The organism is Nocardia sp. CA-128927, from assembly GCF_050955855.1.
Lineage (GTDB): Bacteria > Actinomycetota > Actinomycetes > Mycobacteriales > Mycobacteriaceae > Nocardia.
This window is the reverse complement of sequence record NZ_CP192087.1, coordinates 7,156,127-7,270,023: the sequence shown is the minus strand read 5'-3', so window position 1 is coordinate 7,270,023 and position 113,897 is coordinate 7,156,127. Positions and strand designations below refer to the sequence as shown.

113 protein-coding genes and 1 pseudogene (1 of these 114 cut by a window edge) are annotated in these 113,897 nt (G+C 67.1%); 79 read left to right on the top strand and 35 right to left on the bottom strand.

Annotated features, from left to right (window positions below):
* Positions 1 to 201 precede the first annotated feature (201 nt).
* The 7 genes from mihF (at position 202) to ACQPW1_RS33380 (ending at position 8,290) form a co-directional block, all read left to right on the top strand.
* The gene (gene mihF / locus ACQPW1_RS33410) at positions 202 to 522 is read left to right on the top strand and encodes an integration host factor, actinobacterial type (RefSeq protein WP_014986450.1); all 321 of its coding nucleotides are present in this window, start codon (positions 202 to 204) and stop codon (positions 520 to 522) included.
* A gap of 8 nt (positions 523 to 530) precedes the next feature.
* Positions 531 to 1,115, top strand: a complete 585-nt coding sequence (gene gmk / locus ACQPW1_RS33405; RefSeq protein ID WP_433655935.1) for a guanylate kinase — start codon at positions 531 to 533, stop codon at positions 1,113 to 1,115.
* Between the two features lie 26 nt (positions 1,116 to 1,141).
* On the top strand, positions 1,142 to 1,423 hold the full coding sequence (gene rpoZ / locus ACQPW1_RS33400; RefSeq protein WP_364731645.1) for a DNA-directed RNA polymerase subunit omega: 282 nt from the start codon (positions 1,142 to 1,144) through the stop codon (positions 1,421 to 1,423).
* 40 nt (positions 1,424 to 1,463) lie between these two features.
* Positions 1,464 to 2,687 (top strand): bifunctional phosphopantothenoylcysteine decarboxylase/phosphopantothenate--cysteine ligase CoaBC, encoded by a 1,224-nt coding sequence (gene coaBC, locus ACQPW1_RS33395; protein WP_433655932.1) that lies wholly within the window; start codon positions 1,464 to 1,466, stop codon positions 2,685 to 2,687.
* Between the two features lie 214 nt (positions 2,688 to 2,901).
* On the top strand, positions 2,902 to 4,113 hold the full coding sequence (gene metK, locus ACQPW1_RS33390) for a methionine adenosyltransferase (protein WP_379287534.1): 1,212 nt from the start codon (positions 2,902 to 2,904) through the stop codon (positions 4,111 to 4,113).
* 165 nt (positions 4,114 to 4,278) lie between these two features.
* The gene (locus tag ACQPW1_RS33385) at positions 4,279 to 7,683 is read left to right on the top strand and encodes a hypothetical protein (RefSeq protein WP_433665402.1); all 3,405 of its coding nucleotides are present in this window, start codon (positions 4,279 to 4,281) and stop codon (positions 7,681 to 7,683) included.
* Positions 7,684 to 7,891: 208 nt separating this feature from the next.
* Positions 7,892 to 8,290, top strand: a complete 399-nt coding sequence (locus tag ACQPW1_RS33380; protein ID WP_433655930.1) for an SSI family serine proteinase inhibitor — start codon at positions 7,892 to 7,894, stop codon at positions 8,288 to 8,290.
* Here ACQPW1_RS33380 and ACQPW1_RS33375 read toward each other — a convergent pair.
* On the bottom strand, positions 8,287 to 8,733 hold the full coding sequence (locus ACQPW1_RS33375; RefSeq protein WP_433655928.1) for a DUF6196 family protein: 447 nt from the start codon (positions 8,731 to 8,733) through the stop codon (positions 8,287 to 8,289). The two genes, ACQPW1_RS33380 and ACQPW1_RS33375, sit on opposite strands and share 4 nt — an antisense overlap.
* A gap of 71 nt (positions 8,734 to 8,804) precedes the next feature.
* Here ACQPW1_RS33375 and ACQPW1_RS33370 point away from each other — a divergent pair, with 71 nt between their 5' ends.
* A complete protein-coding gene (locus tag ACQPW1_RS33370) occupies positions 8,805 to 9,410 on the top strand; it encodes a TetR/AcrR family transcriptional regulator (protein WP_433655926.1) in 606 nt (201 codons plus the stop codon).
* Positions 9,407 to 10,102 carry a YqeB family protein gene (locus ACQPW1_RS33365; RefSeq protein WP_433655924.1) on the top strand — a complete coding sequence of 232 codons (696 nt, stop codon included), beginning with the start codon at positions 9,407 to 9,409 and terminating at the stop codon, positions 10,100 to 10,102. The genes ACQPW1_RS33370 and ACQPW1_RS33365 overlap by 4 nt, the downstream gene beginning before the upstream one ends.
* A 6-nt stretch (positions 10,103 to 10,108) precedes the next feature.
* Here the strand turns inward: ACQPW1_RS33365 and ACQPW1_RS33360 are convergent, their stop codons facing one another.
* Entirely contained in the window at positions 10,109 to 10,969 is an 861-nt protein-coding gene (locus ACQPW1_RS33360; RefSeq protein WP_433655922.1) for an SDR family oxidoreductase, read from the bottom strand.
* 65 nt (positions 10,970 to 11,034) lie between these two features.
* Here ACQPW1_RS33360 and ACQPW1_RS33355 point away from each other — a divergent pair, with 65 nt between their 5' ends.
* The 7 genes and pseudogenes from ACQPW1_RS33355 (at position 11,035) to ACQPW1_RS33325 (ending at position 17,878) form a co-directional block, all read left to right on the top strand.
* Positions 11,035 to 11,619, top strand: a complete 585-nt coding sequence (locus ACQPW1_RS33355; protein WP_433655920.1) for a TetR/AcrR family transcriptional regulator — start codon at positions 11,035 to 11,037, stop codon at positions 11,617 to 11,619.
* 96 nt (positions 11,620 to 11,715) lie between these two features.
* Complete coding sequence (locus tag ACQPW1_RS33350) at positions 11,716 to 12,366, top strand: PadR family transcriptional regulator (protein ID WP_433655918.1); 651 nt, start codon at positions 11,716 to 11,718, stop codon at positions 12,364 to 12,366.
* Positions 12,367 to 12,481: 115 nt separating this feature from the next.
* Entirely contained in the window at positions 12,482 to 13,435 is a 954-nt protein-coding gene (locus ACQPW1_RS33345; protein WP_433665401.1) for an esterase/lipase family protein, read from the top strand.
* 134 nt (positions 13,436 to 13,569) lie between these two features.
* On the top strand, positions 13,570 to 14,136 hold the full coding sequence (def, locus tag ACQPW1_RS33340) for a peptide deformylase (protein WP_433655916.1): 567 nt from the start codon (positions 13,570 to 13,572) through the stop codon (positions 14,134 to 14,136).
* On the top strand, positions 14,136 to 15,059 hold the full coding sequence (fmt, locus tag ACQPW1_RS33335) for a methionyl-tRNA formyltransferase (RefSeq protein ID WP_433655914.1): 924 nt from the start codon (positions 14,136 to 14,138) through the stop codon (positions 15,057 to 15,059). Before def ends, fmt begins: the two co-directional genes overlap by 1 nt.
* Before the next feature lie 673 nt (positions 15,060 to 15,732).
* A pseudogene (locus ACQPW1_RS33330) lies at positions 15,733 to 17,127 on the top strand (RsmB/NOP family class I SAM-dependent RNA methyltransferase); the annotation flags it as partial.
* A gap of 400 nt (positions 17,128 to 17,527) precedes the next feature.
* Positions 17,528 to 17,878: an MmcQ/YjbR family DNA-binding protein gene (locus ACQPW1_RS33325; RefSeq protein WP_433655912.1), complete on the top strand. Its 351-nt coding sequence runs from the start codon at positions 17,528 to 17,530 to the stop codon at positions 17,876 to 17,878.
* Between the two features lie 6 nt (positions 17,879 to 17,884).
* Here the strand turns inward: ACQPW1_RS33325 and ACQPW1_RS33320 are convergent, their stop codons facing one another.
* Both ACQPW1_RS33320 and ACQPW1_RS33315 read right to left on the bottom strand, forming a co-directional pair.
* Complete coding sequence (locus ACQPW1_RS33320) at positions 17,885 to 18,790, bottom strand: RNA polymerase sigma factor SigF (protein ID WP_433655910.1); 906 nt, start codon at positions 18,788 to 18,790, stop codon at positions 17,885 to 17,887.
* The gene (locus tag ACQPW1_RS33315) at positions 18,790 to 19,212 is read right to left on the bottom strand and encodes an ATP-binding protein (RefSeq protein ID WP_357392013.1); all 423 of its coding nucleotides are present in this window, start codon (positions 19,210 to 19,212) and stop codon (positions 18,790 to 18,792) included. Before ACQPW1_RS33315 ends, ACQPW1_RS33320 begins: the two co-directional genes overlap by 1 nt.
* A gap of 96 nt (positions 19,213 to 19,308) precedes the next feature.
* On the opposite strand from ACQPW1_RS33315, the gene rpe reads away from it, so the two are divergent.
* Complete coding sequence (rpe, locus tag ACQPW1_RS33310) at positions 19,309 to 19,965, top strand: ribulose-phosphate 3-epimerase (RefSeq protein ID WP_433665400.1); 657 nt, start codon at positions 19,309 to 19,311, stop codon at positions 19,963 to 19,965.
* Positions 19,966 to 19,978: 13 nt separating this feature from the next.
* Here rpe and ACQPW1_RS33305 read toward each other — a convergent pair whose 3' ends face one another.
* Positions 19,979 to 20,449 carry a hypothetical protein gene (locus ACQPW1_RS33305; RefSeq protein WP_433655908.1) on the bottom strand — a complete coding sequence of 157 codons (471 nt, stop codon included), beginning with the start codon at positions 20,447 to 20,449 and terminating at the stop codon, positions 19,979 to 19,981.
* Between the two features lie 587 nt (positions 20,450 to 21,036).
* On the opposite strand from ACQPW1_RS33305, the gene ACQPW1_RS33300 reads away from it, so the two are divergent.
* The 5 genes from ACQPW1_RS33300 to ACQPW1_RS33280 all read left to right on the top strand — a co-directional run bounded on the left by ACQPW1_RS33300 (position 21,037) and on the right by ACQPW1_RS33280 (position 24,778).
* Positions 21,037 to 21,660, top strand: coding sequence for a riboflavin synthase (locus tag ACQPW1_RS33300; protein ID WP_433655906.1), 624 nt, complete (start codon positions 21,037 to 21,039; stop codon positions 21,658 to 21,660).
* Positions 21,661 to 21,736: 76 nt separating this feature from the next.
* The gene (locus ACQPW1_RS33295) at positions 21,737 to 22,981 is read left to right on the top strand and encodes a bifunctional 3,4-dihydroxy-2-butanone-4-phosphate synthase/GTP cyclohydrolase II (RefSeq protein WP_433655904.1); all 1,245 of its coding nucleotides are present in this window, start codon (positions 21,737 to 21,739) and stop codon (positions 22,979 to 22,981) included.
* A gap of 22 nt (positions 22,982 to 23,003) precedes the next feature.
* Positions 23,004 to 23,483 (top strand): 6,7-dimethyl-8-ribityllumazine synthase, encoded by a 480-nt coding sequence (gene ribH / locus ACQPW1_RS33290; protein ID WP_433655902.1) that lies wholly within the window; start codon positions 23,004 to 23,006, stop codon positions 23,481 to 23,483.
* A gap of 154 nt (positions 23,484 to 23,637) precedes the next feature.
* On the top strand, positions 23,638 to 24,060 hold the full coding sequence (locus ACQPW1_RS33285; RefSeq protein ID WP_433655900.1) for a PH domain-containing protein: 423 nt from the start codon (positions 23,638 to 23,640) through the stop codon (positions 24,058 to 24,060).
* A 178-nt stretch (positions 24,061 to 24,238) separates the two neighbouring features.
* Positions 24,239 to 24,778 carry a GNAT family N-acetyltransferase gene (locus tag ACQPW1_RS33280; protein ID WP_433655898.1) on the top strand — a complete coding sequence of 180 codons (540 nt, stop codon included), beginning with the start codon at positions 24,239 to 24,241 and terminating at the stop codon, positions 24,776 to 24,778.
* Between the two features lie 7 nt (positions 24,779 to 24,785).
* Here ACQPW1_RS33280 and ACQPW1_RS33275 read toward each other — a convergent pair whose 3' ends face one another.
* Entirely contained in the window at positions 24,786 to 26,750 is a 1,965-nt protein-coding gene (locus tag ACQPW1_RS33275) for a gamma-glutamyltransferase family protein (RefSeq protein ID WP_433655896.1), read from the bottom strand.
* Positions 26,751 to 26,948: 198 nt separating this feature from the next.
* On the opposite strand from ACQPW1_RS33275, the gene ACQPW1_RS33270 reads away from it, so the two are divergent.
* From ACQPW1_RS33270 to tpiA, 9 genes are all read left to right on the top strand, one after another.
* The gene (locus ACQPW1_RS33270; protein WP_433655894.1) at positions 26,949 to 27,641 is read left to right on the top strand and encodes an HAD family hydrolase; all 693 of its coding nucleotides are present in this window, start codon (positions 26,949 to 26,951) and stop codon (positions 27,639 to 27,641) included.
* Between the two features lie 151 nt (positions 27,642 to 27,792).
* Positions 27,793 to 28,221 (top strand): hypothetical protein, encoded by a 429-nt coding sequence (locus tag ACQPW1_RS33265; RefSeq protein ID WP_433655892.1) that lies wholly within the window; start codon positions 27,793 to 27,795, stop codon positions 28,219 to 28,221.
* Between the two features lie 121 nt (positions 28,222 to 28,342).
* Positions 28,343 to 30,352, top strand: a complete 2,010-nt coding sequence (gene uvrC, locus ACQPW1_RS33260) for an excinuclease ABC subunit UvrC (RefSeq protein WP_433655890.1) — start codon at positions 28,343 to 28,345, stop codon at positions 30,350 to 30,352.
* A gap of 254 nt (positions 30,353 to 30,606) precedes the next feature.
* A complete protein-coding gene (gene rapZ, locus ACQPW1_RS33255) occupies positions 30,607 to 31,587 on the top strand; it encodes an RNase adapter RapZ (protein WP_433655889.1) in 981 nt (326 codons plus the stop codon).
* Complete coding sequence (locus ACQPW1_RS33250) at positions 31,584 to 32,630, top strand: gluconeogenesis factor YvcK family protein (RefSeq protein ID WP_433655887.1); 1,047 nt, start codon at positions 31,584 to 31,586, stop codon at positions 32,628 to 32,630. The genes rapZ and ACQPW1_RS33250 overlap by 4 nt, the downstream gene beginning before the upstream one ends.
* Entirely contained in the window at positions 32,621 to 33,604 is a 984-nt protein-coding gene (whiA, locus tag ACQPW1_RS33245; protein WP_040736336.1) for a DNA-binding protein WhiA, read from the top strand. Before ACQPW1_RS33250 ends, whiA begins: the two co-directional genes overlap by 10 nt.
* Before the next feature lie 348 nt (positions 33,605 to 33,952).
* A complete protein-coding gene (gene gap, locus ACQPW1_RS33240; protein WP_396966917.1) occupies positions 33,953 to 34,972 on the top strand; it encodes a type I glyceraldehyde-3-phosphate dehydrogenase in 1,020 nt (339 codons plus the stop codon).
* 4 nt (positions 34,973 to 34,976) lie between these two features.
* Positions 34,977 to 36,191, top strand: a complete 1,215-nt coding sequence (locus tag ACQPW1_RS33235; RefSeq protein WP_433655884.1) for a phosphoglycerate kinase — start codon at positions 34,977 to 34,979, stop codon at positions 36,189 to 36,191.
* 14 nt (positions 36,192 to 36,205) lie between these two features.
* Entirely contained in the window at positions 36,206 to 37,003 is a 798-nt protein-coding gene (tpiA, locus tag ACQPW1_RS33230) for a triose-phosphate isomerase (RefSeq protein WP_433655882.1), read from the top strand.
* A 63-nt stretch (positions 37,004 to 37,066) separates the two neighbouring features.
* Here tpiA and ACQPW1_RS33225 read toward each other — a convergent pair whose 3' ends face one another.
* Positions 37,067 to 37,849 (bottom strand): META domain-containing protein, encoded by a 783-nt coding sequence (locus ACQPW1_RS33225; protein WP_433655880.1) that lies wholly within the window; start codon positions 37,847 to 37,849, stop codon positions 37,067 to 37,069.
* Between the two features lie 47 nt (positions 37,850 to 37,896).
* Positions 37,897 to 39,318, bottom strand: coding sequence for a lipase family protein (locus tag ACQPW1_RS33220; RefSeq protein WP_433655878.1), 1,422 nt, complete (start codon positions 39,316 to 39,318; stop codon positions 37,897 to 37,899).
* 171 nt (positions 39,319 to 39,489) lie between these two features.
* Between ACQPW1_RS33220 and ACQPW1_RS33215 the strand changes: the two genes are divergently transcribed.
* The 5 genes from ACQPW1_RS33215 to secG all read left to right on the top strand — a co-directional run bounded on the left by ACQPW1_RS33215 (position 39,490) and on the right by secG (position 43,847).
* The gene (locus tag ACQPW1_RS33215) at positions 39,490 to 40,119 is read left to right on the top strand and encodes a TetR/AcrR family transcriptional regulator (protein ID WP_433655876.1); all 630 of its coding nucleotides are present in this window, start codon (positions 39,490 to 39,492) and stop codon (positions 40,117 to 40,119) included.
* 9 nt (positions 40,120 to 40,128) lie between these two features.
* Positions 40,129 to 40,641, top strand: a complete 513-nt coding sequence (locus ACQPW1_RS33210; RefSeq protein WP_433655874.1) for a hypothetical protein — start codon at positions 40,129 to 40,131, stop codon at positions 40,639 to 40,641.
* Positions 40,642 to 40,873: 232 nt separating this feature from the next.
* The gene (locus ACQPW1_RS33205; RefSeq protein ID WP_433655872.1) at positions 40,874 to 41,782 is read left to right on the top strand and encodes a DMT family transporter; all 909 of its coding nucleotides are present in this window, start codon (positions 40,874 to 40,876) and stop codon (positions 41,780 to 41,782) included.
* A 175-nt stretch (positions 41,783 to 41,957) separates the two neighbouring features.
* Positions 41,958 to 43,553, top strand: a complete 1,596-nt coding sequence (locus tag ACQPW1_RS33200) for an MFS transporter (protein ID WP_433655870.1) — start codon at positions 41,958 to 41,960, stop codon at positions 43,551 to 43,553.
* Between the two features lie 60 nt (positions 43,554 to 43,613).
* Positions 43,614 to 43,847, top strand: coding sequence for a preprotein translocase subunit SecG (secG, locus tag ACQPW1_RS33195; protein WP_357392034.1), 234 nt, complete (start codon positions 43,614 to 43,616; stop codon positions 43,845 to 43,847).
* On the opposite strand, the gene ACQPW1_RS33190 is transcribed toward secG, so the two are convergent.
* On the bottom strand, positions 43,834 to 44,967 hold the full coding sequence (locus tag ACQPW1_RS33190; protein ID WP_433655868.1) for a YbfB/YjiJ family MFS transporter: 1,134 nt from the start codon (positions 44,965 to 44,967) through the stop codon (positions 43,834 to 43,836). The genes secG and ACQPW1_RS33190 overlap by 14 nt on opposite strands.
* A 69-nt stretch (positions 44,968 to 45,036) precedes the next feature.
* Here ACQPW1_RS33190 and ACQPW1_RS33185 point away from each other — a divergent pair, with 69 nt between their 5' ends.
* Entirely contained in the window at positions 45,037 to 45,927 is an 891-nt protein-coding gene (locus tag ACQPW1_RS33185; RefSeq protein WP_433655866.1) for a LysR family transcriptional regulator, read from the top strand.
* A gap of 214 nt (positions 45,928 to 46,141) precedes the next feature.
* On the opposite strand, the gene ACQPW1_RS33180 is transcribed toward ACQPW1_RS33185, so the two are convergent.
* Positions 46,142 to 47,719 carry an IS1182 family transposase gene (locus ACQPW1_RS33180; protein ID WP_433655864.1) on the bottom strand — a complete coding sequence of 526 codons (1,578 nt, stop codon included), beginning with the start codon at positions 47,717 to 47,719 and terminating at the stop codon, positions 46,142 to 46,144.
* 107 nt (positions 47,720 to 47,826) lie between these two features.
* A complete protein-coding gene (locus ACQPW1_RS33175) occupies positions 47,827 to 48,675 on the bottom strand; it encodes an SDR family NAD(P)-dependent oxidoreductase (RefSeq protein WP_433655862.1) in 849 nt (282 codons plus the stop codon).
* A 54-nt stretch (positions 48,676 to 48,729) separates the two neighbouring features.
* On the opposite strand from ACQPW1_RS33175, the gene ACQPW1_RS33170 reads away from it, so the two are divergent.
* On the top strand, positions 48,730 to 49,719 hold the full coding sequence (locus ACQPW1_RS33170; protein WP_433655860.1) for an alpha/beta fold hydrolase: 990 nt from the start codon (positions 48,730 to 48,732) through the stop codon (positions 49,717 to 49,719).
* A 124-nt stretch (positions 49,720 to 49,843) separates the two neighbouring features.
* Entirely contained in the window at positions 49,844 to 50,446 is a 603-nt protein-coding gene (locus ACQPW1_RS33165; protein WP_433655858.1) for a DUF7691 family protein, read from the top strand.
* 6 nt (positions 50,447 to 50,452) lie between these two features.
* Here ACQPW1_RS33165 and ACQPW1_RS33160 read toward each other — a convergent pair whose 3' ends face one another.
* Positions 50,453 to 50,932 carry a hypothetical protein gene (locus ACQPW1_RS33160; protein WP_433655856.1) on the bottom strand — a complete coding sequence of 160 codons (480 nt, stop codon included), beginning with the start codon at positions 50,930 to 50,932 and terminating at the stop codon, positions 50,453 to 50,455.
* 458 nt (positions 50,933 to 51,390) lie between these two features.
* Here ACQPW1_RS33160 and ACQPW1_RS33155 point away from each other — a divergent pair, with 458 nt between their 5' ends.
* Genes ACQPW1_RS33155 through ACQPW1_RS33130 form a run of 6 tightly spaced genes read left to right on the top strand, consistent with a single transcriptional unit; the run spans position 51,391 to position 56,637 of the window.
* On the top strand, positions 51,391 to 52,764 hold the full coding sequence (locus ACQPW1_RS33155) for a sensor histidine kinase (RefSeq protein ID WP_433655854.1): 1,374 nt from the start codon (positions 51,391 to 51,393) through the stop codon (positions 52,762 to 52,764).
* Positions 52,761 to 53,177: a roadblock/LC7 domain-containing protein gene (locus ACQPW1_RS33150; RefSeq protein WP_433655852.1), complete on the top strand. Its 417-nt coding sequence runs from the start codon at positions 52,761 to 52,763 to the stop codon at positions 53,175 to 53,177. Before ACQPW1_RS33155 ends, ACQPW1_RS33150 begins: the two co-directional genes overlap by 4 nt.
* Entirely contained in the window at positions 53,174 to 53,545 is a 372-nt protein-coding gene (locus tag ACQPW1_RS33145; RefSeq protein WP_357392043.1) for a DUF742 domain-containing protein, read from the top strand. The genes ACQPW1_RS33150 and ACQPW1_RS33145 overlap by 4 nt, the downstream gene beginning before the upstream one ends.
* Entirely contained in the window at positions 53,526 to 54,140 is a 615-nt protein-coding gene (locus tag ACQPW1_RS33140; protein WP_433655849.1) for a GTP-binding protein, read from the top strand. Before ACQPW1_RS33145 ends, ACQPW1_RS33140 begins: the two co-directional genes overlap by 20 nt.
* Positions 54,137 to 55,420: a cytochrome P450 gene (locus ACQPW1_RS33135; RefSeq protein WP_433655847.1), complete on the top strand. Its 1,284-nt coding sequence runs from the start codon at positions 54,137 to 54,139 to the stop codon at positions 55,418 to 55,420. Before ACQPW1_RS33140 ends, ACQPW1_RS33135 begins: the two co-directional genes overlap by 4 nt.
* Positions 55,417 to 56,637, top strand: a complete 1,221-nt coding sequence (locus ACQPW1_RS33130) for a cytochrome P450 family protein (RefSeq protein ID WP_433655845.1) — start codon at positions 55,417 to 55,419, stop codon at positions 56,635 to 56,637. Before ACQPW1_RS33135 ends, ACQPW1_RS33130 begins: the two co-directional genes overlap by 4 nt.
* Before the next feature lie 135 nt (positions 56,638 to 56,772).
* Here ACQPW1_RS33130 and ACQPW1_RS33125 read toward each other — a convergent pair whose 3' ends face one another.
* From ACQPW1_RS33125 to tkt, 6 genes are all read right to left on the bottom strand, one after another.
* Positions 56,773 to 59,004 (bottom strand): thiamine pyrophosphate-dependent enzyme, encoded by a 2,232-nt coding sequence (locus ACQPW1_RS33125; protein ID WP_433665399.1) that lies wholly within the window; start codon positions 59,002 to 59,004, stop codon positions 56,773 to 56,775.
* A 491-nt stretch (positions 59,005 to 59,495) separates the two neighbouring features.
* Positions 59,496 to 60,245, bottom strand: coding sequence for a 6-phosphogluconolactonase (gene pgl, locus ACQPW1_RS33120; protein WP_433655843.1), 750 nt, complete (start codon positions 60,243 to 60,245; stop codon positions 59,496 to 59,498).
* A complete protein-coding gene (gene opcA / locus ACQPW1_RS33115; RefSeq protein ID WP_433655841.1) occupies positions 60,238 to 61,146 on the bottom strand; it encodes a glucose-6-phosphate dehydrogenase assembly protein OpcA in 909 nt (302 codons plus the stop codon). Before opcA ends, pgl begins: the two co-directional genes overlap by 8 nt.
* Complete coding sequence (gene zwf, locus ACQPW1_RS33110; protein ID WP_433655839.1) at positions 61,143 to 62,702, bottom strand: glucose-6-phosphate dehydrogenase; 1,560 nt, start codon at positions 62,700 to 62,702, stop codon at positions 61,143 to 61,145. Before zwf ends, opcA begins: the two co-directional genes overlap by 4 nt.
* A gap of 5 nt (positions 62,703 to 62,707) precedes the next feature.
* Positions 62,708 to 63,910 carry a transaldolase gene (tal, locus tag ACQPW1_RS33105; protein ID WP_433655837.1) on the bottom strand — a complete coding sequence of 401 codons (1,203 nt, stop codon included), beginning with the start codon at positions 63,908 to 63,910 and terminating at the stop codon, positions 62,708 to 62,710.
* Between the two features lie 6 nt (positions 63,911 to 63,916).
* Positions 63,917 to 66,058: a transketolase gene (tkt, locus tag ACQPW1_RS33100; protein WP_433655835.1), complete on the bottom strand. Its 2,142-nt coding sequence runs from the start codon at positions 66,056 to 66,058 to the stop codon at positions 63,917 to 63,919.
* A gap of 367 nt (positions 66,059 to 66,425) precedes the next feature.
* Here tkt and ACQPW1_RS33095 point away from each other — a divergent pair, with 367 nt between their 5' ends.
* Positions 66,426 to 67,412 carry a heme o synthase gene (locus ACQPW1_RS33095; RefSeq protein WP_433655833.1) on the top strand — a complete coding sequence of 329 codons (987 nt, stop codon included), beginning with the start codon at positions 66,426 to 66,428 and terminating at the stop codon, positions 67,410 to 67,412.
* 142 nt (positions 67,413 to 67,554) lie between these two features.
* Here the strand turns inward: ACQPW1_RS33095 and ACQPW1_RS33090 are convergent, their stop codons facing one another.
* Positions 67,555 to 68,976 (bottom strand): FAD-dependent monooxygenase, encoded by a 1,422-nt coding sequence (locus ACQPW1_RS33090; protein ID WP_433655831.1) that lies wholly within the window; start codon positions 68,974 to 68,976, stop codon positions 67,555 to 67,557.
* A 90-nt stretch (positions 68,977 to 69,066) separates the two neighbouring features.
* Here ACQPW1_RS33090 and ACQPW1_RS33085 point away from each other — a divergent pair, with 90 nt between their 5' ends.
* On the top strand, positions 69,067 to 69,663 hold the full coding sequence (locus ACQPW1_RS33085; protein ID WP_433665398.1) for a TetR/AcrR family transcriptional regulator: 597 nt from the start codon (positions 69,067 to 69,069) through the stop codon (positions 69,661 to 69,663).
* 238 nt (positions 69,664 to 69,901) lie between these two features.
* Here ACQPW1_RS33085 and ACQPW1_RS33080 read toward each other — a convergent pair whose 3' ends face one another.
* Positions 69,902 to 70,867, bottom strand: coding sequence for a quinone oxidoreductase family protein (locus tag ACQPW1_RS33080; RefSeq protein ID WP_433655829.1), 966 nt, complete (start codon positions 70,865 to 70,867; stop codon positions 69,902 to 69,904).
* 125 nt (positions 70,868 to 70,992) lie between these two features.
* On the opposite strand from ACQPW1_RS33080, the gene ACQPW1_RS33075 reads away from it, so the two are divergent.
* From ACQPW1_RS33075 to ACQPW1_RS33060, 4 genes are all read left to right on the top strand, one after another.
* Positions 70,993 to 71,343: a hypothetical protein gene (locus ACQPW1_RS33075; RefSeq protein ID WP_433655827.1), complete on the top strand. Its 351-nt coding sequence runs from the start codon at positions 70,993 to 70,995 to the stop codon at positions 71,341 to 71,343.
* A 3-nt stretch (positions 71,344 to 71,346) separates the two neighbouring features.
* Positions 71,347 to 72,144 (top strand): transporter substrate-binding domain-containing protein, encoded by a 798-nt coding sequence (locus tag ACQPW1_RS33070; RefSeq protein WP_433655825.1) that lies wholly within the window; start codon positions 71,347 to 71,349, stop codon positions 72,142 to 72,144.
* A gap of 161 nt (positions 72,145 to 72,305) precedes the next feature.
* A complete protein-coding gene (locus ACQPW1_RS33065) occupies positions 72,306 to 72,515 on the top strand; it encodes a hypothetical protein (RefSeq protein ID WP_433655824.1) in 210 nt (69 codons plus the stop codon).
* 9 nt (positions 72,516 to 72,524) lie between these two features.
* Positions 72,525 to 73,970 (top strand): flotillin family protein, encoded by a 1,446-nt coding sequence (locus tag ACQPW1_RS33060; RefSeq protein ID WP_433655822.1) that lies wholly within the window; start codon positions 72,525 to 72,527, stop codon positions 73,968 to 73,970.
* 17 nt (positions 73,971 to 73,987) lie between these two features.
* Here ACQPW1_RS33060 and ACQPW1_RS33055 read toward each other — a convergent pair whose 3' ends face one another.
* The gene (locus ACQPW1_RS33055; protein WP_433655820.1) at positions 73,988 to 74,899 is read right to left on the bottom strand and encodes a 2-hydroxyacid dehydrogenase; all 912 of its coding nucleotides are present in this window, start codon (positions 74,897 to 74,899) and stop codon (positions 73,988 to 73,990) included.
* 195 nt (positions 74,900 to 75,094) lie between these two features.
* Here ACQPW1_RS33055 and ACQPW1_RS33050 point away from each other — a divergent pair, with 195 nt between their 5' ends.
* The 12 genes from ACQPW1_RS33050 to ACQPW1_RS32995 all read left to right on the top strand — a co-directional run bounded on the left by ACQPW1_RS33050 (position 75,095) and on the right by ACQPW1_RS32995 (position 86,470).
* Positions 75,095 to 75,928, top strand: a complete 834-nt coding sequence (locus ACQPW1_RS33050) for an MlaE family ABC transporter permease (protein ID WP_433655818.1) — start codon at positions 75,095 to 75,097, stop codon at positions 75,926 to 75,928.
* Entirely contained in the window at positions 75,928 to 76,797 is an 870-nt protein-coding gene (locus tag ACQPW1_RS33045; protein WP_433655816.1) for an MlaE family ABC transporter permease, read from the top strand. Before ACQPW1_RS33050 ends, ACQPW1_RS33045 begins: the two co-directional genes overlap by 1 nt.
* A 3-nt stretch (positions 76,798 to 76,800) precedes the next feature.
* A complete protein-coding gene (locus ACQPW1_RS33040) occupies positions 76,801 to 77,829 on the top strand; it encodes an MlaD family protein (RefSeq protein ID WP_433655814.1) in 1,029 nt (342 codons plus the stop codon).
* Positions 77,826 to 78,833: an MlaD family protein gene (locus tag ACQPW1_RS33035; protein ID WP_433655812.1), complete on the top strand. Its 1,008-nt coding sequence runs from the start codon at positions 77,826 to 77,828 to the stop codon at positions 78,831 to 78,833. The genes ACQPW1_RS33040 and ACQPW1_RS33035 overlap by 4 nt, the downstream gene beginning before the upstream one ends.
* On the top strand, positions 78,830 to 79,876 hold the full coding sequence (locus ACQPW1_RS33030) for an MlaD family protein (protein ID WP_433655810.1): 1,047 nt from the start codon (positions 78,830 to 78,832) through the stop codon (positions 79,874 to 79,876). The genes ACQPW1_RS33035 and ACQPW1_RS33030 overlap by 4 nt, the downstream gene beginning before the upstream one ends.
* Positions 79,876 to 80,925 carry an MCE family protein gene (locus tag ACQPW1_RS33025; RefSeq protein WP_433665397.1) on the top strand — a complete coding sequence of 350 codons (1,050 nt, stop codon included), beginning with the start codon at positions 79,876 to 79,878 and terminating at the stop codon, positions 80,923 to 80,925. The genes ACQPW1_RS33030 and ACQPW1_RS33025 overlap by 1 nt, the downstream gene beginning before the upstream one ends.
* On the top strand, positions 80,922 to 81,941 hold the full coding sequence (locus ACQPW1_RS33020; protein WP_433655808.1) for an MlaD family protein: 1,020 nt from the start codon (positions 80,922 to 80,924) through the stop codon (positions 81,939 to 81,941). Before ACQPW1_RS33025 ends, ACQPW1_RS33020 begins: the two co-directional genes overlap by 4 nt.
* Positions 81,938 to 82,882 carry an MlaD family protein gene (locus ACQPW1_RS33015; protein ID WP_433655806.1) on the top strand — a complete coding sequence of 315 codons (945 nt, stop codon included), beginning with the start codon at positions 81,938 to 81,940 and terminating at the stop codon, positions 82,880 to 82,882. The genes ACQPW1_RS33020 and ACQPW1_RS33015 overlap by 4 nt, the downstream gene beginning before the upstream one ends.
* A gap of 15 nt (positions 82,883 to 82,897) precedes the next feature.
* Positions 82,898 to 83,572: a hypothetical protein gene (locus ACQPW1_RS33010; RefSeq protein WP_433655804.1), complete on the top strand. Its 675-nt coding sequence runs from the start codon at positions 82,898 to 82,900 to the stop codon at positions 83,570 to 83,572.
* 45 nt (positions 83,573 to 83,617) lie between these two features.
* Positions 83,618 to 84,292, top strand: a complete 675-nt coding sequence (locus ACQPW1_RS33005; RefSeq protein WP_433655802.1) for a TetR/AcrR family transcriptional regulator — start codon at positions 83,618 to 83,620, stop codon at positions 84,290 to 84,292.
* Complete coding sequence (locus tag ACQPW1_RS33000; protein ID WP_433655800.1) at positions 84,289 to 84,888, top strand: TetR/AcrR family transcriptional regulator; 600 nt, start codon at positions 84,289 to 84,291, stop codon at positions 84,886 to 84,888. The genes ACQPW1_RS33005 and ACQPW1_RS33000 overlap by 4 nt, the downstream gene beginning before the upstream one ends.
* 97 nt (positions 84,889 to 84,985) lie before the next feature.
* Positions 84,986 to 86,470, top strand: coding sequence for a M28 family metallopeptidase (locus tag ACQPW1_RS32995; RefSeq protein ID WP_433655798.1), 1,485 nt, complete (start codon positions 84,986 to 84,988; stop codon positions 86,468 to 86,470).
* Between the two features lie 4 nt (positions 86,471 to 86,474).
* Here the strand turns inward: ACQPW1_RS32995 and pip are convergent, their stop codons facing one another.
* The 5 genes from pip to mptB all read right to left on the bottom strand — a co-directional run bounded on the left by pip (position 86,475) and on the right by mptB (position 92,759).
* Entirely contained in the window at positions 86,475 to 87,458 is a 984-nt protein-coding gene (pip, locus tag ACQPW1_RS32990) for a prolyl aminopeptidase (protein ID WP_433655796.1), read from the bottom strand.
* 833 nt (positions 87,459 to 88,291) lie between these two features.
* Entirely contained in the window at positions 88,292 to 89,260 is a 969-nt protein-coding gene (locus ACQPW1_RS32985; protein WP_433665396.1) for a COX15/CtaA family protein, read from the bottom strand.
* Between the two features lie 90 nt (positions 89,261 to 89,350).
* Positions 89,351 to 90,142 (bottom strand): ABC transporter permease, encoded by a 792-nt coding sequence (locus ACQPW1_RS32980; protein WP_433655794.1) that lies wholly within the window; start codon positions 90,140 to 90,142, stop codon positions 89,351 to 89,353.
* Positions 90,139 to 91,071 (bottom strand): ABC transporter ATP-binding protein, encoded by a 933-nt coding sequence (locus ACQPW1_RS32975; RefSeq protein WP_433665395.1) that lies wholly within the window; start codon positions 91,069 to 91,071, stop codon positions 90,139 to 90,141. The genes ACQPW1_RS32980 and ACQPW1_RS32975 overlap by 4 nt, the downstream gene beginning before the upstream one ends.
* Positions 91,065 to 92,759, bottom strand: a complete 1,695-nt coding sequence (gene mptB, locus ACQPW1_RS32970; protein ID WP_433655792.1) for a polyprenol phosphomannose-dependent alpha 1,6 mannosyltransferase MptB — start codon at positions 92,757 to 92,759, stop codon at positions 91,065 to 91,067. The genes ACQPW1_RS32975 and mptB overlap by 7 nt, the downstream gene beginning before the upstream one ends.
* 93 nt (positions 92,760 to 92,852) lie before the next feature.
* Here mptB and ACQPW1_RS32965 point away from each other — a divergent pair, with 93 nt between their 5' ends.
* From ACQPW1_RS32965 to ACQPW1_RS32925, 9 genes are all read left to right on the top strand, one after another.
* Positions 92,853 to 93,587 (top strand): TetR/AcrR family transcriptional regulator, encoded by a 735-nt coding sequence (locus ACQPW1_RS32965; RefSeq protein ID WP_433655791.1) that lies wholly within the window; start codon positions 92,853 to 92,855, stop codon positions 93,585 to 93,587.
* A gap of 50 nt (positions 93,588 to 93,637) precedes the next feature.
* Positions 93,638 to 94,657, top strand: a complete 1,020-nt coding sequence (locus tag ACQPW1_RS32960; protein WP_433655789.1) for a zinc-dependent alcohol dehydrogenase — start codon at positions 93,638 to 93,640, stop codon at positions 94,655 to 94,657.
* A gap of 356 nt (positions 94,658 to 95,013) precedes the next feature.
* Entirely contained in the window at positions 95,014 to 95,817 is an 804-nt protein-coding gene (locus tag ACQPW1_RS32955) for a helix-turn-helix transcriptional regulator (RefSeq protein ID WP_433655788.1), read from the top strand.
* Positions 95,814 to 97,250, top strand: coding sequence for a Fe-S cluster assembly protein SufB (sufB, locus tag ACQPW1_RS32950; protein ID WP_433655786.1), 1,437 nt, complete (start codon positions 95,814 to 95,816; stop codon positions 97,248 to 97,250). The genes ACQPW1_RS32955 and sufB overlap by 4 nt, the downstream gene beginning before the upstream one ends.
* Entirely contained in the window at positions 97,250 to 98,458 is a 1,209-nt protein-coding gene (gene sufD, locus ACQPW1_RS32945; protein ID WP_433655785.1) for a Fe-S cluster assembly protein SufD, read from the top strand. Before sufB ends, sufD begins: the two co-directional genes overlap by 1 nt.
* A gap of 32 nt (positions 98,459 to 98,490) precedes the next feature.
* Entirely contained in the window at positions 98,491 to 99,336 is an 846-nt protein-coding gene (sufC, locus tag ACQPW1_RS32940; RefSeq protein WP_433655783.1) for a Fe-S cluster assembly ATPase SufC, read from the top strand.
* A 1-nt stretch (position 99,337) separates the two neighbouring features.
* Positions 99,338 to 100,591 carry a cysteine desulfurase gene (locus tag ACQPW1_RS32935; protein ID WP_433655781.1) on the top strand — a complete coding sequence of 418 codons (1,254 nt, stop codon included), beginning with the start codon at positions 99,338 to 99,340 and terminating at the stop codon, positions 100,589 to 100,591.
* Positions 100,592 to 100,594: 3 nt separating this feature from the next.
* The gene (sufU, locus tag ACQPW1_RS32930) at positions 100,595 to 101,074 is read left to right on the top strand and encodes a Fe-S cluster assembly sulfur transfer protein SufU (protein ID WP_433655779.1); all 480 of its coding nucleotides are present in this window, start codon (positions 100,595 to 100,597) and stop codon (positions 101,072 to 101,074) included.
* Positions 101,071 to 101,439, top strand: coding sequence for a metal-sulfur cluster assembly factor (locus tag ACQPW1_RS32925; protein WP_433655777.1), 369 nt, complete (start codon positions 101,071 to 101,073; stop codon positions 101,437 to 101,439). Before sufU ends, ACQPW1_RS32925 begins: the two co-directional genes overlap by 4 nt.
* A 40-nt stretch (positions 101,440 to 101,479) precedes the next feature.
* On the opposite strand, the gene ACQPW1_RS32920 is transcribed toward ACQPW1_RS32925, so the two are convergent.
* Positions 101,480 to 102,379 (bottom strand): type IV toxin-antitoxin system AbiEi family antitoxin domain-containing protein, encoded by a 900-nt coding sequence (locus ACQPW1_RS32920; RefSeq protein WP_433655775.1) that lies wholly within the window; start codon positions 102,377 to 102,379, stop codon positions 101,480 to 101,482.
* Between the two features lie 268 nt (positions 102,380 to 102,647).
* Here ACQPW1_RS32920 and ACQPW1_RS32915 point away from each other — a divergent pair, with 268 nt between their 5' ends.
* Positions 102,648 to 103,067, top strand: a complete 420-nt coding sequence (locus ACQPW1_RS32915; RefSeq protein WP_433655774.1) for a DUF4189 domain-containing protein — start codon at positions 102,648 to 102,650, stop codon at positions 103,065 to 103,067.
* Positions 103,068 to 103,228: 161 nt separating this feature from the next.
* Positions 103,229 to 103,660, top strand: coding sequence for a DUF4189 domain-containing protein (locus ACQPW1_RS32910; protein WP_433655772.1), 432 nt, complete (start codon positions 103,229 to 103,231; stop codon positions 103,658 to 103,660).
* A gap of 66 nt (positions 103,661 to 103,726) precedes the next feature.
* On the opposite strand, the gene ACQPW1_RS32905 is transcribed toward ACQPW1_RS32910, so the two are convergent.
* From ACQPW1_RS32905 to ACQPW1_RS32895, 3 genes are read right to left on the bottom strand one after another with little or no spacing between them, the layout of a single operon-like run.
* Complete coding sequence (locus ACQPW1_RS32905; protein WP_433655770.1) at positions 103,727 to 104,389, bottom strand: methionine ABC transporter permease; 663 nt, start codon at positions 104,387 to 104,389, stop codon at positions 103,727 to 103,729.
* An 11-nt stretch (positions 104,390 to 104,400) separates the two neighbouring features.
* Positions 104,401 to 105,441 (bottom strand): methionine ABC transporter ATP-binding protein, encoded by a 1,041-nt coding sequence (locus ACQPW1_RS32900; RefSeq protein WP_433655768.1) that lies wholly within the window; start codon positions 105,439 to 105,441, stop codon positions 104,401 to 104,403.
* Entirely contained in the window at positions 105,438 to 106,313 is an 876-nt protein-coding gene (locus ACQPW1_RS32895) for a MetQ/NlpA family ABC transporter substrate-binding protein (RefSeq protein ID WP_433655766.1), read from the bottom strand. The genes ACQPW1_RS32900 and ACQPW1_RS32895 overlap by 4 nt, the downstream gene beginning before the upstream one ends.
* Positions 106,314 to 106,446: 133 nt before the next feature.
* On the opposite strand from ACQPW1_RS32895, the gene ACQPW1_RS32890 reads away from it, so the two are divergent.
* Positions 106,447 to 107,313 (top strand): MetQ/NlpA family ABC transporter substrate-binding protein, encoded by an 867-nt coding sequence (locus ACQPW1_RS32890; RefSeq protein ID WP_433655764.1) that lies wholly within the window; start codon positions 106,447 to 106,449, stop codon positions 107,311 to 107,313.
* A 6-nt stretch (positions 107,314 to 107,319) separates the two neighbouring features.
* On the opposite strand, the gene ACQPW1_RS32885 is transcribed toward ACQPW1_RS32890, so the two are convergent.
* Complete coding sequence (locus tag ACQPW1_RS32885) at positions 107,320 to 108,357, bottom strand: isopenicillin N synthase family dioxygenase (RefSeq protein WP_433655762.1); 1,038 nt, start codon at positions 108,355 to 108,357, stop codon at positions 107,320 to 107,322.
* A 231-nt stretch (positions 108,358 to 108,588) separates the two neighbouring features.
* Between ACQPW1_RS32885 and ACQPW1_RS32880 the strand changes: the two genes are divergently transcribed.
* From ACQPW1_RS32880 to ACQPW1_RS32870, 3 genes are all read left to right on the top strand, one after another.
* A complete protein-coding gene (locus ACQPW1_RS32880) occupies positions 108,589 to 109,119 on the top strand; it encodes a hypothetical protein (protein WP_433655760.1) in 531 nt (176 codons plus the stop codon).
* 112 nt (positions 109,120 to 109,231) lie between these two features.
* Positions 109,232 to 109,534: a hypothetical protein gene (locus ACQPW1_RS32875; protein WP_433655758.1), complete on the top strand. Its 303-nt coding sequence runs from the start codon at positions 109,232 to 109,234 to the stop codon at positions 109,532 to 109,534.
* A gap of 44 nt (positions 109,535 to 109,578) precedes the next feature.
* The gene (locus ACQPW1_RS32870) at positions 109,579 to 110,196 is read left to right on the top strand and encodes a hypothetical protein (RefSeq protein ID WP_433655756.1); all 618 of its coding nucleotides are present in this window, start codon (positions 109,579 to 109,581) and stop codon (positions 110,194 to 110,196) included.
* Between the two features lie 4 nt (positions 110,197 to 110,200).
* Here the strand turns inward: ACQPW1_RS32870 and ACQPW1_RS32865 are convergent, their stop codons facing one another.
* Positions 110,201 to 111,001, bottom strand: coding sequence for a helix-turn-helix domain-containing protein (locus ACQPW1_RS32865; protein ID WP_433655754.1), 801 nt, complete (start codon positions 110,999 to 111,001; stop codon positions 110,201 to 110,203).
* 87 nt (positions 111,002 to 111,088) lie between these two features.
* Here ACQPW1_RS32865 and ACQPW1_RS32860 point away from each other — a divergent pair, with 87 nt between their 5' ends.
* Positions 111,089 to 111,466, top strand: a complete 378-nt coding sequence (locus tag ACQPW1_RS32860; RefSeq protein ID WP_433655752.1) for a nuclear transport factor 2 family protein — start codon at positions 111,089 to 111,091, stop codon at positions 111,464 to 111,466.
* Position 111,467: 1 nt separating this feature from the next.
* Here the strand turns inward: ACQPW1_RS32860 and ACQPW1_RS32855 are convergent, their stop codons facing one another.
* The 3 genes from ACQPW1_RS32855 to ACQPW1_RS32845 all read right to left on the bottom strand — a co-directional run.
* Positions 111,468 to 112,022 (bottom strand): GNAT family N-acetyltransferase, encoded by a 555-nt coding sequence (locus ACQPW1_RS32855; protein WP_433655750.1) that lies wholly within the window; start codon positions 112,020 to 112,022, stop codon positions 111,468 to 111,470.
* A 34-nt stretch (positions 112,023 to 112,056) separates the two neighbouring features.
* Entirely contained in the window at positions 112,057 to 112,980 is a 924-nt protein-coding gene (locus ACQPW1_RS32850) for a Ku protein (RefSeq protein WP_433655748.1), read from the bottom strand.
* Positions 112,981 to 113,067: 87 nt separating this feature from the next.
* On the bottom strand, positions 113,068 to 113,897 hold the 3' portion of the coding sequence (locus ACQPW1_RS32845; RefSeq protein WP_433655746.1) for a lycopene cyclase family protein. 283 nt of this gene lie beyond the right edge of the window; only the last 830 of its 1,113 coding nucleotides appear in the window; its start codon lies beyond the right edge, outside the window; its stop codon occupies positions 113,068 to 113,070.

Sequence of the window (113,897 nt, the reverse complement as noted above, 5' to 3'; positions counted from 1 at the left end):
GGCATTTCGCGATTTCGGCGGTACGATCTGCGCAGCGACAGAGGAGCAGTGCGGATCGTGCTGCTCTCGCGTCTACGGCATCCGGAATCATGCGCTGACCTGGGGGGTGGGTTCGCAATCTGCGGATGCCGTGGGTACGGTCGCTGAGACTGCCGGGTTACCGGCAGGAGTTGATGCAATGAACGATGAGACGGAGGAACCGTGGCCCTTCCCCAGCTGACTGACGAGCAGCGCGCCGCTGCTTTGGAGAAGGCGGCTGCCGCTCGCCGCGCTCGGGCGGAGCTCAAGGAGCGCCTGAAGCGAGGCGGCACCAACCTGAAGCAGGTCCTCACCGATGCCGAGTCCGATGAGATTCTCGGCAAGATGAAGGTGTCGGCGCTGCTGGAGGCTTTGCCGAAGGTGGGCAAGGTCAAGGCAGCGGAAATCATGAGTGAACTGGAGATCGCCCCCACCCGGCGTCTGCGCGGACTCGGCGATCGGCAGCGCAAGGCGCTGCTTGCCCGGTTCGACTTCGACGCCTGATAACGAGGGTGGTCGAACATACGCGGAAGGGTCGACTGGTAGTACTGGTCGGCCCCTCGGCCGTCGGAAAGTCGACCGTGGTCCGTTGTGTCCGCGAGCGACTGCCGCACCTGATCTTCAGTGTGTCGGCAACGACTCGGGCCCCTAGGCCCGGGGAGGTCGACGGTCTCGACTATCGATTCGTGTCCAGGGAAGAGTTCGACGCCATGATCACGGCGGGTGAACTACTCGAGTGGGCTGATATACACGGTGGTTTGCAACGTTCGGGCACCCCGGCCGCACCGGTACGGGCCGCCCTCGCAGAGGGTCTGCCCGTACTGGTCGAGGTCGATCTGGAAGGGGCGCGGTCGGTACGCAAGGCCATTCCCGAAGCGATTCTCGCCTTCCTCGCCCCGCCCAGCTGGGAAGAACTGGTATCCAGGCTCACCTCGCGTGGCACCGAATCACCGGAAGTGATCGAGCGCAGGCTGGAAACCGCCAGGACCGAATTGGCGGCCTGTGACGAGTTCGACATCGTCATCGTGAACGACGAGGTGACCAGTGCCTGTGAGCAGTTGGTATCGTTGTTCGTTAGCACAAATTCGAGTTCGTAAACCTTCCACGCGCAGGAGCCCCCCTAGTGAGCAGTGCAGACAGCAAAGTCGTTCCCGCATACGACACCCCGATCGGCCTCACCAACCCCCCGATCGATGAGCTGCTGGAGCGCACCTCGTCCAAGTACGCCCTGGTCATCTACGCAGCCAAGCGGGCGCGTCAGATCAACGACTACTACAACCAGCTCGGCGACGGCATCCTCGAGTACGTCGGCCCGCTGGTCGAGCCGGGCCTGCAGGAAAAGCCCCTCTCGGTCGCCATGCGCGAGATCCACTCCGACCTGCTCGAGCACACCGAAGGCGAGTAGCCGGACCGAGTGCTGTGAATACAACTAGGCCGGAGGCGTAGTGACCACACGGATCGTTGTCGGTGTCGGCGGAGGGATCGCCGCGTACAAGGCCTGCTCACTGGTCCGGCGGTTCACCGAGACCGGGCACAAGGTCAGGGTGATCCCCACCGAGTCGGCGTTGCAGTTCGTCGGCAAGGCAACCTTCGAGGCGCTCTCCGGGAACCCGGTGCACACCGACGTGTTCACCGACGTGCCCGAGGTGCCGCACGTTCGGCTGGGCCAGGAGGCGGACCTCGTGGTCATCGCCCCGGCGACCGCCGATCTGATGGCGCGCGCGGCCCAGGGCCGCGCCGACGACTTGCTCACCGCCACGTTGCTGACGGCCCGATGTCCGATCCTGTTCGCGCCCGCGATGCACACCGAGATGTGGGAGCATCCGGCGACCGTCGCCAATGTCGCGACGCTGCGCGCCCACGGCGCGATCGTGATGGAACCCGCGTCGGGCCGGCTCACCGGCACCGATACCGGTCCCGGCCGGTTGCCCGAGCCCGAAGAGATCTTCGGCCTGGCGACCCTGCTGCTCGAACGCACCGACGCCATCCCGCGCGACCTCGAAGGCCGCCGGGTGGTCATCACCGCGGGCGGCACCAGGGAACCGCTGGATCCGGTGCGTTTCCTCGGCAACCGCAGCTCCGGGAAGCAGGGTTATGCCCTGGCTCGGGTCGCGGCCCAGCGCGGCGCACACGTCACGTTGATCGCGGGCAACACGATCGAGATGGCCGCGCCCGCGGCTGTCGACCTGGTGCACATCACCACCGCCGAACAGCTCAAGACCGCCGTCGACAAGCATGCCGTCGGCGCGGACGCGGTGATCATGGCGGCGGCGGTGGCGGACTTCCGGCCCACCGATGTGGCCGCCGCCAAGATCAAGAAGGGCGCCGGGGAACCAGACGTCATCGCGCTGACCAAGACCACCGACATCCTCGCCGGTCTGGTGCAGGCGCGCCGCGACGGGCAGTTGACCGGCACCGCGATCGTCGGCTTCGCCGCCGAAACCGGTGACGAGCACGGCGATGTCCTCACCTACGCGCGGGCAAAGCTCGCGCGCAAGGGGTGCGACCTGCTGGTGGTCAACGCGGTCGGCGAGGGCAAGGCGTTCGAGGTCGACACCAACAACGGTTGGCTGCTCGGTGCGGACGGTACCGAACAGTCTCTCGATCATGGGTCGAAGGCGCTGCTCGCCAGCCGGGTGCTCGACGCGCTCGGGCCGCTCTTGCGCTGAAATCTGTTGTGAGACTGGGATAATGACCCAGTGATCAACCACCGGCCCCGTGGTGTCAACGAGACCTTTCGGACGAACTGTCTGAGATAGAGATCTCTTGGTCCACGGCATGTCAGTGGTTTGCCATAGTCTGGAACGAAGGGTTGCGCGGTAACGGCATCGCGTTACTGTCGCAAACCGAGACGAAATACCCGTTGAGGGAGAGGGAAGAACTGTGCGCACGTCCGGCAGCCGGCTATTCACCAGTGAGTCCGTGACCGAAGGTCACCCGGACAAGATCTGTGACGCCATCAGCGATTCCATTCTCGATGCGTTACTGACCGAGGACCCGCGCAGCCGGGTCGCGGTGGAGACCCTCGTGACGACCGGCCAGGTCCACGTCGCGGGCGAGGTCACCACCACGGCGTACGCCGACATTCCCCGCATCGTCCGGGAAAAGGTCTTGGAAATCGGATACGACTCGTCGGCAAAGGGTTTCGACGGAAACTCCTGCGGCGTGAACATCGCGATCGGTGCCCAGTCGCCCGATATCGCACAGGGTGTCGACACCTCGCACGAGGCGCGCGTCGGCGGGTCCGACGACGAGATCGAGAAGCAGGGCGCGGGCGACCAGGGCCTGATGTTCGGCTACGCGACCACCGACACCCCCGAGCTCATGCCGCTGCCGATCGCACTCGCGCACCGGCTCTCCCGCAGGCTCACCGAGGTACGCAAGTCCGGCGTGCTGCCGTACCTGCGGCCCGACGGCAAGACCCAGGTCACCATCGAATACGAGGGTGATCGCCCGGTTCGGCTCGACACGGTCGTCATCTCCACCCAGCACGCCGCCGACATCGACCTGGACAACCTGCTCGCGCCCGACATCAAGGAAAAGGTCGTCGACGCGGTGATCGCCGACCTCGAGCTGCCCTCGCTGGACACCTCGAACATCCGGCTGCTGGTCAACCCGACCGGCAAGTTCGTGCTCGGTGGGCCGATGGGCGACGCGGGCCTGACCGGCCGCAAGATCATCGTCGACACCTACGGCGGCATGGCTCGCCACGGTGGTGGCGCCTTCTCCGGCAAGGATCCGTCGAAGGTGGACCGCTCGGCCGCGTACGCCATGCGCTGGGTCGCCAAGAACGTCGTCGCGGCCGGCCTGTCCGACCGGGTCGAGGTCCAGGTGGCCTACGCCATCGGCAAGTCCGCGCCGGTCGGCCTTTTCGTGGAGACCTTCGGCACCGAGAAGGTCGACCCGGCCCGCATCTCGGCCGCCATCGCCGAGGTCTTCGACCTGCGTCCCGGCGCGATCATCCGCGACCTGGACCTGCTGCGCCCGATCTACGCACCGACCGCCGCGTACGGCCACTTCGGCCGCACCGACGTCGACCTGCCCTGGGAGCACACGGACCGCGCGGACAAGCTCCGTGCCGCAGTCGGCCTGTAGGGAGGAGGCGGTGTGGATGTGTCGACCTGCCCTGGGAGGCTGCATCCGATGCGCGCGGACAAGCTCCGTGCCGCAGTCGGCCTGTAGGCCTAGCCACACCGAGTGAACAAACCCGCGGCGGACACCCCCGCCACACCGGGGGTCCCGCCCGCGGGCCCCGCAGCCGTGGAGCACCCGATCGCTCGGGTGCTCCCGCTGCTGTCTCCGGCCCACCTGGACCGCGACTTCGACTACCTGGTCCCGCCCGAGCTGGACGCCATCGCCCAGCCGGGCGTCCGCGTGCGCGTCCGTTTCGCAGGCCGCCTGGTCGACGGGTACCTGCTGGAGCGCCGCACCCACAGCGACCACAGCGGCAAGCTGGTGAAACTCGAGAAGGTCGTCTCCGGCGAACGCGTCCTGACACCCGAGATCGTGAAACTGGCTACCGCAGTAGCCGCCCGCTACGCAGGCACCCGCGCCGACGTCCTCCGCCTGGCCATCCCGCCGCGGCATGCGCGCACGGAGACCGGTGGGGTGAAGAAGAAGTCGGCGGATTCCGATGCGGAGCAAGAGGATTCGACGGATACGTCGGATGCGCCGAGTCCGGCTCGGCGGCAGCGGGGTGCTGCGGCGAAGGCCCCGCTCCGGGTCAACCCTGTGTCAGAGGCGACGGACCTTGCCGATTCCGCTGGTGCAGAAGCTGATTCGGTCGATCGCGCTACGGCGGTCGATGAGGGTTCTGCTGCGTCCGACGCTGCTGGCCCCGATGGGACTCGCGATAACCCGGACGCGTCGTCAGAGGTGGAGAGCGCAGACAAGTCGGTCCAGCCGTCCGACGTGACGCTCGCGAACGCCGATTCCACTGGAGCTGAATCCGATTCGGCGATCGATTCGAGTTCCCCCACCGCCGCTCCGGACGCCGCAGGTTCCACCGGGACACAACGTGTCCGGTCCATGCCGTCAGGCCTTAATGCGCCAATGCAGTCGGCGAAGTCGCCGGAATCAGCGTCTTCACCCGCTGATTCCGCTGAGACCGAAGCTGATTCGGCGGTCGAAGGCAGGCCCGCAGCGGGTTCGACGCCGAATGCTTCCGATTCCGTAATGACGCAAGATGGCACGTCCGCGTCGGACGTGGACAGCGCCGCCCCATCGGAACAGTTGCCCGACGGGGGACCATCGAATGCGGATCCTGTTGGCATCGAGTCTGATTCGACGCGTGATCGCGCCATCCATGAGAGTTCCGCCACACCTGCGCCTAGTTCCGTAGCGGCACAAGAGGATCTGCCCGCATCGTCGGGCGCGTCGAGCTCCGCGGTGCGACCTCCGGAATCGAAGTCCTCGAATGGCGAGGGGACTGAATCCGATTCGGCGGCCGCTGGCTCGGCGGAAGACGCGAGCGAGACGTCCGATGCGAGCCAAGTAGCGGACCTGGGGGGCGGCGGTGAGCCGGTGTCGGCGGGGGAGTCGGCTAGTTCCGCAGCGGCGCAAGGGGTTCGGCCTGCATCGTCGGGTGCGTCGCGTGCCACGGGGCGGCTGTCGGAATCGGGGTCCCCGAATGGTGAAGCGGCTGAGGCCGATTCGGTGGTCGTTGACTCAGCGACAGCTGCGGGTGAGATGGCGGCTGCGGGGCAGGCGGCAGGCGCGCCGGATGAGGGTGGCGAGCCCGGCTCGGCGGCGGTCGCGAGTCAGACGGCGGACGCGGGGGATGGAAGTGGCGAGCGTGGCTCGGTGGTGGCGGACGCGCTCAAGATCACGGGCACTGGAGATGGCGGTCGCGAGCCTGGCTCTGCGGCGATCGTGAGTCAGGCGGCGGACGCGGGGGATGGAAGTGGCGAGCGTGGCTCGGCGGCGGACGCGATGAAGGCCAGGGGCATAGGGGATGGCGGTCGCGGGCCTGCGTCGGAGGAGGACGCGCGGGATGACGGTGTAGAACCGGCGCCGGAAGTCGAAGAGGACCGGCAGGTTGCCGATCTCGTCGGCCAGGGGCCGTGGGGGCGGTATATCCATGGTTCGGCGTTTCTGACGGCGCTGGCGGGAGGGAAGGGGCCGCGGGCGGCGTGGCAGGCGTTGCCGGGGGAGGACTGGCCGTTGCGGTTGGCGGAGTTGGCGGCGGCGGTGGTCGAGGAGGGGCGTAGCGCGATCTTGATGGTGCCGGATCAGCGGGATTTGGATCGGGTGTTGGCGGAATGTACTCGGCTGATGGGGGATTCGGCGGTCGGGTTGTCGGCGGGGCTCGGTCCGGCGGCGCGGTATCGGCGGTGGCTTGCGGTGTTGCGGGGGACGGCGCGGGTGGTGGTCGGGACGCGTAGTGCGGTGTTCGCACCGGCGAAAGACCTTGGGCTGATCGCGATTTGGGACGACGGGGACGACACCTACGCGGAGCCGCGCTCGCCTTATCCGCATGCGCGGGAGGTGGCGATGCTGCGGTCGCACGAGACGGGCGCCGCGTTCGTCGCGGCCGGTTTCGCGCGGACCGCGGAGGTTCAGACCATCGTCGAGTCCGGTTGGGCGCACGACCTGGTCGCCGACCGGATGGTGGTGCGCGATGCGGCGCCGCGAATCAGCGTGCCCGGCGATACCGATCTGGCGATGGAGCGGGACCCGGTCGCGCGGGCGGTCCGGATTCCCGGTGTGGCGTACGCGGCCGCGCGGGCGGCGCTGAAGGAGGGCGCCGGGGTGTTGGTGCAGGTGCCGCGGCGCGGGTACGTCCCGTCGCTGGCCTGTGCGAAATGCCGGACCCCCGCCAGGTGCAGGCACTGCAACGGACCCCTCGCGCTGCCGGATGGTCGTGCGCGGCACAGTGATTCGCAGGGCGATGCCGCGCACAGCCCGAACTGTCGCTGGTGCGGCATCACCGATGCGGCGTTCCGCTGCTCGTCCTGCGGTTCGCGAGCGCTGCGCGCCGTGGTGATCGGCGCGACCCGCACCGCGGAGGAACTCGGCCGCGCGTTCCCCGGCGTGCCGATTCGCGGCTCCGGCGGCGGCGCGATGCTCGACACGGTGGAACCCGGCCCGCAGGTGGTCGTCGCCACCGTCGGCGCCGAACCGGTACTGCCCGGTGGCTACGGAGTTGCTCTGCTCCTCGACAGCTGGGCCCTGCTCAGTCGCGCCGACCTGCGCGCCTCCGAAGACGCACTGCGCCGCTGGATGACCGCCGCGACCCTGGTGCGTTCGCGCGGCCAGGTCATCGTGATGGCCGACCCCGGCATCCCCACCGTGCAGGCGCTGGTCCGCTGGGACCCGGTCGGTCACGCCAGGGTCGAGGCCGCGGCCCGCGCCGAGGTCGGCTTCCCGCCCGCCGTGCGGATGGCCGCGGTCGACGGCACCTCCGACTCCATCGCCGAATTGCTCGCCGCCACAGACCTTCCCGCCGACGTCGAAGTACTGGGCCCGGTGCCCCTGCCGATCGGTGCCCGCAAACCGTTCTCCTCCGGCGACGACCCGGCCGAAGTAGAACGAATCCTGCTACGCGTCGACCGCAAGTCCGGCGCAGCCCTGGCCCGCGCCCTCACCGCCGCCCAAGCCATCCGCAGCACCCACCGCTCCGACGCACCCTTGCGCGTCCAAATCGACCCGGTCGACATCGGCTGATCCCGGTCTCGACCCCTATAGCCGATCCGACAGCTCGATTTCGAGCCGCTGTCTACCGAAGGTGGACTCAGCCTGCGAGCTGCTGGATCGCCCGGTCGCCGGTACGTGGGGACTTCGGGTCGCAAGGACGTGGGGCCTGCAGCGTGTCACCCGGCGAGTTAGCCAGCAGTTGGCGAGCGCACACCTCACCTCGTGATTGAGTGGATGGATGACGACAGCCTTGCTCCGCCGCACCCTCGCGACCGCGTGCCTTGTGGCAGTCGCGCTCGGTCTGGCGTCCTGCTCGGACGACGATTCCAAGACGCCGAAGTCGACGCTGAAGTTGACGGTCACTCCGGCGGCTCCGGGTGCGACCCCGACGACCGTCACTCTCACCTGCGAGCCGACTGGCGGCGATCATGCCAATGCCGAAGCGGCCTGCGCCGCGTTGGCGGCGGTGGGCGGTGACTTCGACAAGCTCACCGGGGATCCCAACGCGGTCTGCACCCAGGTCTTCGAGCCGGTCGACGCCTCGGTGACCGGCACGTGGCAGGGCAAGCAGGTCGACTGGCGGAAGGTCTTCGGCAACAAGTGCGAACTGAGCGCTCGCACAACCCCCGTCTTCTAGTCCTGAGCGGGAACGCGCAGCGCTTCGATCTCGCGCTCGACCGCGGCGAGTAGCTCGACCGGGCAACCCCAGTAGTCGTAGATGCCGCCGCGGTCTCGGTTGCTTCCGCAGACCACGAACACCCCGGTGTCGAGCGCGCGTTTGAGGTGGCCCGCCAGCCAGCCGACGAAGCCGCTGTTGTCCAACCCGGCGGGGAAGTGGAACGAGAAGAGTCCGAACTTCTCCACCTCGGCACCATCGGCCTCGGCGAACGGGACGAGCGCGCTCCAACTCTCCGCATCGCGCACCACGGCCAGGGTGCGCGGCGTCAACTGCGGCGGCTCGGCCAGCGGGGTTTCCCGGAAACACCACACGCCCGCGTGCACGTCGAGCTCGGCGACCGCGATGACTCGCCGAAGTCGTTGAGCCGTCTGGGTTTCGGTCTCGATGCTGATATCCACCACCCGGCGACGGTAGCAATCGGCCGCGAAACAAATTCTTTAACTGGCCGATCAGTTAATGATAAGATCGGCGCATGGCCCGCACCGTAGATCCGAATCGTGTCGCCGAACGTCGTCGCGCCATCACCTTCGCGGCCGCCGAACAGTTCGCCACCTACGGCTACGAACGCACCACGGCCACCCAGATCGCCCGCGCCGCCGGCCTGAGTTCGGGCAGCGTCTTCTACTACTTCAAGGACAAGGCCGCCGTCTTCCGCTCGATCTTCGAGCTGTCGATTCCCGAACACACCGAGCTCGTCGCCCGTCACATAGACCGAACCGATTGCCTCGGCGCGATTCTCGACATCGTCGACGGACTGGCAAGCGAGGCATTGGATCCGGCGGCACCCGGGCTGATGTTCGAACTACTGCGCCGCCTCGGCCAGGACGATGAACTGGCGAAGGTCGTGCTGGAGGACGCGCGACTGAGCGCCGAAGCCCTTGCCGCGCTGCTCGATCGGGGCATCCGCACCGGGCAACTCGACCCGGGCTTCGAGCCGATGGAAACGGCGCGCTGGATCCTCGCCGTCGTCGACGGCGCCTTCCTCAACGCAGACCCGGCCAACCCGTACGACCCGCGCCCGCTGGTGCGCGCGACAGTCTCTCGGCTGCTGCGGCCGATCGAAACGGAGAACAGATGACAACCACCTCCGCGCCCACTGTGCTGCGCTTTTCCACGATATGGGCCTGGCTGTTCGCGGTAGGCGGGCTCGCCATCGGCTGCGGCATCGGTTTCGCCGCACACCCTCTCGGCCATTGGTTAACCGACACTTTCGACGGGACTCCCGGTCCGCTCAAGGTTGCGTTGAAAGTGCCGACGGTGTGGCTAGTGCTGGTTCTCATGCTGATCGGAGTTGTTGCGGGCGTGGTGCTTTACCAGATCGCCCGCACCGAAAGCCTCACCCTCACCATCGCCGACGACCATGTCGAGCTGGTCAAGGACGGCCGCGCGCAGCACGTGCCGCGCAAACACGTGGCCGCCGTGTTCCGCGAGGACACCGACCTGGTGCTCACCGATCGCAACAAACGCCGACTCGCCCGCTTCGGCGCAAACGACCTGAACCGCAACGACATCGAGAACGCCTTCCAGAATCACGGCTATCCCTGGCTGGACCAGAACGACCCGTTCGGCGCGGACTACGTCCGCTGGGTCGAGGGCCGACCCGAAACCGGGAAGGCCATCGACACGGTCCTGCGGGCCCGTCGGCACGCGCTCGCCGACGAGAAGCCCCTCGATGTCGAAGAACTCGACGAGCAACTGCTCGAACTCGGCATCGATGTCCGGGATCGCCAGGGCGAGCAGCACATTCGAGTCTTCGACCTGCCGGGGTAACGACGTTCAGGCGAACACGGCCCGATTGCGTTGTGCCCATTCGGCATAACTCACGGGCACCCGGCCGAGCACCCGCTGCACATCCGGGCTGATCTCCTGCTCGGCGACTGTCGGTTCACCGAGAATCGACAGCGTGTGCTCGACCACCGGCTCGGGCATGAACTGCGACATCCCGGTAAACGCCTGCGCCCGAGTCAATTCCACGAACCGCACCGGCGCTTCGAGTGCCACCCCGATCGCCTCGGCTTGATCCCGCGGCGTGCTCAGCGCAGGTCCGGTGAGCGTGTAGATCTGACCGTCATGCCCATCCTCGGACAACGCAGTGGCCGCGACCGCCGCGATATCGGCCGGATCGATGGACGGCAAACCGATCGCACCGAAGGGCGCCGCGACCGTCCGCTCGGCCCGCACGGATTCCGCCCACGCATACGTATTGGCGTAGAAACCTGCGGGCCGCAGGATCGTCCATGCCAACCCGGACCGCTGGATCGCCTCCTCGAAGGCGATCAGCCGCGCATAACCATCGGCATCCGCCCTGGTGGCCACGCCCTGCGAGGACACGAACACCACCCGGCGAACACCTCCCGCCTTGGCGACCTCCAACACCCGCTCCGGATCCGGACCACTCACCAGCTGTTCGCCGGTGATCAGCAGAAACAAAGCGTCAGCACCAGCGACGGCAGGGGCGAGGCTGTCCGGATCGGCCAGGTCGGCGACCACTGAACGCACACCCTCCGGCAGCGCGACATCCCTACTGCCACGCGAGACCGCAGTGACCTCCTGGCCCGCCTCGGTCAGGTTCCGCACGAGGTGTGCGCCGATGTTTCCGGTTGCTCCGGTAACCACGATCATCTTGTTCAACTCCATTTAGTTAGTTGGCTGACTTAAACGAACATAGACGACGAACTCCCAGCTTGTCTATAGTGAGTTGGGTGACTAACTCAGCAGGCTCGGATCGCCCGAAAGGTGGTAAACGCGAGCGACTCGGCGCCGCCGCGGCCCGCGTGTTCCACGAGCAAGGGGTCGAGAAGACCACCATCGCCGACATCGCGCACGCCGCCGACGTGCCGGTCGGCAACGTCTACTACTACTTCAAAACCAAGGATCAGCTGGTCCGCGCCGCGATCGGGTCGCACGAACAGGCGCTGAACGGCCTGATCGCGATGCTCGAACCGCTGCCCACGCCGCAGGACCGGCTCAAAGCGCTGATCGGCGGCTGGGTCGACGAACGCGAAACGGCCGCGCGATTCGGCTGCCCGTCGGGCACCCTCGCCACCGAACTCGACAAGCGCGCCGACGGCCTGGACCAGGAACTCGCCGCCGTCATGCGGCAGCTGGTCGACTGGGTCGAAGGGCAGTTCGCGGCCATGGGTCGCGCCGACGCGGGGGGGCTGGCCGTCGCGCTGATCGCCGCCTACCAGGGAATCTCGTTGCTCACCAACACCTTCCGCGACCCCGAGTTGATGGTGACGGAGGGGGACCGGCTGGCGCGCTGGATCGACTCGCTCGCGTCCTGAGTCATGGAATTCTCAAACGAACTCTTGCGTTCGATGCATTGACGATATATCGTCGATAATATGAAACGAACACGAGAGCCTGAGGAGGCTTGCATCATGGAAAACCAAGGACATCGAGAATTCGGACGGCGCGGCCCCCGGCAGCGTCAGGGCGAGGACTTCGATCCTCGTCAGCGACTCCGCCGCGGCGGACGGCACGGACACGGTCCCGACTTCGGGCCGGGCTTCGGCCCAGGTTTCGGGCCGGGCTTCGGACCGCACTTCGGTCGCGGTCGCGGTCGCGGCGGTCGTGGCCGGCGCGGCGACGTGCGGGCGGCGGTCTTGCTGCTGCTCACCGAGCGGCCGATGCACGGCTATGAACTCATCCAGCAGATCCGCGAGCGCAGCGACGACGTCTGGCGTCCGAGCCCGGGGTCGATCTACCCCGCGCTGGCACAGCTGGAAGACGAGGGCCTGGTCCTCATCGAAAAGGTCGCCGGTCGCAAGACGGCTCAGCTGACCGAAACGGGCACCACCTACGTCACCGAACACAAGGACGAGCTGGGCGACCCGTGGGCAGACGTCAAGGAAGACGTCGGCGCGCAGGCCATCGACCTGCGGGAACTCGTCGGTCAGCTGATGGGCGCGGTCGCGCAGGTCGCGGCGGCGGGAACCCCTGCTCAGGCGGCCAAGGCGGCGGAGCTGCTCACCGAGACGAGGAAGTCGCTGTACCGAATCCTGGCCGAAGACGAGACCCCTGAAAAGTAACGGGGTGTGAAACACCGCGCTGGAGCGCGCATTTGGGGCGGGTTCAGTAGATCATTGTGAGATGCGACAGTTTCGGGGTTTGTGGGTTTGGGGATTTTCACACTTGGGTAGGGGGATGCTGGTCGCCGCACTTGCTGTAGTAGCACTGCTCGGCACCGGTGCGGCGCAGGCCGCGCCGTCCGGTTACCGCTCGCCCGAGATCCCCACCCAGCCCGGCCCGCCGCAATCCGATCACCTCGGCGCGGCAGCCTATCTGAAGAACCATACGAACGTGGTCCCGTTGCGCACCAACGACTTCGGCTGCAAGCCGAGCGCCGCCCACCCGCGGCCCGTTGTCCTCGCGCACGGTACCGACTCCAGCGCCTACTCGGACTACTCGGCCATCGCGCCACAGATCGCCGCCGCCGGTTTCTGCGTCTTCGCGCTCAACTACGGCGGCAGCCCGGGGGCCGACAGCTACGGCACCGAAGACGTGGTGCTCAGCTCGTACCAGATCGGCGAGTTCGTCGATCAGGTGCTCGCCGCGACCGGCGCGACCCAGGTCGACCTGGTCGGCTTCTCGCAGGGGGCCACGGTTACCCGGTTCTACATCAACAAGCTCGGCGGCGCGCCGAAGGTCGGCCAGTGGGTCGGCCTCGCGTCGCCGAGTTACGGCGGGGTCATGTACGGACTGGTGCCGATCGTGCAGGCGGTGCCCGGCGGATTGCAGGCCTTCGCGCGAGTGGCCTCGCTCGCCGCGGTGCAGCAGGCGCAGGGTTCGGCGGTCATGACCGAGCTCAACGCGGGCGGCGACACCGTGCCCGGCCCGAAGTACACGACGATCGGCAGCAAGGTCGACGAGATGATCCAGCCGAACAGCAACATCTCGCTGCGCGGCCCGGGCGCGGAGAACATCTCGCTGCAGGATCGCTGCGCCGTCGACCTGACCGGCCACTTCCACATGGTGTACGACCCGTTCGTGCAGCAGCTGTTGCTGAACGTGCTGGATCCGAGCACCCCGGCGCCGGTCTGCCGTCCGGTCATGCTCGGCACCGGTATTCCCGAAGTGATCATCGCCGGTAACTTCTAGGGCGGCCGGACGGGGGACAGCTCACCCCGCCCGACCGCATTGGAGTTCTACCAGCTTCGGGCTGGTGGATCGGGGACATTCGGTCGTCTCACTAGAATGAGACGACCGTGTTCGTCCGCTTCCGGGAGTTTGCCGTGACCATTCAGCCTGTTCGCCTGTTCGGCGATCCCATTCTGCGTGCCCGCGCGGCGGAGGTCACCGAATTCGACCGGGAACTGCAGCAGCTGGTGACCGACCTGACCGACACCATGCACGACGATGGTGGCGTCGGCATGGCCGCACCGCAGATCGGAGTGGGGTTGCGTGTTTTCGTGTACGACACTCATGACGCCGCGGGGCATCTGGTGAACCCGCAGTGGGAAGTGGTCGGCGACGAAGAGCAAGTCGGGCCCGAGGGGTGCCTATCGATTCCGGGGGTGCGCTACGACACGCGGCGCGCGCTGCGGGTGCGGGCGACCGGCGTCGACATGCACGGTGCGCCGGTCGAATTCACCGCCGACGGACTGCTCGCCCGCTGCGTGCAGCACGAGACCGATCATCTCGACGGTGTGCTGTTCATCGATCGGCTGGACCCCGCCGCGCGCAAGGACGCGATGCGGACCATTCGCGAATCCGATTGGTTCAGCGCGGGCGTGACGGCGCGGCCGTCGCGGTCGGTGACCGGAACGGGCCAGGCCGGTCCGTTCGGGCGGGGTCGCTGATGCGCATCGTCTTCGCGGGCACACCGGACCCAGCTGTGCCGTCGCTGCGGCGGTTGATCGAGTCCGATCGCCATGAGGTGATCGCGGTGGTGACCAGGCCTGATGCCGTCGCCGGTCGTGGGCGCAAGGTGACGAGGTCGCCGGTCGGGTTGTTGGCCGATGAGCACGGGATTCCGGTGCTGACGCCGCGGCGACCGTCCGAACCCGAATTCATCGAGCAGCTCACCGCGCTGGCACTCGACTGCTGCCCGGTCGTCGCTTACGGCGCGCTGCTGCCGCAGCGGGTGCTCGACATCCCCCGATTCGGCTGGATCAACCTGCACTTCTCGCTGCTCCCCGCCTGGCGCGGCGCCGCACCCGTGCAGGCCGCGATCGACGCGGGTGACGAGATCACCGGCGCGTCCACCTTCCAGATCGAGGCCGGGCTCGACACCGGTCCGGTATTCGGCATGGTGACCGAGAAGATCGCCGTCACCGACACCGCGGGCGGACTGCTCGACCGGCTCGCCATCAGCGGCGCCCAGCTCCTCGAAGCGACCCTCGACGGTGTGGAAGACAGTTCCCTGCAAGCGGTTCCGCAGGCCACCGAGGGCATCTCGCACGCCCCCAAGATCACCGCCGATGCCGCGCACATCCGCTGGGACCTGCCCGCACTCGCCATCGGCCGCCGTATCCGGGCCGTCACCCCGGCCCCCGGCGCATGGACCGAAGTCGACGGCAATCGCCTGAAACTCGGCCCTGTCGAACTGGTCGAGGAATCCCTGCCGCCACGGACCATCGAGGTCCGCAAATCCGGCGTCTATGTAGGCACCGCAACCACCGCGATCCGCCTGGATCAGGTTCAGCCGCAAGGCAAACGCATGATGGCGGCCCTCGACTGGGCCCGCGGCGCGCGATTGCAGCCAGGCGCGGTGGTCGAGTGACGATCCTCGATCGTCCCGACCGTAAGACCCTGGCACGGCGGAGGGCAGTTCGCGGTCATTCCGCTATTCCCTTGTCCCGGAGCTCTTTTGCGGCCGGGCGCGGTGGCGTGACGCTCGTCGATCGTCCGACCGGTGGGCCCCAAGCGCGGCCAAAGTTGGCCCGCAGTCTTTATATCCGTGGCGATGCGCCGCGACCTCAACGAGAGCGGTGGAGCATGACAGCACGGTGCAGGATTTCGCTATTCGACCGGGCTGTCGACGCCGGTTTCCAGCGGGACGCGGTGGTCGGATGACATCCCCGGAACGCAAGTGCGGCAACGAGTCTCGCGACTCGGGTCGGCCACGCGGCGATCGGCCGAGTGGTACCGAAGCCGGGCGGGCCGCTCGAACCAGCGGTGCCCGCTCGGGAGACTCCGCGCGGCAGCCCACTGCACGGAGCGATGACTCTCGCGGTCGGAGCGACGCGGCAGGCGGCGCAGGTCGCGGTCAGTCCGGCGGCGCGAAACAGCGTCCCGCGCAGGCGAAGCGGCCTCGCCCCGACGAATCGAGCGGTGACCGCCCGGCTCGTCGCACAGCGTCGTCGAATTCGAGCGGTACCCGTTCGGAGTCCGGACGTGGTGGGTCGGCGCAGGGGCGTTCGCGCTCGGCCGATGCAGCGGGACGGCCGGCCGCAGCGAAACGTGGTGGTGGACCGAAGGATCGAGGAGCGGCCTCGGGTGGTCGTCCCGGCGCGAGCGATCCGGTCGACGCTCCCCGGCTCGTCGCGCGCGACGTGTTGCGGGCGGTGCGGGAGCGTGACGCATACGCGAATCTCGTGCTGCCAGGGTTGCTTCGGGAGCGGCGGATCACCGGGCGGGATGCGGCGTTGGCGACCGAGCTCACGTATGGGGCGTGCCGTTCGCGAGGCCTGCTCGATGCGGTGATCGAAGCTGGGGCGGGACGGCCGATCGGGGAGATCGATGGGCCGCTGCTGGATGTGTTGCGGCTCGGGGCTTATCAGCTGCTGCGGACCCGGATCGGGGCGCACGCGGCAGTGGATACCTCGGTGGCTTTGGCGCGTGCCGAATTCGGCGCGGGCAAGGCGGGATTCGTGAACGCGGTGCTGCGGCGCGCGGGGGAGAAGACCGTCGAGGAATGGGTGGAGCAGCTCGCGCCGCAGGATCCGGTGGGCCGGTTGGCCTTCGAGTTCGCGCATCCGGTGTGGATCGCGCAGGCCTTCGCTGACGCGCTCGGCGCGCGGGCGGGGGAGTTGCGTGACGCGTTGGCCGCCGATGACGCGCGCCCCGCGGTGCATCTGGTCGCCCGGCCCGGTGAAATCACCGCCGAGGAATTGGCGCTGGTCACCGGCGGCGAAGAGGGCCGCTGGTCCCCTTACGCGGTCTATCTGGACGGCGGCGACCCCGGGAAACTCGAGCCGGTCCGCGAGGGCATGGCGGGCGTGCAGGACGAAGGCAGTCAACTCGTCGCGCTCGCACTGACCCGCGCGCCGCTCAATGGCCCGGACGGCGGCCGCTGGCTGGACCTGTGCGCCGGACCGGGCGGTAAGGCCGCCCTGCTCGGCGCCCTCGCCGCGATCGACGGCTTCCGCGTCGACGCGGTCGAGCCCGCCGAACATCGTGCCGAACTGGTCCGCAAGTCCGTGCACGGCCTGCCCGTCGACATCCACGTCACCGACGGCCGCGACAGCGGACTGACCCCCGGCTACGACCGCATCCTGGTCGACGCACCGTGCACCGGCCTCGGCGCACTCCGCCGCCGCCCCGAGGCCCGCTGGCGCCGCACCCCCGCCGACGTCGGCCAACTGGCCACCCTGCAACGCGAATTGCTCACCGCCGCATGGGATCTACTCCGCCCCGGCGGCGTCCTGCTCTACTCCACCTGCTCCCCCCACCTGTCGGAAACCGTAGGAGTCGTAGCCGACGCGGTCCGCCGCCTCGGCGCCGAACAACTCGACACCCGAGACCTCCTCCCCGGTGTCACCGACGTAGGTGACGGCCCCACCGCCCAACTCTGGCCCCACCGCCACGGCACCGACGCCATGTTCATGGCCGCCCTCCGCAAGCCCTGACCCGCTAGCCCCGCCGCGCACGGTTTCGTAGGCCGCGCACGATTGGGCTAGCAATTTCGTGCGCGGCTGCATGGGATATGCGCGCCGTCAGGAGACGTGGGCGGTAGCCGGGCCGGGGGTGAACTGCGGGGTGGCGCTTCGTGCTGCGCTCGGTTTCGCCCGGCGCGCACGAATCGGTTGGCGATTTCGTGCGCGGCGGCGTGAAACGTGCGCGGCCCGCATGGATGTGCGCGCCGTCAGGAGACGTGCGCGGCGACTAGGTGGCAGGTCTGGATCGAGGGGGAACTGGTGCTGGTGGCTTCTCGATCGATGCCGGCACCAGTTCCTCCTGATCGGCCGTCCATCTGGCTGATTCCATTCGTCCAAGCGTGGGTGCCGGTCGTCCGGCAGACTGGCGTTTATGGCACTGACGTGGGAAGACGTGGTCAAGCTTGCGAGTGAGCTGCCGGGTGTCGAGGAATCGACGTGGTGGCGTAGTCCGGCGTTGAAGGTGGGTGGGAAGGGGTTCGGGCGGCTGCGGATCGAGGCGGAAGGGGGGTTGGCGCTGGTGTGCGATCTCACCGAGAAGGAGGCGCTGCTGGCCTCCGGTGATCCGGCGTTCTATACGACCCCGCACTACGACGGGCACGGGTTCATCCTCATCGATCTGGACCGGGTTGCCCGGGAACAGCTTCGCGAATTGCTCGACGACGCATGGTGGCTCACCGCCCCGCCGAAGGTGCGCGCGCAGCGTGAGTTCCCGTCGAATTGAGCGCGCCTACTCCCGGCTGGACTGCTCCCGCAGTCGCGCAAGGGTTTTCGCGAGGATGCGCGAGACGTGCATCTGCGAGATACCCATCTGCTGAGCGATCTGCGTCTGCGTCATCGATTCGAAGAACCGCATCGTGAGGATCCGCCGCTCCCGCTCGGGCAGCCCGGCCAGCAGCGGCCGGATCGCGACATACTCTTCGACACGGTCGAATTGGGTCTCTTCCTCGCCGAGGGTGTCCAGCAGCGAGGCGTCGGTGTCGCGGCCGAGGGTGGCCGCGTCGATGGAGCTCGGCTGGTAGGCGTTGCCCGCGATGACGGCCTGGGTCACCTCGTCCGGGTCGACGTCGAGCTCGGCGGCGATCTCCTTGGCGGTCGGTGACCGGCCGAGGCGCTGAGAGAGCGCATCGATCGCCGCGCCGATCCGCAGATGGGTCTCCTTGACCCGCCGCGGCACCCGCATGGCCCAGGTGTTGTCGCGGAAGTAGCGGCGGACCTCGCCCATGATGGTCGGCACCGCGAAAGACAGGAAGTTCGAACCACGCTCGACATCGAATCGATCGACCGCGTGCACCAGCCCGACCCGGGCCACCTGGGTGAGATCGTCGAACGGCTCACCGCGCCCGCTGAATTTGCGCGCGATGTGATCGGCCAACGGGATGCAGCGGCTGATCAGTTCGGCGCGAATCGCGGTGTGCCGCGCGGTCCCCGGCTTGGCCGCGCCGAGCTGTTCGAAGAGCAACCCGACGTCGTCGTAGCTGGCGACGGTCTTTACGGCTTCGAGGGTTTCGGTTTCCTCGGCAGCGTCCTCGGTGGTGACGGCTTCCGCTTCGTCGGCGGGGCTTTCCGCCTCATCGGTGACGGTATCGGCATTGTCGTCGCGATCGGAGTCGAACACGGTGTCCTCGTCCGCCACTACGCTTTCCCCCGGACCCGACGGAACTCGACCGTCGTCGGATATCCGGAAACCGTCGAATCGAACGAATCCTGTGTCGCCTGTACCTCATCGGTGAGCGTGCGCAGCACATGCCAGCCGAAGCTGCGCTGATCCGGTAAGCCCGCCTTGGCAGCGATCCCGCTGACGCGGACCAGCAATTCGGTCTCGCCCACGGTGAATCGACAGTTCAAGCTGGTGTCGGGTCCGGCGACAGCGATCAGCGTCGAGCAGACCTCATCGACGGCCAGCCGGATGTCGGCCACCTCGTCCAGCGTGAAATCGCTTAGTAGGACCAGAGTTTCGGCGAGCCCACGAACGATGGGCAGCTGTGTGACCGATGCGGCCACCCGAATCTCCACCGGGGTGCTGTACAGCCCCTGTTCCGCCGAAATGTTGATCACCCTCATCAGGCTACCCACTCGCGCGCTGGACAACCCTCACTACCGATAGACTGCGACGTTGTGTCCACCCCGACTTACGCGCGTCCGGCCGTCCCGATGATCGCCCCCTCCATCCTGTCCGCCGACTTCGCCCACCTCGCTGACGAGGCACAAGCGGTCGCCGGCGCCGACTGGCTACACGTCGATGTGATGGACGCGCACTTCGTGCCGAACCTGACCCTGGGACTCCCGGTGGTGGAGAGCCTGCTGAAGGCGACCGACATTCCCCTTGACTGCCACCTGATGATCGATGACCCGGGCCGCTGGGCGCCGCCGTACGCCGAGGCGGGCGCGCACAATGTGACCTTCCACGCGGAGGCGACGGACGATCCGGTCGCGGTGGCCCGCGATATTCGCGCGGCGGGCGCCAAGGCCGGACTCTCGGTGAAGCCGAACACACCGATCGAGCCGTACCTGGAGATTCTGCGTTCGTTCGACACGCTGCTGGTGATGAGCGTCGAGCCCGGTTTCGGCGGACAGTCGTTCATCGCCGAGGTGCTGGACAAGGCGCGCACGGTGCGCAGGCTGGTCGACGCGGGCGAGCTGCGGCTGCTGGTGGAGATCGATGGCGGCATCAACACCGACACCATCGAGGCCGCCGCGGAGGCGGGCATCGACTGCTTCGTCGCCGGGTCCGCGGTGTACAACACGGCCGATCCTGGCGCGGCCGTCGAGGCGCTGCGCAGGCAAGCCGCCGCGCTGCGAACGGTCTGATCCGCGAAATCGCTTAGAGCGCGCGGACTTTGCGGGTGCCGACGGCGCGGGTCGCCTCGATCACCGCGTTGAGCGGCGGCCGCGTGGTCGCCGTCTCGGGCGGGCGAATCCAGGTGCGATAGCCGGTGTGCTCGTCGTCCGGTGAGGGCAACACGACCTGGCTGCCGGTGCAGGCGACCGTGGCGTACATCCGGAACAGCTCGGCGGAGACCGCGGCGCTCAGGGTGTCCGGACGGTACGGCCCGGTCAGGAAGGTCCAGCGCTTGGCGCGCGGATGATCGACGACCGGTCCCGCGATCGCGGCCTGTTCGAGCCGCTGCTGCACCCGCTCGCCGAGATCGGCGGGCATGGTGATCGCACCGTAATGTGCGCCGATATGCAGCAGAATGCGACGCGAGGTGGGATCGATCGAGGCGGGCAGGTGCAATTCGCGCCGGTACTGCACGCAGCGAACTTCCAGCGTCGAATAGAGACGAGTGGTCACGCCGCGCCCCCAACTGTGTCGAACTTGATTTGACCCACTGTGGTTTTCTGACTTCCTCGAGTGGTGGACAATCCCTGGGTCGAACTTCCTGGGTTCGCACGGGGCGTCACCAGGTCGAACGGTTCAGCATCGAACTGCTCGGATCGGAAGTTGAACGGTAGGAATCAGCTACATAACAATATTGCTGCTATTTCGGTCACGGCGCAAGCAAACGTTAAAAGTGTGTTGCAAGTGGGTATGCCCAGGATTCGCGGGTTGCTAGAGGTGCGCAAAACGCAACCATGCGGTATCAATAATGCGATCAAACAATTATCGTCGACATCAAATGTGCGATATATCCGCATGCTCGAACTTAATTAAGCATTAATTCGTTATTGGCCGTTTGGTCAGGCGGGTGTCGCCCGGCCAGCGGTCTGATTCCCTCGGCGGTTGCCGGGATGAGGTCCGATGGTTCCGGGGGTGGAACCGTGCTGTCGGCTACGACGAGCCGTCGTTAAGCTGGGTCCAGCGGCACCGGCGGGCGGGAATACCCGCCGCGGCCGGGCTGTTCCGCAACCGGGGACTACGACGCGACAGGGAGTCATGGCATGTTCACAGGCATCGTCGAGGAACTGGGCGAAATCGTCGGTACCGAGCGGCTGGCCGACGCCGCCCGGCTGACGATCCGGGGCGCGCTGGTGACCTCCGATGCCGGGCACGGGGATTCGATCGCGGTGAACGGCGTGTGCCTGACCGTCGTCGAGGTGGTGGGAGGCGATTCGTTCACCGTCGACGTGATGCAGGAGACGCTGAACCGGTCCAGCATCGGCAAGCTGGACACCGGCTCGAAGGTCAACCTGGAACGCGCGGCCGCGCTGAACAGCAGGCTCGGCGGACACCTCGTGCAGGGCCACGTCGACGGCACCGGCACCGTGCTCTCCCGCACCCCCTCGGAGAACTGGGAGGTCGTGCGTATCTCGCTGCCGGATTCGATCGCTCGCTACGTGGTGGAGAAGGGCTCGATCACCGTCGACGGCATCTCGCTCACCGTCTCCGGTCTCGGCGTCGCCGACGAGCCCGCGGAGGCGGACAGCAAGGACTGGTTCGAGGTCTCACTCATCCCCACCACGCTTGCCCTGACGAATCTCGGCTTTGCCACCGTCGGCACGACGGTCAATCTGGAGGTAGACGTCATCGCCAAGTACGTCGAACGATTGCAGCAGCGCGGGTGAACGGCCGGGCGGTCAACATCCGCGAGCCAGGCCGTAGTGTAGGGGCGGACCTAATTCGAGATGGAGCACAACAGACGTGACCAGGTTCGACACCATCGAGCGCGCAGTCGCCGACATCGCCGCCGGTAAGGCGGTTGTCGTCGTCGACGACGAGGACCGCGAGAACGAGGGCGACCTCATCTTCGCGGCGGAGAAGGCCACCCCGGAGCTGGTGGCCTTCATGATTCGCTACACCTCCGGTTACATCTGTGTGCCGCTTACCGGTGACGACTGCGACCGGCTCGGCCTGCCGCCGATGTACGCGATGAACCAGGACAAGCACGGCACCGCCTACACCGTGTCGGTCGACGCCCGCGAGGGCATCACGACCGGCATCTCCGGCGCCGACCGCGCCACCACCATGCGGCTGCTCTCCTCCGACGAGGCGAAGGCCGACGACTTCACCCGGCCCGGGCACGTGGTGCCGTTGCGCGCGAAGGACGGCGGCGTGCTGCGCCGTCCCGGCCACACCGAGGCCGCGGTCGACCTGTCCCGGATGGCCGGGCTGCGGCCGGCGGGCGTGATCTGCGAGATCGTCAGCCAGAAGGACGAGGGCCACATGGCCCGCACCGAGGAGCTGCGCGTCTTCGCCGACGAGCACAACCTCGCGCTGATCTCCATCGCCGACATGATCGCCTGGCGGCGTCGGCACGAGAAGCACGTGATCCGGGTCGCCGAGGCGCGGATCCCCACGGCGCACGGCGAATTCATGGCCGTCGGTTACCAGAGCATCTACGACGAGGTCGAGCACGTCGCGCTGGTGCGCGGCGATCTCGCCGACGGCGAGGATGTGCTGGTGCGGGTGCATTCGGAGTGCCTCACCGGTGACGTGTTCGGCTCGCTGCGCTGCGACTGCGGTCCGCAGCTGGACGCCGCGCTGGAAATGGTGGCCGAGGAAGGCCGCGGCGTGGTGCTCTACATGCGCGGGCACGAAGGCCGCGGCATCGGCCTGATGCACAAGCTGCAGGCCTACCAGTTGCAGGACTCCGGCCACGACACGGTCGACGCGAACCTGGAGCTCGGGCTGCCCGCCGACGCGCGGGACTACGGCACCGGCGCCCAGATCCTGGTGGACCTCGGGATTCGTTCGATGCGGCTGCTCACCAACAATCCGGCCAAGCGGGTCGGCCTGGACGGGTACGGGCTGAAGATCACCGACCGGGTGCCGATGCCGTTGCGCGCCAACGCCGAAAACCTGCGGTACCTGCGGACCAAGCGCGACCGGATGGGCCACGACCTGATCGGGCTCGACGACATCGATCTCGGCGAGACCGCCCGCTAATTCACGGAGAGGCAGAACATCGATGAGCGGTACCGGCGTACCGACTTTCGCGCTCGCGGATGCCAAGGACCTGAAACTCGGCATCGTCGCGTCGCGCTGGCACACCACGATCTGCGACACCCTGGTGGCGAACGCCGAGCAGGTGGCCAAGGACGCCGGAGTCGTGCACGTCACCGTCGTCCGCTGCGCGGGCGCGATGGAACTGCCGGTGGTAGCTCAGGAGCTGGCCCGCTCGCACGACGCGGTGGTCGCGCTCGGCGTCGTGATCCGTGGTGGCACACCGCATTTCGAGTACGTCTGTGACGCGGTGACCGCCGGGCTCACCCGGGTGTCGCTGGACGCGGGCAAGCCCGTCGCGAACGGGGTGCTCACCACCAACGACGAGGAGCAGGCGCTGGACCGCGCCGGGCTGCCGGGTTCCGCCGAGAACAAGGGTGAACAGGCCTGTGCCGCGGCACTCGATGCCGCCCTCACGCTGCGCTCGCTGCGGCAGTCCGTCTAGTGAGCGGCCGAGTCTCTTTTGCCGCGCCGTGCTCAGATCCTGCTGTGCACAGCGCGTGCGGAGGGGCCAGTAGCTGATGCCGGTCACTCGCATTTTCCGTAGGAACGTTGAACCCATTGTGGGGCAGGGTGATACGTCCGAGTGGGAGCTCGAGGTGCGCCCGCGTCGTGCGGTGCGCACCGCACGGATCGTTGCCGCGGTGATCGCCGTTGCGTTTCTCGCGGGCGGCATCTGGCTGCGCACCGGCTCGACCGGGGTGAACTTCCGGGTAGCCGATCAGGTTGCCATGATCGGGATCGGGCTGCTTATCGCCGCCGCTGTTCTGCTGCTCACCCGGCCGCGGGTGCGGGTCGGCGCGAACGGTGTCTCGGTGCGGAACATCCTGGGCGACAGTGACTTCCCGTGGAATACCGTGCGCGGCGTGACTTTCCCGGACAAGAAGGCGTGGGCTCGCCTCGAGCTCGTCAACGACGACTACGTCCCGATGCTCGCCATTCGATCCAACGACAAGGAACACGCCGCCGAGGCGATGGACAAGCTCCGCGAACTCGGCGCGAAGTACACCGCCGAACAGTAGCGATCGAGGCCGCCACTGCGCGCCGGTGATCAGTCGGACGTGTGTGACTGCATCGGAAGCCGGAGTTGTTTCCAGGGGGCGCGGCCCACGGATGACGGAGTGGCGGCACCTTCGACACGAGTCGCGTGTCGGGCGTTCATGCACAGATAGGACCCGGACGGCCCGTTAGCCTGCACGTATGCAGACCGGTGCGTTCGTCCTTGCGGCGGCCTTCGCCGAGGATCCGCTGATGACATACTTCTGGCCGCGGCCGGCCATGCGGGAGCACGCGCTGCCGCTCTTCTGGGACTCGCGGATCGCCTCGCGAGCCGATACCGGCATGGTCGATTCCGCGTGCGACGAGGACGGGAAAATTGTCAGCGTCGCACTGTGGGAGCCCGCAGGCATCGTCTCCTCGATCGCCAAACCGTTCAGCCTGTTCCGAGCGCTCAAGGGTCACCTCCCGCGCGCCCTCGCGGCATCACGCCAAATGGAAGACGTCCGCCCCGACACCCCACACCTCTACCTGGCGGCCGTCGGCACCCGCCCCGATTCCCAACGGCAGGGCTTCGCCTCATCCTTACTCGAGCAACGCCTCGCCAGCTCCGTCGAGCCCTGCTTCGTCGTCTGCAACTCCCGCGCGGCCCTACCGTTCTACCAACGCTTCGGCTTCGTCCAGCAGGGCGAACTCACCATCGACCACGGCCCCGTCGTCTACCCGATGCTCCTATCCCGCTGACCCTGGGTCAGCGGTCGTCGCCGAGGACGGCGCCCTCGCGGCGGGGGTCGGCGCCTCCGGCCCACCCTTCGCCGTCGTGTTGCAGTGCGCTGAGGCCGCTGGATTGGGGGGCTATCGAGACCTTGTGGCCTAGTTCGCGGAGGCGGGTGACCAGGGGGTCGTTGTTGCCGTTGTCGGCGGTGTTGATGCTCGGGTGTTCGCCGCCGAGGCCAGTCTCGGGGGCGTTGCCCGCGCCGAAGGAGAGGGAGGACACGGCCTGTTGTGGGTCGAGGCCCCAATCCAGCATGCCGATCAGGGTTTTCACGACGAACTGGATGATCACCGAGCCGCCGGGGGAGCCGGTGACATGGGTGAGTGGGCCGCGGGTGCCGTCGGCCGCCTTGTCGAAGACCAGGGTGGGTGCCATCGAGCTGCGCGGGCGCTTGTTGGGCTGGACCCGGTTGGCGACCGGTACGCCGTCGGTGCCGAGTGGGTCGGCGGAGAAGTCGGTGAGCTGATTGTTCAGCACGAAACCGTCGACGAGGTGGAAGGAGCCGAACGCGGATTCCACCGTGGTGGTCATGGCGGCCGCGTTGCCGTACTTGTCCACCACGGAGATGTGGCTGGTGCCGTGCTCGGGCGGCTGCGGGCCGACACCTGGCGGGACGGGCCCGAAGTCGCCGGGTTGCGCGGTGCCCATGCTGTGGCCGCGGTCGATCAGTGCGGCGCGCTGCTTGAGGTAGTCCTTGTTCAGCAGGGTCTGCGGTGAATTACCCGGCAGCGGAACGAAATCCGTGTCGGCCACGTACTTGTTGCGGTCGGCGTAGGCCAGGCGCTCGGCCTCCGAGATGAGATGGACCGCGTCGGCCTTCGGCTTGCCGCCGTTGCGGGCGTCGGAACCGGAGCCGAGGTTGTCCGGGGGCAGGGCGGTGAGATCGAAGTTCTCCAGGATGCCGAGGGTGGCGGCGACGGTGCTGCCGCCGGAGGAGGGGTTCGGCATGCCGCAGATCTCGTGGGTGCGGTACGTGGTGCAGAGGGCGGTGCGCTTCTTCGCCTGGTAGTTCGCCAGGTCGGCGGTCGTGATCAGGCTGGGGGTGCGACCGCCGGAGGCGGTGGTGGCCGCGTCGACGATGTCACGCGCGATGGCGCCGGTGTAGAAGGCCTGGGCGCCCTCGGAGGCGATGGCGCCCAACGTCTTCGACATCGCCGGGTTGGTCAGCAAGGTGTCCGCGGCCTTGGCGGTGCCGTCGGGGTTCAGGAAGTAGGCCTTCGCGTTGTCGTCGAGGGCGAGGTCCTTGGCCGACTCCGCGATCTGTCCGGCGAATCGGGGGCTGATCGGGAACCCGCGATCGGCCAAACCGATGGCCGGGTCGAACAGTTCGCGCCAGCCGGTCTTGCCGTGATCGCGGTGCGCCATCTCCAGCATTCGCAGCACGCCGGGCACGCCGATGGATCGGCCGCTGGCCCGGGTGTTCGGCTTCGGCTGGGTCCGGTCGACGTCGTCGACCCAGCGCAGATAGTTCTCGGTCGCCGCGGCGGGCGCGACCTCACGTCCGTCGTAGGCGTCGACGGTTTTGCTGGTGGCGTCGTAGTACATCAGGAACGAGCCGCCGCCGATCCCCGAGGCCTGCGGCTCCACCAGGCCGAGCACCGCCTGCGCGGCGATCAGCGCGTCCGCGGCGGTGCCGCCGTCACGCAGCACCGCGCACGCGGCCTTCGTCGACACGGGGTTCGCCGTCGACACCGCGAATGTCTTCGTGTGTACCGGCGTCATCCCCGACCGGTAGCCCGTGGCGATCTCCGGGTTGGTGCTGATGTCCTGCGTCTTGCCGCCGGTCGAACCGGCCGGCGTCGCGGCCACCGGTGTTCCGTTCGGCACCGTGTCGCAGACGTTTCCGGCCTTGTCTTCGTCGGACGAACAAGCCGTGACCGTCCCGAGGGCGAGCAGCAATGCCGCCGCCACACCCGTCCACGTACCCCGCGCGCGCCTCATGGGGGGACTCTAACTCTCGGCACCGACACCGGGGGAGCGTTTGTCGTAAGGGTTCGTCGCACCAGATGGATGCCGGATTCCCACCTGTCGGGATGAACTCGGTTGCGCAGCACGGCTTGTCGTCCGGTCCGTGGCGGCCCGCAGCACCGCAACCTGCGACGACCTCGGGCACTGCCGACCCGTCGGTACGCTGGTCTGGTGACCATCGAGGCGGTGCTCTTCGACTATTCCGGGACCTTGTTTCGACTGGAGGAGGACGATTCGTGGGGTGAGAAGCTGGTCGCGGCCGACGGCCGAGCCTTCGACGTGCACGAGAAGGCCGAGATCCTGCGCAGGATGACCGCGCCCGTCGAACAACTCGTCACCTTCGGCACGGAAGGCCAGTACGCCTGGGACAACCGCGACCTAGACCCGAAGCTGCACCGCCAGGCCTACATGGAGGTCCTGCGCAAGTCCGGCGTACCGACCGAGGACCAAGCGGATGTCCTGTACCGGCGCCTGATCGATCCGATGGCCTGGACGCCCTACCCCGACGTCGAAGAAGTGCTGACTCTGCTTGCGGCCCAAGGCATTCAGGTCGCCGTGGTGAGCAACATCGCGTTCGATGTCCGTCCCGCCTTCACCACCCGGAACTGGGACAGATACGTCGACGCCTTCGCCCTCTCCTTCGAGATCGGCGCGGTGAAACCCGACCCCCGCATCTTCGCCGCCACTCTCGACAAGCTCGGCGTCGAACCCGAGGCGGCCCTGATGGTCGGCGACAGCGCCGAGGCAGACGGCGGCGCGACCGCCCTCGGCTGCCGATTCGCCCTGGTAGACCCGCTGCCGACCCGGGAACGCCCGTCCGGCCTGCTCGACGCCCTACGCGAGCACGGACTTTCCCGCCGATAGCCGATCCGACGCCGGCCACCGGTCACGGTCGGATCATGTTTCGATCACGGTCGATGCGCCCGAGTTGTCCGACTCTCTCCGGTGATCTACCGTTCTGCCCGCGCGCCCGTTGACTTGGGGCGAGTGTGTGGATCGGAAGTGGGGGAGCGCCGTGGGCGCGGAGTATTCGGACGATGATTTGGCTGTCGCCGAGCGATTATGGGCGCTGGGTGAGATGCCCGAGCCGGCCAGGGAAGCCCGGGAAGCCGCTTGGGGTCTAGCGGGATTCGGCTTCGCCTATTCGGTGATCATGGGCTTTTCGCTCGGCGCCGAAGCCGCGGGTGGCGCGGCAATCCAGTTCCTGTTCAGCTGGCTGCTCGCACTCGCGGTCTGGGGATTCATCCGCGGCGCGAGCGGCGTGCGCGTGCTGGCGATCATCCTGGCCATCGCGCAGGGCGTGGTCGGTTGGCGAACCCACCCCATCGACGTGCCGTTCGAACAGTGGATCGTGGCGGTGCTCTATTCCCTCGGCGCCACAATCGCCGTCGTCTATCAGCTGAATCGCGCCGAAGCCAAGTCCTGGTTCGCCGTCGACCAGTGAGTATCTGAAACGTCCGGCAGGCAGCCGTGTTTCGGCGAATCACGGCGAGATCATCCGGACCGGAACATCGCACGCGCGGCGCTGTGACGGACCTGTCGGAGGTGCTCGATAGGCTTGATGGGTGGCAGATCCAGCGACGTACCGGCCCAAGCCGGGCACGATTCCCGTCGAACCCGGGGTGTACAAGTTCCGGGACGCACATCGGCAGGTCATCTACGTCGGCAAGGCCAAGAGCCTGCGCAGCAGGCTGAACTCGTACTTCGCCGACGTGGCGTCGCTGCATCCGCGGACCCGGCAGATGGTCACCACGGCCGCGAGCGTCGAATGGACGGTCGTCTCCACCGAGGTTGAGGCGCTACAGCTCGAATACAACTGGATCAAGGAATTCGACCCGCGCTTCAACGTGCGGTACCGCGACGACAAGTCGTACCCGGTGCTCGCCGTGACGCTGAACGAGGAGTTCCCCCGCCTGTTCGTCTACCGCGGCGCGCGCAAGAAGGGCGTCCGGTACTTCGGCCCGTACGCCCACGCCTGGGCGATCCGGGAAACCCTCGACCTGCTGCTGCGCGTGTTCCCCGCGCGCACCTGCTCCAACGGAGTGTTCAAGCGGCACAACCAGATCGGGCGACCCTGCCTGCTCGGCTACATCGACAAGTGCTCGGCCCCGTGCATCGGCCGGGTCAGCGCCGCGGAGCATCGCCAGATCGTGGAGGACTTCTGCGACTTCCTGGCCGGGCGCACCGACCGCATGGTGCGCCAGCTCGAGCGCCGCATGCAGGACGCCGCCGAAGACCTGGACTTCGAGAACGCCGCCCGCCTGCGCGACGACGTGCAGGCGCTGCGCCGCGCGCTGGAGAAGCAGGCGGTCGTGCTCGGCACCGGCACCGATGCCGACGTGATCGCCTTCGCCACCGACGAGTTGGAGGCGGCGGTACAGATCTTCCACGTCCGCGACGGCCGGGTCCGCGGCCAGCGCGGCTGGGTGGTGGACAAGTCCGGCGACGCCATCGACGCACCGGAGGCGGGTAGCGAGCTGGCCGTGCTGGTAGAGCAGTTCCTCACCCAGTTCTACGGTGAGCAGGTCGCCGTCGCGGAACTCGGCGAGGCCGAGCAGCCCGCCACCGTGGTACCGCGCGAGGTGCTCGTCCCCGAACTCCCCGCCGACGCCGACCAACTCCAGGAATGGCTGTCCAACCTGCGCGGCTCGGCCGTGCAGCTACGGGTGCCGCAGCGCGGCGACAAGAAGGCCCTCGCCGAGACCGTGCAGCGCAACGCGATGGAGGCGCTGCAACAGCACAAGCTCAAGCGCGCGGGCGACCTCACCTCGAGATCGGCTGCGCTACAAGCCATTCAAGACGCACTCGAACTCGACAGCGCCCCGCTGCGGATCGAATGTGTGGACATCAGCCACGTGCAGGGCACCGACGTGGTCGCCTCGCTGGTCGTGTTCGAGGACGGCCTGGCCCGCAAATCCGAGTACCGCCACTACACGATCAAGGAGGCGGCGGGCGATGGTCGCTCCGACGACGTCGGCAGCATCCGGGAGGTGACCAGGCGGCGCTTCTACAAGCTGCAGAAGGAGCGCGAGCTGATGGCCAGCGAAGACCTTGCCGAGGCCGAAAACGTCGACGGCACAGTCGAACTCCTCAACCGCCCGGGCATTGATCCGGACACCGGCCGCCCGCGCAGGTTCGCCTACCCGCCCAATCTCTACGTCGTCGACGGCGGCGCGCCCCAGGTCGCCGCCGCCGCCGAGGTGCTCGACGAACTCGGCATCACCGACGTCGCGGTGATCGGCCTGGCCAAACGCCTCGAGGAGGTGTGGGTGCCGGGGGAGAGCGATCCGGTGATCATGCCGCGCAACAGCGAGGCGCTGTTCCTGCTGCAGCGGGTCCGCGACGAGGCACACCGGTTCGCGATCACCTTCCACCGCAGCAAACGCTCGCGCCGGATGACCGCGTCCGCGCTGGACTCGGTGCCCGGGCTGGGCGCGGCGCGCCGAACGGCGCTGGTTACCCATTTCGGTTCTGTCGCGAAACTGAAGCAGGCCACGGTGGAGGAGATCACCGAGGTCCCCGGCATCGGGCTGGCGACCGCCAAAGCCGTACTCGCCGCACTGCAGGGAGGCTGAGAAACATCGGAAACATCGGCTTCCCTGCCATCCACCTATATCCTCGGTACCGTTCCATCACAGGTTTGTGAACCTCCACGTGCACTACGGAAGGTAATCGCGCATGTCTGCGCCCGATACCGGGGCCGGTGCGGGATGATTCGAGAGGTACTCAGAGAGCGAGCGAAGCGAGTGAACCGACGACACAGCACGCCACGGCGCACGGCGGAGCCGAGCGCCAGCGAGGTGCAGTCGTGTGACGGATCCGGTAGGACATGACACGCGTCGAATCGAACAACACTGCGGGCAATCCGCGACAGACCGAGGGGCGGGCCAGCCCCTCGAGCGCTGTCGCAGCGGCGAACCCGCAGGTCGAAGTCGTCATCGTGACCGGACTATCCGGCGCGGGCCGCGGCACCGCCGCCCGCGTGCTGGAGGATCTCGGCTGGTATGTCGCGGACAACCTGCCGCCGGAGCTGATCGGCCGGATGGTCGAACTCGGCGCCTCCGCCGAGCCGCCGATCCGCAGCCTCGCCCTGGTGATGGACGTGCGAAGCAGGTTCTTCACCGGTGATCTCTCGGTGGTCACCGACCAATTGCGCAAACTCGGCATCGAGACCAGGGTGCTGTTTCTCGAAGCGTCCGACGACGTGCTGATCCGGCGCTTCGGCTTCGCCCGGCGCCGCCACCCGCTGCAGAGCGAGAGCAAAGATGGCACGCTGTCGGCGGGCATCGCCGCCGAACGAATCCGGCTCTCGGCCGTGAAAACCGCGGCGGACCTGGTCATCGACACCACCGAACTGTCCATCCATCAGCTGCACCGCAAGCTGGAGGAGGCCTTCGGCGGCGGCGCGCCCAGCGCGCTGCAGCTGACCGTGCAATCCTTCGGCTTCAAGCATGGGGTTCCACTGGACGCCGACATGGTGTTGGATGTGCGTTTTCTACCTAATCCACATTGGATACCGGAATTGCGGGAACACACTGGTCAGGAATCAGTGGTGAGCGAGTACGTGTTGTCGCGCCCCGGCGCCGACGATTACCTGCGTACCTGCCACCACCTGGTCGATCTGACGATGAACGGTTACCGCCAAGAGGGGAAGCGATACATGACGGTGGCAGTGGGCTGCACCGGAGGCAAGCACCGCAGCGTGGCGATAGCCGAGGCTCTTGGCGAACTGATCAGCGAGGGCACCGGCGTGCCCGAGGGATCCGCCGACGTGGTGCGGGTCGTGCATCGGGATCTGGGGCGCGAATGACGGGGTGGGAATCCGATCCCAGCATTGTCGCGCTGGGTGGCGGGCACGGCCTATACGCGACTCTCACCGCCATCCGGCGGCTGACCAGAAAGATCTGCGCGGTCGTCACCGTCGCGGACGACGGCGGCTCATCCGGTCGGCTACGCGCCGAACTAGGCGTGCTACCACCCGGTGACCTGCGAATGGCGCTCGCCGCGCTGGCCGCCGACTCCGACGGCATCTGGACCCAGACCGTGCAACACCGCTTCGGCGGCACCGGCGCGCTGGCCGGTCATTCGGTCGGCAACCTCATCCTGGCCGGCCTGACCGAGGTGCTCGGCGACCCCGTCGCCGCGCTCGACGAACTCGCGAAGATGTTGCGCATCACCGGACGGGTGCTGCCGATGTCACCCATCGCGCTCGATATCGAAGCGGATGTGGCTGGGCTGGAAGCGGATCCGCGGGTCAGCCGCTGTATTCGCGGTCAGGTCGCGATCGCGACCACACCCGGCAAAGTACGACGCGTGCGGTTGATCCCGTCCGATCCGCCCGCCAGTCAAGAAGCCACCTCGGCCATCGAACACGCCGATGTGGTCGTTCTCGGACCAGGTTCCTGGTTCACCAGCGTCATCCCCCATGTGCTCGTCCCCGAACTACGAGAGGCGCTGGTGTACACCCGAGCCAGGAAAGTTCTCGTGCTGAACCTCGCCGCCGAGCCCGGCGAAACGGCGGGTTTCTCCGCCGAACGGCACCTACATGTATTGTCCCAGCACGCACCGGAATTCGTGGTCGACGAGGTTTTGGTCGATTCGGGGTCGGTGCCCGAGGGTCGCGAAAGAGAACATGTGGCGAGAGCCGCCGAACAGTTGCGCGCACGGGTAACCTTCTCCGATGTCGCCGAGGCGGGGACGGACCGGCATCACCCCGGAAAGCTTGCCGCCGCACTGGATCAACTGATCCGGCAACCTCGGCCGCAAATGGCAGGGCTTCGAGTCGAGGGACGGCACATGGGTCAGGATGTGCGTTCCGGGTTGGGTGGAAAGGAGCGCGTCTCGTGGCGATGACAGCCGATGTGAAAGACGAGCTGAGCAGGCTCACGGTGTCGCAAGTCAGTTCCCGCAAGGCGGAACTGTCCGCGCTGCTGCGCTTTGCGGGCGGCCTGCACATCGTCGGCGGGCGGGTGATCGTCGAGGCCGAGGTGGACATGGGTTCCATCGCACGCAGGCTGCGCCGGGAGATCTTCGAGCTATACGGCTACGGCTCCGATGTGCACGTGCTCGGCGCGGGCGGTCTGCGCAAGACCTCTCGCTACGTGGTGCGCGTGTCCAAGGAGGGCGAGGCGCTGGCCCGGCAGACCGGGCTGCTCGATGTGCGCGGTCGTCCGGTGCGCGGGCTGCCCGCCCAGGTGGTCGGCGGCAGCATCGCGGACGCCGAAGCCGCTTGGCGTGGAGCGTTTCTCGCGCACGGCTCGCTCACCGAACCCGGTCGCTCCTCCGCGCTGGAGGTCAGCTGCCCGGGTCCGGAGGCGGCGCTCGCGCTCGTCGGTGCGGCCCGCAGGCTGGGCATCACCGCCAAGGCGCGGGAGGTGCGCGGCACCGACCGGGTCGTGGTGCGTGACGGCGAGGCCATCGGCGCGCTGCTCACCAGGATGGGTGCGCACGGCACTCGGATCGTCTGGGAGGAGCGCAGGCTGCGCCGCGAGGTGCGGGCCACCGCCAACCGGCTGGCCAACTTCGACGACGCCAACCTGCGCCGCTCGGCCAGGGCCGCGGTCGCCGCGGCCGCCAGGGTGGAGCGCGCGCTGGAGATCCTCAGCGACGACGTGCCCGACCATCTCGCCGCCGCGGGCAAGCTGCGCGTGCAGCACCGCCAGGCGTCACTGGAGGAACTCGGCCAGCTGGCCGACCCGCCGATGACGAAAGACGCTGTCGCGGGACGGATTCGGCGCCTGCTGTCGATGGCGGACCGACGGGCCAAGGAACTCGGCATCCCCGATACCGAGTCGGCCGTCACCGCCGAACTGCTCGACGAAGCCTGACGAAGTCGTCATCCGGCCGGTTGCCTCCAGAGGTAACCGGCCGGACGTCTGTGCCGCACATTCGCACGGCTCTGCACTGAGCCCGGAGAGAGCACAGAGCGGGCGGGTGCGGATCCGGGCAAAGGGGACGTATGTCACCCATGCGGGGGAAGCGCATTGGAATGCCAGGGTGATTGACGGTGCTGCGCCGCTGGTAGGCGGCCCGTGCTGTGAGGAAACAGACCGGTTGGTGATTGATTTCGCTGGTTACCGTAGTGGTGTGTCCAGGTGCATGTCAGTGCGGTAACAGGCGGGCACTACTGTTACAAGACATCGGAATGATCCGCTTGAAAGCTGAGGAGCGATAACGTGACTGTCCGGGTAGGCATCAACGGCTTCGGTCGTATCGGACGTAACTTCTTCCGGGCGGTGGAGGCGCAGAAGGCGCTGGGCACCACCGACATCGAGATCGTCGCGGTCAACGACCTCACCGACAACGCGACTCTCGCGACCCTGCTCAAGTACGACTCGATCCTCGGCCGCTTGCCGCAGGATGTTTCGCTCGACGGCGACGACACCATCGTGGTCGGTGACCAGCGGCTCAAGGCGCTGGCCATCAAGGAGGGCCCGTCGGCACTGCCGTGGGGCGACCTGGGTGTCGACGTGGTCGTGGAGTCGACCGGCATCTTCACCGACGCGACGAAGGCCAAAGGCCACCTCGCGTCCGGCGCCAAGAAGGTCATCATCTCCGCACCCGCCAAGGGTGAGGACCTGACCGTGGTCATGGGCGTCAACGACGACAAGTACGACGGCAGCCAGAACATCATCTCCAACGCCTCGTGCACCACCAACTGCCTCGGCCCGCTGGCCAAGGTGCTGCACGATGCCTTCGGCATCGAGCGTGGCCTGATGACCACCATCCACGCGTACACGCAGGACCAGAACCTGCAGGACGCGCCGCACGCCGACCTGCGTCGCGCCCGCGCCGCCGCGCTGAACATCGTGCCCACCGGCACCGGCGCCGCGAAGGCCATCGGCCTGGTGCTCCCCGAACTGCAGGGCAAGCTGGACGGCTACGCGCTGCGCGTGCCGGTCCCGACGGGCTCGGTCACCGACCTCACCGTGAAGCTGGCCAAGTCGGCCTCGATCGAGGAGATCAACGCCGCGTACCAGGCCGCCGCCGCCGGCGCGCTGAAGGGCTACCTCAAGTACAACGTGGACCCGATCGTGTCCAGCGACATCGTCACCGACCCGCACTCCTGCATCTATGACGCGCCGCTGACCAAGGTCATCGACGATCAGGTGAAGGTCGTCGGCTGGTACGACAACGAGTGGGGCTACTCGAACCGTCTCGCCGACCTCATCGGCCTCGTCGGCAAGTCGCTCTGAGGCCATGACAGTCAAGACTCTCGACGACCTGCTCAGCGAGGGTGTGGAAGGTCGGGGCGTGCTCGTGCGCTCCGACCTGAACGTCCCCCTCGACGACAACGGCCAGATCACCGACCCCGGTCGGATCATCGCATCGGTGCCGACCCTGAAGGCGCTGGTCGAGGCCGGCGCGAAGGTGGTCGTCACGGCACACCTCGGTCGGCCGAAAGGTGAGCGGGACGCCAAGCTTTCGCTGGCGCCGGTCGCCGCGAAGCTCGCCGAAGAACTGGGCCGCAACGTCCAGCTCGCCGGTGACGTGGTCGGCGGGGACGCGCTCGCGCGCTCCGAGGGGCTGACCGACGGCGACGTGCTCCTGCTGGAGAACATCCGCTTCGATCCGCGCGAGACCAGCAAGGACGACGCGGACCGGGCCAAGCTCGCCGCCGCGTTGGTCGAGCTGGTCGGCGACGACGGCGCGTTCGTGTCCGACGGCTTCGGCGTAGTGCACCGCAAGCAGGCGTCGGTCTACGACGTAGCCAAGCTGCTGCCGCATTACGCGGGCAAGCTGGTCGCCGCCGAGGTCGAGGTGCTCGCCAAGCTGACCACGGACACCGAGCGGCCGTACGCGGTCGTGCTCGGCGGTTCCAAGGTCTCCGACAAGCTCGCGGTCATCGAGGCGCTCGCGCCGAAGGTGGACACGCTGGTCATCGGTGGCGGCATGTGCTTCACCTTCCTTGCCGCACAGGGCCTTTCGGTGGGCACCTCGTTGCTGCAGGAAGAGATGATCGACACCTGCAAGGACCTGCTCGACCGGTACGCGGACGTCATTCACCTGCCGCGCGACATCGTGGTGGCGAACAAGTTCGCGGCCGACGCCGACTCGAAGATCGTTCCCGCGCACGAGATTCCGGACGGTTGGATGGGTCTGGACATCGGGCCCGAATCGACCGCCCGGTTCGCCGCGCTGCTGACCGAGGCGAAGACGGTGTTCTGGAACGGCCCGATGGGCGTGTTCGAGTTCGAGAGCTTCGCGGCCGGTACCAAGGGTGTGGCCGAGGCCATCGTCACCGCCACCGGCAAGGGCGCGTTCACCGTCGTCGGCGGTGGCGACTCGGCCGCGGCCGTGCGTGCGCTCGGGCTGCCCGATGACGGTTTCTCGCATATCTCCACCGGCGGCGGCGCGTCGCTGGAATACCTGGAGGGCAAGGAACTTCCGGGCATCGCTGTGCTGGAAGACTGAGGAGTGCTACGACTGTGACCAAGTCTCTCGCCAGGAAGCCGCTCATCGCGGGCAACTGGAAGCTCAACCTCAACCACCTCGAGGCGATCGCGCTGGTGCAGAAGATCGCATTCGCGTTGCCGGAGAAGTACTTCGCCAAGGTCGATGTCTCGGTGCTGCCGCCGTTCACCGACCTGCGCAGCGTGCAGACCCTGGTGGAGGGCGACAAGCTGCTGCTCACCTATGGCGCGCAAGACATCTCGGCGCACGACTCGGGTGCCTACACCGGTGAGATCAGCGGTGCCATGCTGGCCAAGCTAGGGTGCACCTTCGTGGCCGTCGGGCACTCGGAGCGGCGGCAGTACCACTGCGAGGACGACGCCACCGTGCTCGCCAAGGCCAAGCAGGCGTTGAAGTTCGGGATCACCCCGATCGTCTGCATCGGTGAGGGTCTGAACGTTCGCGAGGCGAAGACGCACGTCGAGTACAACCTCGAGCAGCTGCGTGGTTCGCTGAAAGGCCTGACGGCGGAGGAGATCTCGAAGGTCGTCATCGCCTACGAGCCGGTCTGGGCCATCGGCACCGGCAAGGTCGCCACCCCCGCGGACGCGCAGGAAGTCTGCGGCGCGATCCGCGCGGAACTGGCCAAGCTGGCCACCCCGGAGATCGCCGCGGGTGTCCGGGTGCTTTACGGCGGCTCGGTCAACGCCAAGAACGTCGGCGAGCTGGTCGGCCAGACCGACATCGACGGCGCACTGGTCGGCGGCGCCTCGCTCAAGGGTGACGAGTTCGCCACCCTGTCGGCGATCGCCGCGGGCGGCCCACTGCCGTAACCGTTTTCACGCGAAAGAGCCGGGCACCGCGACAGCGTTGCCCGGCTCTTTCGCGTTGGAGACCTACTCCGCGTGCAGGGTGAGGCCGCTGCCATTGGCATTGCGGAGAGTGAGGGTGTCGGCGTCGACAGTGGCGGTTGTCTTGCCGTCCAAGGCTTTCAGGACGGACTGCTCGACTTCCATGACCTCGGCGGGGCACAGCATCTTCGTGGTGGCGATCTGGAAGGTGAGTTCGGCGTCGGGACCCGTTGCGCGGCCGGTCATTCGGTTGCAGCCCGCGGTGCCGGTGACGGTGCCGTCGTCGGCGATGGTGAGGGTGGGCTTCACCTCATCCAGTGTCTGGGAACGGATTTGGGCGTCCGGGGTGATCAGGGCGGTGACGATCCAGGTGGTGCCCTTGATCGGCTTGTCCGGTTTGACGACCTTCTTGTCCAGCATGGTGACCGTCAGGTTGTCGCTCTTCAACGTCAGCTTGGTGTCGTCGAGCTGCCAGGCGGGATCGGAATTCAGTAGGCCGCTGAGCCATTCGTCGGCGCCCGCACGGTCGCCGGTGCAGGCCATCAGGGTGCTGGCCAGCCCGGTGACGTGCAGCTTGTGGTCGTCGAACGCGACCGCGCCGGAATAGGAGTTGCAGCCCGCGTCCGCGGCGATCCGGTCTTCTTTGAAGGTGATGGTGAGCGGGCCGCCGCCGGGAATCGGCGTGCCGTCGACCGCGGTGGAGAGGAAGGTGCGGCCCGCTAGATTCGGCGTGGTTGTGTTCGATTTCGAGTCGCCGCTGCCGCAGGCGGTAACCGCGAGCAGAGCCAACAGGGCGACCGGGCCGAACCGCACGAAATTAGCCGACATGACGCGATGGTACCGATGTCGTGCGGTCCGGCCGGGTTTTCGGCACGTCAGACCGGCATGCCGAGGGCCGAGGCGAGGGTCTGGCCGATGGCGTTCGCGACCGTGGCGGCCGCACCTGGATCGAGGATCTGCAGCGGCACGTCGCGATTGCTGCACCCAGGTGCCGCTGGAACACCGTTGAGTCGATCGTTCAGCCACATCACAGCCGAGCCCGCGCCGGACACCGCGGCGATACCGTGCTCACTGATCAACTCACGGGTGTAGGCGACCTGTGCGTTCGGATCCTTGCAGTAGGTGTCGTAGAGCTTGTTGACCGCGTTGATCGGCATCGCCTCGTCCAGCGGCGCCTCGTAGATGTACAGCGGGAACTGCGGGGTGCCGCGGTGGCCGAGGCTCAATTCCTGGAGGAGGGGCTGCAATTCGGGGGCACGCAACGGATCGCCACCTGGATAGTCGAACAGGCCCTTGATGTTCACGAACGGGAACGCCGCGAACTGCAATGCGACGCACTGCCCTTGGTGAACCACTCGCAGCCCCTTGCCGAGTGGGTTCATGTACCGCTCGATGAACTGGTCGAGCTGGGGGTATTCGTTGGCCACCCCGAACAATCCGCCGAGCACCGCGCCGCCGAAGGTCGAGGTGGCATTGTTGTAGTCGACGGCCATGCCGATATCGGCCATCAGACCGCCCACCGCGGAGCCGACCAGGTTCAGTTCCGGTGCGTACTCGGCTTGCAATTCGGCGGCGTGCGCGGTCGGAATAGCGCCGCCCGAATAGCCCCACAGCGCGGTCCGGGTCGCGGCACCGGGCAGTCCGGCCGGTTCGAAGTTCTCGGCCGCCCGAATCCCGTCCAGGGTGATCCGGCCGCCGAGCGGCCCGGCCGCGTACGCCGCGTTCGGGCCCTGATGGTCGGGCACCACGACGGCGTGGCCGAGTTGCAGCATGGCCTGCACCTCGATGAATTCCGCGGAGATCACCGGATTCGTCGGGTTGGGCAGCGAGCCCATCTGCAGCACATACGAGGCCGCGCAGTTTTGCGAGAGCGAGTCCTCGGCGAATTGGAAGGCGACCAGATTCCGCTCCGGTGTGGCGGACGGGCGATACGGCACGATCACGGTGGCCACCGCCGGGATCGGCTCACCGCGGGTGTTGGTGCTGCGATACGACAACTGCCAGGCCCGCACGTTCAGCGGGATCAGGAAGAAGTTAGCGAGATTGACCTGACGTGCGGACAGGATTTCGCCGGGTTGTGCGGCAGCGACCTTGGCCGGATCGGGATTGTAGAAACCGGGATCCATGAACGGCGGCGCGGGCGGCAGCGGAAACGGCAGCGGCGGCGCCACCGGCACCGGATCCGCGTGTGCCGTGCCGATCAGCACGGGGCAGACCGCGACGGTCAACCCCGCGGTCAGAGCTAGGCAAGTTTGCGCGACCATCCTCTTGGTGCCCGCGGCAGTGCCCATCTTCATTCGGAACTCCTCGACCTATACGCAACGCTGCGCGCCGCAGCTCTCGGGCGAAAAGAGAGCAGCTATTTCCTAACTGGCGGGTCGACTGTAGAGTCCGCTCTGTCGCTGTGTCAACGATCACGCTGACCCGATGACGGCCGGTGCGGGGCCGACCGGGCAGGATGGGCAATCATGACCGGGAGCGCCGAAACACCGCGTCCGCGCCGGACGCAGCAGGAACGCCGTGCCGCCACCGTCGCCAAGCTGGTCGATGCGACGGTCGCCGCGATCGGCGAGGTCGGCTATCAGCGCACGACCGTGCAGGAGATCTGCGGCCGCGCCGGGCTGTCCGTCGGGGCGATGTTCCGGCAGTTCGACAGCAGGCTCGACCTGATCGTGCGGACCGCCGAGGAGATCGTCACGCGGCAGCTCGCCGCGTTCACCGTGGTGATGGAACAGCTTGGGGATCAGGCGAATCCGCTCGACACCGCGTTGCGTTTCCTGCAGGCGGCCCAGTCCGACAACGTCACGCACGCGCTGCGCGAGATCTACCTCGCGGCCCGCTCGGACGCCGAGCTGCGGGCCAGGATCGCGCCGACGGTCGAGAACTACTACGACGAGATCGTCGCCGCGGTCGACCGCACGGGGGTGCTGGAGCAGTTTCCGCAGCGGCTGCGCGAGCCCTTGTTCTTCGTGGCGCTGCACGTGTTCTCGGGGCAGGCGGTCGTTCGCGGCGTGTATCAGCGACCCGAGCTCGATGAGTCGATCCTCACGCTGGTCGCGGACATGATGCGGACCTACGCCGATTCGGTCGACGAATAGGCCGGGTGGATGAGGCTGTGGACGCTGCAGGCGGCCGAGGTGGTCGCCGCTGTGCGGTCGAGCGGGTTCTACCGCGCGGATTGGGATCTTGTTTCACCGAACCTGCGACCGGTCTTTCAAGACATGGCTGCCGAAATGGCAAGGCGCGGAATCGATTGCGGGGACGCCCCGCCGATCTGGTGCTGGCCGGGGCCTGCCATCCGGCGCACGGCGAATGCCCTTCTCTCGGACTATGAATGGGCACAGGGCCGGTGGCTGCTGAAGCTGGATGTGCCGGATGCGGTCACGTTCGCCACGTCGTACTCGGTGTGGAACGACTACCTGGCCTACCACCTCGGATCTCCCAACGGTATAGACCGGATGGACTGGACCGGTCAGCTGACGGAGAAGTGGGACGAACTACAGGTGACAATCCCCGAACTGCGTAGCGACTGGATCGTACGAGCGCGGCCATACCGGCCGGATGCCGAGACCGCGGCCAGGATCGCCGCAGATCCGGTACTGCGCGCGCTCGGGCCATAAACCCGTGCGACAGACCGCGCCTCCGGGGTTTAGGATCGGCCGCGTGCACCGATGCTTTCCGATAACCCCGCCGCCTGCCTCCTGAGCGAGGTGTAGGCGTACTTCCGCATCAGCCCGGGTCATACGCGGTCTAACGGACCGCACCCCGTAGGGCGTATGCGTCTCTTCGGCATTCGTTGTGCACCTCGCTTCCGCGACCCCAATCCTTCTGTCGCAGGAGCGCGAAACCTTCATGTCCATATCTCTGTCCACGGCCGGCCGTTCCGGGCTGGTCTACCTCGTCGGCGCCGGAATGCTCTGGGGCACCGGCGGTTTGCTCGGCACGCTGCTCGGCCGTGCCACCGGATTGTCACCCATCGCGGTGGCCACCTGCCGACTCGCCGTCGGCGGGTTACTGCTCGTCGCCCTACTCGCGGCGACTCGTCGGCCTTGGCCGCGAAATCTATTGGCCTGGCGCAGAATCGGCGCGGTCGCTGTTCTCGCGGCGGCCTTCCAGGGGTGCTATTTCGGTGCGGTAGCGGCGTCGTCGGTCAGCGTCGCCACGTTGATCACTATCGGTGCGTCGCCAGTGGTGGTCGCGCTGCTGGAGCGGGTCACCGGCCGCCGTGCCGTCGATCGCAGGCGAGCGGCGACGATCGGGCTCGCCCTGTCCGGCTTGGCGCTGCTGGTCGGCGTGCCATCCGATGATGTGGGGTCCGCCGGACTACTGGCGGGTGCGGCACTTGCCGTCGCGGCGGCCGCGGCGTTCGCAACGGTCACTGTAATCAGCGCCCAGCCGGTACCCGGCCTCGACCCGATGACCACGACCGGCCTCGGATTCACCGGCGGCGCAGTACTACTCGCACCACTCGCCCTCACCACCGGGATCACCTTCGAGCCGACCATCGGCAGCCTCACCCTGCTCGCGGCCCTCGGATTGGTGCCGACCGCGATCGCCTACACGCTGTACTTCCGCGGCCTGCCCGACGCCGGACCCGGCACCGCCGCGATCCTCGCGCTGCTCGAGCCCCTCACCGGCGCCATCCTCGCCGCGATCGTGCTCGGCGAGCGGTTGACACCACTGGGCATGGTCGGTGCGGCCTTGCTCACCGTGGCGCTCATCCTCACCAGCAACCAGTCACGTACCGGCGAGGTGGCATAACGCGGCAACCCTCGGCCGGGTCGAGTTCGGCTCAGCTGATGTCGAACTCGACCTGGGGGTGCCAGGGAGCGTTCCGTCGGGCGCGGATGGGACTCCGCAGACGCGTGCGTGCCTTGCGACACTCCCTCCCATGCCCTGAATCGTCGGAGTGGCGGGCCCGCCTAAGCTTCAGTGAGTGATCACTGCACCGAACACCGCAGTCTCCACCTGGGCTCCGTTGAGGTCGAGGGTGTATCGCGCATTGTGGATCGCGCAGCTGGTATCGAACCTCGGCACCTGGATGCAGACCGTTGGCGCACAGTGGGTCTTGGTCGACGAGCCGAACGCGGCCGTACTGGTCTCCTTCGTACAGACCGCGATCACGCTCCCGGTGATGCTGCTCGCCATTCCCTCCGGTGTGATCGCCGACCTGGTTGACCGACGCAGGCTGTTGCTCGGCGCGCAGTCGACCATGGCGGTGCTCGCCGCGGTGCTCGCGGTATCGACGGCGACCGGGCACACCACTCCGGCGGTGCTCCTCACCCTGCTGTTCCTGATCGGCTGCGGGCAGGCGCTCACCGGTCCCGCATGGCAGGCGATCCAGCCGGAACTCGTGCCACGCGAACAGATTCCGTCAGCAGCCGCGCTGGGCAGCATGAGCATCAACATCGGGCGCGCGGTAGGCCCTGCGATCGCGGGTGTGCTGGTCTCGCTGTCCGGACCGACTCTGGTGTTCGTGCTCAACGCGGTGTCGTTCACCGGCATCGTCGCGGTGTTGACCCTGTGGCACCGGCCGACAACGGATCGACAGCTGCCCAGCGAACGCCCATTGGCAGCCCTCCAGGCCGGAACCCGCTTCATCAAGGCGGCACCCGCGATCCGACGGGTACTGCTGCGCTCGATCCTGTTCATCGCCCCGGCCAGCGCGGTGTGGGCGCTACTCCCGGTGATCGCGCGCGACGAACTCGGGCTGTCCTCGTCCGGCTACGGCTTGATGCTGGCCGCGCTCGGCATCGGTGCGGTGCTCGGCGCCGTCGGCCTGTCCCGACTGCGCACCCTGATGACGCCCACGCAGCGGCTCAGCACGGCCGCGGTGTTGTTCGGGCTCGCGTCGGCGGGCACCGCGCTGCTGCACATCGTGCCGCTCGTGCTGATCCTGTTGGTCTTCGCCGGTTTCGCCTGGCTGCTCGCCATGTCCACGATGAACTCGACCATGCAGTTGCTGCTGCCCGCGTGGGTGCGGGCGCGCGGGCTCTCGGTGTATCTGCTGGTGTTCATGGGCGGGCAGGCGATCGGCTCGCTGGTCTGGGGTGTGGTCGCCGGCGCGGCCGGACCGGTGGTCGCGCTGCTGATCGCCGCCGGGCTGCTCGCGCTCTGCGCGGTGAGCACGGTGTGGCTGCCGATCAGCCACAACGCGGAGAACCTGGACCAGACGCCGTCCGCGTTCTGGCCGGAACCGCAGGTCGTCGTCGAACCCGATCCGGCCGACGGCCCGGTCCTGGTGCTGCGCACCTACGACGTCCCGCCGGAGAATCTGGACGAGTTCATCACCGCGATGGCGTTCGTCGGCCGGTCCCGGCAGCGAACTGGGGCGATGGAGTGGCGACTGTATCGCGACATCGGCATGCTGGACCGCTACGTCGAGGCGTTCGTGGTCCGCTCCTGGGCCGAACACATGCATCAACACCAGGTCAGGCTCACCGCGCAGGACCAGATCCGCGAGCAGGAGGCGTCGAAATTCACCATCGGCGACGACCGGATCACCCATCTGGTCGCGATCTTGCCGCCCTAAGAGCGACGTTGCCGAGTGCCTGATTCGGTGGGATCCGATCGTCCGCATACACTGTCCGGCATGCGGATGTTCCTCGATATCCTCCTGATCATCGCCAGCGTGCTGCTGGTGCTGCTGGTGCTGCTGCACCGCGCCAAGGGTGGAGGTCTGTCCAGCCTGTTCGGCGGCGGTGTGCAGTCCAGCCTCTCTGGCTCGACCGTTGTGGAGAAAAACCTCGACCGAATCACTGTTTTCACCGGCCTGGTTTGGCTCATCGCCATCGTCGGCATCGGCCTGGAGATCAAGTTCGCCTGAGTAGGCGCGTCACCACACCGGCCGCGATCGTCGCGCCCGCCAGCACGATGGCGGCGATGACGAACGCGGCCGGATAGCTGTCGCCGATCACCGGCGCCACCACCAACGGACCGAGCATCTGCCCCGCGCCATAGACGGCGGTGAGTGGTGCCGCCGCATTGCCGTCCGACAGCTCGCCGCCGATTCGGATCGCCAGCATGACGATGCCGAGGAACGTCGCGCCGAACAGCGCCGCCGACAGCACGGCGGGCCACACCGCGGTCGAGACGGCGGGCAGCATCGCCGAAACACACTGCGCCAGTAGCGCGATCGGCATCGCGATCGCCGGAGACCAGCGCCGCGCGGCGACGCCCCACAGCACCGTGGCCGGTACCGCGGCCGTGCCGACCACCACCCAGATCCACGAGCCGACCACCGGCCCGCGCTGATCGCTCACCGCGGCCACCAGGAACGTGCCGATCACGATGTACCCGACACCCTCCAGGAAATAGGACACCAGCAGCGCCCGCCACGCACCCCGCGACCGAATGGTGGCCTTGCCCGCGCGCCGACCCGGCTGGATATCGAGCCGCAATGCGGGCAGTAGCAACACCACGGTCAGCACGGCCGAGACGAGCCACATGCTCTGCCAACCCAGGAACGGCCGCACCGCCAACACCAGCAACCCGGTGAGCGCGATCCCCAATCCGACTCCGCTGATGGCGATTCCGGCCGCTTCTCGACTGCTGCCGTGCCTGGCGGCCACCCCGGCGCACGCGACGAAGATGACCGCACTGGTGACACCGGCGATAAGACGCAGTGCCGCAGCGACAATCGTGGGCGCGGGCACGGCCATCAACAACTCGCTGAGGATCAGCAGCACGGCGGAGAGCCGAAAGACGTTGCGCGTGTTGAGTTCCGGCCACCGGGTGAGCAGAATGGCGCCGAGCAGGTAACCCGCATAGTTGGCGGTCGCGATCACGGCGCCGTCGTTGGTGCTGATCTGGTGTGCGTCCACCATGATCGGCAGCAGCGGCGTGTAGACGAACCGGCCGACGCCCATCGCGGCGGCCAAACCGGCGGCGGCCGCGAAGGCCGGTGCGAGACTATGGCGTGGTGCGGGAGCGAGGGTAGCAGTCACTTCATTGACCGTACGGTCCGTTTCAGCGCCTGTGAAATGCTTTCTATGCACCATGTATACGCTTGATGCATGGACGAACAGGTGCTGCCGGACGGGGTGCGTTCCCCGGCGGTGGAGGGCGGATCGGCGAATATCGAGCTACGGCACCTCCGGGCCTACGTCGCGCTGTGCGAGGAGGCCAACTACACCCGCGCCGCCGCCCGCCTGCACCTGAGCCAGCCCGCGCTGACCAGGACGATTCAGCAGTTGGAGCGGCTCCTGGAGTGCAGGCTCATCGAACGCACTTCCCGGCGCTTCGAACGGACCGACGAGGGCGCCGAGCTGCTGGCGCACGCCAGGCGAATCCTCGCCGACGTCGACGCGGTGGCCGCGGACCTGCGGTCGCGGGCCACCGTCGAGGTGGGCTTCGCCTGGTTGCTGCCCACCACCTGGCTCGCCGCGACCCGCCGTCGCTACGAGGCGCTCGGCGGGCGCATCACGCTGCGCCGCGTCGACGATCCGCTGGCCGCGCTCGATGCCCGGTCCATCGATATCGCCATACACCGCAGGGAGACCGAGCTGCCCAGCCACCTCGAATCGCGGATGATCGCGACCGAGCAGCGCATGATCGCCGTCGCCGCGAACTCACCGCTGGCCGAGGCGACCGATCTGAGCTGGGCTGATCTCGCCGACCAGCCGCTCGTGGTGAACGTGGTCTCCGGCACCACCCACGCAGGCTCGTGGGAGCAGAGCGACCCGAACCGGCCGATCATCACCTGCCGGAACTTCGACGAGTGGATCGAACTCATCGCGGCGAACCGCGGCATCGGCGGTGTACCCGCGCTGGCCCGCAGCCGCGCACCGCACCCCGGCGTTGTGTACCTGGACATTCCGGACGCGCCACCGTCCCACGTCTACCTCGCATGGCACGCCAAACCCGAGCCCTCCCGCTCAGTACAGCGCTTCCTCGGCGTCGCCTGAGGCTCACCCCCGAAACAGCCGCACCCTCACTCGGGATCTGCACCGGCTTAGGGCCCTAGGTGGCTGGTGTCGAACGGCCGCTGTGGCGCGTGGTGTCGTCTGTGTGTGGGTGTCTTGGCTCGAGTTGGTGACCGATTGAGGTTCGGCCCGGTCGTGCTGGTGGGTGATGGGTTGATCGGTGGCTGCGGGTGTGGGTGTGTCACGAGCCTGGAATTCAGGCCGTGGTGGGGGTCAATTGTGCTGTGGTGGAGCCGATTCCGAGGACGGCCAGCCGTGCGAGGTTGACCGCGGCGGCGAGTAGTGAGAAGTCTGCGGCGGTCTTGACCTTTCCGCGGACGCGGGCGCGGCGACCGCCGTGGCGTCGGCGCATGAGGTGGCCGATCTTGCGTTCGACTTTGGGGCGGGTAGCGCGGTACTCGGCCCTCCAGGCCGGATCGAGTCGACGCGCGCGGGCTGGGAGTAGATGTTTCTCGTGGGCCCCGATGCCGATCGTGCGCCCGGCAGCCGCTGACGTGCACTGCTGACGCAACGGGCAGCCACCGCAGGCGGCACCGAAAGCGGCGGCGCCGATAGTGCTGGGCTGGCCTTTGCGGGGGCGGATGGGTGCGGTGTGCCCGGCTGGGCAGCGCACCACGGCGCGGTCCAGGTCGATCTCGAAGCGGTCTTTGGAGAAGTGGCCCTTCACCGAGGATGCCGGCTGGACCTTCACTCCGTTGTGAATACCGTTGTCGTCCAACAGTTTCAACAACTCCCCAGCCCCATAAGCGGCATCACCGAACACCCGCGCTTCGGCTTCGGCTTCGGCGGGCAGGATGTCGGCGAGCAGGCCGGGGGCGACCTCGGCGTCGCCGCTGCTGGCGGGTGTGACCTCGGTGGCGGTGATGATCTCGCTGTCGGGGTCGATCGCGATATGGCCCTTGTATCCGTCGAACCCCCGCGCCTGGGTCTTGCGCCCGTGGCGGGTCTCGGGATCCACCGTCGAGATCACCCGGTCAGCTGCTGTGCCACGCACGATCCGGAATATCCCGTCCTCACCAGTGGTGATGTCTTGGCCCACCACGGTCGCCAACAACCGCGCTGCCTTGTCCACCGCTTCGTCGAGGTCGAGCCCGTCGAGCACCGCCAGCATCGCCAGCCCGTCGCGGGTGCGTGAATCAATCAACTGCTCGCGGGCGGTCTCGTCGTCCCAGTCGATCACCGGTTTCGCGGTGCTGGCGTAATCGTCACCGCTGCTGACCCGCGCCCGCAGCTCCCCAGCCAGCCCGGCACTCACCACGGCGAGCAGGCCGCGGATCGCCGACCGGATCAAGGTGATGGTGTCCATCGTGGCCACCGCGTCATAGAGCGGGGTCGAATCCAGCACCCGCTTGCGGCCCACCAACCCCGCAGCACGCGCCACCTCGAGCACGGCATCAAAGATACGATCCGGGCGATCCGAGCGTGCCAGCCGCGCCCGCATGTCCACCAGCACGGTGTGCATGAACCCCGGATAGTCGAAATCCAAGCCGCCAGCAGCGTATTTCCAGCGCGCGTCGAACGCGAACCGCTCCACCGCCTCCCGATCCGACAGACCCTCGATACGCTGCAGCACCATCACCACCGCCACGATCATCGGCGGCACGCTGCGACGCCCCACATCGGTGAACAGGTCAGCGAACATCTCATCCGGGAACAACCCGAAGCAATCACGATGCAGCACACCATAAATCGAGTCCACCCCGACCCGACCCGCGCAGAACTCCACCGTCGACCGCAACAGATCACCCTGCCTCGGCACACGCCCCAACGTCACCCCAACATTCTGCTCGAGACCAGCCCCTCACCGCACGAAAAACACCAGCCACCTAGAGCCAGTGCGGATCCCGAGAGAAGGTGCGGATCTCGCCGAGAACGGGGGCGTCAGTCGGCGCGGGGGATGCGGCCGTCGAGGTCGGTGAAGCCGTAGGCGTCGGCGAGATCGGCTACCCGCCAAGCTGATCCGGTGCGGGAGCGGCGGTTGGGATCGGCGGCGAGGGCGGCGACCGCGCGGCCGGGGAAGCGCGGTGTCTCCGCCTGGGCGAGGTCGAAGGTCCCCTCGCCCGGCAGCGTGACGAGACGCTGGCCCTGCGCGTCGGCCGGAACCAGTTGCAGCAGTTCGGTATCCACGATGCCCGGCCACAGTGAGACCACGGTGACCGCGGTGTCGGTCAGGTTGTGCGCCATGTCCGCGGTGAGCCGGTCCAGCGCGGTCTTCGCGACGCCGTACACCGCGTTGTGCATGTACCGCTGTGAGCCCGGCGAGGAGATGTTGACGATCAAGCCGCCCGATTCGATCAACAGCGGCGCCGCGAAAACGCTTGCCACGTAATGCGATCGGACACCTATATCGAAGGTCTCGTCCCAGGCCTTCGGCGGGACCTCCCAGAACGGCTTACCGAGCCAGCGTGCCGCGGCGGGGGAGTTGTAGACGTTGTTCACCAGCACATCGAGGCGCCCGTGATCATCGCGGATCTGCTGGAACAGCCGCTGCACGGCGTCGTCGTCGCGGTGATCGCAGACGAACGGAACACCGACCCCGCCTGCCGCATCGATCGCGGCCGCGGTCTCCTGCACCGTGCCGGGTAGTCGACCAGGCGTGTCCGACCGCCCGGTGACGTACACCGTCGCACCCGCCGCGCCCAGTTCCAGCGCGATGCCCTTGCCGATGCCGCGACTCGCGCCCGTGACCACCGCGAACTTGCCATCCAGTGCTTTAGGTATTCCGCTCACGACTTCGGGACACTACCGTGAAACAAGAACACGTTCTAGGTTTTGGAGGCCGCAGTGGAGTTGACGCATCGGTTCGTGACGACCAACGGCGTCCGAATGCACGTCGCCGAGCAGGGCGAGGGGTATCCGGTGATCTTCTGCCACGGCTTCCCGCACACCTGGTTCATCTGGCACAACCAGCTGGAATCGGTCGCCGCCGCAGGTTATCGCGCCATCGCCCCGGACCTGCGTGGCTACGGGCAGACCGACGTGCCGACGGACATCGAGGCGTACTCGAATCAAGCGGTGATCGGTGACCTGCTCGCCTTGCTCGACGACATCGGCGCCGAACAAGCCGTATTCGTCGGCCTGGACTTCGGCGCGGCCCTGGTGTGGGAGTTGGCATTACGCGCGCCGGAACGGGTGCGCGGCGTCATCGTGCTGAACAACCCCTTCGCGCCGCGTCCGCCACGCGCCCCGTCGCAACTGTGGGCGAAGGCGGCCGCGCGACACTTCCTGCACCTGCACTACTTTCAGGCACCCGGCGTGGCCGACGCCGAACTGGCCGCTCGCCCAAGGGAATTCCTGGCACGGGCCTACTACTCGCTCAGCGCCGACTATCACTACCTCGACACCTGGCAGTTCCCGGCGGAGGGCACCGGCTACCTCGACGTGCTCCCGGAAGCCCCGCCGCTGCCGTGGCGCTGGCTCTCCGACCGCGAATTCGACACCCTGGCCCAGGATTTCGAGCGCACCGGCTTCACCGGCGGCCTGAACTGGTACCGCGCTCTCGACCGCAACTGGGAACTCACCGCCGACTACGCCGACGCGTCCGTCACCGTCCCCGCCTACTTCATGTACGGCGACCACGACCCGGACATGGAGGGTTTCAGCGGCCGCGACCCGCTGACGACCCTGCGCAACTCCGTCCCCGACCTGCGCGAAGTAACCAAGATCGCCGACGCGGGCCACCTCGTGCAACTGGAACGCGCACCCGAGGTCAACGCCCTGCTCACCGCACACCTGCGCGACCTCGTCACCAACCCGTCCGACGTGCCCGTCTAGCTGCCCTCTAAAAGCGTTGCCCGACCTGGCTATTGGCGGCGCTACCGATCGTCGCCGATCGTCCGTACCGAACGCCTTCCGTCGCTGCGCCGTTCGTGTCGGTGGCTGCCGCTAATGTTCGATCATGAGTTACAGCCTGAGCGTTTACGTCGTCGAGTTGGATAGGGTCAGGGCCGCGATCGGTTCGCGGGACGACAAGCTCCGGCGCATGATCGGCGGCCGGTTCAAGGCTCAGCTGGCCCATGCCGACGACTGGTTCGCCGAGGAGATCGCGAACGGCGCCCCCGCGCGCTACGACGCGGTGCGTGCCGTTATCGACGGCGGGCCGTTCGACCAGTCCTACGGCTTCCAATACGCCTACGCGTACCAAACGATCTGCCAGTTCTATGGCAGATTCCTGGACAACCGCTACTTCTCCCCGTTCCGCGGCAGCTGGCTGGAACAGGTCGACGAGGGCCTGGCCGAGCTCGGCATCAAGGCGATCAGCCTCGCCGATTTCGTCTACCACGCGCTACCCGCCGCCCTCCCTGAACCGGACGAGCTACCCGGCTACGGCGAATGGACCCCGGAACAGTGCGCCGAAGCCCTGGTGCAATGGGAATCGACCAGCCCGAAGCAACGCGAGGAGGTCGACCACGAGGTGCTCGCCGCGATCGAATCGTGCATGGAGTGGATTCGCGAGGCACAGGCCCGGCCGGGCTGGGGGATCGCGGGCTTCTTCGTTTGATGACCGTCAGCGGTACTCGTCGGCCAGTTTCGGGTAGTCGGCCCACTGCGGCAGCGGTTGGTAGTCCAGGTAGGCGGTGAGCCGGTCCAGCAGGTACTGCCAGCGGGGCCCGATCTCGCGCGCGTCGGCGGGGCTGACATGCCTGCGGATCAGCTCGACATTGGTGACGACGCCGACCTGGGTCATCCGAATCTCCAGCAGACAACCGTCGATGTGCACGATCAACTCGTGCGGCGCCTGGCAGTGCTCGACGCGAACCGCGACGGGCCGCGCGACCGGTCCATCCATCGGTTCGATCGTCAGATTGCCGCTGCCGCCCGACACCGCGCCGAGCCACCGCGCCAACTGCACGCGGTCGGTCGCCGCCGACCACACCTCGAGCACCGGTTTGCGGAACGATCGCAGATAGTGCAGGAGCACCAGCTCGCCGTCCGCCGCGCGATCGTGCTCCGGCCGAACCTCACCGAGCATGGACATCATGGTCATCGCCGTGCCCTCCACCGCTGGTCGTCACCGCCACTGGGTAACCAGTATTCCCCTGTCGAATCGGAATCGTGGGGATACGGGTACGGCGTGCCCGCACCGGTTTCCAAGTTGCCTTGACGAGGACTGCGGACGGCGACGGCATGACCGCTGTGTGACGAAGCGATGTTGAGCAGGCTGCCGCGCGGTAGCCGACCAATCGCCGGTGTCATTGAAAATGAAAGTAGCGCAATACAATACAACTAAGGCGCAACCATCTAACACCGCCTGTTAGATGCGTTCGGCCGAGATGCGGAACTGCTTGCTGGTCTGTACATTTGGTGCAGCCCGAACACGAAGCAGGGGTCGGGACTCAACACAATGCCTTCTTGGTGAACGTGAGTGCGAAAGTACGGAACTTGTCACAGTCATTGAATGCGCCGGAAGGCGAGCGTCGGGAACCACTCTTTCGACGTCTGCGCATGCCGCTATTAGCCCTGCTCACCTGCGCTGCCGTCACCTCGGTCATCGTGGTGATCGCGGTCTACTACGCGCCGACCGACTTCCGCATCCCGCTGACTGTGGGCGCGGTCACCGCCGCTATTGCGTTGTGCGCCACGGTAACCGCCGCGGTGCACTACCGCGGCGTGGCCGGTCGGGCCAAGCGGTCCGCGGCGGCGGTGACCGCCGAGGCGACCGCCAGGATGGCGGCCGCGAGCGAGGCGGCGGGCGTGCACGCGTGGGAAGCGAAGAACAGCGACAGCCGCCGGTCCGCGGCGATGGCCGCGTTCGCCGGTGCGGCGGGCCGCATGCAGGCGATGACCACCAGCATGCTCGCCGAACTGCGCGAGATGGAACACCGGCACGCCGACCCGAAGGTGCTCGCCGACCTGCTGCACCTGGACCATCGCACCGCGCAGGCGGGCCGCCTCGCCGACAGCATCGCCGTACTCAGCGGCGCCCGATCCGGGCGACGCTGGGCCAAACCCATTGCCATGGAGTCGATCCTGCGTGGCGCGATGGGCCGCGTCGCGGGCTATCAGCGGGTCCGGTTGCGTGCCATCGCCGAGATCGCCATCGCCGGTCATGCGGCCGAAGGCGTGATGCACACGCTGGCCGAACTGCTCGACAACGCCTGTAACTTCTCCCCGCCCACCACCGAGGTGCACGTCTACGCCGCCGAGGTGCCCGCGGGCGTGGTGCTCACCATCGAGGACAGCGGCCTGGTGATGAGCGATTCGGCGCTGCGTCGCGCCGAACAGACTGTGTCGAACGCGCTCCAGGACGGGCGCGGCCAGCGTTCGTCGGACCTGTCGTCGCTGAGCGGAACGCGGCTCGGTCTCGCGGTCGTCGGACACCTTGCGCGCAAGCACGGTCTCACCGTGTCCTACCGGCCCTCCGCCATCGGCGGCACCGCGGTGGTCGTGGTGGTGCCGCGGGATCTCACTGCGCGCGTTGACCGTTCGCAACCGGCGTCGCTCGCCACCAACCCCACGCTACGGACCGCTACGTTGCCCTCCGCGACGTCACCGGTCGCCATCGCGGCGCCCCTCGCACCGACGCCCGCGTCCGCCGAGGAGATCGCGGCGATACCGGACCCCGCGGCGATCCCCGCGCCCGCCGCCGAGCACACCAGCATGGGTCTGCCGAAACGGCGCCGGGGCAGCACGCTGGCCGCGGTGCATCCCGCCGGGCTTTCGCTGCCCAAGACCGATCCGCCCGCACCGACCCCGCCCGCGTCGACCACGGCGAACTTCGGTGCGTTCCAGCGTGCGTTGGCCGGTCGTGACACCGACAACTCCGCTGCCGCAACACCTTCCCCGTCCCCTACCGTTGCCGTGGAGAATGATCGATGACAACGTCTGTTCCGTCGCAACTCAGCTGGCTGTTGGAGCAACTGCTCGCGCGCACCCCACGCACCCGCCACGCGCTGCTGCTATCCGGTGACGGCCTCAAGATCTGCCACACCCCCGAACTCAGCATGGACAAGGCCGATCAACTCTCCGCCATCGCCGCGGGCATCCAGAGCCTTTCGCACGGCGCCTCCGTCGAGTTCGGTGACGGCAGAGGCGGTGTGCGCCAGTCGATGACGGAGTTCTACGGCGGCATCCTGTTCATCGTCGAGGCGGGCCTGGCCGCGCACATCGCGGTCGTCGCCGCCGAGGACGCGGACGCCGGCCTGGTCGGGCACAACATGCGGGAACTGGTCGAGCAACTAGGCCATCACCTCGCGTCGAAGCCGCGTGTCGGGGGAGCGAGCGTGCCGTGAACAGGCCAGGCCGCGACGACGACCCCGACCGGCTCTACACACTGACCGGAGGACGCAGCAAACCGGATTCCGACAGCTTCGACCTGGTCACCCTGGTCGTCAGCGAATGCGATCCGACCCAGGGCATGCAGTCCGAGCACGTCGCGATCCTCGACATGTGCCGCGCACCCACCGCGGTCGTCGAGATCGCCGCCGAACTGCGCATCCCGGTCGGCATCGCCACCATCCTGCTGTCGGACCTGTTGCACGCAGGCAAGATCACCGTCCGGCACCCCAGCAACGGCCCCGCTTACCCTGACGCGCCGTGGAATTCGGTGCCCGACTCCACCACCCTCGAGAAGGTGCTCGTTGGACTCCGCAACCTTTGACGCTCGGCCCGCCCGTGCCGACGCACCGCTGAACAGCGCGACCCGCCAAGGACTGAAGATCGTCATCGTCGGCGGTTTCGGCGTCGGCAAGACCACCATGGTCCGCGCGGTCAGCGAGATCCGCCCGCTCGACACCGAAGCGACGATGACCAACGCGGGCATCGGCATCGACGATCCGAGCGGCGCGCCGGGCAAGTCGACGACAACGGTCGCCTTCGACTTCGGCCGCATCACCATCGACACCGAAAACGTGCTCTACCTGTTCGGCGCGCCGGGGCAGGAACGGTTCTTCTTCCTCTGGGACCGGTTGTTCTCCGGTGCGCTCGGCGCGATCGTGCTGGTCGACCAGCGCCGGATCGCCGACTCCTGGTACGCCATCGACCGGCTGGAAGCCCAGAAGACGCGATTCGTCGTGGCGTGCAACAACTTCGGGGGACCCTCTCAGCTCGGTGAAGTCCGCGACGCCCTCGATCTGGATCCGCAGGTGCCGCTGGTCGACTGCGACGCGAGGTCGCGCGAATCCTGTAAGAGCGTGCTGATCAGCCTGGTCGAGCACATCTATGCCGATGCCCCGCGAGCGGAGACCGCATCATGACCACCTCCAGCACAGCCTCGGCCGCCACCGGCGGCTGCCCGGTCCATCCCGAGACCGGCGCGGTGCCGCTGAGCGGCCCGCGCTTCCACACCGACCCGCAGCACCTCTACCGCGAGATGCGTCGTGAGCACGGGCCCGTCGTCTCCGTCGAGCTGCCCGGCAATGTGCCGGCCTGGCTCGTCATCGGCTACCGCGAACTGCACCAGGTCACCAGCGATCCGGAGCTGTTTCCGCGCGACGTCAGCCTGTGGAACCAGTGGCCCAACATTCCCGAGGACTGGCCGCTGCTCCCGATGGTCGGGCAGCCGCGGCCGTCGATCTACTTCACCGCGGGCGCCGAGCACCGCAGGCATGTCGCCATGGTCGAGCCCGCGCTGGAATCGGTCGATCCGTTCGAATTGCGCCGCACCTGTGAGGAATTGGCCGACCGGCTGATCGACGGGTTCTGCGGGCGGGGCGAGGCCGATCTGGTGGCCGAGTTCGCGGTGGCGATGCCGGTGCTCGCACTTGCCTGGGTGCTCGGTTTCCCCGATGAAGACGGCGCGCGGCTGGCGTGGAGCATGAAGGCGATCGCCGACGGCGGTGCCGACGCACAGGCGGCCTACGGGGCCTTCTACGAACAGATGGCGCACGTGCTCGCCGCCAAGAAGGCAAGGCCCGGAAACGATCTGGTGTCGCGGATGCTCGGGCATCCCGCACCGTTCACCGACGAGGAGTACGTGCAGGACCTGATGGCGGTCACCGCCGCGGGGCACCTGCCGACCGCCGACTGGATCGGAAACTCGGTGCGGCTCATGCTGACCGACGACCGGTTCGCGGCGGCGCTCGGTGGTGGGCGGCGCAGTGTCGGCGAGGCGATGAACGAGGTGCTGTGGGAGGACACGCCCACCCAGATCCTCGCCGGACGCTGGGCGGCGCGCGATACCCGGTTGGCGGACAAGGTGATTCGGGCGGGCGACATGCTGTTGCTCGGACTGGCCGCCGCCAACGCGGATCCGCATGTGCGCCAACATCTTGTCGACGGTGTCGAGCCCGCGCACACGGGTAACAGCGCGCACTTCGCGTTCAGCTATGGCGAGTACCGGTGCCCGTTCCCGGCTCAGCAACTGGCCGAGATCATCGCGCGGACCAGCATCGAGGTGCTCCTCGATCGGCTGCCCGATATCGATCTCATGGTTCCCGCGCAGAACCTGGTGCGCCGCCCGTCGGCGTTCTTGCGCGGCATGACTTCTTTGCCGGTTCGTTTCACCCCAGTTCGTGCAGTCGGAGGTACCCAGTGACCCAAACATGTCCATTCGCCATCGATCCGATGGTCGGTGACCTCGCTGGAGAGACCGCCTATCTGCGCACCAACGGTCCGGTGGCGCGGATCGAACTGCTCGGCGTTCCCGCCTGGACCATTACCGAGCATGCCGTGGCCAGGCAGTTGCTCGTCGATCCCCGGCTGATCAAGGACATCAGCGGTTGGTCGCTGTGGAACTCCGGTGTGGTGACGCGGCAGTGGCCGTTGATCGGGATGATCGACGCGGGTCGGTCCATGTTCACCGTGGACGGCGCCGAGCATCGGCGGCTGCGGATCAAGACGACACAGGCCTTGTCGCCGCGTCGACTAGAGGACATCCGCCCCGTCATCGAGCGACTAACCGCCGAACTCCTCGACGATCTGAGTGCTTCGGGCAGTAGTGATTCCGTGGTGGATCTCAAAGAGGTCTTCGCCTACCCACTGCCGATGCGCGTCATCAGTGAGCTGATGGGCGTGGATCGGGCCGACCATCCCATGCTGCTCACCTGGTACAAAGCGTTCTTCTCGTTGCTCACCCCGCAGGACGAGCGGTTGCGGGTGATCGACGAAATGGACGTCTATTACACGGATTTGGTGCGTAAGAAGACCGCCGATCCCACCGACGACCTCACCAGCGCCCTCATCCTGGCGTCCGACGGCGGCGAGCCGCTGACCGAGGAGGAAGTGGTCGGGAACCTGAAGGCGCTGGTCGCCGCGGGTCACGAGACCACCGTCGGGCTCATTCTCAACGCCGTTCGCGCCCTGCTCGCCCGGCCGGAACAGCTGGACAAGGTGCGCACCGGCGACATCGAGTGGAAGCAGGCGGTCGAGGAGACGCTGCGCTGGGACAGCCCGGTATCGCATCTCCTGATGCGCTTCGCCACCGAAGATATCGCCATCGGCGACACCGTGATCGAAAAGGGCGAGGGTGTGGTCATGTCCTACCGCGCCATCGGTCGGGACACCGCGGTGCACGGCGAGAACTCCGACGACTTCGACATCACCCGCTCGACGTCCAACCGCCACTTGACCTTTGGGCATGGGCCGCACATCTGCCCCGGTGCCGCCCTCTCGCGGTTGGAAGCCAGCATCGCTTTGCCCGCGCTGTTCGGGCGGTTCCCGAACCTGCGACTTGCGGTGCCGGACGCGGAAATCCGCAATCTCCCGGTGCTCACCCAGAACGACTTGGCCGCGTTCCCAGTGCATTTGGGCTGACGAATCCATATTCAGTGGCACATGGTGGCGGAGAAACGCGAGAAGCCCCCGCCGTGGTGTGCCACTGAATGCGGATTCATCAGTGGTGCTGCTGATTCTGGCTAGCTTTCAAGCTCTCGTGGTGGCCCGACCTGTTCACTCCGCCAGGAGTTTGCCTGCGGCGGTTTCTATTTTGGTTTCGTCGAGGAGGACGGTGTCGGCGGCGGGGCCTAGCGGGATGAAGCTGTCTTCGCTGGTTACTCGGGAGATGCGGCCGTCGAAGCTTGCGTCTATGAGGGCGGCGCAGACGGATTCGGAAACGCCGCCGCTGTGGCGGGTTTCGTCGGCAATGAGGACTCGGCCGGTGGCTCGCGCGTGGTGCAGGATGTCGTCGAGGGGGAGGGGAGAGAGCCAGCGGAGGTCGAGGACTCGGGTGCGGACGCCGCGGTCGGCCAGGCGGCGGGCTACGCGCAGGCTCATCGGGACGCCGTTGGCGAAGGTGACGATGGTGAGGTCGGTGCCGTCACCGTAGACGCGGGCGCGGCCGATTTCGGCGTGGGTGGTGTCGGAAGTCGGTGCGAGCCAGGCGTTGTCGCCTGGTTCGTGGAGGTCGCGGGTGTGGTAGAGCGCGATGGGTTCCAGGTAGATGCAGACGCGGCCGTCTACTCGGGCGGCGGAGACGCAGGTGCGCAGGAGGGCGGCGGCATCGTCGGCGCGGGCGGGGGAGGCGACGATGAGGCCGGGGATGTCGCGGAGGGCGGCGATGGAGTCGTCGTTGTGGAAGTGGCCGCCGAAGCCCTTCTGGTAGGCGTAGCCGGCGATGCGGACCACCATCGGATTGTGGTACTGCCCAGCGGAAAAGAACGAAAGGGTGGCCGCCTCGCCGCGCAGTTGGTCGGCGGCGTTGTGCACGTAGGCCAGGTACTGGATTTCGGGGATCGGAATGAATCCGGCGAGCGCGGTGCCGAGGGCCGTGCCGAGCACACTCTGCTCGTCGAGCAAGGTGTCGAACACCCGGCGCTTACCGAATTGCTTCTGCAGGCCCTTGGTTACGCCGTACACGCCACCCTTGCGGCCGACATCCTCGCCGAAGACGAGCACGTCGGGGTCGCGAGTCAACAGGCCCGCCAGGGTTCGGTTGATCGCTTGGCCGAGAGTCACCGGATCCGGCGTCGCTGCACCATGATTCGCTTCGCTATCGGCAGGTTGAATGACGGGTTGTTCCGCTCGGAGCACGTCCTCGCGTACCAGCGCGGGGCGGGCAGGAGCGAGTGGGGCCATCACTGTGGCCGAAGAGGTCAATTTCGGTTCGCGCCAGACGGTTTCGGCCGTGGTGGTGACGCGGTGGGTGATGTCGTCGTAGCGGTCGAGGACCTCGGTAGGCGTGGCGACGCCGGTGGCGACCAGCATGCGGGCCGTCGCCGTTACCGGGTCGCGGAGGAGGTCGGCGGCGATGTCGGCGGGCCTGCGGTAGGCGGCTTCGACGTCGGAACCGGCGTGGCCCATCAGCCGGACCGTCCGCATGTGCAGGAAGGCGGGCTTGCGGTGCTCACGGACCCAGGCGGCGGCCGCGGTCGAAGTAGTCAGTGCGTCAAGGGGATCGCAGCCGTCGGCGCCGAAGTACTCCAGACCGGCGCGGGAACCGTAGGCTTGCTGGATCCAATCCGCTGGCGTAGGGACGCTGATGCCGATGCCGTTGTCCTCGCAGAGGAACAGGATCGGCAGCGGAACACCTTGGCGGGCAGTGTGAATCGCCGCATTGATCGCGCCTGCCGCGGTGGAGTGGTTGGCGGAAGCGTCGCCGAAACTGCACAGCACCACCGCATCCGACGGCCACTCACTCGAAACACCCAGTCGCGCAGCACGATCGATCGCAAAGGCGAGCCCGACCGCGCGGGGCAGGTGTGAGGCGATAGTCGACGTCTGCGGGATGATGGCGGCGGGCTTGCTGCCGAAGACCTTGTGCCGCCCACCCGATATCGGATCGGCCGCCGCGGCGACAATGCCGAGCAGCACGTCGCGGATCGGATCGAGACCGGGCACCTGCCGGGTGCGCTGCACGAAGAACGCACCGGACCGGTAGTGCAGCAACGCCGGATCGGTCACCCGAAGCGCCAGCCCGAGCGCCGCATTACCTTCATGCCCCGACGACCCGATGCTGTAGTACCCGCGCTTACTCGCGCCCAGCTGCCGAGCCGCCAGATCCAACTGCCTACTCGTCGCCTGCGCCTCGAACAACTCCAGCAGCATCGCCCCGTTGATCCCCGGCGCGATGTCATCCGCCACCGCCCGACCCGAGGCCGGCGTCAGCGCGCTGACCGCCGCCCGAAACCGATCATCAAGAACCTTGCCCGGGCTGGATCCGGGGTTCGCGTCCCGCTCGCTCATTCGCGCCAGCTTATCGGTCATCCGATGATTTTGCGCGTCATCGACACTCTGACCGGACTAATTCCCGTCCCGTTGGGCTCATTCCATGCGAATGGTCGGCAATCGGGAATGGATACCGAACAGCTGAAGGCACCTGGCCCGGCCGCGAGGGAGTACTGCGGACCGGTCACGCGCAGCACCGTCGAGAACGCTGCACGACCTTCGCGCCGATCCGACGTGCCTCCGCCCCATCCCGCTCGCTGAGCGGCAACGCTGGTGCGGTCACCCAACGGGACATGACGGCGTGCCCACTCGATGTTTGGCTGCAGCAAGTCCGGTTGGGCGAGCGGTGACCCGGGTGTGGTGTGCCGAGCGGGACATGGTGGAGCGCCTACTCGACGTTTGCCGCCGTCATGCCCCACTCGATGCGTGACAACCCCTGGGCGGGTGCGGACTGTTGCGCGCCTCGTAGGGATTCAGCTCGGCCGTGTCCGGTTCGATGCGACTGGCGGTTAGTCCGGGAGTTGCAGGGACGAGGCTGCGTCTTGGTCCAGGAGCCAGGTGGTGGATTCGAGGCCGACGGCGCCTGCGGAGGGGATGTCGACCGGGTCTGCGCCGGAGATGGCTTCGGCGACCGCGTCGGCCTTGGCGGCACCGCCGACGACCAGCACCACGTGGCGGGTGCGGCGGATGGCGGGGATGGTGAGGGTTACCCGGACCGGCGGGGGTTTCGGCGAATTCGTCACGGCGACAACGAGTTCGTGTTGCTCGCGGACCGCGTCGGTGTGCGGGAACAACGAGTTGATGTGTCCTTCGCCGCCCATGCCGAGCAGGTGCAGGTCGAAACTGCCGTGTTCGGCGAGGTAGGCGTGTACGGCCGTGGAGTATTCGGCGGCGGCCTCGATCGGGTCGGGGTATTCGCCGTCGGAGGCCGCGACCTGATGTACCCGGGCCGGGTCCACGGGGACGTGGTCGAGGAGGGCCTCATGGGCCTGGCGGTCGTTACGTTCCGCGTCACCGGCGGGCACGAAACGCTCATCGCCCCAGAAGAAGTCGACGTTGGACCAGTCGATGTCGCCGGGCGACTTGCGGACCAGTTCGAGCAGCCCGATGCCGGTGCCGCCGCCGGTCAGCACGACCGACGCGGTGCCGCGCTCGGCCTGAGCCGCGACGACGACCTCGACGAACCGGGCCGCCGCGGCGGCGATCAGCGAGTCGGTATCGATGTGGACTTCGACTGTGTCGCTGGCGGACTCACTCATAGGTCACCTTCTCGATTCCGGCGAGGGCCTCGGCGTAGATCTCATCGGCGTCCAGCCTGCGCAGTTCCTCGGCCAGGCAGTCGCGAGTTTCCCGGCGCGCCAGCGCGATTCGCTGATCCGGATCGCCGGTGCGGGTCAGTGTCGCCGTGCGCCCGGTCTGCGGGCGCTCGATGGTGACCGACACCGACGGGCGGTGGATCTCCACCCGCAGCGCGCCGGAGCGGCGGATCACCGGGCAGCCGAGGCGGATGGCGAGCCAACCGGCCAGGGTGTCCAGCGCCGGTTCGTCGCGCAGCCCGGACACCAGCACCGAATCCACCGGCTCGAAGGGCGGTTCGTCCAGTGCGGCGGCGAGCAGCGCGCGCCAGTAGGTGATCCGGCTCCACGCCAGATCGGTGTCACCGGCCGCGTAGGACGCGAGTCGCTTCTTGATCGCGGCCTGCGGGTCGGCGGCATAGGTGGCGTCGGTGATGCGGCGAGTTGCCAAGCGCCCCACCGAATCCTTGGACGGGAACTCCGGGGCGCCGCGCGGCCACCAGGCCACCACGGGGGTGTCCGGCAGCAGGAACGGGATGACGACGCTGCTCTCGTGATTGATCAGCTCACCCTGCAGCCGCAGCACGATCACCTCGGCCGCACCGGCATCGCCGCCGACCCGGATCTGCGCATCGAGCCGAGTCTCCGCGTCCCGGTCGCCGCGCGCCAAAACGACCACCCGGCAAGGGTGTTCGCGGCTGGCGTCGTTGGCGGCGTCGATGGCGTCCTCGGCCTCGGAGCTGTCCAGCGTGCACACCACCAGGGTGAGCACCCGCATCATGGTGATCACGCCGTTGCTCTCGCGCAGCTGCACGATGCGCTTGGTGACCTCGCCGGTGGTGGTGTTCGGGATGTCGATGATCATGGCCGCCGCCATTCGCGCCCGGTGCGGGCGAGCATCTCGTCGGCCGAGGTCGGACCCCAGGTGCCCGCCTCGTACGGTTCGGGTTTGCCTTCTTCGGCCCAGCGTTCGAGCACCGGATCCAGGATGCTCCAGGACAATTCGACCTCCGCGTTCACCGGGAACAGCGACGGCACCCCGAGCAGCACGTCGAGGATCAGGCGTTCGTAAGCCTCGGGGGAGGACTCGGTGAACGCCTCGCCGTAGCTGAAGTCCATGTTGACGTCGCGCACTTCCATGCTCGACCCCGGCACCTTCGAGCCGAACCGGGTGGTGATGCCCTCGTCCGGCTGCACCCGGATGACCAGCGCGTTCTGCCCGAGATCCTCGGTCATCGTCTGGTCGAACGGCAGATGCGGCGCCCGCTTGAACATCACCGCGATCTCGGTGACCCTGCGCCCCAACCGTTTTCCGGTGCGCAGATAGAACGGCACACCAGCCCACCGGCGCGTGTCCACCTCGAGGGTGATCGCGGCGTAGGTCTCGGTGCGCGACTCCGGGTCGAAACCTTCCTCGTTGAGCAGGCCGACCACTTGCTCGCCGCCCTGCCAGCCGTCCGCGTACTGTCCGCGTGCGGTGGTCTCGTCCAGCGGCTCGACGAGTTTGATGGCGGAGAGCACCTTGATCTTCTCGGCCTGCAACTGCTTGGGCTGGAAGCTGATCGGCTCCTCCATCGCGGTGAGCGCGAGCAGCTGCAGCAGGTGGTTCTGGATCACGTCGCGGGCGGCGCCGATGCCGTCGTAATAGCCTGCGCGCCCGCCCAATCCGATGTCCTCGGCCATGGTGATCTGCACATGGTCGACGTAGTTGGCGTTCCAGATCGGATCATAGAGCTGGTTGGCGAAGCGCAGCGCCAGGATGTTCTGCACCGTCTCTTTGCCGAGGTAGTGGTCGATGCGGAAGACTGTCTCCTCCGGGAACACCCCGTTGACCAGCGCGTTGAGCTCCTGGGCGCTTTCCAGATCGTGCCCGAACGGCTTCTCGATCACCACGCGCCGCCACGGCTTACGGCCACCGGCGTCGGTGCTGGTCGGCTGCGCGAGCCCGTGCTCGGACAGCTGGTTGAGCACCACGGGGAACATGTTCGGCGGAATCGACAGGTAGAAGGCGTGATTGCCGCCGGTGCCACGGTCCTTGTCCAGCTTGGCCAGGGTGTCCGCGAGGGTGGCGAAGGCCGTGTCGTCGTCGAAACTGCCCTGCACGAAACGGATCCCCTCGGCCAGGTGGTCCCAGACCTCCTGGCGGAACGGCGTGCGGGCGTGCGTCTTCACCGAGTCGAGCACGACTTTGGCGAAGTCCTCGTCCGCGTAATCCCGCCGGGCGAAGCCGACCAGCGCGAAACCCGGGGGCAGCAGCCCCCGGTTCGCGAGGTCATAGATGGCCGGCATCAGTTTCTTCCGAGACAGGTCACCGGTGACACCGAAGATCACCACGCTGCACGGGCCCGCGATATGCGGGACCCGCTTGTCCCGCTCGTCGCGCAGCGGGTTCTGCCAGGTCGGGGTTTTGGGGCCGGCCATCGTTGTCAGTTGTTCCCGGCCCCGGCGGGCGCGTCAGGCCCGGAGGAGGTAGCTTGCGTGGCCACGGAGGGCCCCGCGTCGGCCGTGTCAGCTGCTGCAAGTTCCTCCGTGGTGGCGGAAAGCAGTTCCGCCCACGACTTCTCGAACTTGTCCACGCCTTCGGTCTCCAGCACCGCGAACACGTCGTCGAGGTCGATGCCGACGGCGGAGAGCTTGTCGAACACCTCCTGCGATGCCGCGGCGGTGCCGCTGAGCGTGTCGCCGCGGATCTCGGCGTGATCGGCGACCGCCTCCAGGGTCTTCTCCGGCAGCGTGTTCACCGTGTTCCTGCCGACCAGCTCGGTGACGTACATGACGTCGGAGTACTCCGGGTTCTTCACGCCGGTCGAAGCCCACAGCGGCCGTTGCCGATTCGCGCCCGCGGCACCGAGGTTGTTGTAGGTGGAGGTGTGCTTGCCACCGTCGAACACGTCCTGGTATTCGGCATAGGCCAAGCGCGCGTTGGCGATTCCGGCCTGCCCGCGCAGCGCGAGGGCCTCGTCGGTGCCGATCGCCTCGAGCCGCTTGTCGATCTCGGTGTCCACCCGGGACACGAAGAACGAAGCGACCGAATGGATCTTGCCGAGGTCGTGGCCCGCGGTCTTGGCGCTGCGCAGCCCGTCCAGGTAGGCGCCCATCACCGAGCGGTACCGCTTGACCGAGAAGATCAGCGTCACGTTCACGCTGATGCCCTCGGCGATCACCCGGGTGATCGCGGGCAGTCCCGCCTCGGTGGCCGGGATCTTGATGAACAGGTTCGGCCGGTCGACCGTCTTCCACAGGTCGATGGCCTGCGCGACGGTCTTGTCCGCGTCGAACGCGAGGCGCGGGTCGACCTCGATGGAGACACGGCCGTCGACACCGTTGGACGCCTCGAAGGCGTCGGCGAAGACGTCACAGGCCGAGCGCACGTCGTCGGTGGTGATGGTGCGGATCGCGGCATCGGCGTCCGCGCCCTGTGCGGCAAGCTCTTTCAGCTGTCCGTCGTAGGCGTGGCCCTTGCTCAGCGCACCCTGGAAGATCGTCGGGTTGGTGGTCACCCCGACGACGTTGCGGGTCTCGATCAACTCGGCCAGGTTGCCGGACTGGATCCGGTCCCTGGACAGGTCGTCGAGCCATACGGAGACACCTGCCGCGGAGAGGGCGGCGGTATTCGCGTTCTGTGCCATGAGCGCTTATCCCTTCACGTTCTCGAGTGCGCGCTGCGCGGCGGCAACGACGTTTTCCGTAGTGAAGCCGAACTCGCGGAACAGGGTCTTGTAGTCGGCGGAAGCACCGAAGTGCTCGATCGAGACCGTCTCGCCCGCATCGCCGACGAACCGGTGCCACGGCATCGCGATACCCGCCTCGACCGCGACCCGAGCGCGGATCGCGGGCGGGAGCACCTCGTCCCGGTACGCCTTGTCCTGCGCGTCGAACCACTCCACACACGGCATCGAGACCACCCGGGTTCCGATGCCCTGCGACTCCAGCGTAGTCCGGGCCTCGACGGCGAGCTGGAGCTCCGAACCGGTAGCGATGAGGATCACCTGCGCAGTGCCGGTGGACGATTCGGCGAGGATGTAGCCGCCCTTGGCGACGCCCTCGTAGCTGGTGCCCTCCTGGATCGGCAGATCCTGGCGGGTCAGCGCGAGCGCGGACGGGCCGTCCTGATGCGGCTGCTCGGAGACCGAGAAGTGCGAGGTGTGCTCGCTGCTGTCGCGCTCCAGGATGGTGCGCCACGCGTAGGTGGTCTCGTTGGCGTCGCCGGGGCGGACGACATTGAGGCCGGGGATGGCGCGCAGCGCGGCCAGGTGCTCGATCGGCTGATGCGTCGGGCCGTCCTCGCCGAGGCCGATGGAGTCGTGCGTCCACACGTAGATGGCGGGCACCCGCATCAGCGCGGCCAGACGCACCGCGGGACGCATGTAGTCGCTGAACACCAGGAAGGTGCCGCCGTACGGACGGGTCGGGCCGTGCAGCGCGATGCCGTTGAGGATCGCGCCCATCGCGTGCTCGCGCACACCGAAGTGCAGGGTGCGGCCGTACGGGTTGGCCTTCCACATGCCGGTGGAGATCGACTCGGGGCCGAAGCTGCCCTCGCCGGACATGGTGGTGTTGTTGGACTCGGCGAGGTCGGCCGAGCCGCCCCACAGTTCCGGCAGCACGGGGGCGAGCGCGGCGAGCACCTTGCCGGACGCCTTGCGGGTGGCCACACCCTTGGGGTCCGGCGCGTAGGTCGGCAGGCTCTCGGCCCAGCCCTTGGGCAGGTCGCGCTTGGCGAGCCGGTCGAAGAGGGCCTTGTTCTCCGGGTTGGCCTTCGCCCACGCGTCGAACTGCTCCTGCCAGGCCGCGTGCGCCTGCTGGCCGCGCGCGACGACCTTGCGGGTGTGCTCGATGACCTCGGCGGCCACCTCGAAGTTCTGCTCCGGGTCGAAGCCGAGGACCTTTTTGGTCGCGGCCACTTCGTCGGCACCGAGGGCGGCACCGTGCGCGGCGCCGGTGTTCATCTTGTTGGGCGCCGGGTAGCCGATGATGGTGCGCAGCACGATGATCGACGGCTTGCCGGTCTCCGCCTTGGCGGCGGCCAGCGCCGACTCGATGGCGACGACGTCCTCGCCACCCTCGACCACCTGGACGTGCCAGCCGTACGCCGCGTAGCGCGCGGCGACGTCCTCGGTGAACGCGATGGTGGTGTCGTCCTCGATGGAGATCTTGTTGTCGTCGTAGATCAGCACGAGGTTGCCGAGCTGCTGAGTGCCCGCGAGCGAGGACGCCTCGGAGGTGACGCCCTCTTCCATGTCACCGTCGGAGGCGATCACGTAGATGAAGTGGTCGAACGGGCTGGCGCCTGCCGCGGCGTTCGGATCGAACAGGCCGCGCTCGCGGCGGGCCGCCATCGCCATACCGACCGCGGAGGCCAGACCCTGACCCAGCGGGCCGGTGGTGATCTCGACGCCGTCGGTGTGCCGGAACTCGGGGTGGCCCGGGGTGAGCGAGCCCCACTTGCGCAGGTTCTTCAGGTCATCCAGTTCCAGACCGAAACCGGCCAGGTAGAGCTGGATGTACTGGGTGATGCTGGAGTGACCGCAGGACAGCACGAAGCGGTCCCGGCCGACCCAGCTCGGATCGCTCGGGTCGATCCGCATGGTCCGCTGGTAGAGGGAGTACGCCAGCGGCGCCAGGCTCATCGCGGTGCCAGGGTGCCCGTTTCCGGCGTTCTGCACCGCGTCCGCGGCGAGCACTCGGACGGTGTCGACGGCCTTGGTGTCCAGATCCGTCCAGTCGTCCGGGTGATTCGGCTGAGTGAGGGCGCGGATGTCGTCTGTGACTGACACGACCGAGGTTCTCCTGACATTGGTTTCGTCGACGGCGGCAATACTGGCGGCGATGAACGCACGGCAGCGGGCGCGTGCATACCGGGTGTGTACCCAACCACCCTAGATGTGCCCGCCCAGCGCCACGAGGGGAACCCTGTGTTTATTTGCCCCGTGTGCTGGACCACATTTCGGATGTTGTTGCGTGGGGCTATGCGCGGAGCAGGGTCGGCGGGGGTCTACCATCCTCTGTAGTAGTAGCCGCGCCGCACGGCTGAAGGGGCGCCGAGGCGGGCGAAGGTCCAGCTCTCGCGCATCCAGCTCAGCGGGACCGAGCGCGCTGCTTGGTCCATGCCGGATGCGGATGCACAGCGTGCGAGGAGAAACAGTGCGGATTGGGCAACAGCCGGGTGGCAGTGACGCGCACGGCTCCGCTCCGACGGCGCTGGCCGACCGGTTCACAGGACCCGGTCTGCCATCCCGACTCACCCGGCGGGTGCTCGCGTACATCGCGCTCACCAAGCCTCGGGTCATCGAACTGCTGCTCGTCGCGACGATTCCGACGATGCTGCTGGCCGACCGCGGGCACATCGACATCCGCCTCATCCTGGTCACCCTTTTCGGTGGTTGGATGGGCGCGGCCAGCGCGAACACCCTGAACTGCGTCGCCGACGCCGATATCGACAAGGTGATGAAGCGGACCGCGAAGCGCCCGCTGGCCAGGGAGGCGGTGCCCACCTCGCACGCCTTCGTGTTCGGTGTGGTGCTCGGCCTCGCCTCGTTCGCCTGGCTGTGGTGGCAGGCGAATCTGCTCAGCGGCGTGCTGGTCGTCGCGACGATCCTGTTCTACGTCTTCGTCTACACCCTCGGCCTGAAGCGCCGCACCTCGCAGAACGTGGTGTGGGGCGGCGCCGCGGGCTGCATGCCCGCCCTGGTCGGCTGGTCCGCGGCGACCGGTGGCATCGGCTGGCCGGCGATCGCGCTGTTCGGTGTTATCTTCTTCTGGACGCCGCCGCACACCTGGGCGCTGGCCATGCGCTACAAGGAGGACTACCGCGCGGCCGGCGTGCCGATGCTGCCGGTGGTGGCGACCGAGCAGGTGGTGACCAAGCAGATCGTCATCTACACCTGGCTCACCGTGCTCACCACGTTGGCGCTGGTCCCGGCGACCGGTGTGGTCTACGCGGCCGTGGCGCTGGTGGCCGGAGCGTGGTTCCTGCTCATGGCGCACCAGCTGTACTCCGGTGTGCGGCGTGGCGAATCGGTGAAGCCGTTGCGGCTGTTCTTGCAGTCGAACAACTATCTCGCCGTGGTGTTCTGCGGTCTCGCGGTGGATTCCGTGCTGGGCTGGGACACCTTGGGCAGCTTCCTCTGACCCGCCTCTCCGCGTATTCAGGCCAGACTGAGTGCCGCGATATCGGCGTTGGCGACCGGCGGTCGAGGGGTGGCCAGGTCTGCCGGTACCCGGTGAGTTACCCATGTACTCACGAAATCAGTCGGCCGGTGAAAACCTTGGTTCAGCTATGTGAGGCGATGTAGCCGTCGGGACGGACCACTACCCGGGTTCCGTCGACCGCGTGGTACGCGGTGAAGGCGTGGCCCTCGACGTCGATGACGTGTTTTCCGGAAGCCGATGTGCCGGGTCGGACCACCGCATACGTGTCGGGTTCGGCCGGGAGTTCGGCGGTTTCGCCGAAGTACAGCGTTGTCGCGTGCGGACCGCGGAACAGGTCGAACAGGCGGATCGGATTGCCCGCCATGTCTTTCAGCGGTGCGTCGGGGGCGCGATCACCCAGAACGAGCGGGCGGCGGTCGGTCAGGTCTCGGTAGCTGATGTCCAGCTGCTGGGTCTCCGGGCCACGCTCCATCGCGTCCTCGTCACCGTCGACCAACTTGTCGAGCAGGGCCGAGCTGACGCCGAGCACGCGGGCGGCGACCGTCCTGCGCTCGGATTCGTAGCTGTCCAACAGTGATTCGTCACCGTTGACGGCGGCGGCCAGCTTCCAGCCGAGGTTGTATCCGTCCTGGATGCCGGTGTTCATGCCCTGCCCGCCGGTCGGCGGATGCACGTGGGCGGCGTCACCGGCCAGGAAGACGCGTCCGTCCCGGAACCGTTCGGCCAGGCGGACATTCGGCCGCCACACGGTTACCCAGGTCAGGTCGGTCAAGGTGATGTCGGTGCGGCCGGAGTAGCGGTCCACATACTCCTGCAGGACCGCGAGAGTCGGCTCGGCGTCGCCGGTCAGCGGGGCCGCGAACTGGAATTGGCGCCCACCGGGCAAGGGAGACATGGCGATTCCCTCCATCGGCCGATCGGCCCCGGCGAACCAGTAGCCGAACTCGTGATCGAGCGCGTCGGTCCGGACATCGCCGAGCAGCATCCGCAGCGACTCGTCGGTCGTGCCCTCGAACGCGATGCCGAGCGCCTTGCGTACCGTGCTGCGGCCGCCGTCGGCACCGACCAGGTAAGCGGCGCGCACGGTCTCCTCGACACCGTCGCGCGTCAAGGTCGCGGTGACGCCGGTTGCGTCCTGGGTGAAGGTGGCCAGCGCCGTGCCGAGCTCGACACGCACACCGAATTCGGCGAGTCGATTGCGCAGGATCCCCTCGGTCCTGGACTGCCCGAGCACCCAGAGATTGGGGTAGGGGAGCGCGGGCGTCGGCTCGATCGGCTCCCACATCCGGCGCTCGCCGACGAACTCGCCACCGAGAAAGGCCCGCATGATCGGCGCCGGGATACCGGCCGCCAGCACCGCGTCGATCACCCCGAGGTCGTCGAACACCTCCAGCGTGCGGGGCTGGATGCCGTCGCCGCGCGAACCCGCGAAGAACTCGGTGGCCTGATCGATGATCCGCACCGGAACGTTCCGGCGGGCCAGCTCGAGGGCGAGGGCCAATCCGGTGGGCCCGGCGCCTGCGATGAGTACCTGGTTCTGCACTGTTTCTCCTAGATGAACTACTATTCAGTGAATGTGAATTCATTGTGAGAGTTGGTACGTTCCCTGTCAAGGAGGTGGGTGCAGGTGTCGATGAGTCGCAAAGAGAAGTCGGCCGAGACCGAGCTCGCGTTGAAGGCGGCGGCCCTACGGTTGTTCGCCGAGCGTGGCTACCTGAACACCAAGATCGTCGATATCACCACCGCGGCGGGCCGCGCGGCCGGCTCGTTCTACAACCATTTCGCGGGCAAGGAAGAGCTACTCCAGGCGCTGTTGAACGACGTCGCGGCGGCGGGCGATGTGACGGCCGAGGGGCCGGACCACAACCCGGACTTCACCGATCCGGCGGCGATCCGCTTCCACATCGAGGGGTACTGGGTCGCGGCTCGGCAGCACTGGGCGGTGTTCCGCTCGATCCAGCAGGCGGCCCTGGTCAACGACGAATTCGCCAGACAGGCAGGGCAATTCGCGATCCAGCAGCGGCGCGACATCGCCGATCACCTGGATCCGTTCGGCCCGCGCGGTCTCACCCTGCCCAGCACCCCGGATGCGAGCTTGGCGATGATGTTCCTGCTCACCACAAGCATGGTGCAGGCCGTTGAGGAAGGCGCGGTCGAACTGACCGACAAGCAGGCCATCGACGGCCTGACCCGCTTCATCTACCGAGGCCTCACCGGTCTCGACTACTAGCGCCCGCAGATACACACCGCCGCACACCTTTTGACACCCGCACGCGTGTTTGTGCGGCAAGTCGTGGTGCGGGACATCAGAAGGTGTGCGGCGGGTCGACCGCTGGCCGAGCGCACGCCGAAGGGAGCTGGGCCCTCGGTCGTGCGGCGGTCTAGCTCACAGACGCACGCCTTCTGACATCCGCACGCGTGTTTGTGCGGCGAGTTGGTGTGCGGGACATCAGAAGGCGTGCGGCGGGTTAGGGGATCAGGACGATCGAGCCGGTCGTCTTGCGGGCTTCCAGATCGCGGTGGGCGTGCTCGGCTTCGGCGAGGGGGTAGGTCGCGCCGATCCGGATCTGGAGCGTGCCGTTGGCGATGGCGGTGAGGATGTCCGTTGCGCGCCAGACCAATTCGGCGCGGTCGAGGACGTAGCTGGCCAGCGTCGGACGGGTGACGAAGAGCGAGCCCGCGCCGACCAGGCGCTGCAGGTCGAACGGGGGGACCGGGCCGCTGGCGCCGCCGAAGAGCGCGAGCATGCCGCGGACGCGCAGCGAGGCGAGGCTGGCCTCGAAGGTGGCCGCGCCGACGCCGTCGTAGGCCGCCGCCACGCCGACGCCGTCGGTGAGTGCGCGCACCTGGTCGGCGAGGTCGTCGTCGTAGCGCAGCACCTCGGCGGCGCCCGCCTCGCGGGACAGCTTTTCCTTCGCGTCGGTGGACACCGTGGTGATCACGCGAGCGCCCCGCGCCGCGGCGAGCTGGGTCAGGATCAGACCGACACCGCCCGCGCCCGCGTGCACCAGAACGGACTCGCCGGGCTGCGGTGTGTAGATCGATTCGAGCAGGTAGTGCGCGGTCATGCCCTGGAGCAGCGCGGAGGCGGCGACCGCAGGTTCGACCTCGTCGGGGACCTTGATCGCGACGTTCGCGGACACCGCGACTCGCTCGGCGTAGCTGCCCGGCCCGGCCGCCCACGCGACGCGGTCGCCGACGGCGAACTCGGACACGTTCGCACCGATCTCCGCGACCACACCGCTCGCCTCGGCACCGGGGATGTACGGCACTGCCTGCGGATAGCGCCCGGTCCGGATGTAGGTGTCGATGAAGTTGATGCCGATGGCTTGCACGTCGACGAGCAGCTGATCGGGGCCGATCTGCGGGTCGGGCACCTCGACGTACTTCAGTACTTCGGGACCACCGTGTTCGGACACCTGGATCGCACGCATGAGATCTGTTCTACACCCCTCCGGCGTGACCGTCAGACCCGGAGGCGGCCGTACACAGGCTCGTGCCCGCCGACAACTCGGCACGGGGACTGGACCGTTTCCTACTGGTCGGTAAACTAACTGCCATGAGTGCTCATGCCGCCACGGCTCCAGTGAAGTTGTCGGGCGCCCTCGTGGAGTCCGTCAAGGGATTCGTCGCCGATCACGACGGTTCGGCCACCGCCGTGCTGCAGCCGGTCGGCCGCGCGGGTGTCCGCGTGACGCTGGTCGGTGCCGACGGCATCCTCGGCGACCGGGTCGTCGCCGACCTGGCCACCGCGAAGGAACTCGTCGAGACCGTCGACGGCCTGACCGAGGCCGACGAGTGGGACCGCGAGCTGACCTCGATCGTCACCCCGCGTAAGTCGCACTGGACCAAGATGGCGGGCTGGGTGGCTCGCCAGAAGAAGTTCCCCAAGGCGCGCAACGAGAACTGAGCGATGCGAGTGACGCGGCTGTTCGGCCGCATCGGCGCGGTACTGCTTGCCGGGTGGACTGTCCTTGTGGCACCGGCGATTCCGGCGGGCGCCGACGCGGCGAACGCCCTGCGGGTGTGTACGCCGGGGGACTACCCGCCGTATTCGATCGCCGAGGGCGCGGGCGAATATCGCGGCATCGACATCGATTTGGCGCGCGGATTCGCCGATATGCTCCGTCGGCCGGTCCAGTTCGTACCTGTCACCTGGGCGACCATGAAGACGGATTTCGCTGAGCTGCACTGCGATATCGCCGTCGGCGGCATCTCCGACTCGCCTGCCCGCCGCGCCTTCGCCGACTTCTCCATCACCTACGGGACCGACGGCAAGACGCCGATCACCCGCCGCGACACCGACGCCGACTACTCGACCATCGAGCAGATCAACCGACCCGAGGTCCGGGTGATCGCGAATCGCGGTGGCACCAACGAGGAGTTCGCCCGCAAGAACTTCCCCGACGCCCAATTGACCCTCTGGCCGGAGAATCTCACCATCTTCGACGAGATCGAACAGGGCCGCGCCGACGTCTTCGTCACCGACGGAGTCGAGGGCCGCTACCGCGTCCGCCAGCACTCCGGCCTGCAGGTTCTGCACCCGGACAAGCCTTTCGACTCCTTCGGCAAGGTGCTGCTGGTCCGCAAGGACGACCCGGTCCTGTCCACCGCGCTGAACGCGTGGTTGGCCACCCAACTTGCCACCGGCGGAGTGGACCGACTGTTCGACCAATGGATCGGCCCCAACGCGACGGCTCCCGTCTCCTGATCCGACGGACATCGCCCAACGACCGTTCGCTCGACGGTTGCCCGCGTCAATGCCTATCGGGCGGCCGTGGATTGCCCGTATCGGTTCCGTAAAGATGCTTGCGGCAAGGGATTCGGCGGGGTCACCGTGAAGGGTCGAACTGCGGCGGGGTCGGAGGAGTGGTGGCGACAGACGTGATCGGCAAGATCGCGCGCGTGACCGCGGCGATCCGGCCGGACCATCTCGGTGAGGTGGTGATCGAGGTGCGGGCGGGGACCGAACGATTCCTGGCACGGGCCGCCGACGGCGCGACAACCATTCCGAAGCACACCCAGGTCCTCGTGACCGGGAGCCTGGGTGGGCGCACGGTCGAAGTCACTCCCTTGAAATGAAGGTGCATCATGGACGTCCAAGTCTTGGTCGTCATCGGGACCGTCGTCGTCGTTCTCTTCCTCTTGGCCGTGTTGTTCCGGCTGTCCTGGCGGGTCGCGGAACCCGATGAGGCGCTGATCATTTCGGGCTTCCGCGCCGGTGAGGGTCCGTCGGGGGTCGGCGAGAGCATGGGCTTTCGCATCGTCACCGGCCGCGGCTGTTTCATCATGCCGGGCCTGACCAAGGTGCGCTTCATCTCGCTGGAGGCGCACGAGAGCCAGATCCAGGTGCCGTGCGTGAGCCAGCAGAAGATCAACCTGCAACTGGGCGGGGTGGTGGTGTACAAGATCGGCGACGACTACCGGTCCATCGCCAACGCGGCGCGCCGCTTCCTGGATCGTCCGGCCGAGGAGCTGGAGACCAAGGTGCAGAACGTCTTCGTCGGGCATCTGCGGGCGATCGCGGGCTCGATGACCGTCGAGGACATGATCAGCGATCAGGACAAGTTCTCCGAGCAGGTCCGCGACCGGTGCTCACAGGAGATGGAATCGTTCGGCCTGGTGATCGACAGCTTCCAGATCCAGTCGATCGCCAGCGGCTCCAATTACATTGCCAACCTTGCGATTCCGCATCAGGCGGCGGTGGAGCAGAAGGCGCGGATCGCGCGGGCCAACGCCGACCGGGAGGCGATCGAGCAGGAGCAGGCGGCGCAGCGGCAGATCGCGCTCGCGATGCGCGACACCCAGATCAAGAAGGCGGAGTACCAGGCCGAGATCGACAGCGCCAGCCAGGAAGCCGCACAGCAGGGACCACTCGCGGAGGCCACCGCCCGGCAGGCGGTGGTCGAGGTCGCGACGAAGGTGTCTCAGCTGGAGGCGCAGCAGATGGAACAGCAGCTGCAGGTGGAGGTGCGCAAGCCCGCCGACGCCGAGGCCTACCGGCAGACCACCCTCGCCACCGCCAGCCGTGACGCCCGGATCAGTCAGGCCGAGGCTGACGCGCAGGAGACCCGGTTGCGCGCGGAAGCCGCTGCGGCACAGACGAAGATGCAGGCCCTCGCCGAGGCGGAGTCGATCAAGCTGCGCGCGGCCGCGCAGGCCGACGCCACCCGGCTGGCCGGTCAGGCCGAGGCCGACGCGATCAAGGCGCGCGGGTTGGCCGAGGCCGACGCGGTCCGCGCGCATATGGCGGCCGAGGCGGCGGGCATCCAGTTGCGGTCCGAGGCGATGAGCCAGAACCAGGAGGCGGTCATCGCCCAGCAGATCGCGGAGAAGCTGCCGCAGATCGTCGCGGCGGCCGCGGCCCCGTTCGAGCACATCGACAGCTTCACCGTGCTCAACGGTGCTCAAGGGGTGACGTCCGCACTGGCCGAGATCATTCAGCAGGCGGGCGCGCTCACCACGATGGCCCGCGAATCCCTGCTCCCCGCAGTGACTCCGCACGCCAAGAACGGTCAGGTGGACGTGCCGAAGTAGCGCGCTGGTCAACCCGCTCAGTACTCGCCGCGGACCAGGTTCTTCGGTTCCTCGCCCGTGGCGAAGCGGGTGATCTCCGCGCACGCCACGGCGTAGCCGCGTTCGAAGCTGCCGGTGCTGCTGCCGCCGACGTGCGGCGTCAGCAGCAGACCGGGCGCGGTCCACAGCGGGTGGCCGGGCGGCAGTGGTTCGGGGTCGGTGACGTCGAGCGCGGCGCGCAGGCGGCCGGAGTTCAGCTCGGCCAGTAGGGCGTTGGTGTCGACGATCGAGCCGCGGGCGATGTTCACGAGGATGGCGTTGTCGTCCATCGCGGCGAGGAAAGCGGCGTCGACCATACCGACGGTACGGCGAGTGACCGGGACAGTCAGGACCACGACGTCCTTTTCGGCCAGCAGTCCGGGTAATTCGTCGATGCCGTGCACCCCATCGCGGGCCCGGGTGCCGACCAGGGTGACCGTCGTGTCGAAGCCGGACAGCCGGTGCACCAGTTCGGTGGCCAGGTCGCCCGCGCCGATCACCAGAATCCGCTTGCCGATCAGCGTGCCCGTCTGGTGGAAGGTCCACTGCTCCGCGCGCTGGGCGTCGGCGAATCCGCCGAGCTCGCGGTAGATGTGCAAGAGCGCGGCCATCACCCATTCGGCGGAGCTGCCGCCGTGTGCGCCGCGGCCGGTGGACAGGCGCACGCCGTCGGGAAGCTCGCTGATCCAGCCTTCGGCGCCCGCGGTGATCAGCTGTACTAGCCGGAGTTTCGGCAGTCGGGTCAGGTCGACCGTGTCGGCGCGGGAAAGAAACTTGGGTATCAGCACTTCCGCGCGTTCTGCGCCGTCCGGCAGTGGTTCGCCGATTTCGTATCGCAACGGTTGTACCCCGTCGATTTCGGATAGAGCCGTGACGCCGTAGTCATCAGGCACTAGAACAGTGACCGCCATGCCCGCCAGATTAGCGGCCTCGGCGGCGGTCCCGCCGGGTTCGTCCGGACTTTTTCCGGCCGGTCGGTCCGTTGAAACCCATTTGTCCGCAACTGTCTCAGTCGGTGGGAGGATTTGGCCGAAACAGCCACAGAGTGACATATCAGTCGGTTAAATTGTGCCTCGCCGGGGGGAGCCGGTGGAATCGAGGTAACAGTGGTCGTAGACAGGGTTGCTCGGGTGTCCGAGCCACTGGTGCGGTGGGGGTTCGAGCTAGTTCTGAAGAGCTTGCGGACCTTCGGTCGAACGCTACAACTCGCGGCCGCCGCGTTCAGCTACCTCGTCGGCGACATCATCAAACTTCGACATCCGTGGCGGGACACGCTGCAGCAAGGCTGGTTCATCGTCAGTGTGACCGCGATTCCCGCTGTGCTGGTGGCGATTCCGTTCGGCGTGATCGTCTCGGTGCAGGTCGGCAGCCTGACGCAGCAGGTCGGCGCCACCTCGGTGGCCGGTGCGGCGGGCGGGCTCGGCGTCATTCGGCAAGGCGCGCCGATGGTGACCGCGCTGCTGCTCGGCGGCGCGGCCGGTTCGGCGATCGCGTCGGATCTGGGGGCGCGCACGATCCGCGAGGAAGTAGATGCGTTGCGCACCATGGGAATCGACCCGGTGCGGCGATTGGTCGCGCCGCGCTTGGCGGCCATGATCGTGCTGACGCCGCTGCTGTGCCTGCTGGTCATTTTCATGGGGGTGTTCACCGGATACGTGGTGGCCGTCGGGTTCCAAGGGGTGACGCCGGGCAGCTACCTGTCCTCGTTCGCGGCCTTCGCGACCATGGCCGATCTCGCGGTGGCGATCGTGAAGTCGGTCATCTTCGGGGTGATCGTGCTGATCGTCGCCTGCCAGCGCGGGCTGGAGGCGACGCACGGCCCCAAGGGTGTCGCGAACGCGGTGAACGCGGCCGTGGTGATCGGGGTGATCGCCGCGTTCGGCGTGAATCTCGTGATCACCCAGCTGGTTTCGATGTTCCTGCCGCAAAAGGTGGGCTGATGACGGAAGTTCCCGCCCAGTATCGGCCGTTCGGCCGGGCCGGTCGCCTCGTCGAGCGCGGCACGCGTGGACCGCTGACGCTGTTCGAATCGCTCGGCCACCAACTGACTTTCGTGATCCAGGTGCTCGCCGCGGTGCCGCACACGCTGCGCTCGTATCGCCGCCAGACCATGCTGATCCTCACCGACATCACCTGGGGCAGCGGCAATATCATCGTCGGCGGCGGCACGGTGGCGGTGCTGATCTTCCTCGGCGTCGCGGTCGGCGGCTCGATCGGCGTGGAGGGTTTCACCGCGCTGAACATGGTCGGCATGGGTCCGCTGACCGGGTTCGTCTCCGCCTACGCGAACACCAGGGAGATGGCGCCGATGGTCGCCGCGATCGGTTTCGCGGCACAGGCGGGCTGCCGGATGACCGCCGAGATCGGCGCGATGCGCATCTCCGAGGAGATCGACGCGCTGGAAGCCATTGGCATCAGGCCGATTCCGTTCGTGGTGACCACCCGGGTGATCGCGGGCATGATCACGATCGTCCCGCTCTACCTGCTGACACTGATCCTCAGCTACCTGTCCTGCGCGGTGGTCGTCAATGTGCTGCACGGTCAGTCCTCGGGCACCTACTACCACTACTTCGACGCCTTCCTGCAACCCGCCGACGTGATCGCGTCGCTGATCAAGGCGACGGTTTTCGTGGTGATGATCATCCTGATCCACGGCTACCAGGGGTTTTACGCGACCGGCGGACCCGAGGGCGTCGGTCGCGCGTCGGGTCGGGCGATCCGCGCGAGCCTGGTGCTGGTGGTGATCGCGGACATGATCATGACGATCGTCTTCTGGGGTCCCGATGTCGGAATCAAGATTTCGGGGTGACGCGTGCCGATATTCGTTGATCATTCAGGGCGCACCGCCGGGCGGTGGATGCTGCGGCTACGCGGGCTGGTCGTCGCCGCCGTCATCCTCGTGGTGGCCGTGTTCACCACGCAATACGCGCAAGGGAAGTTCGCCGACCGGTTCACCCTCACCATCGATGCGGCCACCCTCGGCGAGGGGCTCGCGCCGGGTGCGGAGGTGAAGTTCCGCGGCTTCGGGATCGGCACCGTGCGCAAGGTGGAGACCGTCGACTACGGGCACCAGCGCATCGAGCTGTCGCTGGATCGCACGCAAGCCGCCGCGCTGACCGACGACGTGTCGGCACGATTCACCTCGTCGAACATCTTCGGTTCCAGCGCCATCGAATTGGTGAACACCGGCAAGGGCGGGCGGCTGCCGGAGAACACCACGCTGTTCATCGGCGCCAACGCGACCAACGCGACCGTGTCGAGTGTGTTCCGCCGGGCGGCGCGGCTGACCCAGGTGCTCGATTCCGACACCGTGCGCGCGCTGTTCGATCTGCTGCTGGACAACACCGCCTCGCTCGGTCCGGCGGTGCAGTCGTTCTTCGCCACCGCGCGGGTGCTCGCCATGAATCAGCGTGCGCCACTGGGGCATTACCTCGATATCGGCGCCGATGTCGGCACCGGTGCCGCGCAGGTGACCCCGCCGGTGGTCGACGTGATCCTCGGCGTGCTCGACAACAGCGAGTACTTCGGCAGCGCGGAGAACCGGGAGCGGACAAAGCATTCGCTGTCCGGCCTGGACACCGCGCTGCTGCTACCGGTGACCGATCTCTTGCGCAGGGACAACCCCGATCTGGCCGCCATCATCGGCGGCGTGCTGGATCTGGTGGTGCCGATCAGCGCGTCGATCGGCACTGTCGCGCCCGCGTACAACCGGCTGCCCGCACTGCTCGCCCGCATCGACAGCGCGTTCCCGGTGATCGACGGCCGGGTGCAGCTGCAGCTCGAGGTGATCGTGAAAAACATGCCCTACCTGGCGGATTCGATAATCGGGGTGCCGCGATGAACAGTGTGGCCGGGGCGGCCGTCAAGCTCGGCATCTTCTTCGCCATCGTCGCGGTGTGCTCGGCTTTCATTGTGGCCGCGCTGAATACGCCGGTGCCGGAGGACAAGGTCTCCTATGACGCTGTCTTCAGCGACATCTCGGGGCTCTACGCCGGGGACGTGGTGCGGATGTCGGGGGTGGCCGTTGGGAAGGTCGACAACGTCGAGTTGGACGGCACGCACGCCCGCGTCCACTTCACCGTGGACCGGCAGCGCCCGGTGTACGACAACACCGAAGCCGCTGTGCGGTACCAGGATCTGATCGGGCAGCGCTACATCGAACTGATGACCGCGAAGACCGGCGGCGTGCGGCTTGCCGAGGGAGCCACCATTCCGGTCGAGCGCACCATCCCGAGTTTCGATGTGTCCAAACTGTTCAACGGCTTCAAACCGTTGTTCGAAACCCTGGATACGGCCCAGCTCAACCAGTTCGGCACCAACATCCTGCGGGTGCTGCAAGGCGACGGCAGCGGCATCGGACCCGCGCTCGCCGATCTCGACAAGCTCACCAAGCACGCCAAGAGCAGCGAGGCGGTGGTCGTCCTGTTGATCCACAACCTGGGCGAGATCTCCCGCTCGATCGGCGGAAAGTCCGCGGCGGTCGGCGATCTCGTCAAGCAACTCAACGGCGTGCTGAGCCAGTTCGGCAGCCGGACCGCGACGATCATCACCGCCATCGAGCAGGCCAACCGCACCCTGGTGCCGCTCATCCCGCTGCTCGAGGAGCTGCAAGGGGCCTACGACCAGAGTTACCTGCCGCTGGACGGGCTGCTGCGCAGGTTGTTGCCGCAGACCGATCAGCTGGTCGAAATCCTGTCGCTGGTGCCGTCATTGCTCACCGGGCTCAACCAGAACATCCCGGCCAGCGGCGAGGCGAAGACGTACTCGTGTGCCGGTGGCGAGCTCGGGTTACCGGGCATCGGCAATGTCGTGCTCGGCAATCAGAAGCTGGTGGTGTGCAAATGACCGGTGCGGCACGACAACTCGTCGGGCTTCCGTTCCGATTGTTCGGGGAGCTCAGACAGCTGCGGTCCGAGAAGTCGGAGTCCTGGGCCCAATTGCGCTGGGGGATAGCGGGTGTGCTGCTGAGCGTGCTCGCCCTGCTCGCCGCCGCGGTGCTGTACGTGGTGCCGTTCGGGGAGCAGTCCTACACAGCGGACTTCCGATCCTCGGGCGGCACCCGCACCGGTGACGAGGTGCGGATCGCGGGCATCAAAGTGGGCCAGGTCCGTTCGGTGGACCTGGTCGGCGACCACGTGGAGGTGCGCTTCGGCGTAGACCGCGAGGTGCACGTCGGCGACGCCTCGTCGGTGGCGGTGAAGATGCTGACACCGATCGGCGGGCACTACCTGTCGCTGGCTCCGCAGGGGGAGCCAGCGCTGGGCGGCAAGCACATTCCGCCGGAACGGACCACCACGCCGTTCGAGCTGACCGACATCATCGACGTGGCCACCCCGGTGCTCGGCCAGGTCGACGGGACCACTCTGCGCAGCACCATCGCCGAGGTGAACGCCGCGCTGGCCGGCCAGCCCGACGCCGTGCGCTCGATCATCGGCAACTTCAACGACCTCACCGGCGTACTGGCCGACCGGTCGAAGCAGCTGGATTCGGCGGTGCAGGTATCCGACGAGTACATCGGCGCGATCGCGACAGACCGGGCCGTGCTCGCCGACTTCGTGCGTGAACTCGGTGTCGTCGCCGTGGTGCTCGGGCAGCGGAAGGCGGAGGTCGTCCAGGTCTTCGAACTGCTGAAGCGGTTCTTCTTGGTGCTGCACCGGCCGGTGATGGCGTATGGCGATTCGATCGAGCCGTCGGTCGCCGAATTCGAGGACCTGTTCGACAAACTCGTGCAGGATCCCGGCCGCCTCGACACGGTCGTTACGGGGATCAAGGACTTCATCGCGAAGATCTCGGCCATGCTCGGCGCGGACGGGGTCACCATCGACCAGTCCGCCAGCGTGATCCGCGGTCCGGCACTGTGCATTCCGTTCGAGGGGAGGGCGTGCTGATGCGGGCCTGGGGCAGAACGGGTGTGGTGATCGCCGCGGTGGTGGTCACGGTGGCGGTGGTGGTCGGTGTGAGCGGCGCGACCTGGCTGGACAAGATGCAGCCCGCCGAGCAGACCATGTGCGCCGAATTCACCGACACCGTCGGGCTTTACGAGGGCAACAGCGTCACCATGCTCGGCGTGGAGGTGGGCACCGTCTCGGGCATCGAGGCGCGCGGCGACCGCATGCAGGTGACGATGACGATCGACGGCAAGCTCACCCTGCCCGCCGATATCAGGGCGGTGACCATGTCGAGTTCGATCGTCACCGACCGGCGCGTCGAGCTGACCAAGACCTACACCGGCGGACCGAAATTCGATACCGCGCACTGTGTTCCGCTGGAGCGCACCAAGACGCCGGTCGGCATCAGCGACGCGCTCGATGCGCTCGGGCGACTGTCCGGCGACCTACTCGGCGCGCAACAGTCGCCCACCCCCGGCGCGCCCTCGGACACCCTGCTCGATCAGACCATCACCGGCGCGGTCCGCTCACTCGACGGCACCGGACCGCAGTGGAATGCCTTGCTACAGCGACTGTCTCAGGTGATCGGCGATCCGGCCGACCGGGACGTGGTGATCCGCAGGCTCGTCGACAACCTCGACCAGCTCACCACCATGTTCATCACCAACTGGCCGGATATGCAAGCGCTGCTGGACAATCTGAAGAACGGCGTGCAACTGGTCGACGGCTTCTCGGCGGAACTGTCCAGGGCAGTCGATCTCGCGCTGCAGTTCCTGCCGGTGATCGCCCGCAATGTCGGCAAGTACGACCAGCAGTCCTACGAGTTCCTGGATCGGATCATTCCGGAGGTGCATCGCTACGCGGTGCTGGCGGGCAGCATCGTGGATCTGCTGGTGCAGCTGCCCCCGCTGAACAATCGGCTGGCTCAGATCTTCGACCCGGCGACGGGTGCGGTGCGGATGAATTACCTTCCGCCGCACTATGAGTCGGCGGACGGTAGCCAGCCCGGCTTGATGCAGGTGATCCTCGGATCGTTGGGGGCGCCGTGAAGCGTCTGATACCTGTGCTCGCCGCGGTCGTGCTGCTGTTGACCGGCTGCGGGCTGCGCGCGACCGACGTGCCGATCCCCGGGACGTATCTGGCGGGGGAGACCTTCGCGATCCGGATCGAATTCGGTTCGGTGCTCAACCTGCCCGACCGGGCCAAGGTCATCGCCGAGGGTGTCGAGGTCGGCATGCTGGACCGGATCGAGCTGATCGGGGACACCGCCGTCGCCACGATCGACCTGAAATCCGATGTGCAACTGCCCAAGTCGGCCACCGCGGAACTGCGGCAGAGCACGATCCTCGGTGATATCCACATCGCGCTGGAGGCGCCGCCGAACGCGGGTCCGCCGTTCCTGGTGAACGGCGATGTCATCCCGCGCTCGCGCACCGTGCCCGCCGCCAATGTGGAAGACATCCTGCGGGCACTGTCGAACATCGTGACCGGCGGCCGCTTCGGCGAGATGCAGGAGCTCGTCGCCAGCGTCAATGCCTCCTTCCCGGCCGACCCGGCGGACCTGCAGCGCATCCTGGCCGGCGGCAAGAACGCGCTGCACGACCTGGCCACGCACGGCGACGATATCGACCGGATCCTGGCCGCCGCGGCCAGCGTGACGACCACCCTCGAAGCGAACAAGGAAAACGTCGACCGCACCCTCACCCTCGGGCCGAGCCGCGCCGCCGGTCTGTCGGACGTACTGTTCGGCCTGGTCCAACTGATCATCGACGGCGGCCAATTGGCCCAGTACGTAGGCGATCTCGCGCTGCCGCTGCGCGGCGACCTGCACGACATCATCAGCATCCTCGCGCCCGCCGCACTCACCATCGCGAGCTCCGACACCACCATCCCGATGAACGTCGACACCATGAACCGGCTGCTGCGCGACAAGCTGATCCCGTTCTTCAGTGCGCCGCCGAACATTCGGGTGCAGCGGGTCAGCGCGGCGGCGGTCACCGCCGACGCCACGGCCCGCTCGGACGAGATGATCCAGGTGCTGCGGTCGATAGGAATGGTCCGATGAAGCTCTCCGGTCCGGTCTCGCTGGTGCTGCTGCTCGTGATGACGGTGGTATGCGCCGCGTACATGGCCATCGGCGTGCTCGACATCGATCCCCGGCGTACGACGAATACCGTTACGGTGCTGATGGTTACGTCCGGCGGGCTGATGCAGACTTCTCAGGTCGACCTGCGCGGCATGCGGATCGGCAAGGTGCGCGCCATCACCGCCACCGGCACCGGGCTGGCGGTGCGGATCGAGCTGGACGCGAAGTACCGGGTGCCGCTCGGCAGCGAGGTGCACGTCAGCAATCTGTCGGCGGCGGGCGAGCAGTTCATGGACTTCCGCCCGACCGGGACGGTGGGCCCGTATCTCACCGACGGCAGCGTCGTTCCCGCGCATCAGGTGCGCATCGCGACGACGGTCAGCGAGGCGCTGGCCAAGCTGGACGTGCTGAACTCGCAGATCGATCCGGCCAAGATCGAACAGCTCGCCGCCATCCTGTCGCAGGGTTACGCGGGCCGGGAGAAGGAGATCGCGAATCTCACCCGGACGCTGACCATGACGGCGCAACTGCTGCACGACAAGCGGGACGAGATCACCCGGCTGTACCTGAACGGACAGGACCTCGCCGAGAACTTCAACGGCTACGGACCGGTGATCGGCGGCTGGGCCGACGATTTCACCCAGCTGCTGCCCGAGGTCGTGCACCTGATCAAGGCTTTCCAGGGCTATTCCTATGCGGGCGAACATGTCTGGGACGAGCCGCTCGGACCGCTGGTGCAGAAGATCGACCAGTATCTAGCGGTGCTCGGACCTGACCTGGCGCACATCGCCACCGCGTTGAAGCCGTCCACCAGCGTGCTGAAACCCGTTCGGGTGGACGCGGGTTCGATCATCGACCTGCTCTCGGCGACCTTCCCGGAGAACGGGACCGCCCGCATCACGCTCGACGTTCCGAAATAGAGAGTTGAGGACCTCATGACCACCAACGAGCCCGCCGATGCGCCCGAAACCGGCACGGCCCCAACGCCCGAGACTGTCGTCGCCGCGACGCCCGAGGTCGTTGCCGCCCCGACGCCCGAGGCCGTCGTCCCCGAGCGCGCGGCTGTCACCGCCTCGGTGGAGGAGTCGAAGGGCCTGCGGCGCAACGGCATCGGCTACATCCTCGGCGGCCTGACGGTCCTGCTCACGGTGCTCAGCATCGCGCTCGGCCTGTCCTGGCAGTCCACCTCCGACGATCTCGGCGCACTGCGCCAGCAGAACGCCGACCGCGACAAGGCCGCCGAGGTCGCGAAGGATTACACGCTGCGCTCGCTCACCTATGACCACAAGAACCTGCCCGCCTTCTTCGACGGCGTGCAGCGGGGCACCTCCGATGCACTGCGCAAGCGCTACGACGAGGTGCACGACACGCTGGCGAAGATCATGACCGAGGCGCAGGTGGTGGCCACCGGCCAGGTGCTCGGCACCGCGGTGGACACGCAAGGCAACGATCAGTACTCGGTGACGGTGTTCGCGACTCAGAAGACCCAGAACATCCAGCAGCCGACCCCGGCGACGGTACCGAACCTGCTGGTGGTCACGGTGGCGAAGAACGGCGGCAACTGGCAGGTCGTCGACTACGGCCCGAAGGGCGAGGCACCGGGGCGTTGATAAGCTGACGAGCTATTTGTCCTGGTTCTGTCGAGAAGGAGTGCTGTGCCCGAGCAGCCGAGCGCGGCCCGCCGGGGTCGGCCACCGCTTGCCGGTCTGCCGGAACGGCGCAGGCAGCAGATCATCGAATCGGCGTACGCCGTGTTCGTCGAGCGCGGGTACGAGGCGACCGCGATCTCGGACGTGGCCGCGCACGCCGGTATCGGGCAGGGCACGGTGTACCGGTACTTCGCGAGCAAGCGCGAAATCCTCGACCATGTAGTCGATTTCGGGTTCGGCAGGCTGATCGACGCGTTGGAACCGCAGGCGCTGCTGAGTCGTCCGACCTCGGCCGAGGAGCTGCTCGCCGGTGTCCAGGCGGCCATCGCGCGGTTGTACGCGATGCTGGAGCATGATCCGGACTTCGTTCGGCTGGTGCTCGTCGAGGCGAGCGCCATCGACAAGGAGCTCAGCGACCGGCTGCTCGGGCTGGAGTTGCTCGTCAGTACCTTTGTGGCGCAAGAACTTCGGCGCGGTGTCGCGGCGGGCTGGATTCGCGCGGACATCGACCCCGAGGTGACCGCGCACACTACGCTGACCCTGGTGGTGCCCGGGCTGTTGCAGGAGATGCGCGGCGACAACACGCCACTGGCGCGGGAACGAGCCACCGCCGGTGTACTCACCCTGCTCGAAAAGGCCTTGCGGCCAATCGATTCCGTCGCGGCCGGACCGGCGCGATGAATGCCGCCAAACGCCGGGCGGAGCTGGTCCTCTCCGCGTATGAGCTGTTCGTGGACAAGGGATATCGCGCCGTCGTGGTCGCCGATATCGTCGCCCGCGCCGGCGTCAGTCATGGCACGTTCTACAACTACTTCACCAACAAGCGCGACATCCTCGACGCGGTCATCGACCACTACTTCGCGTTGATCCGCGACCGCGTCTTCGCGCGGGCGGTGACCGGGCAGCGCCCGCAGACCCTCGACGAATTCTGCGCGCTGTTCGCCCGCATCATCGACCACTGCTACGAATTGGTCACGGACGAACCAGGTTTGGTGACCTTCATCCTCATCGAGGCGACCTCGATCGACGACCAGGTGGCCGAGCGTTCGATCCAGAACCTGACTGTCTACGGCGACGAGGCCACCGCCTGGATCAAGAACGGGATCGCCCTCGGGTGCATGGATCCCGCACTCGATCCGCGGCTGAGTGGTGAGATCCTGCTCTCGATCTTGTTGTCCGCCTTGTTGTCCGCGATTCGCGGCGGCACCGACGGGCTGGACCAGCAACGGGTCAGCGGCGATCTTGTGGCGTTCGTCCGGGCGGCGCTCGCGCCGTAACGCCCTTTCCCCACAGGTCAACTGGGGTTTCAGCGGGCCGGCACCTCGGCTTAACCTCCGACCATCGGGAATTCATCCATCCTTCGGAGGAGCCGACATGCCCCGAAAATCCGGCCGTGCCAAAACCGGCCAACTGATCGCCGCAGCCACCACCGTGCCGCTCGCGCTATCGCTCGCGCTGGCGGGTTCGGTGTCCGCCGAACCCGCCGCGCCGCCCGGGCAACTGGCCGACTCGATCCAGGCGCCGGCGGTCAACCAGCACCTGGAGAAGTTCCAGAGCATCGCCAACGCCAACGGCCGTACCCGTGCCGCGGGCACCGCCGGTTACGACGCCTCCCGTGACTACGTGGCCGGTGAACTCCGCCGCGTGGGTTACACGGTGACGTTGCAGCCGTTCACCTTCCAGTCCTTCCGGGAGAAGTCGACCGCGGTCCTGGAGCAGGTCTCCGCAGGTCACACCTCGTACAAAGCGACCCAGCCGGGGCAGGTCGAGCTCAGCGACTTCGCCACATTGACCTATTCCGGGTCGGGCGAAACACGGGCCACGGTCCAGGGTGTCGATCTGGCCCTGTCGCCCGGTCTGCAGCCGAACACCTCGACCTCCGGTTGCGAGGCCGCGGACTTCGCCGGGTTCACTCGCGGCAATATCGCCCTGATCCAGCGCGGTACCTGCTCCGCAGCCGACAAGGCTCGAAATGCGCAGGCTGCAGGCGCATCGGGTGTGATCATCTTCAACGAGGGACAGGATGGCCGCACCGACGCCTTCGCTGAGCCCCTCGACGAGAAGGGCATCAAGGTCCCGGTGGTCGGCGCGAGCTTCGCCGTCGGCAAGGACCTCGCTGCGGCGAACAAGGTGGTGCGGCTCAAGACCGACACCGAATCCTTGCCTGCCACAACGCATAACGTGATCGCGGAGAGCAAGACGGGCAACGCGGACCAGGTCGTGATGGCGGGGGCACACCTCGACTCCGTGCGCGCCGGCGCGGGCATCAACGACAACGGTTCCGGCAGTGCGGGATTGCTCGAGGTCGCGCTGCAGATGGCCACCCAGCAGCCGAAGAACAAGGTGCGGTTCGCCTGGTGGGGCGCCGAGGAACTCGGGCTGGTCGGCTCGAAGTACTACGTGGCGAACCTGTCCGCGGCCAACCGCGCCAAGCTCGCGCTGTATCTCAACTTCGACATGATCGGTTCGACGAACTTCGCGTACATGATCTACAACGGCAGCAGCGGGCCGGCCGGGTCCGCCGCGATCGAGCAGAACTTCAACCGCTACTTCGATTCTCGGAGCATTCCGCACATCCGTACGGCGCTCGACGGCCGCTCGGACTACGGCGCGTTCATGCGGGCCGGGATCCCGGTCGGCGGCCTGTTCACCGGCGCGGAGGGCATCAAGACGCAACGGGAACAGCAGTTGTTCGGCGGCCAGGCGGGCCGGGCCTACGACTCCTGCTACCACCGCTCGTGCGACACCACCGCCAACATCAACAACACCGCGTTGACTGTGAACACCGCGGCGATCGCCGACGCGATGCAGACCTACGCGGCTGCCGCTGACCCGCCCGCCCGCGCTGCGGCCAAGTGACGGGTTAGCGGCCGAAGCGGGCGACGGCTTCCAGGATCGTCGCCTGCATAGTCGGACTGCCGGTGTGGCCGGAGTCGTCGATCACTTTCAGATCGGCCTCCGGCCACACCTGTGCCAGCTGCCAGGCGGTTTGCAGCGGCGTGCTGAGGTCGAGTCGTCCGTGGATGAGCACGCCGGGGATACCGGCGAGCTTGGGCGCGTCGCGGAGTAGTTGTCCATCGGGGAGCCAGGCGTTGTTGGCGAAGTAGTGGGTGCAGATCCGGACGAAGGCGAGCAGCGCCGCGTCCGGTTTGCTGCTGTAAGCGCCTGGGTTGCCAAGGGATTCGTGCGAGATGACGGCGTCTTCCCAGGCGCACCAATCGCGGGCCGCCTGCTCCCGCACCGCCGGATCGGCGTTGTTCATCAAACGGCTATATGCGGCAACGAGATTCCCGTCGCGCTCACCTTCCGGCAGCGCATTGCGGAACGCCTCCCACTGGGCGGGCAGGAACCGCGCGACACCGTGGTAGAGCCAATCGGTCTCTTCGGGCCTGGTCATCGTGACGCTCACCAGAATGATCTCGGACACCCGCTCCGGATACCGTTCGGCGTAGGCGAGGATCAGCGTCGAACCCCAGGAGCCGCCGTACAGCAACCACTTTTCGACGCCGAGATGCTCCCGCAACCGCTCCATGTCGGCGATCAGATGCTCGGTGGTGTTGTGCGCCATGTCGACATTCGGGTCCGAGGCGTGCGGCACGCTCTCTCCGCAGCCGCGCTGATCGAACATGATCGTGCGATACACGCTCGGGTCGAAGGTCTTTCGTGCCCGGCGGCTACCGCCGCTACCCGGCCCGCCGTGCACCACGAGCGCGGGCTTGCCCGCCGGATTCCCACTGGTTTCCCAGTAGATCCGATTCCCGTCCCCGACCTCCAACAGTCCGTGCGCGTACGGCTCGATTTGCGGAAATGGTTGCGCAACCGCACCTTCCACCCGCTCTGAACCCATCGGCCACTCCCGTTCTCGACGATCCGTCCAACCCCGACCCCCGAGCGTAGCCAACACCATCGACGAGGCCACCGTCGCCACCAGTCGCACTCTCTCTCGGGATCCGCACCCGCAACAGGGCCCTAAAGCGAGTGCAGATCCCGAGAAAGTGCGGATCCAGTCCCAACCTTGCGGAAGCCACCTCCCGCGCTCGTTTTCGCAGGCTGCGCACGAAATTGCTAGCAATTTCGAGCGCACCTGCACAACTCATGCGCGCCGACACCTCATCGCTCCCTCGAGGGCTGACCGCGGACTATCCGCTCTTGTCCGAAGCGCTTGTGACGCAACCACAGCCAGATGACTACGCTGGAACGCCCACACCGCGCACCTGACCGGTAACTAAAGCCGGGTACGGCACACGACGCGCTCAGCACTACTCGCGGGAAAACGTGGGTAGGTCTTCAGCTTCTATGGACTGCTCTGCTTGGGAGTCCTTGGAAGTACCTACCCGGTAGGTGCACATTCCCCAGGATCTCTAGGTGTACTGATCCGAGGTTGCGTGCTCACAGATGTCCGATGGTGTACTGCCTCAAGGTTTTCGGCAGTTCGTGGGATACCCGAGTAGTGCTGAGCGCGTCAGGTGGGGTTCCCGACTTGCTCTTCCGCGGCCTGGGTGGGTGAGGTGGTGGTTTTCGACGTGAGGCCTGGCTGTGGTGCTGTTTTCGAGATTTTCTTGTCGGGTGAGCGGTCGAAATGGGTTGCTGGGGAGAGTGCACACCCTTTGTGTTAGCCGCACATCCGGTATAGGGGGTGTGCGGTTCAGGCAAAGGGTGTGCGGTTTACGTGACGCGAGTTCAGGCGGACTGTTTCGCGGTGACGGTTGTGGGGGCGGGTTCGTGGGTGTGCAGCGATGCCCAGAGGGCGGCGGTGGCGGCGACGCAGGCGGCGGCTCCGCCGACGTGCACGACGACGAGAGCCGCTGGGACGTCGGTGAAGTACTGGACGATGCCGACCAGGGCCTGCGCGCAGACGAGCGCGAGCAGTACGAACATCCGTTTGCGGACCGCAGGGGTGACGCCGACCGCGAACAGGCCGAAGGCCAGGCCGACCAGCAGTGCGAGGTAGCCGACGAGCAGCTGCGAGTGCAGGTGCACCAGGGTGACGATCTCGATCTGCAGGCGCTCTACCTGGCGCTCGATGCTCTTGTCGCCCGCGTGCGGTCCGGCGGCGGTGACCAGGGTTCCGGCGATGAGCACGCCGCTCAATGCGACGCCGCTGAGGGCGGTGAGCCAGCGCAGCGGCGCGGGCGCCTGCACGGTTTCGATGCCGTCGTCGGGTTCGTTGATCTTGGCGTAGAGCACCACCGACAGCCAGACCATCAGCATGGACGCCAGCAGGTGCACGGAGACGGTCCACCAGAGCAGACCGGTGCGCACGGTGATGCCGCCGATGATGCCCTGCAGCAACGTGCCGCCGGGCATCAGCCAGGCGTAGGTCAGCACGTCGCGGCGGCGCCGGGCGCGGGTGACCGCGAGCACGATCAGCGCGGCGCACAGCGAGACGACGAAGGTGAGCAGCCGGTTGCTGAACTCGACGGTCTGATGCAGCACCGGCACCTCGGAGACGCCGATCGGGGTGAAGCTGCCGGGGAAGCACTGCGGCCAGGTCGGGCAGCCGAGGCCGGAGGCGGTAACCCGGACGACAGCCCCGGTGACCGCGATGCCCGCCTGCGAGAGGATGACCGCGATCGCGATCAGTCGCTGCACCCGCAGCGAGGGCAGCGGCAGCTTGTCGACGAGTCGCAGAAAGGCGCGATACAGCACGTCACGATGGTAGAGCACGGTCAACTACACGCTGTCGTTGGTACCGCTCGCGGACACCCGGCGCGGCGGTGTGCGCAGTTCGGCGGCCGTCTACTGGAAGCGGAAGTAGCGGGCCGCGAGGATGCCGGATACCGCGCCCCAGACGGCGAGCACGGCGATGCCGAACCAGTCGATGCTGCTGCGCATCGCGTCCTCGAGGGTGACCGCCAGCGCACCCGAGGGGATAAGGCGGGCAAGCACATTCACCGCGGCGGGCAGATCGTCGGTGGCGAACACCACGCTCGCGATGCCGAGCATGACGAACCAGAGGATGTTCGCCAGTGCCAGCACGACTTCGGCCTTCAGCGTGCCGCCGAGCAGCAGGCCCATCGCCGCGAAAGTGGCGGTGCCGAGCGCGATCACGAGCGCCCCGAGGGCGAGTCCGGCCGGTTCGGGCCGCCAGCCGAGCGCGAAGCCGATGGCGCCGAGCAGAATCGCTTGCAGCACAACGACGATCAGCACCGCCGCGCTCTTGCCCGCGATGATGCCCCAGCGCGGCAACGCGGTCGCGCCGAGCCGCTTCAGCGCGCCGTAGCGGCGGTCGAAGCCGACGGCGATGGCCTGTCCGGTGAACGCGGTCGACATGACCGCCACCATCATCACCGCGGGCACGATCTTGTCCACGCGGTCGGCGCCGAGGTCGCCGAACGGCAACAGGGTGAGCCCGACCAGCAGGGTGATCGGAATGAACATGGTCAGCAGCAGCTGTTCGCCGTTGCGCAGCAACAGGATCAGCTCGAGCCGCGTCTGCGCGAGCATCATCGCGGCGCGCGAGCTCGGCCGTGGATCGGGCGCGAAGGTGCCCGGCGTGAAGCGGTTGGCGGTCAGGTCGGGCTGGGTCATCCGCGTAGGTCCCGTCCGGTGAGTTCCAGGAAGACGTCTTCGAGCCTGCGCTGATCGATCCGAATGTCGGTGGCCAGCACGTTCACTCGCGCGCACCACGCGGTCACGGTGGCGAGCACCTGCGGATTGATCTCGCCCTCGACCAGATACGTGCCCGGCGTGGTCTCCCGTGGCGAGAAACCTTCCGGCAGTGCCGATTTCAGCAGGTCCAGATCGAGTTTCGGTGGGGCGGAGAAGCGTAGCTGCCCGGCGGCGCCGTGCGCGGTCACCTCGGCGGGCGTGCCGGAGGCGACGATTCGGCCGTGATCGATGATCACCAGCTGGTCGGCGAGCTGTTCGGCCTCGTCCATCAGGTGCGTGGTGAGCACGACGGTCACCCCGTCGCGGCGCAGCGCGTCGATCAGCTCCCACACGATCAGGCGTGCCTGCGCGTCCAGCCCGGCGGTGGGTTCGTCGAGGAACACGATCTCCGGCTTGCCGACCAGCGCGCACGCCAGCGCGAGCCGTTGCTGCTGGCCGCCGGAGAGCCGACGGTACGGCGTGCCGCGGTTGTCCTGCAGACCTAGGGTGCGCAGCAACCATTCGGGATCCAGCGGATCGGCGGAGTAGGCGGCGACCAGGTCGAGCATCTCGCCCGCCTTCGCGCCCGGGTAGGCGCCGCCGCCCTGGAGCATGACCCCGATGCGCGGGCGCAGCCGATCGGAATCGGCGATCGGATCGAGGCCGAGCACGCGCACCGAACCCGCGTCCGGCGTCACGAATCCCTCGCACATCTCGACGGTGGTGGTTTTGCCCGCCCCGTTCGGACCGAGCAGCGCGAGCACCTGCGCGCGTTCGACATCGAAGCTCAAACCGTCGACCGCCGTGGTCTCGCCGTAACGCTTGACGACACCGTCGACGCGAACGGCAGGTCCGGAGGATGTCACAATGTCACACCGTAAGAGGTGGGCACTTGTGACGGAGCCGACACCCCCCGCTCGCCGCGCCACGGCAGTTTGTTACGGGTGATCACGATGAACAGCACGGAGACGATCACCGTGGCGATGACCGCGCCGACGATCTGGAACACCTCGAGGTCGGCGCCGCGCGGCATGAGGATTACGCTGACGACGGCCGAGAAGGCAACAGCGGGAACGCGGAACGCCGGCCGGGTGGCCCAGGCGGCCAGTGGCACGATCGCCCACAGCACATACCAGGGCTGTACCACAGGGGCCAACAGCACTATTGCACCCATCGCGACGCCGAGCGCGCCGACCGGATGCAGCCGACCGGAACCGGTAGCGACCAGCATGCGCACGGTGAAGAACCCCGCGATCACCACGGCAATCGGCCGGGTGATGCTCAACAGTGCGGTCGTGTGGTCGCCGAGGCCGAGCAGCACGCCACCGAACCCGGTGATGATGCCGAGCACGGTCGGCACCGACATCCAACTGCGAACCGCATTGGCGACATTGAGGGTGTAGATCCAGCCGAAGCCGAGCCCGCTCATGGAACCGATGAAAACTGTTGTGCCGATGGCAATTGCGCCGAGCATGACCGCTGCAACGGCCACATTGCGCAGACTGAATCCCCAGCGCCGGGCCAACGCCATGCCGACGAACCCGAGCGCGACGACCGAAGTGAACTTCACCGCCGACGACATCGTGATGACGATCGTTCCGCCGATCAACCACGTATAGGCACGTCCATCGAACGGATGGATGTCCTCGATGGCGCGTAAGCAGAACTCGATCCCGGCCAGCATCAGCCCGAGCATCAGTGCGTCGTTGTGCACGCCGCCGACGAGATGGAACAGCACCAGCGGATTCGCGGCACCCAGCCACAGCGCGCTCACCGGCGCCACTCCACAGCGCACCGAAAGTCTCGGCAGTGCCCAGACGATCAAGGCGACACCGGCCAGCGCGAGCATGCGGTGCACCCACACACCCGCGATGATGTTGTCGCCGGTGATCTCGGCGATGCCGCGGCCGATCCAGAGGAACAGCGGCCCATACGGCGCCGGGGTGTCGCGCCAGATGGTCGGCACATTGTTGGTCAGTACGTTGTCGATGCCGAGCCCGGCGACCGGTCCCTCTTGGTACGGGTCGATGCCGCGCGCCGCGATTTCGCTTTGTGCCAGATACGAATACACGTCGTTGCTGAACAGCGGGGGCGCGACGCTCAGCGGGATGATCCAGAGCAGCAGGGTGCGGTCGAGTTGGGAGCGGGTCAGTCGGTGGCGTGGTGCGCCGCTGATGCCGCCGACCGCGAACCGGCCGAGCAGCAGCCAGGCGAGCACCACCACGACCGTGCCGGTCATGCACATGGCGAGCGAGCCGGTGTGCGCGCGGGCGAAGATGCCGAGCACCCGGACACCCGAGGTCGGGTTCTGGTGCACCGGCTGCGCGCCGATACCGAGCGCGCTGATCGCCATCAGCACCGTTCCGGTCGCGCCCATCAGGCGGATCCGGTCCAGCTGGACGCGCTCCTCCGGGTCGAGCCCGGGCACCTCGGTCTCGTCCTGGTGCAGGACCGCGATCGTGTGATCGGCGGTCGGCACGTCCAACCCGAGTGCTCGGCGCCCGAATGCCAGTGTCCTGCGCCGCGCGCCCTCCAGTACCGCCACGAGACGAAGCATAAGGGTCCCGCTCGGAGGGAGTCCGGCCACAGACCGCACACGACCGTGCTCGTTCCGATCGGAAGCGTCGCCGACCGAGGCACAATCAGACACATGGTTTCGGAGTCCAGGCGGCGGATCGAAGTCGCCGCGTGCGGGCTGCTCGCACGGCACGGGTATCACGGGTTCGGTCTGAAGGCGTTGAGCGAAGCGGCCGGATTGCCGTACGGGTCTATCTACCACCACTTTCCGGGCGGCAAGGAGGAGATCGCCGTCGCCGCCATCACCGGGACCGGGACGCTCACCGGTCGGATGATCCGGCAGGCGCCGACGGATGTCTTCGCCACGACGACCACCGTGTTCGACTTCATGGTCGGCAAGCTGGCCGCTTCGGACTGGGACGACGGATGCCCGATCGGCACACCCGCGCTGGACGGTGGCAGCGACGTCGAGACGATCCGTGCCGCGTGTGCGACGGCCTTCGACGCGATGGAACAGGCGTTCGCGGGATTGCTCGCCGAACTGGGGTTGTCCGGGCCGGAAGCGGGGGCGCTGGCCACCACGGTGGTCGCCGCGTACGAGGGCGCGACCATGCTGGCCAGGGTGCGACGCTCGGAGGCGCCGCTGCACACGGTGGCCGCGGCGATGGAGCGACTGATCCGCGTGACGTTCACAGAGGCGGGGCTGCTGAATACCGAAGCGGAGACGGGTCCCTCGGGCACCGGCACCTCGGATATCGACATGGGGATGCCCGAGGTGGACTCGGCACCGACCATCGAGGCGAGAGTGGTGGCGGCCGCGGCATCGGACGGCACCGGAAATGTTCCGGAAGTTGTTGCTGAGCAGTGAAATTCCCTGTGGGGCATGACTAGAAAGAACGTTCTAGCGAAACTCGATCCATGAAGCGTCTGATGTTGACCGGCCCCGGCGACCTGCGTTGGGAAGAGCACCCCGAACCCGAGCTCACCGGGCCCGGCCAGGCGCTGGTCCGCCCGATCGCGCTGGCCACCTGCGATATCGATCCGGCCGTCCTGCGTGGCGCCTTCCCGCTGCCCGGTCCCTATCCGTTCGGGCACGAGGGCGTGGCCGAGGTGGTCGCGATCGGGGACGACGTGCGTGCCGTCGCGGTCGGTGACCGGGTGGTGGTGCCGTTCCAAATCTCTTGCGGCACATGCCATGCCTGTCTGCGCGGTCGCACCGGCAACTGTACGAGTCACGCGCCGTTGTCGTCCTTCGGCCTCGGCCCGCTCGGCGGCTTGGACTGGGGCGGGCTCTGGGCGGACCTCACTCTCATTCCGCACGCCGACGCCATGCTGGTGCTGCTGCCTGCCGGGATCGACCCGGTGGCCGTTGCCAGCGCGAGCGACAACATCCCGGACGGGTATCGCGCGGTCGGTCCGCAGCTCGCCGACAACCCCGGCGCCGAGGTGTTGGTCATCGGCGGGCCCGCTGCCCCGTCGATCGGGCTGTACGCCGCGGGCCTCGCCGTCGCGCTCGATGCTGCCCGGGTCGTCTACCTCGACGACTCCGTCGAGCGGCTGGAGATCGCGAAGTCCTTGGGCGCCGAGGCAATCGAAGGTCCCCGTGACGCCCGCGTCGGCCGGTTCCCGATCACGGTCGAATCCGCGGGCGGTGCGACGGCGCTGCGATCCGCGATCAACGCCACCGCCTACGACGGTTGGTGCACCAGCGTCAGCGTCCAGCTCACCGACGTCCCGCTGCCGATCTTCCGGATGTACTCGCGCTGCTGCACGTTCCATACCGGTCGTGCGCATGCCCGTCCCGCTATCCCCGAGGTGCTGGATCTGGTCGCCGCGGGCCGGTTCGACCCGTCGCTGGTTACCACTCGGACAGCAAACTGGGATGACGCCGTCGACGCTCTGCTGGAGACGCCGATGAAGCTCGTCGCCGTCCGTTGAGTGGTCTCGGCGAGGTGGTCAATCGACCATGTGTGATGTAACGCACTGGACTCGATCCGCGCGAAAGTGATCGCCGAAGCATCGATCGCGAGAGTGGCCGACGCGTCAGCCGCGAACACCTCGCACGCCGGGACGTTCTCGAGTCGCTCACGCAAACGGCAGGTCAGAGGCCATATCCGCGGGCGGTTTAAGGCTCGGCTTAAATAACGGGCGATCGCGACCCCGATCTGCAACTCCGCGGCACCGCGGATCGGGCTCCCGCGGACCCCGCAACAGCGGTCTATGCAGGTCACGAGCCCCGAGAACTCAGGGCACCCTTATTAGATTTCGGGAACGAATTCCGCCACACTGATGTTGTGAAAACCGTGGGTTTGCGGAGCGAAGACGAAAGGGCTGGTCGTAAGGCCGGTACCGGATCGCCTGCTGCGCCCACGACCGTCGGCGAGGGACACACCCGCGCGGCCATCGTCCAGCTGCTGCTGGAAGAGGGCCCGATCACCGCGACCGCCATCGGCACCACACTGGGACTGGCTCCGGCCGGCGTGCGGCGCCACCTCGATGCGCTGATCGACTCCGGTCAGGCCCGGGCCAGTAGGTCCGCGCCCTGGCAGCAGAAGGGCCGAGGCCGCCCCGCCAAGCAGTATCAACTCACCGCCGCAGGTCGTGGCCAATTGGGTCACGCCTACGACGACCTGGCCGGTGCGGCGATCCGCCAGCTCGGCGAGATCGGCGGCGAACAAGCCATCACCGAGTTCGCGCGGAAACGGGCTAGGACTATCGTGGCCGGGATCGCGCCGGTCGAGGAACACACGCCGCAGCAGACCGAGGCCAAGGCCGAGGAGATCGCGGACGCGTTCACCGAGGCCGGTTTCGCCGCTTCCACCCGCAAGGTGGGCACCGGCGTGCAGATCTGCCAGCACCACTGCCCGGTCGCGCACGTCGCGGAGGAATTCCCGCAGTTGTGCGAGGCGGAACTCGAGGCGTTCCGTGACCTGCTCGGCACGCACGTGCAGCGGCTGGCCACGATCGCTAACGGCGACTGCGCGTGCACGACGCACGTGCCGCTGCTCGTATTACCGATTACCAACAAAACTTCACCAGAAATCGCTGCACAGCCCGCAGCGGTACGAACGAACGACTCCGGAAGGAGTGCCGAATGACGACAACCACCGACCAGGTGCAGCCGCTCACTCAGGAAGAGACCATTGCTTCGCTGGGTAAATACGGTTACGGCTGGGCCGATTCGGATGTGGCCGGAGCCAGCGCGCAACGAGGCCTGTCCGAGGCGGTTGTTCGCGACATCTCGGAGAAGAAGAGCGAGCAGGACTGGATGCTCGACATCCGGCTGAAGGCGCTGCGCATCTTCGATCGCAAGCCCATGCCGAACTGGGGTTCCAACCTCGACGGCATCGACTTCGACAACATCAAGTACTTCGTGCGCTCCAGCGAGAAGCAGGCAGCCACCTGGGACGACCTGCCCGAAGACATCAAGAACACCTACGACAAGCTCGGCATCCCCGAGGCGGAGAAGCAGCGCTTGGTCTCCGGTGTCGCGGCGCAGTACGAGTCCGAGGTCGTCTACCACTCCATCCGTGAGGATCTGGAGAAGCAGGGCGTCATCTTCCTCGACACCGACACGGCGTTGAAGGAACACCCGGAGATGTTCCAGCAGTACTTCGGCTCGGTGATCCCCGCTGGCGACAACAAGTTCTCCGCGCTGAACACCGCGGTGTGGTCGGGTGGTTCGTTCATCTACGTGCCGCCGGGCGTGCACGTCGACATCCCGCTGCAGGCCTACTTCCGGATCAACACCGAGAACATGGGCCAGTTCGAGCGGACCCTCATCATCGTCGACGAGGGCGCCTACGTGCACTACGTCGAGGGCTGCACCGCGCCGATCTACAAGTCGGACTCGCTGCACTCCGCGGTGGTCGAGATCATCGTGAAGAAGGGCGGCCGCTGCCGCTACACCACCATCCAGAACTGGTCGAACAACGTCTACAACCTGGTCACCAAGCGGGCCAAGGCGGAGGCGGGCGCGACCATGGAGTGGGTCGACGGCAACATCGGCTCCAAGGTCACCATGAAGTACCCGGCGGTCTGGATGACCGGTGAGTACGCCCGCGGCGAGGTGCTCTCGGTGGCGTTCGCCGGCGAGGGCCAGCACCAGGACACCGGCGCGAAGATGCTGCACCTGGCGCCGCACACCTCCTCGAACATCATCAGCAAGTCGGTGGCGCGCGGCGGTGGCCGGGCCTCCTACCGTGGCCTCGTTCAGGTGAACAAGGGCGCCTACGGGTCCAAGTCGACCGTGAAATGCGATGCGCTGCTTGTCGATACGATCAGCCGCTCGGACACCTACCCGTACGTCGACATCCGCGAGGACGACGTGACGATGGGTCACGAGGCCACCGTGTCGAAGGTGTCCGAGGACCAGCTGTTCTACCTGATGAGCCGCGGCATGACCGAGGACGAGGCGATGGCCATGGTGGTGCGCGGCTTCGTCGAGCCCATCGCCAAGGAACTGCCGATGGAATACGCGTTGGAACTGAACCGGCTCATCGAGCTGCAAATGGAAGGGGCCGTTGGCTGATGTCGACTGGTGTGATTGGAGCGGTAGAGGGAGAAAACCCCTCGAAGCCGATTCAGAACCCGGGCGCTGGCGCCGCGGTCAACAAAGGCGAGGTCTTCACCTCGTTCGACGTCGACAAGTTCGAGGTGCCCTCGGGCCGTGACGAGGCGTGGCGGTTCACCCCGCTGCGCCGCCTGCGCGGGCTGCACGACGGCACCGCCGTCGCGAATGGTGCTGCGGACGTTGCGGTTACGACGGTCGAGGGCATCTCGGTCGAGACCGTCGGACGCGATGACGCCCGCCTCGGCCAAGCCGGTCAGCCCGCCGATCGGGTTGCGGCCCAGGCATATTCGGCGTTCGAGTCGGCCACCGTGCTGAGCATCGCCGCCGAAACCGAGGTGGCCGAGCCGATCGTCGTGACCATCACCGGTCCCGGCGTCGACAAGGTCGCCTACGGTCACCTGCAGGTCCGGCTCGGCAACTTCGCCACCGCCACCGTGGTGATCGACCAGCGCGGCAGCGGAACCTATGCGGAGAACATCGAATTCGTGCTCGGCGACAGTTCGCGGCTGACCGTGGTCGCCGTGCAGGACTGGGCCGACGACGCCGTACACGTCGCGGCGCACCATGCGCTGCTCAACCGCGACGCGACCTTGCGGCACACCGTGGTGACCATTGGCGGCGATCTCGTCCGGCTGACCCCGGTCGTCAAGTACGCGGGCCCCGGCGGCGACGCCGAGCTGCTCGGCCTGTACTTCGCCGACGCGGGCCAGCACTTCGAGCAGCGCCTGCTCGTCGACCACTCGCAGCCGCACTGCAAGTCGAACGTGGTGTACAAGGGTGCGCTGCAAGGCGATCCGGACTCCGGCAAGCCCGACGCGCACACCGTGTGGGTGGGCGACGTGCTGATCCGCGCCGCGGCCGAGGGCACCGAAACCTTCGAGCTGAACCGCAACCTGGTGCTCACCGACGGCGCGCGCGCAGACTCGGTGCCGAACTTGGAGATCGAGACCGGCGAGATCGTCGGCGCCGGACACGCCAGCGCCACCGGCCGTTTCGACGACGAGCAGCTGTTCTACCTGCGCGCCCGCGGTATCCCGGAGGACGTGGCGCGACGCCTGGTCGTGCGCGGCTTCTTCCACGAGATCATCCAGAAGATCGCGGTCCCCGAGATCCGGGAGCGGCTGGAGTCGGCCATCGAGGCCGAGCTCGCCGCTGTCGGCGTCTGAACCACTCACTCCCACAAAGGAATTCGAATTCGATGACCACCCTGGAAATCAAGGACCTGCACGTCGAGGTCGCCAACCCGGACGAGTCCGGCGCGCCCATCCAGATCCTGAAGGGCGTCAACCTCACCATCAAGTCCGGTGAGACGCACGCCATCATGGGCCCGAACGGCTCCGGCAAGTCGACCCTGTCGTACGCGATCGCCGGTCACCCCAAGTACACGGTGACCTCCGGCTCGATCACCCTCGACGGCGAAGACGTCCTCGCGATGACCGTCGACGAGCGGGCGCGCGCCGGCCTGTTCCTCGCCATGCAGTACCCGGTCGAGGTCCCCGGCGTCTCCACCTCGAACTTCCTGCGTACCGCCGTCACCGCCGTCCGCGGCGAGGCGCCCAAGCTGCGGCACTGGGTCAAGGAAGTCAAGGAGTCGATGGCCGAGCTGGAGATCGATCCGGCCTTCGCCGAGCGCAACGTGAACGAGGGCTTCTCCGGTGGCGAGAAGAAGCGTCACGAGATCCTGCAGCTGGGCCTGCTCAAGCCGAAGATCGCCATCCTGGACGAGACCGACTCCGGCCTGGACGTCGACGCGCTGCGCATCGTCTCCGAGGGCGTCAACAAGTACAAGGAGCGCGGCTGGGTCGACGGATCCGGCAAGCCGGTGGGGGGTGGCGTGCTGCTGATCACGCACTACACCCGGATCCTGCGCTACATCCAGCCGGAATTCGTGCATGTCTTCGTCGGCGGCCGCATCGTCGCCGAGGGCGGCTCCGAACTGGCCGACGAACTCGACGCCAACGGCTACGTCCGCTTCACTCAGAGCTCACCCACCCCGTCGGCTTCGCCGACTGCCGTCCCCCTGTCTGCCACTGCAGGAGCTTGATATGACCGCCACGGTCCGCACTCTCGACGTGGCCCGCCTCCGGGCCGACTTCCCGATCCTGAGCCGCACGGTTCGGGACGGGAAACCGTTGGTGTACCTGGACTCCGGCGCGACCTCGCAGCGGCCCCTGGCAGTGCTCGACGCGGAACGCGAGTTCCTGGTCACCCACAACTCGGCGGTGCACCGCGGTGCGCATCAGCTGGCCGAGGAGGCGACCGACGCCTACGAGAGCGCCCGCGCCGATATCGGCCGGTTCGTCGGGGTCGACGCGGACGAGATCGTGTTCACCAAGAACGCGACCGAATCGCTGAACCTGGTGACCTACTCGTTCGCCGATGATCGCTTCCCGTACCACGTCGGTCCCGGTGACGAGATCGTCATCACCGAGATCGAGCACCACGCGAATCTCGTTCCGTGGCAGGAGCTTGCGCGCCGCACCGGCGCGACGCTGAAGTGGTACGGCGTGACCGACGACGGCCGGATCGATCTCGATTCGCTCGAATTGTCGCCTGCCACAAAGGTTGTCGCGTTCACTCACCAGTCCAACGTGACCGGCGCCATCACCGATGTCGCCGAATTGGTGCGCCGCGCAACGGCAGTCGGCGCGCTGACGGTGCTCGACGCCTGCCAGTCGGTGCCGCACATGCCGGTGGACTTGCGCGAGCTCGGCGTCGACTTCGCCGCATTCTCCGGGCACAAGATGTTCGGTCCGTCCGGTGTCGGCGTGCTGTACGGCCGCCGCGCGCTGCTGGCCGAGACCCCGCCGTTCATCACCGGCGGCTCGATGATCGAGACCGTCACCATGGAGGTCAGCACCTACGCCCCGCCGCCGCAGCGGTTCGAGGCCGGTGTGCCGATGACCTCGCAGGTGGTCGGTTTGGGCGCGGCCGTGCGGTATCTCGAAGCGATCGGCATGGATGCCATTGCCGAGCACGAACACGCGCTGGTCGGTGCCGCGATCGAGGGCTTGAACGCGATCGACGGTGTGCGGATTCTCGGCCCGGTCGAGAACGTGGACCGCGGTGGCGCGGTGTCGTTCGTGGTCGACGGGATCCACGCGCACGACGTCGGTCAGATTCTCGATGACGAGGGTGTCGCCGTCCGGGTCGGTCACTTCTGCGCGTGGCCGCTGCTGCGCCGGATGGACGCGGCCGCCGCGGTGCGCGCCTCGTTTGCCGCCTACAACACGCTCGACGAGGTGGACGCACTGGTCGCGGCCGTGCGGAAGGCTCAGAGCTTCTTCGGAGTTGTATAGACCATGCGCATGGAGCAGATGTACCAGGAAGTGATCCTGGACCACTACAAGCACCCGCACCACCGCGGGCTGCGGGAGCCGTTCGGTGCCGAAGTGCACCACGTGAACCCGACCTGCGGTGACGAGGTCACTCTGCGCGTGCAGCTCGACGACAACGGCGACGTCGCCGACGTCTCCTACGACGGTCAGGGCTGCTCGATCAGCCAGGCCTCCACCTCGGTCCTCACCGACCAGGTGATCGGCCTGCCGGTGCAGCAGGCGCTGAAGGTGGTCGACTCGTACCACGAGATGATCTCCAGCCGCGGCACCGTCGAGGGCGACGAGGAGATGATCGGCGACGGCATCGCCTTCGTCGGCGTCGCCAAGTACCCGGCGCGCGTCAAATGCGCGCTGCTGGGCTGGATGGCGTTCAAAGACGCGGTCGTCCGGATAACCTCGGCAGAAGAGGCGCAACGTTCGATGGGAAACGGGGACCAGGCATGACGGAAACACCGGCAACCGAGACAGCGGAGCAGGTCGAGCTGTCCGCCGAGGACATCAAGCGCCTCGAGGACCTCGAGGAGGCGATGCGCGACGTCGTCGATCCCGAGCTCGGCATCAACGTGGTCGACCTGGGCCTCGTCTACGGCCTATCCGTGCAGGACGAGGTCGCGACTCTCGACATGACCCTCACGTCGGCCGCCTGCCCGCTCACCGACGTCATCGAGGACCAGTCCCGCAACGCCCTCGTGCGCAGCGGCCTGGTCGACGACCTCAAGATCAACTGGGTCTGGATGCCCCCGTGGGGCCCGGACAAGATCACCGAGGACGGCCGCGAACAGCTGCGCGCCCTCGGCTTCACCGTCTGAGTCTTTCGAGTCGAGTCAAATGGTCGCTATTGGAGATCATCTAGCGACCCTTTGACTCGACTCGACGCCGGTTGATTGCTTGCCTGATGGGCTCGGTGAAGAGTTGGGGCTGGTGGAGAACATCTAGGGCAGTGGCGTAGAAGATCGTCCAGCCTTGAGTAGCTAGGTGGTTGTGGCGGGCGTTGTCTTTTGCGGCGGCATGAAGGCCGGAATGCCAAGCGACGCTGTCGTATTCGAGACCGATGCGGTACTGCGACCAGCCGAGGTCGAGTCGGCGGGGACCGTCTGGGGTCGGGACCTCCAGCTGTGGCTGAGGGCGGGGGAGCCCCGCGTCATGGCATCGCAGTCGAGTGCGTGACTCCATCGGTGATTCAGCTCTCCCGTCCACCAAGTCGATCAGTTCGGCGGCCTGCCGGAAGCCGCGGCGTCGGTGTTGGCGGGCGAGTTCGTGGTTCAGCTCGTCGAGTGAGAGACCGACGCGGGTCGCGGTGTCCAGTGTGGCCAGCGCGTCCATTCGCCTCGAGGTGCGTGCGGTGTCGATCGCGGTGCGAGCGGCGGTGGTTGTGGATACTTCGTTGACCATTGCCACCTGGGTGGGATCGAGTCGATCCTGATGCACGACAAGGTGTTTCGAGCGAGTTAGTTGCACACCGAGCACGTGCGTCGCATTGCTTTCGGCGATCGAGAAGCCGTGTAACTCGGCCGCTGTGTTGTAGGCGGCGACCAAGACCGGCAAACCCATCGACAGGCGTGCCGCCTCGACGCGCAGTTCTGGCCCCGGATGCGTACCAGCCTCACGATATACGCCGTGGAAGACTCGCACCCATTCTCCACGATGCAGGCGTGCCCGGAGCTCCGCGCGCGTGTATTCGACCAGCACCTGTGCGGCGGTGAAGACGCCGAACTGCCTGTCTCGCAACCCCTCCAGTTGTGCCCTCATGCACCTCAGCATCGCGACCTCCGTCATCGGTATGCGCTACCTCACCTGCGCAAACACCTTCCCTGTGCACAACTCGCCATTGGGGATAGATATCGAGGCGAGTCAAATGGTCGTTGTTCTAGATCAATTGGCAGCCATTTGACTCGCCTCGATGGGGCGGTTCGTTCGCAACGATAGAAACCGCTGGGGCGCAGGCGAATACTGGACATGGTGGGTGTTGCTCGGCGATGATCAGGTTCGCGTCTACTTCTTTGAAACGGGGAGAACTGTGTCACTTCTGGGTAGGGCCGCACTTGCTGCGGCTCTGACTTCCACTGCGCTCACGATGGGGGCGGGCTCGGCGAGTGCGGCGGGTAATTACTATGGGACGCTGGCTGTTTCGCCGGGCGCCGGGAAGGTCGTCGAGTCCACCGACCAGCCGTCCCGGGTGGCGGCGGACGCGCGGGCGATCAGGGACTGTGGCGTCTTCGACTGTCAGATCATGGTGCGGTTCGTCGATGGCTGCGGCGCCGTCGCGCGGGGTGCGGACGGGCAGTTCGCGGCCGACGCCGCGCCGTCGCGCGCAGAGGCGGAGCGGCTGGCGATCGCCAAGCTCGGCGAGAGCGCGCCGCCCTTTCCCGACCTCGGTAGTGCCGCGCCGCGGGCGGCCACTATCGCGCTCTCCTCGTGCACGAAGAACGCGAGCTGAGCCCGGCACGGTCGCGGACTTTCATGCGCACCGCAATCTGACGATTTCATTTCGAAAGCCTCTGTGCCCCCGCATATTTCAGGCTGGGAATGATTTGGACAATCCGGGTGCCGTGCCCCATGATCTGACTCGAAGTTATTTCTTTCTCGGGGAGGATCACAATGTCGTTGTCGCGCAAGGCTGCTCTCGGCCTGGTCGTGTCATCCGCGGCCGTATTGGTCGCAGCCGGTGCGGGCGTAGCCCAGGCCGAGCCGGACTCGGAGGGCAGGTACTACGGTTCGATCGCACTGAACCCCAAGACCGGGGACACCGGAGCGGCGTGGAACTACCCGGGCTGGGCTCCGTCGGACACCGACGCGCTGGCCGAATGCGGAAGTTGGGACTGCTTCGTCGTCGTGCGCTTCGCGAACGGCTGCGGCGCGGTCTCGGCCGCTTCGGACGGCAACTGGGCCGTCGGCACCGGCCGCAACCGGGCCGAGGCGGAGCGCAACGCGATCGCCGCCCTCGGGCCGCTGGCGCCGCCGTTCCCGAACTTCGGTAGCTCGGCGCCCAAGCGGGCCGAGATCCTGCACTCGCAGTGCACGCCGGAGTAAGCACGCCATAACCGAACGAGGGGTGTACGTGCTCAGCACGTACACCCCTCGTTCGGTTCCAGCTACTCAGCGCCGCAAGACTTTTCGAGCCAGCCAGTTGCCGAAGAACTGAATGCCCTGCACGCCCGCGATGATGATCAGCGTGGCCACCAGGGTGACCTCCCAATCGAATCGCTGATACCCGTAGACCAGCGCGAAGTCGCCGAGTCCGCCGCCGCCGACGGTGCCCGCCATGGCGGAGATGTCGACGATGCCGATCACCACGAAGGTGTAGCCGAGCACCAGCGGCCCCAGCGCCTCGGGTATCAACAGCGTGAGGATGATGCGCAACGGTCCGGCGCCGACCGCCCTGGCCGCCTCGATCACGCCGGGGTCGACCGTCACCAGGTTCTGCTCCACGATCCGCGCGATGGCGAACGAGGCCGCCACGATCATCACGAACGCCGCGGCGTCGGTGCCGATGGTGGTGCCGACCACCTCCAACGTCACCGGGCCGAGCGCCGCGAGCAGGATGATGAACGGGATCGGCCGCACGATGTTCACGATCACGTTGAGCAGCAGGTTGATCGGCGCGTTCGCCAGCAGTCCGCCCTTACGGGTGGTGTAGAGCATGGTGCCGAGGAAGAGCCCGATCAGTCCGCCGACCACGAAGGTGATCAGCACCAGATAGATGGTGGTGCCGATCGCCTCGGTCAGGACCGGCCGGAGGTTGTCCCAATCTTGTTGCATCGGTACTCCTTTCAGTCCGGCTGGTCGACCGGCACGCGGTCGTCGGCGCGGCGGTCGAGCTCGTCGATCACCTTGGCGATGGCTTCGTCGGCGCCGTGCAGCGCCAGGGTGACGCTGCCGAATGTCTTGTCCTGCAACGTGCTGACGCCGCCGTAGACCACCTCGAAGCGCACGTCGGCGTGCGCCGCGGTGGCCAGCGCCGCGCCGATCCCGCGCCGGTCATCGATGTCGACCGTGACCAGCCTGCCGCCGTGCAGCTCACCGAGCCTGCGCAGTTCGTCCGCGGACGGGCGGTTGTGCAGCACGGTCTCCACGAACGACTGCGTCGGCGCCGCCTGCGGGGTCGCGAAAACCTCGAAGGTGCTGGCTAGTTCGACGATCCGGCCCTCCGCGAGCACGGCGACCCGGTCGGCCACCGCGCGGATCACATCCATCTCGTGGGTGATCACCACGATGGTGACGCCGAGCTCACGGTTGACCTTCTTCAGCAGCCGCAGCACCTCACCGGTGGTTTCCGGGTCGAGCGCCGAGGTCGATTCGTCCGCGAGCAGCAGCTTCGGCGAGGTGGCCAGGGCGCGGGCGATGCCGACCCGCTGCTTCTGGCCGCCGGAGAGCTGGTCGGGGTAGCTGCGGGCCTTGTCGGACAGCCCGACGAACTCCAGCAGCTCGGCGACCCGCGCCTTGCGTTCGGCCCGCTTCCAGCCCGCGACCTTCAGCGGATACTCGACATTGCCTGCGGCCGTGCGTGATCGGAACAGGTTGAACTGCTGGAACACCATCCCGATATCGCGGCGCAGCCGCCGCACCTCGGCCTCCCGCACCCCGGTGATCGGGGTGCCGGAGATCTCGACGGTGCCGCTGGTCGGCTTCTCCAGCGCGTTGATCAACCGGACGAGCGTGCTCTTGCCCGCGCCGGAATAGCCGATCACGCCGAAGATTTCGCCATCCTCGATCCGCAGATCGATATTGTCCAGCGCGACTTGGGCATCCGCGCCCTTGCCGAAAACCTTGGTGACCGAACGGAACTCGACAGCAGGCGGCTTGTCGGTCACTTGCTGGCGCGGATGGTCTGCTGCACCCGCTGCAGAATCTGTTCCAGTTCAGGGCCGGTGCGCTGCACCTCGACGGCGGTGTTCTTGGTGACCTCGCTGTGCGCTTTCTGCACCTCGGGGTCGTGCCAGAGCTCGACCAGTTGCAGCAGCTTCGGATTGTTCTTGTCCTCGGCCCTGGTCACCAGCGCGTTGATGAAGGGCTCGGCCGCCGGGTTCTTCGGATCATCCTTGTACAGCGCCGCATTGGGGTCGACGCCGGAACGCTCGAGGAAGGTGTTGTTGATGATCGAGCCGTCGACCGAGGCGAGCGAGAGCGCGGTCTGGGCCGCGTCGACCGGGGTCACCTTGACCTTGGACGCGCCCTTGTCGATGTCGGCGGGGCTCGGCGACTTGACGTCCGAGGACAGCTTGAGCAAGCCCGCCGCCTGCAGCACGAACAGGGCCCGCGCCTGGTTGGTCGGGTCGTTCGGGATCGCGATCTCCGCGCCCTGCGGGAGGTCCGCGAGCGTCTTGTGCTTCTTGGAGTACAGGCCGAGCGGCACGATGTAGGTGGCGCCGATCGGTGTCAGGTTGTCGTTGTTGGCGACGTTGTAGGCACCAAGGAACTGCAAGTGCTGGAACAGATTGACGTCGATCTGCTTCTGCGCGAGCGCGAGATTCGGTTGCTTGTAATCGGAGAAGTTGGTGATCTTCAGCGTGATGCCCTTGTCCTTGGCCTTCCGCTCGAAAACGTCCCAGGCTTTGTCCTTGTCGGTGGTGCCGATCCGCACTACCGTGTCGGAGGAGGCCTTGTCGTCAGAACCGCACGCCGTAAGGGTGGGGGCCGCGGTGGCTACCAGGACCGGGATCGCCAGTACCCGATGGAATTTCACTCGTGCTCCCGAAAATGCTTGTCGCGATATGAACCCGATAATCCAAGCGATCCGGCAACCGGGTAGACAACGGTTTGGATTGTGGTGAGCAAAACCCTTCCGAAAACTTGGACGACCGTCTAGTTTGCTCGCAATGCGCTTGATGCACCGACTACTGCTGATCCCGATCCTGTCCGCCCTGGCCATCGCCTCGGTTTCCTGTGGCGCGGAGCACCGCGACGATGTGGTTCGCATCGGTGTGAACGATCTCGCACTGCCGCATTGGAACGTATACAAGAAGAAGGCCGCAGATCAGGGCATCAACATCGAGTTCGTCAACTTCACCGACTACAACCAGCCCAATCCCGCACTGGCGCAACGCCGCATCGATCTCAACAAGTTCCAGCACGTGCGATACCTGGCCAACTACAACGCCCGCAACAACGACACCCTGGTGCCGGTCGGCGCGACCGAGATCTTCCCGCTGGCGCTGTACTCGCGTAAGCACAAGTCGGTGGCCGACATTCCGCAGGGCGGCCAGATCACGCTGAGCAACAACCCGGCCAACCAGGTGCGTCCGCTGCTGAGCCTGGCCGCGGCCGGTCTGATCGTGCTGAAGGGCAACGCGGGCTGGGACTCGAAGCTGGAGGACGTGGACACCACGGCCTCGAAGGTGAAGCTGACCCCCATCGACCCGACGCTGACCGCGCAATCGCTCGGCAGTGTCGACGCCGCCTTCGTCGACGACACCTTCGCCGTGCCCGCCGGTTTGACGAAGAACGAGACCATCTACAGCGACGATCCGGAACGGCCGGAACTCAAGCAGTACATCAACATCTTCGCCGCTCGGGCCGCCGACAAGGACAACCCGACGCTGCTGAAACTGGCTCGGCTGTACCACGATCCGGAGGTCGAGGCCGCGGTGCGTGCCGAGTCCGGGTATCAGGGCATCTTCAAGACCAACGAACCGGCCGACCTGCAGGCTGCGGCGACCGAGCTGGAAGCCAAGTTCCGCAAGTAGTTTCGGTTACGAGCGCGCCGAGAGAGCCCGCGCGGCTTCTCTCGGTGCGTTCGTATTCGGTTGCAGGCCACGGGAACCGGCGAGCTTCGCCTGTACGTGTTCGGAGACCGTGATCGGCGCGTACTTGCTGCCGTCGCCGATGCACGAGGGCAGCGTCTCGATCAATGCGTCGAAGTTGCCGTCGTGGAAGAACGCCGCGCTGCGGCGACGTTCGACGGTGCCGTCGACGATCGGTGGCATTACCCGGTGCAGGGTGGAGAGCCATCGTTCGTTCGTCCAGCGGGCCATCAGGTCGCCGAGGTTGATCAGCAGCGCGTCGTCGGCGGGCTGCACGTCGTGCCAGTGGCCGTCCGCGCCGAGCACCTGTAAGCCGGGGACCTGGTCGGCCCATAGGACGGTGACGACGCCGTAATCGGTGTGCTCGCCCATGCCCTTGAGTTCGCCGTCGAGGTCGAGGTTGCCCGGCGGCAGCGCATAGTTGTTCATTCGCAACACATTCAGCGAGTGATCGGTGAAGGAGTCGAAGTAGCCGGCAGGCAGGTCGAGGGCGTCGGCGAAGATGGTGGTGAGTGTGCCCGCGACGCGCGCGGCCTCGGCGTAGTACGTCAGCACTCGCTGCTGGAACGTGGGAAGCTGTGCAGGCCATACGTTTTCGGCGTAACCCGCCGCCGCAGGCAAGTCCAACTCCGGGTAATCGGCAGTGGTGGTGCCGATATTGAACGCCTCGAAGAAATCGTTCATCCGCGTCGCCGACGCCACCCCGAGGCTCAAACTCAGGCTCTCGCTCTTGGGCGGCGAGTAGCCACGATTGAACTCGACCCCCGCTCGATACCTCTCCTTCGTCGCCTGATCGAGCGCGAAGAAGTCATCGAGCGCGGCCGCGAACTCATCGAGCACCGGTTGCGCGATCCCATGCCCGCGGATCTGCATGAACCCAACGCGCTGCGCCGCCTCGTCGATCTGCCGCGCAACCACCGCCCGCTCCGCAGCACTCGCACCGCCGATGTAGGCGGAGATATCGATGACAGGAACCTGAAACTCCACGACGAGCCGTCCTTCCAGTAGCCGACAACCGCTCCCAGCATGGAACGCGCGGACCTCCCACCGCGCACGTTCGGGTCACATTCCTGTAAACGGAATTCCCTGCTTGGAACGTACTAGTGGTCGATTTTGGAACCTCGGCAGATTCTGCGAAATTCGGTGCCAATTCGCCTTGCGTGTCGGCCGGTGCCCGGCCCAAACTGGGGCCTCATTCCATTCGAGACAGGGGGCTAGATGTCTGCAACACCGTCGGTTCTGGAGGAGCGGGTGAGTTCGTTGGAGGAGAGGTACGAGTCCTGGATGGCCTCCTGGAAGGACGACCGGGCGGTCTACCAGGACAAAATCGTGGGGATCCTCGAGATCGTCAAGAAGGTCGAACCGGACGTCTCGGTGCTGAAGGACGACGTCATTGTGCTGAAGCAGGACGTGTCTGTGTTGAAGGTGGACGTGTCTGTGTTGAAGGTGGACGTGTCTGTGTTGAAGGTGGACGTGTCTGTGTTGAAGCAGGACGTGTCTGTGTTGAAGGTGGACGTGTCTGTGTTGAAGCAGGACGTGTCCGTGCTGAAGCAGGATGTGTCGGGGTTGAAGCAAGACATGGGGGCCTTCAGGCATGAGATTCGAGACGAATTCGCAACGGTTCGAGGTGAATTCGCAACGTTCCGAGGTGAATTCGCAACGGTCAAAAGCGATGTTTCGGATCTGAAGCGAGGCATCGGCGCGATCGTGGCGCACCTCGGGATCGCTACTCCCCAGGACGAGAACTAGTACGTAGACGAGAAACCCCACTCCGTCCTCCGGTGACGTCCCCGCGCTGCCAGAAGGGCTGTGCGCGGCGACACCGCAGGACGGATGGGGTTCGACAAGGCAAGGGGGTTCTATGTCTGTAACGCTGGAAGATCTCGAGGCCAGGGTGTGCGTGCTCGAAAGACTGGTAGGGGACAGCGGCGAGACGACGTTCTCGCCGGGCGACGCTTTCAAGGATGTTCGTAGCCGGATCACGACGCTGCAACTACGCGTGATGAGTATGCGACATCAGCTGGAAGAGCTCGTTGATGATGGATCTGCGAACAAAGACCAACTGCTCGGGTTGAGGCACGACATGAGCGACCAGGGCGTAGCGATTGCCGCAATCGCGTCGCATCTGGGTGTGGCAGTTCCGGAGGAAGAAGCTAAGCCCTAGGCGAAATCCCTGCGGTTGGCGTACACGCCGGACATGATTCCGGTGTGGACGAGCAGATTTATGTACGGTCGCGGCAGGCGTTGCATGCGGTGGCGGAGTTGTTGATTGCGGGGCCGCAGTATCGGCAGCAGGGGACGATTCGGTTGCGGGCGGTGCACCAGGGGTTCGGGGGTGTGCTGTGGCCGGTTTCGGTGGTCGGAGCGGAGTTGGTGTGGGCAGCGGGGCGGGCGCCGCTGCACGGGACCTATCGGGAGATCGGACGGCAGGCGGGGTTCGAGGCGGAGGCGCCGAAAGGGGTGTACAAGGACACGACGGGGGTCGATCCCGACAGTGTGATGGATATCGATCCCGATGCGGCGCGGCTGATCGGGGATTGGTTTGCACTGGGGGACAAGGCTTTGCGCGCTTTGGCACCGGATGTGACGCCGGTGCTGTGGCCGGAGCATTTCGATCTGTCCATCACGATCGACGAAGTGAATTACGGTGTCTCGCCAGGAGATTCATTCCATCCGGGGCCGTATGCCTACGTCGGTCCGTGGACGCCACGCACCGGTGAGTTCTGGAACGCTTCCTTCGGTGCGTTCCGTCCGCGCGCGGAAGTGGACTCGGCCGCAAGCTTGCTGGAGTTCTTCGAGCAGGGTAAGGCGGCAGCCGCGGTTTGAGCTGTCAGGGCGTGGTCGCGGGCTCCTGGGCGAGGGCGTGCAGGTAGTCCGAAGTCGCAGCGTCGGAAGGGAAATAGGCTTCGACGGCGATCTCGTCGAGAGTGATGTCGAAGGCGGCGCCGAAGGTGGTGATCGTGTTGAAGAAGCACAGATCGGTGTCGCCGTGGCGGATTCGGATGGGCAGTGCGACTTCCGCCGGATCGATCGGGATCGGCTCGACGGCGGGGTAGTACGAGCTCAATTCGTCGTACAGGGCACGCAGTTCGGGATCACCGGTCTGCGCGGCTTGGCGGGCCAGGCGCGGCAGCAGGAAACCGCGCACCTGATCCAGATTGCGCAGGCGGCGCGCGAAACCGTTGAGGTGCAGTCCGATCCGCATCATGTTGGTCGGCGGGTGGAGCAAGGTCGGGTCCACACCGTCGAAGAAGACGCGCGTCGCGGTGTTCGCGAACAGCAGGTTCCAGCGGCGGTCGACGGCCAGCGCGGGGAAGGGCTCGTGCACGTCGAGCACCCGCCGCACGGCGTCGCGCGCCCGAGCCAGCTCAGGGTCGTCCGGCGCCCGATGCCGATAGACGGGCGCGTGCCCGGCCGCGACCAGCAGCCGATTGCGTTCGCGCAGTGGAATGTTCAGCTGCTCGGCGAACCGCTCGACCATCACCGCACTGGGGATGGTCCGCCCGGTCTCGACGAAACTCACGTGCCTGGTCGAGATGTCGGCCTGAATGGACAGCTCGAGCTGGCTCAGCCCGCGCCGGACCCGCCACTCGCGCAGCAGCGCACCGACCGGACGATGATCGTGATCCACCCCGCCAGTATCGCCGCGCGATCGGCCGCCCGGCCATTACATCCCTGGTAATCGACAGCCCGCGGCCGCGACTGCCACGGTTGCCGCATGACAAACGACCTCGCCACCCGAAACAAGAACCTCGTCCTACAGGGCCTCGCGGAATTCGCCGAGGGCAGCCTCGACGGCATGCGGGCGCTGCTGGACGAGAACTTCCGCGAGCACGCCCCCGGAAACCCTGCCGGCAGAGACGCTTTCATCGAGTTCACCGCCAACTCCCCGGTCGCCACCGCGAAACTCGACATCAAACGGGTCATCGCCGACGACGACTACGTGGCCGTGCACTACCACCTGATTCCGCAGCACGACGCGCGCGGCGCCGCCGTCATCGACGTCTGGCGGCTGGTCGACGGCCTGATCACCGAGCACTGGCATGTGCTGCAACCGGTACCGGACGAGGAGCAGATCCCGAACGGCATGTTCTGAGCTAGCGGGCCATCCGGTTGTCACCGGCCAGCCGACCCCGGCGGATCAGCGCGCGCTTGTTGCCCGGCGCGATGGCTGCCGGCGTGATCTGCGAATCCGGATCGGGGTCATTGGGATTCGGGCGGACGAACAGCGTCACCGTGGCGGCCGCCTTGAATCCGCTGCGCGTCATCAACGCCGTCGAGGCCACGTTGCGGTCTTCCACATCGGTGACGATGCGCCGCGCACCGCGCGCGAACAACGCCTCCGAGCAGACATCCACCAGCCGTCGCGCGATGCCGTGCCCCTGCATATCCGGCGCGACGGCGATCCATTCGAGGTAGGCCCAGTCGTCCCGGTTCTCGAATTCCATGGACCCGAGCACGAAACCGACCACGCGGTCGGAATCGAGCGCGACCCAGCAGGCGTTGTCCGGGCTGTCGAGGTGCTCGGCCACCGAGGTCAGCGACCAGGAGGTGTACGGCTTGGCGGTGATGTCGAAGACTTCGTGACCGAGATCGAGGACCTGGCGCAGGTGGCCGAGACCCATCGGGACGATCACAACGGCAGAATCCATGCCGATAGTTTGCCAGCAGGATGCGGTGCTGCCGTCACGCGCCCTTGCGGGCGGCGGTCTTCTTGGCGGCCTTCTTCACGGGCTTCGCGTCGGCCTTCTTCGCGGCGGTCTTCTTGGCCGCCGCCTTCTTCGCCGGTTTCGCCTTGCCGTTGTCCTCGGCGCCGCCCGCCGCGCGCCGACCACTGGCCTCCAGGCTGCGTTGCAGCGCGGCGACCAGGTCGACCACCTCCGCGTCCATCTCGGCGGGCGCGGACTCGGGCTGCTCGGGCACCTTGCCGGTGCCGCTGGCGATGGCCTCGTCGAGGAGCCGCTTGAGTTCGATCTGGTACTCGTCGGTGTACTGGTCCTGATCGAAATCGTCCGACATGGTCTCGACCAGCGTCTCGGCCATCTTGATTTCCTGCGGTTTCGGCGCGGCGACGCCGTCGAGGGATTCGAATTCGACCTCGCGCACCTCGTCCGGCCACAGCAGCGTCTGCAACACCAGCATTCCGTCGCGCACCCGCAGCGCGGCGAGCCTGGTCTTCTGCCGCAGCGTGAAGTGCACGAGCGCGGTGCGGTCGATGCGTTCCAGCGTCGTCGCCAGCAGCACGTACGCCTTGGGCGTGCTGGAATCGGGCTCGAGGTAGTAGCTCTTGTCGAACAGGATCGGGTCGATCTGCTCGGACGGCACGAACTGCAGCACCGGGATCTCGTGCTTCTCGGCGGCGGGCAGTTTGGCGAAGTCCTCGTCGGTGAGAATGACCTTGTCGCCCTCGGGTGACTCGTACGCCTTGTCGATATCGGCGTACTGCACGGACTTGCCGCACACCGTGCAGACGCGGTCGTACTTGATCCGACCCCCATCCTTGGCGTGCACCTGATGGAATCGGATGTCGTGGTCCTCGGTCGCGGTATAGACCTTGACCGGGACGTTCACCAGCCCGAAAGCGATCGAGCCCTTCCAGATCGACCTCACTGATGCATCCCCTCGACGCGGGTACCTCGTCCGCGATTCACCGATTCGGTGCCTCGGAACGGATGAGTGCTGGACGGTAAGGCCCACTCATTCTTCCATGATGGCGGACGGTATTCGAATACGCGAGCGAATGCGCATCCCGAGTGTCGCGGCTGCGACGCGCCGACGCAGTTGGGGCGGGAGTGCGCCGAAAAGCGTGCGCATGGCGGTAACGGTGCCGGTCAGGTCGGTTCGCTCGGACAGGTAGGCGCGCTGCGCGGTGAGCGGCATGGTGAAGAAGGCGTCGAAGAAGACCGGGAGGTCGGTTGGTGGTAGCGCGAGTAAGGCGCGCAGGCCGGCCGCGCGGAGGCGATACACGGCGCGCGCCGACACGGGCCACGTCCCTGCTCCGGCTGCGACGGCATCGGCCGCGGACAGAGATGTGGCCACGCTGTAACCGGTGGCCGGGTGGGCGAATCCGCCTGCCGCGCCGAAGGAGTTTCGTCCCGGTCGCCCGCCCTCTACCGGGAAACGGACCCGCTCGACCCGCTCCTCGCCGGTGAATTCGATTCCGCGGGAACGCAATCGGTGGTGCAGGCGGTCGCGCAACGCAGTGCTGTCGAGCGCAGGACGACCGGCCAGGCAGGTTTCCTCCAGCAGCATCGCCCCGCCGCCGAGCGGCACGGCATAGAGGAACGAGCGCGGCGCGTCGGCGGGTGCGCCGTTGTCCGCGCGCCAGTCCATGAACAGCGGCTCGAGTCCCGCGCACTGCTGCGCGTCGAGCACGAGGCCGTATGCCGTCTGCTCGGCGAATGCGGGAGAGCGGGCAATCCCACGTGCGTCGATGACCCGTCGAGCCGTCAGCGATCGTCCAGAGGCCAGTGCCACCGTGTCAGGGGTGAGTCCCACCGCGCGGTCCGCGACGATCTCGGCACCGG

Bases quoted from the DNA above. Each gene is read 5' to 3' on its own strand.
- ACQPW1_RS33025 (WP_433665397.1), top strand. From the start codon at position 79,876: ATGCGGGCCTGGGGCAGAACGGGTGTGGTGATCGCCGCGGTGGTGGTC.
- ACQPW1_RS33345 (WP_433665401.1), top strand. From the start codon at position 12,482: ATGCTGGTCGCCGCACTTGCTGTAGTAGCACTGCTCGGCACCGGTGCG.
- opcA (WP_433655841.1), bottom strand. From the start codon at position 61,146: ATGATCATCGACATCCCGAACACCACCACCGGCGAGGTCACCAAGCGC.
- ACQPW1_RS33360 (WP_433655922.1), bottom strand. From the start codon at position 10,969: ATGGAGTTGAACAAGATGATCGTGGTTACCGGAGCAACCGGAAACATC.
- ACQPW1_RS33085 (WP_433665398.1), top strand. From the start codon at position 69,067: ATGAGTCGCAAAGAGAAGTCGGCCGAGACCGAGCTCGCGTTGAAGGCG.
- sufD (WP_433655785.1), top strand. From the start codon at position 97,250: ATGTCGACTGGTGTGATTGGAGCGGTAGAGGGAGAAAACCCCTCGAAG.
- ACQPW1_RS33080 (WP_433655829.1), bottom strand. From the start codon at position 70,867: ATGCGTGCGATCCAGGTGTCCGAACACGGTGGTCCCGAAGTACTGAAG.
- ACQPW1_RS32890 (WP_433655764.1), top strand. From the start codon at position 106,447: ATGCGCTTGATGCACCGACTACTGCTGATCCCGATCCTGTCCGCCCTG.
- pip (WP_433655796.1), bottom strand. From the start codon at position 87,458: ATGGGTTCAGAGCGGGTGGAAGGTGCGGTTGCGCAACCATTTCCGCAA.
- ACQPW1_RS33300 (WP_433655906.1), top strand. From the start codon at position 21,037: ATGTTCACAGGCATCGTCGAGGAACTGGGCGAAATCGTCGGTACCGAG.
- ACQPW1_RS33280 (WP_433655898.1), top strand. From the start codon at position 24,239: ATGCAGACCGGTGCGTTCGTCCTTGCGGCGGCCTTCGCCGAGGATCCG.
- ACQPW1_RS33015 (WP_433655806.1), top strand. From the start codon at position 81,938: ATGAAGCTCTCCGGTCCGGTCTCGCTGGTGCTGCTGCTCGTGATGACG.
- ACQPW1_RS33135 (WP_433655847.1), top strand. From the start codon at position 54,137: ATGACCACCTCCAGCACAGCCTCGGCCGCCACCGGCGGCTGCCCGGTC.
- ACQPW1_RS33235 (WP_433655884.1), top strand. From the start codon at position 34,977: ATGACAGTCAAGACTCTCGACGACCTGCTCAGCGAGGGTGTGGAAGGT.
- sufC (WP_433655783.1), top strand. From the start codon at position 98,491: ATGACCACCCTGGAAATCAAGGACCTGCACGTCGAGGTCGCCAACCCG.
- ACQPW1_RS33250 (WP_433655887.1), top strand. From the start codon at position 31,584: ATGACGGGGTGGGAATCCGATCCCAGCATTGTCGCGCTGGGTGGCGGG.
- ACQPW1_RS32980 (WP_433655794.1), bottom strand. From the start codon at position 90,142: ATGACCCAGCCCGACCTGACCGCCAACCGCTTCACGCCGGGCACCTTC.
- ACQPW1_RS33075 (WP_433655827.1), top strand. From the start codon at position 70,993: ATGAGTGCTCATGCCGCCACGGCTCCAGTGAAGTTGTCGGGCGCCCTC.
- rpe (WP_433665400.1), top strand. From the start codon at position 19,309: ATGATCGCCCCCTCCATCCTGTCCGCCGACTTCGCCCACCTCGCTGAC.
- ACQPW1_RS32860 (WP_433655752.1), top strand. From the start codon at position 111,089: ATGACAAACGACCTCGCCACCCGAAACAAGAACCTCGTCCTACAGGGC.
- ACQPW1_RS33010 (WP_433655804.1), top strand. From the start codon at position 82,898: ATGACCACCAACGAGCCCGCCGATGCGCCCGAAACCGGCACGGCCCCA.
- mptB (WP_433655792.1), bottom strand. From the start codon at position 92,759: ATGCTTCGTCTCGTGGCGGTACTGGAGGGCGCGCGGCGCAGGACACTG.
- ACQPW1_RS33215 (WP_433655876.1), top strand. From the start codon at position 39,490: ATGACCGGGAGCGCCGAAACACCGCGTCCGCGCCGGACGCAGCAGGAA.
- ACQPW1_RS33000 (WP_433655800.1), top strand. From the start codon at position 84,289: ATGAATGCCGCCAAACGCCGGGCGGAGCTGGTCCTCTCCGCGTATGAG.
- ACQPW1_RS33155 (WP_433655854.1), top strand. From the start codon at position 51,391: ATGCCGCTATTAGCCCTGCTCACCTGCGCTGCCGTCACCTCGGTCATC.
- ACQPW1_RS33125 (WP_433665399.1), bottom strand. From the start codon at position 59,004: ATGAGCGAGCGGGACGCGAACCCCGGATCCAGCCCGGGCAAGGTTCTT.
- ACQPW1_RS33325 (WP_433655912.1), top strand. From the start codon at position 17,528: ATGGCACTGACGTGGGAAGACGTGGTCAAGCTTGCGAGTGAGCTGCCG.
- ACQPW1_RS32875 (WP_433655758.1), top strand. From the start codon at position 109,232: ATGTCTGTAACGCTGGAAGATCTCGAGGCCAGGGTGTGCGTGCTCGAA.
- ACQPW1_RS33185 (WP_433655866.1), top strand. From the start codon at position 45,037: ATGGACGAACAGGTGCTGCCGGACGGGGTGCGTTCCCCGGCGGTGGAG.
- ACQPW1_RS33205 (WP_433655872.1), top strand. From the start codon at position 40,874: ATGTCCATATCTCTGTCCACGGCCGGCCGTTCCGGGCTGGTCTACCTC.
- ACQPW1_RS33045 (WP_433655816.1), top strand. From the start codon at position 75,928: ATGACGGAAGTTCCCGCCCAGTATCGGCCGTTCGGCCGGGCCGGTCGC.
- ACQPW1_RS32855 (WP_433655750.1), bottom strand. From the start codon at position 112,022: ATGGATTCTGCCGTTGTGATCGTCCCGATGGGTCTCGGCCACCTGCGC.
- ACQPW1_RS32995 (WP_433655798.1), top strand. From the start codon at position 84,986: ATGCCCCGAAAATCCGGCCGTGCCAAAACCGGCCAACTGATCGCCGCA.
- sufU (WP_433655779.1), top strand. From the start codon at position 100,595: ATGCGCATGGAGCAGATGTACCAGGAAGTGATCCTGGACCACTACAAG.
- ACQPW1_RS33370 (WP_433655926.1), top strand. From the start codon at position 8,805: ATGGCCCGCACCGTAGATCCGAATCGTGTCGCCGAACGTCGTCGCGCC.
- ACQPW1_RS32965 (WP_433655791.1), top strand. From the start codon at position 92,853: ATGGTTTCGGAGTCCAGGCGGCGGATCGAAGTCGCCGCGTGCGGGCTG.
- ACQPW1_RS33380 (WP_433655930.1), top strand. From the start codon at position 7,892: ATGACGACAGCCTTGCTCCGCCGCACCCTCGCGACCGCGTGCCTTGTG.
- ACQPW1_RS32920 (WP_433655775.1), bottom strand. From the start codon at position 102,379: ATGAGGGCACAACTGGAGGGGTTGCGAGACAGGCAGTTCGGCGTCTTC.
- ACQPW1_RS32925 (WP_433655777.1), top strand. From the start codon at position 101,071: ATGACGGAAACACCGGCAACCGAGACAGCGGAGCAGGTCGAGCTGTCC.
- fmt (WP_433655914.1), top strand. From the start codon at position 14,136: ATGCGCATCGTCTTCGCGGGCACACCGGACCCAGCTGTGCCGTCGCTG.
- ACQPW1_RS33350 (WP_433655918.1), top strand. From the start codon at position 11,716: ATGGAAAACCAAGGACATCGAGAATTCGGACGGCGCGGCCCCCGGCAG.
- ACQPW1_RS32880 (WP_433655760.1), top strand. From the start codon at position 108,589: ATGTCTGCAACACCGTCGGTTCTGGAGGAGCGGGTGAGTTCGTTGGAG.
- secG (WP_357392034.1), top strand. From the start codon at position 43,614: ATGCGGATGTTCCTCGATATCCTCCTGATCATCGCCAGCGTGCTGCTG.
- ACQPW1_RS33055 (WP_433655820.1), bottom strand. From the start codon at position 74,899: ATGGCGGTCACTGTTCTAGTGCCTGATGACTACGGCGTCACGGCTCTA.
- tal (WP_433655837.1), bottom strand. From the start codon at position 63,910: ATGGCACAGAACGCGAATACCGCCGCCCTCTCCGCGGCAGGTGTCTCC.
- ACQPW1_RS33030 (WP_433655810.1), top strand. From the start codon at position 78,830: ATGACCGGTGCGGCACGACAACTCGTCGGGCTTCCGTTCCGATTGTTC.
- ACQPW1_RS32910 (WP_433655772.1), top strand. From the start codon at position 103,229: ATGTCGTTGTCGCGCAAGGCTGCTCTCGGCCTGGTCGTGTCATCCGCG.
- zwf (WP_433655839.1), bottom strand. From the start codon at position 62,702: ATGGCCGGCCCCAAAACCCCGACCTGGCAGAACCCGCTGCGCGACGAG.
- ACQPW1_RS33060 (WP_433655822.1), top strand. From the start codon at position 72,525: ATGGACGTCCAAGTCTTGGTCGTCATCGGGACCGTCGTCGTCGTTCTC.
- ACQPW1_RS33225 (WP_433655880.1), bottom strand. From the start codon at position 37,849: ATGTCGGCTAATTTCGTGCGGTTCGGCCCGGTCGCCCTGTTGGCTCTG.
- pgl (WP_433655843.1), bottom strand. From the start codon at position 60,245: ATGAGTGAGTCCGCCAGCGACACAGTCGAAGTCCACATCGATACCGAC.
- sufB (WP_433655786.1), top strand. From the start codon at position 95,814: ATGACGACAACCACCGACCAGGTGCAGCCGCTCACTCAGGAAGAGACC.
- ACQPW1_RS33365 (WP_433655924.1), top strand. From the start codon at position 9,407: ATGACAACCACCTCCGCGCCCACTGTGCTGCGCTTTTCCACGATATGG.
- ACQPW1_RS33165 (WP_433655858.1), top strand. From the start codon at position 49,844: ATGAGTTACAGCCTGAGCGTTTACGTCGTCGAGTTGGATAGGGTCAGG.
- ACQPW1_RS33035 (WP_433655812.1), top strand. From the start codon at position 77,826: ATGAACAGTGTGGCCGGGGCGGCCGTCAAGCTCGGCATCTTCTTCGCC.
- ACQPW1_RS33275 (WP_433655896.1), bottom strand. From the start codon at position 26,750: ATGAGGCGCGCGCGGGGTACGTGGACGGGTGTGGCGGCGGCATTGCTG.
- ACQPW1_RS32905 (WP_433655770.1), bottom strand. From the start codon at position 104,389: ATGCAACAAGATTGGGACAACCTCCGGCCGGTCCTGACCGAGGCGATC.
- ACQPW1_RS33150 (WP_433655852.1), top strand. From the start codon at position 52,761: ATGACAACGTCTGTTCCGTCGCAACTCAGCTGGCTGTTGGAGCAACTG.
- ACQPW1_RS33160 (WP_433655856.1), bottom strand. From the start codon at position 50,932: ATGACCATGATGTCCATGCTCGGTGAGGTTCGGCCGGAGCACGATCGC.
- ACQPW1_RS32935 (WP_433655781.1), top strand. From the start codon at position 99,338: ATGACCGCCACGGTCCGCACTCTCGACGTGGCCCGCCTCCGGGCCGAC.
- ACQPW1_RS32960 (WP_433655789.1), top strand. From the start codon at position 93,638: ATGAAGCGTCTGATGTTGACCGGCCCCGGCGACCTGCGTTGGGAAGAG.
- rapZ (WP_433655889.1), top strand. From the start codon at position 30,607: ATGACACGCGTCGAATCGAACAACACTGCGGGCAATCCGCGACAGACC.
- ribH (WP_433655902.1), top strand. From the start codon at position 23,004: ATGAGCGGTACCGGCGTACCGACTTTCGCGCTCGCGGATGCCAAGGAC.
- ACQPW1_RS33220 (WP_433655878.1), bottom strand. From the start codon at position 39,318: ATGAAGATGGGCACTGCCGCGGGCACCAAGAGGATGGTCGCGCAAACT.
- ACQPW1_RS33210 (WP_433655874.1), top strand. From the start codon at position 40,129: ATGAGGCTGTGGACGCTGCAGGCGGCCGAGGTGGTCGCCGCTGTGCGG.
- ACQPW1_RS33070 (WP_433655825.1), top strand. From the start codon at position 71,347: ATGCGAGTGACGCGGCTGTTCGGCCGCATCGGCGCGGTACTGCTTGCC.